120 protein-coding genes, 1 tRNA gene and 2 pseudogenes (2 of these 123 only partly in view) are annotated in these 112,183 nt (G+C 48.1%); 96 read left to right on the top strand and 27 right to left on the bottom strand.

The genetic code is table 11. The features are described 5' to 3' along the window. The 8 genes and pseudogenes from ABEW34_RS01675 to ABEW34_RS01710 all read left to right on the top strand — a co-directional run. Positions 1-724, top strand: partial view of an NAD(P)-dependent alcohol dehydrogenase gene (locus ABEW34_RS01675; RefSeq protein WP_430154291.1) — the 3' portion only. Its footprint begins 365 nt before the window's first position; 724 of the gene's 1,089 nt are visible here — the last part of the coding sequence; its start codon lies beyond the left edge, outside the window; the stop codon is at positions 722-724. Positions 725-769: 45 nt separating this feature from the next. Next, positions 770-1,558 (top strand): Nif3-like dinuclear metal center hexameric protein, encoded by a 789-nt coding sequence (locus ABEW34_RS01680; protein WP_430154293.1) that lies wholly within the window; start codon positions 770-772, stop codon positions 1,556-1,558. A gap of 295 nt (positions 1,559-1,853) precedes the next feature. Next, positions 1,854-4,142 carry a helix-turn-helix domain-containing protein gene (locus ABEW34_RS01685; protein ID WP_430154295.1) on the top strand — a complete coding sequence of 763 codons (2,289 nt, stop codon included), beginning with the start codon at positions 1,854-1,856 and terminating at the stop codon, positions 4,140-4,142. A gap of 240 nt (positions 4,143-4,382) precedes the next feature. Then, positions 4,383-5,927, top strand: a complete 1,545-nt coding sequence (locus ABEW34_RS01690; protein ID WP_430154597.1) for an extracellular solute-binding protein — start codon at positions 4,383-4,385, stop codon at positions 5,925-5,927. Between the two features lie 20 nt (positions 5,928-5,947). Then, positions 5,948-6,537, top strand: a pseudogene (locus ABEW34_RS01695) (ABC transporter permease subunit); the annotation flags it as partial. A gap of 12 nt (positions 6,538-6,549) precedes the next feature. Then, a pseudogene (locus tag ABEW34_RS01700) lies at positions 6,550-7,428 on the top strand (carbohydrate ABC transporter permease). Positions 7,429-7,817: 389 nt separating this feature from the next. Continuing rightward, positions 7,818-8,609 (top strand): hypothetical protein, encoded by a 792-nt coding sequence (locus ABEW34_RS01705; protein ID WP_430154296.1) that lies wholly within the window; start codon positions 7,818-7,820, stop codon positions 8,607-8,609. A 45-nt stretch (positions 8,610-8,654) separates the two neighbouring features. After that, complete coding sequence (locus tag ABEW34_RS01710) at positions 8,655-9,263, top strand: hypothetical protein (RefSeq protein ID WP_430154298.1); 609 nt, start codon at positions 8,655-8,657, stop codon at positions 9,261-9,263. 174 nt (positions 9,264-9,437) lie between these two features. On the opposite strand, the gene ABEW34_RS01715 is transcribed toward ABEW34_RS01710, so the two are convergent. Beyond that, positions 9,438-9,746 carry a DUF6809 family protein gene (locus ABEW34_RS01715; RefSeq protein ID WP_430154300.1) on the bottom strand — a complete coding sequence of 103 codons (309 nt, stop codon included), beginning with the start codon at positions 9,744-9,746 and terminating at the stop codon, positions 9,438-9,440. Between the two features lie 126 nt (positions 9,747-9,872). On the opposite strand from ABEW34_RS01715, the gene ABEW34_RS01720 reads away from it, so the two are divergent. Beyond that, complete coding sequence (locus ABEW34_RS01720; RefSeq protein WP_430154302.1) at positions 9,873-10,094, top strand: helix-turn-helix domain-containing protein; 222 nt, start codon at positions 9,873-9,875, stop codon at positions 10,092-10,094. A 197-nt stretch (positions 10,095-10,291) separates the two neighbouring features. After that, positions 10,292-11,377 (top strand): PD-(D/E)XK nuclease family protein, encoded by a 1,086-nt coding sequence (locus ABEW34_RS01725; protein ID WP_430154304.1) that lies wholly within the window; start codon positions 10,292-10,294, stop codon positions 11,375-11,377. 19 nt (positions 11,378-11,396) lie between these two features. Here the strand turns inward: ABEW34_RS01725 and ABEW34_RS01730 are convergent, their stop codons facing one another. Together ABEW34_RS01730 and ABEW34_RS01735 are read right to left on the bottom strand one after the other, a co-directional pair. Further along, complete coding sequence (locus tag ABEW34_RS01730) at positions 11,397-11,648, bottom strand: hypothetical protein (RefSeq protein WP_430154306.1); 252 nt, start codon at positions 11,646-11,648, stop codon at positions 11,397-11,399. A 131-nt stretch (positions 11,649-11,779) separates the two neighbouring features. Further along, positions 11,780-12,895, bottom strand: coding sequence for an acyltransferase family protein (locus tag ABEW34_RS01735; RefSeq protein WP_430154308.1), 1,116 nt, complete (start codon positions 12,893-12,895; stop codon positions 11,780-11,782). Positions 12,896-13,141: 246 nt separating this feature from the next. Between ABEW34_RS01735 and ABEW34_RS01740 the strand changes: the two genes are divergently transcribed. The 7 genes from ABEW34_RS01740 to ABEW34_RS01770 all read left to right on the top strand — a co-directional run bounded on the left by ABEW34_RS01740 (position 13,142) and on the right by ABEW34_RS01770 (position 19,273). Further along, complete coding sequence (locus ABEW34_RS01740; protein ID WP_430154309.1) at positions 13,142-13,882, top strand: Fic family protein; 741 nt, start codon at positions 13,142-13,144, stop codon at positions 13,880-13,882. A gap of 83 nt (positions 13,883-13,965) precedes the next feature. After that, complete coding sequence (locus tag ABEW34_RS01745) at positions 13,966-14,109, top strand: RAxF-45 family protein (protein ID WP_430154311.1); 144 nt, start codon at positions 13,966-13,968, stop codon at positions 14,107-14,109. Positions 14,110-14,411: 302 nt separating this feature from the next. Beyond that, positions 14,412-16,331: a ribosomal protection-like ABC-F family protein gene (abc-f, locus tag ABEW34_RS01750; RefSeq protein WP_430154313.1), complete on the top strand. Its 1,920-nt coding sequence runs from the start codon at positions 14,412-14,414 to the stop codon at positions 16,329-16,331. A 97-nt stretch (positions 16,332-16,428) separates the two neighbouring features. Then, positions 16,429-16,842, top strand: coding sequence for a LysM peptidoglycan-binding domain-containing protein (locus ABEW34_RS01755; protein ID WP_430154315.1), 414 nt, complete (start codon positions 16,429-16,431; stop codon positions 16,840-16,842). Between the two features lie 193 nt (positions 16,843-17,035). Continuing rightward, entirely contained in the window at positions 17,036-17,668 is a 633-nt protein-coding gene (locus tag ABEW34_RS01760; protein WP_430154316.1) for a Bax inhibitor-1/YccA family protein, read from the top strand. A 237-nt stretch (positions 17,669-17,905) separates the two neighbouring features. Next, positions 17,906-18,568, top strand: coding sequence for a ribonuclease H (rnhA, locus tag ABEW34_RS01765; protein WP_430154318.1), 663 nt, complete (start codon positions 17,906-17,908; stop codon positions 18,566-18,568). Between the two features lie 27 nt (positions 18,569-18,595). Further along, entirely contained in the window at positions 18,596-19,273 is a 678-nt protein-coding gene (locus ABEW34_RS01770; protein ID WP_430154319.1) for a uracil-DNA glycosylase, read from the top strand. Between the two features lie 122 nt (positions 19,274-19,395). Here the strand turns inward: ABEW34_RS01770 and ABEW34_RS01775 are convergent, their stop codons facing one another. Together ABEW34_RS01775 and ABEW34_RS01780 are read right to left on the bottom strand one after the other, a co-directional pair. Beyond that, positions 19,396-20,385 (bottom strand): S-layer homology domain-containing protein, encoded by a 990-nt coding sequence (locus ABEW34_RS01775; RefSeq protein ID WP_430154321.1) that lies wholly within the window; start codon positions 20,383-20,385, stop codon positions 19,396-19,398. A gap of 187 nt (positions 20,386-20,572) precedes the next feature. After that, on the bottom strand, positions 20,573-20,749 hold the full coding sequence (locus tag ABEW34_RS01780; RefSeq protein ID WP_081418938.1) for a YjfB family protein: 177 nt from the start codon (positions 20,747-20,749) through the stop codon (positions 20,573-20,575). Positions 20,750-21,662: 913 nt separating this feature from the next. Here ABEW34_RS01780 and ABEW34_RS01785 point away from each other — a divergent pair. From ABEW34_RS01785 to ABEW34_RS01795, 3 genes are all read left to right on the top strand, one after another. Next, positions 21,663-21,908, top strand: coding sequence for a YolD-like family protein (locus tag ABEW34_RS01785; protein WP_430154323.1), 246 nt, complete (start codon positions 21,663-21,665; stop codon positions 21,906-21,908). A 222-nt stretch (positions 21,909-22,130) separates the two neighbouring features. Beyond that, positions 22,131-22,790, top strand: a complete 660-nt coding sequence (locus ABEW34_RS01790; protein WP_430154599.1) for an expansin EXLX1 family cellulose-binding protein — start codon at positions 22,131-22,133, stop codon at positions 22,788-22,790. A gap of 144 nt (positions 22,791-22,934) precedes the next feature. Further along, positions 22,935-23,007, top strand: a tRNA-Val gene (locus tag ABEW34_RS01795). Positions 23,008-23,130: 123 nt separating this feature from the next. Here the strand turns inward: ABEW34_RS01795 and ABEW34_RS01800 are convergent. The 3 genes from ABEW34_RS01800 to ABEW34_RS01810 form a co-directional block, all read right to left on the bottom strand. Next, positions 23,131-24,270, bottom strand: coding sequence for a tyrosine-type recombinase/integrase (locus tag ABEW34_RS01800; RefSeq protein ID WP_430154325.1), 1,140 nt, complete (start codon positions 24,268-24,270; stop codon positions 23,131-23,133). A gap of 145 nt (positions 24,271-24,415) precedes the next feature. After that, the gene (locus ABEW34_RS01805) at positions 24,416-24,568 is read right to left on the bottom strand and encodes a helix-turn-helix domain-containing protein (protein ID WP_430154601.1); all 153 of its coding nucleotides are present in this window, start codon (positions 24,566-24,568) and stop codon (positions 24,416-24,418) included. Between the two features lie 403 nt (positions 24,569-24,971). Further along, entirely contained in the window at positions 24,972-26,018 is a 1,047-nt protein-coding gene (locus ABEW34_RS01810; RefSeq protein ID WP_430154327.1) for a helix-turn-helix domain-containing protein, read from the bottom strand. Positions 26,019-26,288: 270 nt separating this feature from the next. Between ABEW34_RS01810 and ABEW34_RS01815 the strand changes: the two genes are divergently transcribed. The 21 genes from ABEW34_RS01815 (at position 26,289) to ABEW34_RS01915 (ending at position 39,210) form a co-directional block, all read left to right on the top strand. Beyond that, positions 26,289-27,131: a BRO-N domain-containing protein gene (locus tag ABEW34_RS01815; RefSeq protein ID WP_430154329.1), complete on the top strand. Its 843-nt coding sequence runs from the start codon at positions 26,289-26,291 to the stop codon at positions 27,129-27,131. A 67-nt stretch (positions 27,132-27,198) separates the two neighbouring features. Next, positions 27,199-27,417: a hypothetical protein gene (locus tag ABEW34_RS01820; RefSeq protein ID WP_430154331.1), complete on the top strand. Its 219-nt coding sequence runs from the start codon at positions 27,199-27,201 to the stop codon at positions 27,415-27,417. Positions 27,418-27,524: 107 nt separating this feature from the next. Further along, entirely contained in the window at positions 27,525-27,923 is a 399-nt protein-coding gene (locus tag ABEW34_RS01825) for a hypothetical protein (protein ID WP_430154332.1), read from the top strand. A 2-nt stretch (positions 27,924-27,925) separates the two neighbouring features. Further along, positions 27,926-28,159 carry a helix-turn-helix domain-containing protein gene (locus tag ABEW34_RS01830; protein WP_430154334.1) on the top strand — a complete coding sequence of 78 codons (234 nt, stop codon included), beginning with the start codon at positions 27,926-27,928 and terminating at the stop codon, positions 28,157-28,159. Between the two features lie 88 nt (positions 28,160-28,247). Continuing rightward, the gene (locus tag ABEW34_RS01835) at positions 28,248-28,577 is read left to right on the top strand and encodes a hypothetical protein (protein WP_430154336.1); all 330 of its coding nucleotides are present in this window, start codon (positions 28,248-28,250) and stop codon (positions 28,575-28,577) included. A gap of 484 nt (positions 28,578-29,061) precedes the next feature. Further along, positions 29,062-29,253 (top strand): helix-turn-helix domain-containing protein, encoded by a 192-nt coding sequence (locus ABEW34_RS01840; protein ID WP_430154338.1) that lies wholly within the window; start codon positions 29,062-29,064, stop codon positions 29,251-29,253. Then, positions 29,250-29,537 (top strand): hypothetical protein, encoded by a 288-nt coding sequence (locus ABEW34_RS01845; protein WP_430154340.1) that lies wholly within the window; start codon positions 29,250-29,252, stop codon positions 29,535-29,537. Before ABEW34_RS01840 ends, ABEW34_RS01845 begins: the two co-directional genes overlap by 4 nt. A 10-nt stretch (positions 29,538-29,547) precedes the next feature. Continuing rightward, positions 29,548-29,952, top strand: coding sequence for a hypothetical protein (locus ABEW34_RS01850; protein WP_430154342.1), 405 nt, complete (start codon positions 29,548-29,550; stop codon positions 29,950-29,952). Between the two features lie 379 nt (positions 29,953-30,331). After that, positions 30,332-30,616: a hypothetical protein gene (locus ABEW34_RS01855; protein ID WP_430154344.1), complete on the top strand. Its 285-nt coding sequence runs from the start codon at positions 30,332-30,334 to the stop codon at positions 30,614-30,616. Positions 30,617-30,636: 20 nt separating this feature from the next. After that, positions 30,637-30,942, top strand: coding sequence for a hypothetical protein (locus tag ABEW34_RS01860; RefSeq protein WP_430154345.1), 306 nt, complete (start codon positions 30,637-30,639; stop codon positions 30,940-30,942). Between the two features lie 60 nt (positions 30,943-31,002). Further along, entirely contained in the window at positions 31,003-31,815 is an 813-nt protein-coding gene (locus tag ABEW34_RS01865) for a hypothetical protein (RefSeq protein WP_430154347.1), read from the top strand. A 136-nt stretch (positions 31,816-31,951) separates the two neighbouring features. Continuing rightward, the gene (locus ABEW34_RS01870; protein ID WP_430154349.1) at positions 31,952-32,209 is read left to right on the top strand and encodes a hypothetical protein; all 258 of its coding nucleotides are present in this window, start codon (positions 31,952-31,954) and stop codon (positions 32,207-32,209) included. Positions 32,210-32,242: 33 nt separating this feature from the next. Then, positions 32,243-32,560, top strand: coding sequence for a hypothetical protein (locus tag ABEW34_RS01875; protein ID WP_430154351.1), 318 nt, complete (start codon positions 32,243-32,245; stop codon positions 32,558-32,560). After that, complete coding sequence (locus tag ABEW34_RS01880) at positions 32,532-32,825, top strand: hypothetical protein (RefSeq protein ID WP_430154353.1); 294 nt, start codon at positions 32,532-32,534, stop codon at positions 32,823-32,825. The genes ABEW34_RS01875 and ABEW34_RS01880 overlap by 29 nt, the downstream gene beginning before the upstream one ends. A gap of 24 nt (positions 32,826-32,849) precedes the next feature. Then, positions 32,850-33,584, top strand: coding sequence for a hypothetical protein (locus ABEW34_RS01885; protein WP_430154355.1), 735 nt, complete (start codon positions 32,850-32,852; stop codon positions 33,582-33,584). A gap of 80 nt (positions 33,585-33,664) precedes the next feature. Continuing rightward, positions 33,665-33,910 carry a hypothetical protein gene (locus ABEW34_RS01890; protein ID WP_430154357.1) on the top strand — a complete coding sequence of 82 codons (246 nt, stop codon included), beginning with the start codon at positions 33,665-33,667 and terminating at the stop codon, positions 33,908-33,910. A 164-nt stretch (positions 33,911-34,074) separates the two neighbouring features. Further along, complete coding sequence (locus tag ABEW34_RS01895; RefSeq protein ID WP_430154359.1) at positions 34,075-34,455, top strand: head decoration protein; 381 nt, start codon at positions 34,075-34,077, stop codon at positions 34,453-34,455. A gap of 297 nt (positions 34,456-34,752) precedes the next feature. Then, positions 34,753-35,265, top strand: a complete 513-nt coding sequence (locus ABEW34_RS01900; protein WP_430154360.1) for a hypothetical protein — start codon at positions 34,753-34,755, stop codon at positions 35,263-35,265. Continuing rightward, complete coding sequence (locus tag ABEW34_RS01905; RefSeq protein ID WP_430154362.1) at positions 35,265-37,988, top strand: phage tail tape measure protein; 2,724 nt, start codon at positions 35,265-35,267, stop codon at positions 37,986-37,988. Before ABEW34_RS01900 ends, ABEW34_RS01905 begins: the two co-directional genes overlap by 1 nt. A 26-nt stretch (positions 37,989-38,014) precedes the next feature. Beyond that, entirely contained in the window at positions 38,015-38,236 is a 222-nt protein-coding gene (locus tag ABEW34_RS01910; RefSeq protein WP_430154364.1) for a hypothetical protein, read from the top strand. Between the two features lie 752 nt (positions 38,237-38,988). Beyond that, positions 38,989-39,210, top strand: coding sequence for a hypothetical protein (locus tag ABEW34_RS01915; protein ID WP_430154366.1), 222 nt, complete (start codon positions 38,989-38,991; stop codon positions 39,208-39,210). Positions 39,211-39,418: 208 nt separating this feature from the next. Here the strand turns inward: ABEW34_RS01915 and ABEW34_RS01920 are convergent, their stop codons facing one another. Next, positions 39,419-39,580 carry a hypothetical protein gene (locus ABEW34_RS01920; protein ID WP_430154368.1) on the bottom strand — a complete coding sequence of 54 codons (162 nt, stop codon included), beginning with the start codon at positions 39,578-39,580 and terminating at the stop codon, positions 39,419-39,421. A gap of 256 nt (positions 39,581-39,836) precedes the next feature. Here ABEW34_RS01920 and ABEW34_RS01925 point away from each other — a divergent pair, with 256 nt between their 5' ends. Both ABEW34_RS01925 and ABEW34_RS01930 read left to right on the top strand, forming a co-directional pair. Next, the gene (locus ABEW34_RS01925) at positions 39,837-40,073 is read left to right on the top strand and encodes a hypothetical protein (protein ID WP_430154370.1); all 237 of its coding nucleotides are present in this window, start codon (positions 39,837-39,839) and stop codon (positions 40,071-40,073) included. 970 nt (positions 40,074-41,043) lie between these two features. Next, positions 41,044-41,481 (top strand): hypothetical protein, encoded by a 438-nt coding sequence (locus tag ABEW34_RS01930; RefSeq protein ID WP_430154372.1) that lies wholly within the window; start codon positions 41,044-41,046, stop codon positions 41,479-41,481. A gap of 38 nt (positions 41,482-41,519) precedes the next feature. Here the strand turns inward: ABEW34_RS01930 and ABEW34_RS01935 are convergent, their stop codons facing one another. Together ABEW34_RS01935 and ABEW34_RS01940 are read right to left on the bottom strand one after the other, a co-directional pair. Then, positions 41,520-42,026: a hypothetical protein gene (locus tag ABEW34_RS01935; RefSeq protein ID WP_430154374.1), complete on the bottom strand. Its 507-nt coding sequence runs from the start codon at positions 42,024-42,026 to the stop codon at positions 41,520-41,522. A 126-nt stretch (positions 42,027-42,152) separates the two neighbouring features. Next, positions 42,153-42,638, bottom strand: coding sequence for a hypothetical protein (locus tag ABEW34_RS01940; protein ID WP_430154376.1), 486 nt, complete (start codon positions 42,636-42,638; stop codon positions 42,153-42,155). A gap of 496 nt (positions 42,639-43,134) precedes the next feature. On the opposite strand from ABEW34_RS01940, the gene ABEW34_RS01945 reads away from it, so the two are divergent. The 4 genes from ABEW34_RS01945 (at position 43,135) to ABEW34_RS01960 (ending at position 45,267) form a co-directional block, all read left to right on the top strand. Next, positions 43,135-43,329, top strand: coding sequence for a hypothetical protein (locus tag ABEW34_RS01945; RefSeq protein ID WP_430154378.1), 195 nt, complete (start codon positions 43,135-43,137; stop codon positions 43,327-43,329). Between the two features lie 78 nt (positions 43,330-43,407). Then, positions 43,408-44,139 carry a hypothetical protein gene (locus ABEW34_RS01950; protein WP_430154380.1) on the top strand — a complete coding sequence of 244 codons (732 nt, stop codon included), beginning with the start codon at positions 43,408-43,410 and terminating at the stop codon, positions 44,137-44,139. Positions 44,140-44,466: 327 nt separating this feature from the next. Next, positions 44,467-44,679: a hypothetical protein gene (locus tag ABEW34_RS01955; RefSeq protein WP_430154382.1), complete on the top strand. Its 213-nt coding sequence runs from the start codon at positions 44,467-44,469 to the stop codon at positions 44,677-44,679. Between the two features lie 351 nt (positions 44,680-45,030). Continuing rightward, entirely contained in the window at positions 45,031-45,267 is a 237-nt protein-coding gene (locus tag ABEW34_RS01960) for a DUF3892 domain-containing protein (RefSeq protein ID WP_430154603.1), read from the top strand. Between the two features lie 103 nt (positions 45,268-45,370). Here ABEW34_RS01960 and ABEW34_RS01965 read toward each other — a convergent pair whose 3' ends face one another. After that, complete coding sequence (locus ABEW34_RS01965) at positions 45,371-46,096, bottom strand: MBL fold metallo-hydrolase (RefSeq protein ID WP_430154384.1); 726 nt, start codon at positions 46,094-46,096, stop codon at positions 45,371-45,373. Between the two features lie 138 nt (positions 46,097-46,234). Here ABEW34_RS01965 and ABEW34_RS01970 point away from each other — a divergent pair, with 138 nt between their 5' ends. From ABEW34_RS01970 to ABEW34_RS01980, 3 genes are all read left to right on the top strand, one after another. Beyond that, a complete protein-coding gene (locus ABEW34_RS01970) occupies positions 46,235-46,438 on the top strand; it encodes a hypothetical protein (RefSeq protein ID WP_081418934.1) in 204 nt (67 codons plus the stop codon). 227 nt (positions 46,439-46,665) lie between these two features. Continuing rightward, the gene (locus tag ABEW34_RS01975) at positions 46,666-47,229 is read left to right on the top strand and encodes a stalk domain-containing protein (RefSeq protein ID WP_430154386.1); all 564 of its coding nucleotides are present in this window, start codon (positions 46,666-46,668) and stop codon (positions 47,227-47,229) included. Positions 47,230-47,445: 216 nt separating this feature from the next. Next, entirely contained in the window at positions 47,446-47,760 is a 315-nt protein-coding gene (locus ABEW34_RS01980) for a DUF1292 domain-containing protein (protein ID WP_056038772.1), read from the top strand. A 226-nt stretch (positions 47,761-47,986) separates the two neighbouring features. On the opposite strand, the gene ABEW34_RS01985 is transcribed toward ABEW34_RS01980, so the two are convergent. Beyond that, entirely contained in the window at positions 47,987-49,456 is a 1,470-nt protein-coding gene (locus ABEW34_RS01985; RefSeq protein WP_430154388.1) for an aminotransferase class I/II-fold pyridoxal phosphate-dependent enzyme, read from the bottom strand. Between the two features lie 220 nt (positions 49,457-49,676). On the opposite strand from ABEW34_RS01985, the gene ABEW34_RS01990 reads away from it, so the two are divergent. Both ABEW34_RS01990 and ABEW34_RS01995 read left to right on the top strand, forming a co-directional pair. Beyond that, a complete protein-coding gene (locus ABEW34_RS01990; protein WP_430154390.1) occupies positions 49,677-50,963 on the top strand; it encodes an MFS transporter in 1,287 nt (428 codons plus the stop codon). Between the two features lie 21 nt (positions 50,964-50,984). Further along, complete coding sequence (locus ABEW34_RS01995; RefSeq protein WP_430154392.1) at positions 50,985-52,160, top strand: MFS transporter; 1,176 nt, start codon at positions 50,985-50,987, stop codon at positions 52,158-52,160. Here ABEW34_RS01995 and ABEW34_RS02000 read toward each other — a convergent pair. Together ABEW34_RS02000 and ABEW34_RS02005 are read right to left on the bottom strand one after the other, a co-directional pair. Continuing rightward, entirely contained in the window at positions 52,157-52,414 is a 258-nt protein-coding gene (locus ABEW34_RS02000) for a hypothetical protein (protein WP_430154394.1), read from the bottom strand. The two genes, ABEW34_RS01995 and ABEW34_RS02000, sit on opposite strands and share 4 nt — an antisense overlap. Continuing rightward, positions 52,415-52,912, bottom strand: a complete 498-nt coding sequence (locus tag ABEW34_RS02005) for a DinB family protein (RefSeq protein ID WP_430154395.1) — start codon at positions 52,910-52,912, stop codon at positions 52,415-52,417. 196 nt (positions 52,913-53,108) lie between these two features. On the opposite strand from ABEW34_RS02005, the gene ABEW34_RS02010 reads away from it, so the two are divergent. Further along, positions 53,109-53,384, top strand: a complete 276-nt coding sequence (locus tag ABEW34_RS02010; RefSeq protein WP_430154397.1) for a hypothetical protein — start codon at positions 53,109-53,111, stop codon at positions 53,382-53,384. Between the two features lie 134 nt (positions 53,385-53,518). Here the strand turns inward: ABEW34_RS02010 and ABEW34_RS02015 are convergent, their stop codons facing one another. From ABEW34_RS02015 to ABEW34_RS02025, 3 genes are read right to left on the bottom strand one after another with little or no spacing between them, the layout of a single operon-like run. Next, entirely contained in the window at positions 53,519-54,181 is a 663-nt protein-coding gene (locus ABEW34_RS02015; RefSeq protein WP_430154398.1) for a DUF1054 domain-containing protein, read from the bottom strand. Positions 54,182-54,185: 4 nt separating this feature from the next. Further along, on the bottom strand, positions 54,186-54,881 hold the full coding sequence (locus ABEW34_RS02020; RefSeq protein ID WP_430154400.1) for a response regulator transcription factor: 696 nt from the start codon (positions 54,879-54,881) through the stop codon (positions 54,186-54,188). A 15-nt stretch (positions 54,882-54,896) separates the two neighbouring features. Next, positions 54,897-56,066: a sensor histidine kinase gene (locus ABEW34_RS02025; protein WP_430154402.1), complete on the bottom strand. Its 1,170-nt coding sequence runs from the start codon at positions 56,064-56,066 to the stop codon at positions 54,897-54,899. Between the two features lie 228 nt (positions 56,067-56,294). Here ABEW34_RS02025 and ABEW34_RS02030 point away from each other — a divergent pair, with 228 nt between their 5' ends. The 7 genes from ABEW34_RS02030 to gndA all read left to right on the top strand — a co-directional run bounded on the left by ABEW34_RS02030 (position 56,295) and on the right by gndA (position 64,572). After that, positions 56,295-57,239, top strand: coding sequence for an ATP-binding cassette domain-containing protein (locus ABEW34_RS02030; RefSeq protein WP_430154404.1), 945 nt, complete (start codon positions 56,295-56,297; stop codon positions 57,237-57,239). 12 nt (positions 57,240-57,251) lie between these two features. Continuing rightward, on the top strand, positions 57,252-58,412 hold the full coding sequence (locus tag ABEW34_RS02035; protein ID WP_430154406.1) for an ABC transporter permease: 1,161 nt from the start codon (positions 57,252-57,254) through the stop codon (positions 58,410-58,412). After that, positions 58,405-59,556, top strand: coding sequence for an ABC transporter permease (locus tag ABEW34_RS02040; RefSeq protein WP_430154408.1), 1,152 nt, complete (start codon positions 58,405-58,407; stop codon positions 59,554-59,556). Before ABEW34_RS02035 ends, ABEW34_RS02040 begins: the two co-directional genes overlap by 8 nt. Before the next feature lie 226 nt (positions 59,557-59,782). Further along, positions 59,783-60,340, top strand: coding sequence for an RNA polymerase sigma factor (locus ABEW34_RS02045; RefSeq protein WP_430154410.1), 558 nt, complete (start codon positions 59,783-59,785; stop codon positions 60,338-60,340). Then, on the top strand, positions 60,294-61,955 hold the full coding sequence (locus ABEW34_RS02050; protein ID WP_430154412.1) for a DUF4179 domain-containing protein: 1,662 nt from the start codon (positions 60,294-60,296) through the stop codon (positions 61,953-61,955). Before ABEW34_RS02045 ends, ABEW34_RS02050 begins: the two co-directional genes overlap by 47 nt. A 217-nt stretch (positions 61,956-62,172) precedes the next feature. Continuing rightward, on the top strand, positions 62,173-62,769 hold the full coding sequence (locus ABEW34_RS02055; RefSeq protein WP_430154414.1) for a hypothetical protein: 597 nt from the start codon (positions 62,173-62,175) through the stop codon (positions 62,767-62,769). A gap of 390 nt (positions 62,770-63,159) precedes the next feature. Next, positions 63,160-64,572, top strand: a complete 1,413-nt coding sequence (gene gndA, locus ABEW34_RS02060; RefSeq protein WP_430154416.1) for an NADP-dependent phosphogluconate dehydrogenase — start codon at positions 63,160-63,162, stop codon at positions 64,570-64,572. 29 nt (positions 64,573-64,601) lie between these two features. On the opposite strand, the gene ABEW34_RS02065 is transcribed toward gndA, so the two are convergent. Then, positions 64,602-64,925 carry a hypothetical protein gene (locus ABEW34_RS02065; RefSeq protein ID WP_430154418.1) on the bottom strand — a complete coding sequence of 108 codons (324 nt, stop codon included), beginning with the start codon at positions 64,923-64,925 and terminating at the stop codon, positions 64,602-64,604. Positions 64,926-65,063: 138 nt separating this feature from the next. On the opposite strand from ABEW34_RS02065, the gene ABEW34_RS02070 reads away from it, so the two are divergent. The 6 genes from ABEW34_RS02070 to ptsP all read left to right on the top strand — a co-directional run bounded on the left by ABEW34_RS02070 (position 65,064) and on the right by ptsP (position 71,992). Continuing rightward, positions 65,064-65,591 (top strand): shikimate kinase, encoded by a 528-nt coding sequence (locus ABEW34_RS02070; protein ID WP_430154420.1) that lies wholly within the window; start codon positions 65,064-65,066, stop codon positions 65,589-65,591. Next, the gene (gene aroA, locus ABEW34_RS02075; protein WP_430154422.1) at positions 65,592-66,887 is read left to right on the top strand and encodes a 3-phosphoshikimate 1-carboxyvinyltransferase; all 1,296 of its coding nucleotides are present in this window, start codon (positions 65,592-65,594) and stop codon (positions 66,885-66,887) included. 49 nt (positions 66,888-66,936) lie between these two features. Then, positions 66,937-67,356 carry a CoA-binding protein gene (locus tag ABEW34_RS02080; protein WP_430154423.1) on the top strand — a complete coding sequence of 140 codons (420 nt, stop codon included), beginning with the start codon at positions 66,937-66,939 and terminating at the stop codon, positions 67,354-67,356. A 228-nt stretch (positions 67,357-67,584) separates the two neighbouring features. Beyond that, positions 67,585-68,196: a hypothetical protein gene (locus tag ABEW34_RS02085; protein ID WP_430154425.1), complete on the top strand. Its 612-nt coding sequence runs from the start codon at positions 67,585-67,587 to the stop codon at positions 68,194-68,196. A gap of 161 nt (positions 68,197-68,357) precedes the next feature. Then, the gene (locus ABEW34_RS02090) at positions 68,358-70,244 is read left to right on the top strand and encodes a glucose PTS transporter subunit IIA (protein WP_430154427.1); all 1,887 of its coding nucleotides are present in this window, start codon (positions 68,358-68,360) and stop codon (positions 70,242-70,244) included. Beyond that, the gene (gene ptsP / locus ABEW34_RS02095; protein WP_430154429.1) at positions 70,241-71,992 is read left to right on the top strand and encodes a phosphoenolpyruvate--protein phosphotransferase; all 1,752 of its coding nucleotides are present in this window, start codon (positions 70,241-70,243) and stop codon (positions 71,990-71,992) included. The genes ABEW34_RS02090 and ptsP overlap by 4 nt, the downstream gene beginning before the upstream one ends. A 92-nt stretch (positions 71,993-72,084) precedes the next feature. On the opposite strand, the gene ABEW34_RS02100 is transcribed toward ptsP, so the two are convergent. Continuing rightward, complete coding sequence (locus ABEW34_RS02100; protein ID WP_056038700.1) at positions 72,085-72,621, bottom strand: type 1 glutamine amidotransferase domain-containing protein; 537 nt, start codon at positions 72,619-72,621, stop codon at positions 72,085-72,087. 52 nt (positions 72,622-72,673) lie between these two features. On the opposite strand from ABEW34_RS02100, the gene ABEW34_RS02105 reads away from it, so the two are divergent. The 15 genes from ABEW34_RS02105 (at position 72,674) to ABEW34_RS02175 (ending at position 86,772) form a co-directional block, all read left to right on the top strand. Then, entirely contained in the window at positions 72,674-73,099 is a 426-nt protein-coding gene (locus ABEW34_RS02105; protein ID WP_430154431.1) for a VanZ family protein, read from the top strand. A 188-nt stretch (positions 73,100-73,287) separates the two neighbouring features. Further along, positions 73,288-73,701 (top strand): hypothetical protein, encoded by a 414-nt coding sequence (locus ABEW34_RS02110; protein ID WP_430154433.1) that lies wholly within the window; start codon positions 73,288-73,290, stop codon positions 73,699-73,701. Positions 73,702-73,850: 149 nt separating this feature from the next. After that, complete coding sequence (ccpA, locus tag ABEW34_RS02115; RefSeq protein ID WP_046230557.1) at positions 73,851-74,855, top strand: catabolite control protein A; 1,005 nt, start codon at positions 73,851-73,853, stop codon at positions 74,853-74,855. 5 nt (positions 74,856-74,860) lie between these two features. After that, positions 74,861-75,559, top strand: a complete 699-nt coding sequence (locus ABEW34_RS02120; protein ID WP_430154435.1) for a 5'-methylthioadenosine/adenosylhomocysteine nucleosidase — start codon at positions 74,861-74,863, stop codon at positions 75,557-75,559. A gap of 311 nt (positions 75,560-75,870) precedes the next feature. Continuing rightward, positions 75,871-76,044, top strand: coding sequence for a lysine biosynthesis protein LysW (locus ABEW34_RS02125; protein ID WP_430154437.1), 174 nt, complete (start codon positions 75,871-75,873; stop codon positions 76,042-76,044). A gap of 12 nt (positions 76,045-76,056) precedes the next feature. After that, entirely contained in the window at positions 76,057-76,947 is an 891-nt protein-coding gene (locus tag ABEW34_RS02130) for a RimK family alpha-L-glutamate ligase (protein WP_430154439.1), read from the top strand. Positions 76,948-77,049: 102 nt separating this feature from the next. Further along, entirely contained in the window at positions 77,050-77,733 is a 684-nt protein-coding gene (locus ABEW34_RS02135) for a degT/DnrJ/EryC1/StrS aminotransferase (RefSeq protein WP_430154441.1), read from the top strand. Further along, the gene (locus tag ABEW34_RS02140; RefSeq protein WP_430154443.1) at positions 77,723-79,045 is read left to right on the top strand and encodes a DegT/DnrJ/EryC1/StrS family aminotransferase; all 1,323 of its coding nucleotides are present in this window, start codon (positions 77,723-77,725) and stop codon (positions 79,043-79,045) included. Before ABEW34_RS02135 ends, ABEW34_RS02140 begins: the two co-directional genes overlap by 11 nt. Next, positions 79,042-80,103 (top strand): N-acetyl-gamma-glutamyl-phosphate reductase, encoded by a 1,062-nt coding sequence (argC, locus tag ABEW34_RS02145; RefSeq protein WP_430154445.1) that lies wholly within the window; start codon positions 79,042-79,044, stop codon positions 80,101-80,103. The genes ABEW34_RS02140 and argC overlap by 4 nt, the downstream gene beginning before the upstream one ends. Beyond that, entirely contained in the window at positions 80,103-81,998 is a 1,896-nt protein-coding gene (locus ABEW34_RS02150) for a M20/M25/M40 family metallo-hydrolase (protein WP_430154447.1), read from the top strand. Before argC ends, ABEW34_RS02150 begins: the two co-directional genes overlap by 1 nt. After that, a complete protein-coding gene (locus tag ABEW34_RS02155; protein ID WP_430154449.1) occupies positions 81,961-82,767 on the top strand; it encodes a 1-deoxy-D-xylulose-5-phosphate synthase N-terminal domain-containing protein in 807 nt (268 codons plus the stop codon). The genes ABEW34_RS02150 and ABEW34_RS02155 overlap by 38 nt, the downstream gene beginning before the upstream one ends. Further along, positions 82,764-83,699, top strand: a complete 936-nt coding sequence (locus tag ABEW34_RS02160) for a transketolase (protein ID WP_430154451.1) — start codon at positions 82,764-82,766, stop codon at positions 83,697-83,699. The genes ABEW34_RS02155 and ABEW34_RS02160 overlap by 4 nt, the downstream gene beginning before the upstream one ends. Continuing rightward, positions 83,689-84,909, top strand: a complete 1,221-nt coding sequence (locus tag ABEW34_RS02165; RefSeq protein ID WP_430154453.1) for an MFS transporter — start codon at positions 83,689-83,691, stop codon at positions 84,907-84,909. Before ABEW34_RS02160 ends, ABEW34_RS02165 begins: the two co-directional genes overlap by 11 nt. 27 nt (positions 84,910-84,936) lie before the next feature. Then, positions 84,937-86,172: an ATP-grasp domain-containing protein gene (locus tag ABEW34_RS02170; RefSeq protein ID WP_430154455.1), complete on the top strand. Its 1,236-nt coding sequence runs from the start codon at positions 84,937-84,939 to the stop codon at positions 86,170-86,172. A 48-nt stretch (positions 86,173-86,220) separates the two neighbouring features. After that, complete coding sequence (locus ABEW34_RS02175; RefSeq protein ID WP_430154456.1) at positions 86,221-86,772, top strand: NAD(P)H-dependent oxidoreductase; 552 nt, start codon at positions 86,221-86,223, stop codon at positions 86,770-86,772. Between the two features lie 28 nt (positions 86,773-86,800). Here the strand turns inward: ABEW34_RS02175 and ABEW34_RS02180 are convergent, their stop codons facing one another. Next, entirely contained in the window at positions 86,801-88,018 is a 1,218-nt protein-coding gene (locus tag ABEW34_RS02180) for an acetoin utilization protein AcuC (RefSeq protein WP_430154458.1), read from the bottom strand. Between the two features lie 43 nt (positions 88,019-88,061). Then, positions 88,062-88,697, bottom strand: a complete 636-nt coding sequence (locus ABEW34_RS02185) for a GNAT family N-acetyltransferase (protein ID WP_430154460.1) — start codon at positions 88,695-88,697, stop codon at positions 88,062-88,064. A 178-nt stretch (positions 88,698-88,875) separates the two neighbouring features. Between ABEW34_RS02185 and acsA the strand changes: the two genes are divergently transcribed. Beyond that, positions 88,876-90,600 carry an acetate--CoA ligase gene (gene acsA, locus ABEW34_RS02190; protein WP_430154462.1) on the top strand — a complete coding sequence of 575 codons (1,725 nt, stop codon included), beginning with the start codon at positions 88,876-88,878 and terminating at the stop codon, positions 90,598-90,600. Between the two features lie 98 nt (positions 90,601-90,698). Here the strand turns inward: acsA and ABEW34_RS02195 are convergent, their stop codons facing one another. Then, positions 90,699-93,812 carry a transglycosylase domain-containing protein gene (locus ABEW34_RS02195; protein ID WP_430154464.1) on the bottom strand — a complete coding sequence of 1,038 codons (3,114 nt, stop codon included), beginning with the start codon at positions 93,810-93,812 and terminating at the stop codon, positions 90,699-90,701. A 281-nt stretch (positions 93,813-94,093) separates the two neighbouring features. Between ABEW34_RS02195 and ABEW34_RS02200 the strand changes: the two genes are divergently transcribed. After that, positions 94,094-94,621, top strand: a complete 528-nt coding sequence (locus ABEW34_RS02200) for a protease (protein ID WP_430154465.1) — start codon at positions 94,094-94,096, stop codon at positions 94,619-94,621. Between the two features lie 131 nt (positions 94,622-94,752). Further along, positions 94,753-96,321, top strand: a complete 1,569-nt coding sequence (locus ABEW34_RS02205; protein WP_430154467.1) for a flotillin family protein — start codon at positions 94,753-94,755, stop codon at positions 96,319-96,321. A gap of 151 nt (positions 96,322-96,472) precedes the next feature. Here ABEW34_RS02205 and rpsD read toward each other — a convergent pair whose 3' ends face one another. Further along, on the bottom strand, positions 96,473-97,072 hold the full coding sequence (gene rpsD, locus ABEW34_RS02210) for a 30S ribosomal protein S4 (protein WP_046230576.1): 600 nt from the start codon (positions 97,070-97,072) through the stop codon (positions 96,473-96,475). A 378-nt stretch (positions 97,073-97,450) separates the two neighbouring features. Between rpsD and ABEW34_RS02215 the strand changes: the two genes are divergently transcribed. The 5 genes from ABEW34_RS02215 (at position 97,451) to ABEW34_RS02235 (ending at position 102,262) form a co-directional block, all read left to right on the top strand. After that, a complete protein-coding gene (locus ABEW34_RS02215; protein ID WP_430154469.1) occupies positions 97,451-99,400 on the top strand; it encodes a diguanylate cyclase domain-containing protein in 1,950 nt (649 codons plus the stop codon). Positions 99,401-99,587: 187 nt separating this feature from the next. Beyond that, positions 99,588-100,292: a hypothetical protein gene (locus tag ABEW34_RS02220; protein WP_430154471.1), complete on the top strand. Its 705-nt coding sequence runs from the start codon at positions 99,588-99,590 to the stop codon at positions 100,290-100,292. An 85-nt stretch (positions 100,293-100,377) separates the two neighbouring features. Then, positions 100,378-101,493 (top strand): aminopeptidase, encoded by a 1,116-nt coding sequence (locus tag ABEW34_RS02225; RefSeq protein ID WP_430154473.1) that lies wholly within the window; start codon positions 100,378-100,380, stop codon positions 101,491-101,493. A gap of 103 nt (positions 101,494-101,596) precedes the next feature. Then, a complete protein-coding gene (locus tag ABEW34_RS02230; protein WP_046230579.1) occupies positions 101,597-101,839 on the top strand; it encodes an HPr family phosphocarrier protein in 243 nt (80 codons plus the stop codon). Positions 101,840-101,974: 135 nt separating this feature from the next. Next, on the top strand, positions 101,975-102,262 hold the full coding sequence (locus ABEW34_RS02235; protein WP_056038636.1) for a YlaN family protein: 288 nt from the start codon (positions 101,975-101,977) through the stop codon (positions 102,260-102,262). 115 nt (positions 102,263-102,377) lie between these two features. Here the strand turns inward: ABEW34_RS02235 and cax are convergent, their stop codons facing one another. Then, positions 102,378-103,436 carry a calcium/proton exchanger gene (gene cax / locus ABEW34_RS02240; RefSeq protein ID WP_430154475.1) on the bottom strand — a complete coding sequence of 353 codons (1,059 nt, stop codon included), beginning with the start codon at positions 103,434-103,436 and terminating at the stop codon, positions 102,378-102,380. Positions 103,437-103,587: 151 nt separating this feature from the next. Between cax and ABEW34_RS02245 the strand changes: the two genes are divergently transcribed. Next, positions 103,588-103,974: an Asp23/Gls24 family envelope stress response protein gene (locus ABEW34_RS02245; RefSeq protein ID WP_056038629.1), complete on the top strand. Its 387-nt coding sequence runs from the start codon at positions 103,588-103,590 to the stop codon at positions 103,972-103,974. Between the two features lie 104 nt (positions 103,975-104,078). Here ABEW34_RS02245 and ftsW read toward each other — a convergent pair whose 3' ends face one another. After that, positions 104,079-105,248, bottom strand: coding sequence for a putative lipid II flippase FtsW (gene ftsW, locus ABEW34_RS02250; protein ID WP_430154477.1), 1,170 nt, complete (start codon positions 105,246-105,248; stop codon positions 104,079-104,081). A gap of 1 nt (position 105,249) precedes the next feature. After that, positions 105,250-105,594 (bottom strand): YugN family protein, encoded by a 345-nt coding sequence (locus tag ABEW34_RS02255; RefSeq protein ID WP_430154479.1) that lies wholly within the window; start codon positions 105,592-105,594, stop codon positions 105,250-105,252. 229 nt (positions 105,595-105,823) lie between these two features. Between ABEW34_RS02255 and ABEW34_RS02260 the strand changes: the two genes are divergently transcribed. From ABEW34_RS02260 to ABEW34_RS02285, 6 genes are all read left to right on the top strand, one after another. Beyond that, a complete protein-coding gene (locus ABEW34_RS02260) occupies positions 105,824-107,008 on the top strand; it encodes a M20 metallopeptidase family protein (protein ID WP_430154481.1) in 1,185 nt (394 codons plus the stop codon). 244 nt (positions 107,009-107,252) lie between these two features. Then, complete coding sequence (locus ABEW34_RS02265; protein ID WP_430154483.1) at positions 107,253-108,950, top strand: DNA repair helicase XPB; 1,698 nt, start codon at positions 107,253-107,255, stop codon at positions 108,948-108,950. Between the two features lie 37 nt (positions 108,951-108,987). Continuing rightward, a complete protein-coding gene (locus ABEW34_RS02270; RefSeq protein WP_430154484.1) occupies positions 108,988-110,844 on the top strand; it encodes a helicase-associated domain-containing protein in 1,857 nt (618 codons plus the stop codon). 71 nt (positions 110,845-110,915) lie between these two features. Next, a complete protein-coding gene (locus ABEW34_RS02275; protein WP_081418931.1) occupies positions 110,916-111,410 on the top strand; it encodes a YlbF family regulator in 495 nt (164 codons plus the stop codon). A gap of 45 nt (positions 111,411-111,455) precedes the next feature. Further along, positions 111,456-111,719, top strand: coding sequence for a YlbG family protein (locus ABEW34_RS02280; protein WP_046230587.1), 264 nt, complete (start codon positions 111,456-111,458; stop codon positions 111,717-111,719). A gap of 314 nt (positions 111,720-112,033) precedes the next feature. Then, positions 112,034-112,183 carry the 5' end (the start) of a hypothetical protein gene (locus ABEW34_RS02285; RefSeq protein ID WP_046230588.1) on the top strand. The gene runs 288 nt beyond the window's last position, so only the first 150 of its 438 coding nucleotides appear in the window; the start codon lies at positions 112,034-112,036; the stop codon falls past the right edge of the window.

Raw genomic sequence — 112,183 nt, forward strand, 5'->3', positions numbered from 1 at the left:
TTGCCTTGATGTGAGCTTTTTGGCGACGCCTCCTGTTGATGGCGCCTTCGTGCAATATTTGGCGGTTCGGGAGGATATGGTGTTTCCGATTCCCGACCATTTGTCTTATGAGGAGGCTGCGCTTATCGAGCCGTTTTCGGTGGGCATTCACGCGGCGAGGAGAAGCAAGCTCCACCCCGGAGATACCGTAGCGATTATGGGCATGGGCCCGGTAGGGCTCATGGCGGTTGCCGCAGCAAAAGCTTTCGGAGCTGCACAAATCGTTGTAAGCGACATGGAAGAGATCCGATTGCAAGCTGCTTTGAAGATGGGAGCTACCCATGCCATTCATGTCAAAAATGAGGACCCGGTTAACGTCGTGAAGAGTCTGACCGGGGGCAAAGGGGTGGACGTAGCTTGGGAAACAGCGGGCAATTCCCATGCGCTTCGCTCGGCTTTATATTCCTTGCGCCGGGGAGGGAAGCTCGCGATCGTCGGACTGCCTCCGCAGGATGAGACACCGCTGAGCATTACTTTTATCGCGGACAATGAAATTGATTTGTATGGTATTTTCCGCTATGCTAATACCTATCCTAGCGGCCTATCCTTTTTGGCATCTGAATCCATAGATGCGAGCTTTCTCATTACCGATCGCTATCCGCTCGCCAAGACGCAGGAGGCACTAGAGCGTGCTATTCATAACAAGAGCGGCAGCTTGAAGGTAGTCGTTTATCCGAATGAGTAAGCTACTGATGCTGCTGTCGGATGTACAGCTTGAAAGGAGGCCGCGATGAACATTACCATTGGACAAGTAATAAAGGATTTGAAAGCAGGCATAGAGGTTCCTGCTCCAACCGTTGATCAATTGAGCTTTGGGCACGAGCATACCATAGTGAAAGGAATCGTTACAGCCTTTTCGGCCACCCATTCTATTATTGAGCAGGCATCTGCTTTGGGCGCCAATTTAATTGTATCGCATGAAGGCGTATTTTATAGCCACCATGAGGCAGGAGATTGGCTTAGCAATGATGCTGTTGTTGAGGCCAAAGCGGATGCTATTGAAAAAGCAGGTATTGGCATTTTTCGCTTTCATGATTATATGCATGGCTACCAGCCGGACATTGTCTTGATCGGTTTGCTGCGCAAGCTCGGTTGGATGGCAGCCGAAACGCAGCCAGCTGAGGCAATCGTAGATATACCAGCGATGCAACTCACCGAAGTGGCTGAATATTTGAAAAGCAAGCTGAACATTCCCTATGTGCGGGCAGCAGGAGAACCCACGATGCTGTGCAAACGCATAGGTATTCTGGTAGGATATAGAGGCGGCGGAAGCTCAGCGATTCCATTGCTCCAGCAGCAAAATGTGGATTTGATTATAGCTGGAGAAGGACCAGAGTGGGAAACGCCAGAATATATAAGGGATGCGCTGCACCAAGGGCGCAGCAAAGCGTTGATCATGCTTGGCCATGCCGAGAGCGAGGAGCCGGGGATGGAATATTTAGCTGAAATGCTAGCTGAGAAGTATCCGAAGCTTCCGGTTTATTTTTTGGCAGATGCCCCTGTATTTCAAGTATTCTAAACCCATCAATAGGTAGCGCTTTCAAATACTGCTTTGCCGCCAGAGGAAGGCGACAGCCGTTTACGCTTGAAATATAGGAAAGGATATATTTTCGCATCCTTTCTCTATATTTCTACGCGAAACGTAAGCTTTGCCGCCAGAGGAAGGTGACAGCCGTTTACGCTTGAAATATAGGAAAGGATATATTTTCACATCCTTACTCTATATTTCTACGCGAAACGTTAGCTTTGCCGCCAGAAGACGGCGACAGCCGTTTACGCTTGCGATAAAAGAACTCAACCTGCGGAGGCAAAGTATGAAACAGCAGAAGTTTGTTTTTAGCAAAAGCATTGCGTTTAGATGGATCATTTCTTATGCCATTATTATGCTCATCCCTTTAATTGTTAGCGCTGTCGTTTACACCCAAACAAAAAAAGTAGTAGAGTATGAAATCCAGCGTGCTAGCGGTGCGATGCTCAAACAGGTTAAGTATATGGTCGACAGTGAAATCAACCAAGCAGAAAAGCTGGCGATGCTGCTGTCTATTCATAATGACGTCAATTCCTTCCTGAATATGAATCCGGACTCAGAGCAGCAGGGGTCCTTTCAAATTTTTAAAACACAGCAGGAGCTGAGCAAATATAAATCCGCCAACAATTTTATCAAAGGGATTTATTTGTATTCCGGCAGGCTGGGTACGATGCTTACAGATGAAACCTACACGGATTCGGCTCTATTTTACGAGATGAACCGTCAGTCGTTTAACGTCAGCCAGCAGGAATGGCAGCAAATTTTGGATACGCCGATGATCCAGTCGGGGAAGCTGAGGCCTTTTATCCAATTTAAACGGGTCGGAAATACGGTTTTGTTAATTAAGCCATTGTCGAATATAAAGGAAAAGGACACTACGCGAGGCGTTTTATTCATCGCTTTAAATAGCAATACCGTCCAAAAAATGCTGGCCAACGTCGATTGGGTCAATAATGGCGATGTTTACATCGTCGATCAAGCGAACCAAATTATGTTTCAAAATAATAAAATTGAAAGCCCGCCGATTTTTTCTTTTGTAGAGACAGACAATAAAGAAGCGGATTCCTCCTTTTTGACCATTGCCGGAACGGAAAATATGGTGTCCTTTATAGGCTCGGATACGTCTGACTGGAAATATGTAAGCGTTTTCCCTTCGAATACTTTTTGGGAAAAAGCGAGGGAAATTCGCAATTTGAATTTGCTTGGCTTGCTGGTCTGTTTTTTAATTGGCGGGGTAGTCATTTATTATGTTGCCCGCCGAAATTACAACCCTGTTCGCGAGCTGGTCAATGTTTTTTCCTACCCCAAGCAGGAGCGGAGCATGTGGCGGGCAGACGAGTTTTCATTTATTAGGGAAAATGCGCTGGCGACGATTCGCGAGCGGGATGATATGAGCAGCCGCGAATACAAGCAGCTTCGGGTGCTCCAGGCCTACTATTTAACGAGGCTGCTCAAAGGGCAGGCAGAGGAAGGCTTGTCCGCCCAAGAGGCGGCGGGACGTTATCAGTTGAATTGGAGCACGGAGCATTTTGCCGTGCTGCTGTTCGATATTCAGCCAGATGAAGCAAGCGCCACGTCGATGAATTTATCCCATTTTATCGTAACGAATATTATGCTTGATGTGGCTCAGGAATTTCATAGCCTAAGCTTTACCGATATGGATGGCATGCTTGCTGCCGTTATTAACATTCAACCCGAGCGAATTTCTGTCTGGAAAGAGGATATGGAGCAGGCTTTGGTGAAAACGCTGGAATTTACCGATCAGCGCTACCGCTTGCAAATTGTGATGGCGGGGAGCGAGCATGAGGTCGGAGTAGCTGGCATCCATCACGCCTATCTGCAGGCGCTGGAGGCCCAAGAGTACCGATTATTTTCAGAAGAAAATGTGTCGATTTGGTATGGAGATATCGAGCCGCTGGAAGCGGAATATTATTTGTCGATCAACGATGAGCTTGCTTTCATCAACATGATTAAGACGGGGGATCTGGAAAAAGCAACAGAGAAGGTAGATGAAATTTTGAACCAAGTGTTCAGCAGCCAATCCTCTATTGAAATGCTCAAATGTGCGATGATCGATTTGGCAAGCTCCATGATGAAATCCGTTCCGCTTGAAGCGCAGCATGCTCAAATATGGGAAGAATCACGGCCGATGAAACGTCTGCTCGCCTGTACAACGAGGGGGGAGTTCCGGCAGGAGCTGCTGCAAATTTTACAAATGGTGTGCCACAAAATCAATGAAAAGCTATCCTTGCTATCCAATACGGGAATTGGAGAACAGGTGGCGGAGTACGTGGAGAAAAACTTTGACGATATCAATCTCAGCGTATCGATGATTGGGGCCGAATTCGGCATTACCCCGCAATACGTATCACGATTATTTAAAGAGCAGATGGAGCTCGGCTTGCATGACTTCATTAGTCAAACGCGTACTTCAAAGGCGAAATTGCTGCTTCAGCAAGGAGCAAGCATAGAAGAGACCTCGTCTAAGGCAGGCTTCTCCAGCAGCAGCGCCTTCATTCGCGTATTCAAGAAATATGAAGGAATTACACCAGGCAAATATAAAAATCTACAATAACAAAATGAATAGGCAATTTGTAATAAGGCTGCGTACATTCCAGAAAATACGTGCCTTTTTCTTGTTATGGCACTGGATTGAGCATATTGAGCATTGTTTCGGCAGACTGCTGCTGCTTATAGTTAAGAGGTAAGTCGAGCAGAGCAGAGCTAAAACATACAAACGGAGGTCTTTATTTTGGCAAAATGGTTTAATAAAAAAACGGTATGCAAGCCTGTCATTTTTCTACTCAGTCTCTCCATGCTAATGGCCGGTTGCAGCCTTTCAAGCTCTAGCAGCAATAATGAAAGCACTATTAATTCGAAGTCGAATTCGAATAATCAATCAGGAGGAGCCTTTTCTTATCCGATGCAAGGAAATGCAGAGCTCTCTTTTATGAATGAGCAGCTGGGCAGTACACCAGAAGCGATGCCGATTGATGAAGAGTACGAGAAACGGACGGGGGTTAAAATCAAGCATTTGGGCGGAACGCCGATGACGGATCAAAAGTTCAGCCTGCTGCTCGCCTCGGGAGAGCTTCCTGATATTTTTCTAAATACTTGGCTTCAATATCCCGGCGGGCCAGATCGAGCTGTGGAGCAGGGGTATATATTAAAGCTGAATGATTTAATTGACCAGTATGCGCCGAATTTAAAGAAAGTGCTTCAGGAAAATCCCGACATCGACAAAATGATCAAGACAGATGACGGCACGTATTATGCTTTCCCGTTCATTCGTTCAGATGCTGGCCGTGTATATGGCGGACCTATTATCCGTAAAGATTGGCTCGACGAGCTGAACTTGGACATTCCCGAGACGATTGAGGAATGGCATACCGTATTGACGGCGTTCAAAGAGAAGAAAAAGGCCAGCTCGCCTGTCACGTTCCGGTCGATGTTTCTGGGCGAACGCACGGGCGGTTTTGCCGGCGCGTTTGGTGTAATGGGCAACTTCTATATGAATGATGGAAAAGTGACGTACGGCTATTTGGAGCCGCAATATAAAGAATATTTAAGAACGATGAGCCAGTGGTACAAGGAAGGGCTCATTGACAAGGACTTTGCTTCCATCGATGCGGCAACCGTTGATAAAAAAATGTCCTCCGGCAGCAGCGGTGCAACAATCGGTTGGCAGTTCTACATTGAAAAATACAATGCTGCCGCTCAGGAGACCGATCCGAAGGCGAACTTCGTGGCTGTCCCTTATCCAGCAGCGGCAAAAGGCGAGCTTCCAGAGTTTGGCCAGCTGGACAATGCTTATGCAGGCACGAGCTCGGCGGCTATTTCCGCTACGACGGCAAATGTAGAAGCGGCCATCCGCTGGCTGGATTACGCCTATTCCGCTGAAGGAAGCATGCTGAACACCTATGGCCTGGAAGGGGTCACGTATAAGCTGGAAAACGGCAAGCCTGTCTATACGGATTTGGTTGTGAACAATCCGAATGGACTTGGCAGCGACCAAGTGATGCTGCAATATTCACATGGCACCAACTTCCCGATGATTCAGCAGGATAATAATCTGCCAGCGAAATATGAGCAGACGACGGAAGCGCTCGGCATTTGGGAAAAAACAAATCATGAGAGCCATCTGCTGCCACCAGTGACGCCAACGGCCGAGGAAGCGGATGAAATGAGCAGCATTATGAATGATATTAACGCTTTAGTTAAAGAAGCAGAGCTGAAAATTATTTTAGGAAATGAGACTGCCGACAGCTACGATAAATATGTTCAGCAAATGAAGGATTTAGGCATTGAAAGAGCGCTGGAAATTCAGCAAGCTGCCTATGAGCGTTATCTGCAACGTTAAAGCGATGCCATAAACGATCAATCGCTTTGCTATTAAATGAGCTCAAAAGCTCGATTTTTCGGCGCATTACCCAGACGATTACGTACATGCCCCATTTTATTACACTCGTTGTGGTAGCAGGCATTATCCGTTATTTTACGCTTTCAGATGGACTCATTAATGATGTGATTGCTTTTTTTGGCGGAGAACGTTTTTCGTTTCTGCAGCAGCCTGGAGCTTTCCGTCCTATTTATATCACCAGTGAAATTTGGCAGCCATTTCTGGCATAGACCAGCAGCAATATGAAGCGGCTAAAATAGACGGAGCGTCCAAGCTGCAGCAAATAAGGCATATTACTTTGCTCGGGATGCTTCCAACGATCATGATTATGCTTATATTAGCCCTCGGAAATATTATGAATGTTGCTTTCGAGAAAATCATTCTCCTTTATAGCGCAAGCATTTACGAGACAGCTGATGTCATTTCGACCTACGTTTACCGAAAAGGGATACTCGAATTCAACTACGGGTACAGCGCTGCCGTAGGCTTGTTTAATTTGGTCATTAACTTTGGAATATTGCTCCTGGCCAATTATTTCAGCAAACGGGTCAGTAAAAACAGTCTTTGGTAAGGAGTTGATCATATGACTAAAATCTCATGGGGCGAGCGTGTTTTTGACGGAATAAATGTGCTCGTTATGCTTATTTTAATTGTCATTACCTTGTATCCGATGCTTTATATTATATTTTCTTCGCTCAGTGAAGGAAATCGACTCCTTTCACACACGGGTCTCTTATTGTGGCCGCAAGGCTTTTCACTGGAAGGCTAAAAAGCGGTATTAAGCAATCCAACGATTATGAATGGCTTCCGAAATACACTGTTTGTCCTGATCGTAGGCTTGGCGATTAATATGACGCTAACTTCGTTGGGAGCCTATTTCCTCTCGCGCGAAGGCGTCCTGCTGCAAAAGCTGATCATGTTTTTTATCGTATTTACGATGTTTTTCCAAGGAGGCCTTGTGCCGTTCTTCCTCATTGTAAAATCGTACGGCTTGCTAGATTCGCTGTGGGCGCTGATTTTGCCTACGGCGATGAGCACCTTCAACTTGATCATTATGCGTACCTACTTTATGGCGATTCCTAAAGAGATCGAGGAGTCGGCGTTTCTAGACGGCGCAGGGCATTTTACGATTTTGTTCAAAATATTCCTTCCATTGTCGATGCCGGTTGTTGCGGTGCTAATCTTGTATTATGGCGTCGGCCACTGGAACAGCTGGTTTAATGCGATGATCTTCCTGCGGGATCAGGATCTATTCCCGATTCAGCTCGTCGTCCGCAACATTATATTGGAAAATGACAGTGCAAATATGATTGGAACGACGACGCTCGTCCAAAGCCGGGATGTGGCTGAAACACTGAAATACGCTACGATTATTGTGACGACGGCACCTATTTTATTATTGTATCCGTTCCCGCAAAAATATTTTGTCAAAGGGGTTATGGTTGGCGCGTTGAAGGGGTAAGTAAGCTTTCAATATGGTCTGGAAAATAAAGAGCGTTAAAACAGGGTTGCCTATACGGATACAGGTAGCTCTGTTTTTCTATTATTAAGGAATTTGCATTATTGGTAGACATAATTTATTGAGAAGAAAGGGGGAGCCACGAAATCAGTTAACATTTTGGTGAAAAAGGTGTGCAAATCGTTTACCACATTAATAAAATTTGGTATCCTTATCCATGTGATGAATCCTTTGTAAAAGATGGTTAATATCTCGCCTAACCTTTCCGAAGGGTTATTACGCAGGGATAAAGAAATAAGGAACGTTTTGATATTTGTGAAATTACTTATACATGAGCTAGAAAGCAGTTTTAGATAATTTTACTGCATCAGACAAATTAAAAGGAGCTATTTATGGAAAATAAAATTAATGATTTACTGTCCGACAATAAACTAAGCTCAAAGAAGGAGCTTGTATCTATCCTTATAGATAGAGCTGAGAAAAAACAGAGCAATCAAGCATTCTACAATATATTTCAACATTTTCTTATTGAATCAAAGGTAACCTTAGCAGGCACCTTTATGATGGTAGGACCTAAGAGAGGATTATCTTGTTTTATTTCGGAATTTCTATCTGTTTGTGTTACGGACAATAATTATGAGAAGCAGATTCAGTTATTAAAGGGGCTGTTAAATGATTTAAATGACCTTCATGAATCAAAAAAACCATTGCTTAAGATGACAGTTGCTCAGAGCCTGCTTCAATTGACTAATCAATTCGGATTAAGGCGTTTTTTAGCTTATAATAGCAAGGGAAAACCGCTCCATTTTTACTTTGTTCCATATGGAAATAAAAATATGAATGCAAGTTACTCCCCTTATTTTAACGCAATAGTTATTTATAAAAATGCTCTCGACAGTAAATCTAGTCCAGAGTATATCTTTATGCATGAATTAGGACATGTTTTTCAGATGTATATGACGAAGGATTCTACTAAGGTACCAGTTTCATTTAAGGAAGCAACAAAAGGAATGTTTGAGCAATGTTCAGATGAAGTAATGGTAGAGGTTTTTGTAGATTGTTTTTCTGTAGCCATCATGGAAGGAACAACTTTTGAAGATAAAAATCCTTTCTGCTCTATTTTTTTGAAAGAGCATCAAATTATACTAAAAGATTATTTCTCAAAGATCTTGATTGAGAAATAATCTTGATATGAGGGAATGTAAGTAATAATTAAGGGGGTATGTGTCATGCGCAATTTTTTAGGTTTAATATTGTTGCTGCTGATTTTATCAGGTTGCTCATCAAGTTCAAACAATTCAATTCCAGCGCCTAGTATTGCGATGGAACCGAGCATAGATGCAACCTTTACACCATCGACAATACCGAACGAAATCATTTCAGAAACCGAAGATCCTGTTTTAATAGAAGCGGTGGTTCCCACTGAGAAACCTGATGCAACAGAGAGTCGGTGGCATCACTATATAAATGCCCGATATGGCTACAGCATCTCTTATCCAAGTGAGTGGGAAACTGGAGAAGAAGCTCATAATGGTGACGGCAAGATTCTCTATATTGGTAATCCCGATGTGGATATTAGAGTGTATGGTGGTTTTTATATTGAAGGAGTTACTGATACCCTTCCTGAGGATCTAGATATTCAGTGGATTACACTAGATAATGGTTTGGATGCCCAGTTGCTTGTTGGTTATGAGGATGATAAATATGTCATGCATTTGATTCATTATGATGAAGATTACACAATGGAGTATCATTTTTATTCAAAAGTGTCTAAGAGTTTTTTTGAAAAGAATGAAAAGGTATTGTTAAAAGCAGCCAAGAGTTTAGAATTGCTTTAATACATTGGGGTCAAACCTAGGGATGGATGTATCCAAAAGTTTAGAAGAATATAATATTGGTTATAAATATTTAAAGCATCGATTAGATATCGTGAAAACGGCATCTATTTCGATGCTTTTTTGTTTAATCACAACAACTGAATCTTAAATTTCATGAAACAATTAATTGTTTGGCTAATCCTCAGGACATGTCCCTAGTTTTCTAGCAAGCTCATCTTTCCCTGTTAGCACCTCAGTCATAATGCCTGCTCCAAGCCGAAATCCGTATGTAAAGGTTGAGGTAAGCTCCATTGTATGTGTTTGAGCATACAAGTCCAGTAGCTCTTCCAGCTTTGCAAATTCTTCCTCGGAATGTTGTTTCCTCCACGTTTCTAATGCTTCAGATATTTTTTGATTCATTTGTAAATATGTAGCATCCCTCAATATTCTTTTTTCAATGGGACGCAGATCACCATGATAAAGTTCTTCTAAAAGGCTTCTCATATTATTCCTCCTTAGAACAAGATAAAACTTCCAATTGATACGCATATGAGTACCGAATTTGAAATTATTATATGGTACGTTAATGCGTATAGTCAAGAAGAGTTTATAGGATGATGGTGATTAAGAATGGCTAAGAGAGTAGTTGTGAAAATAGAGAAGTTAACCAAGGGTCGTAAAATCTCCCTTCGTGAATTGTCGCGTTTATCCGATGTTCGCCATGCTGCATTAAGCGAGCTGGCTAATGGGAAGCGTGAGAGCATTAGCTTTGCCCATATTGAGCGAATTGCGGAAGCACTGAACATCAGAGACATTCGCGAGATTATTGATATAATTGACACAGAGGAATAATGCCGTAGTATTAGGGATATTCCAATTTATTAAATCGCTTCCGCTGGAGCGGTTTTTTATTTTGAAAAAAGGAATGGTATAAATGATGATGGCGTTGGGTGAAAAAAAATGTATACATTATCTAAATTTTATAGTCTAAGCATCGATTATCTCCTTGGACAAACAGACATTGCGCAGCTAAATGAGGGGAAACAGCCATGAGCACATTATTCAAACGGCTATATCAACTGCTAAGCAATAAGGATCGCAATCAGCAGGAGGATTATTTTACAGAGATTTTGGCGGAAGTGTTTGAAAAAGAAGGGCTGCTGCAAGATTTCCTATATCAACTAACAACGATTAACGTGGCTTCAGCGAATATATATGAAATCACCACTCAGAAAACATATGGGAAGCATATCGACCATGTAACCGATAGTAGGCCCGACATGATGATACGTTTTGCAGAGGGCAAGCAATCTCATATTATTTTTATGGAAAATAAGCTGGGTACAGGCGAGGGTGATCAGCAGTTGAAGCGTTATGCAGATCATTTGCGCGATTATGAAGCTGATGGCTGCCGCACGCATCTCATTTACATAACGAAAGCTTACGACCCCAAGCGAGAGATCGATATTTTACAAAATGGTAATCAGGCGACCTTTCATCAAATCCGGTGGTTTCAAGTTTATAACTGGCTGAAAACGCAGCGACGCGCGTTTATTGATATGATTTTAGAGTATATGGAGGAGATCGGGTTGAATGACAGCAGGCGTTTCCTGCCGCAGGATATGTATGCAATTCAAAACATGGAGCGACTCGTACGAATGATGGACGCATGTCTGGATGGGCCAGTGGAGCATACCATAACTAAGCTTTTTAATCGCTCAACCTCATGGACAAACCGTTTTGCACAATTGAAAGATTCATATCGCTATATGAAACAAAATGACCAAGGAAATTTCAGTGCGATTAACTATGGATTTCATCAGTCGGATGAGGAGTACCCGATTATTTCCATTATGTTTCAAGTGAATCCTAAATGTCCTAATCGAACAGCCTTTATACAAGCGATGAAAGCTTTTTTAGCGAAAAATGAAGGCTGGTCATCGCAAGATATCGATGATCATACCGCATGGTCAATGATTCATTATGATAAAAGCCTGCTGCAATTTTTATCCACAGATGATCATATCGAAAGTATTCAAGCATTTTTCATTGAACGGTTGAATGAGCTGTACAAGCTAAAGCGGCAAACTCCGGAATTGGAGTGGAAATCCAAAGGTAACGGAGCTGCTGAATAACGGAAATTACTTTGCGAACTTATACCGATTTCATAAAAATCGCCGCGCCATGGGACAAATTCGGCTGGAACCGAAGCTCAACTTTTAACGGGGTCGACGTTATTAAGTGGATTTCTGCCAGCCGCTGCTGCTCAGCTTGGCGTAGCACGTCGGTGTGATTTTTGCCCAAAATGAACTCGCATTGCTGGTCTTTCTTCGTAACGATGGCCCCGTCAAAAATCGTACTATACTTCGCTATCCATTCCTCAAGCCCAGATACATTTATGACCAACCAAAATTTTTGTGTTTGCTTGAGAAGCGGCAAGGTTTAGGTCACGCAACAAAGCCCTGATGGCCAAAAGACAATGTTTGCTTGCGATCAGGGCCTTCTACATACATGGCTGCAAACTGCGCTTTGTATTTTTAAACTGCACGCTTTCCCGCTTGCAGCGCCGGCTTCGCCGCAGAATCCTGCTTTGGCGTCTTCAACAAATTGCCGACCAAATATTTTCCGAATGAGAAACGATTGAGCAGGTTGGCGATCACAAGGCTGACGGCAATGCTCCCGACATAACAAACAACAAACGAAACGGCGAAATTTGTTTTCGGCAAAAACTGGAGCAGCAGCTTCATGACGATCATGTGCAATAAGTAGAGGCTGAACGAATATTTACTGATGAGCATAATGAATCTCGGCACGGAGCGGGTTTTACCTGATAGATAGAGGATCAGCCCAATCATTGCGATCGTATAGAGCATCATATCGGGGCGTTTCGAGGATATAATGGTGAAAATGCCCTGCTGCTGAAAGCCCATTACGGCAATGAAGCAGACGGGGATGATCGCAAACAGCCAGACGCCTTGTCTGCTAATATATTGCTTCACCTGTTCAAAATGCCTTCCAGCATAATACGCCAAGGTAAAATAAAAAATCCAGCCAACGGCGAGCAGCCAGTAGCCTCTTTCCCAAATGTATGTAGTGACAGCGGATGAGCTTGGGGCTGATGTCGCGCTGAAATATGCCAAATAACCGAAGTTCAGCACAAACGAAGTGACTATAACCGTTTGCGGTTTAAGCTTGCTGGCATAACGATTAAAGAGAAAGTGGAGAATATGAATTTGGAATAGCAATAAGATGAACCAAAGAACGAAATCGCCTAGAAAAATATTTTTGACCGCTTCGATGGAATAGGCGGCAAACGTAAAGGCGCCATTTTGAGCCGTATCAAAAATAGCAAAAATGAAGCTCATAAACAGAAACGGAATAAGCAAAAAGAGCGCTCTTTTTTGAAAAAAGCCTTGTGGCGGTTTGCCGTGATACGTTTTGGCATTCAGAAATTCAGATATAAATACAAATGTCCCGGTGCCAAATAAAATGGCCATTTGAAAAATTTTGAGCAAATAGAAGGCGATGCCTTCCTGCCCGCTGAAATACAGCGCCAAATTATTGCCCAAAGCGTGGTTTAAAATGACAAATAAGCAGGCAATTGCTCGCAGCCAATAAATTTCACTAACCAATTCCTTTTTAATCGGACTCACCCACTCCTCTTTATTTGATACAAATTGTATCATGTGAAAAAGGAAGTTTCAATGCGAATATCGGCGTGGCATTGCTTATTTTTTGCTATATATGAATACTAACTATGATCCACACTAGTCCTTGTTAATTGAAACCCCTATCCAAATCAGATATAGTATGGATATATTTAGCCGCTTGGAAAACAGGGTGTTTTTCAACTCAAATGAATTCGTTATTATAGTTAAGCTAGTTAAAGGAGTGAGGGAATGAATTTCCAGCGAATCAATGATTTAAAGCAGGAACTCGATAGCCTAAGGCCCTTACCTTCCGCGGCCGTCCGGAATTTAGAGGAGGTTTACCGAGTAGAGTGGACCTACAATTCAAATGCAATTGAGGGAAATACGTTGACGCTCTTGGAAACGAAGCTGGTGCTGGAGGAAGGTCTAACCATTGGTGGTAAAAAGCTCCGAGAGCATTTTGAAGTTATTAATCATTCAGAAGCGATTAGTTATGTACAGGATATCGTGCATAATAATATGGTTATATCGGAATCAGTGATTAAATCTATTCATCATTTAGTATTGAAAAATATTGACGACGAAAATGCGGGACGTTACCGCTCCATTAATGTTCGAATATCTGGATCGCAGCACATACCACCGACTTATGTATTTGTGCCTGAAAAAATGGAAAGTTTGCTGCACTGGTATCACGAGCAGCATAACCGTCTGCATCCTGTTGAATTAGCAGCCGGGCTCCATTTTCAATTCGTTTATATCCATCCGTTTGCAGATGGCAATGGGCATACGGCTCGTTTATTAATGAATTTGGTTTTAATGCAGCATGGATTTCCTCCTGCCATTGTAAAAGCAGCCGCAGATGCAAGGTTGAAATATTATGAGACGTTGGAAGAAGCCAGCAGCAATGACCAGTTGGAGCCTTTCATCGCCTTAATTGCAGATTCCGTGGAGGATAGTTTAAGAACATACATTTCTTCGGTGAAATAAACTTTTTCATTTATTTTTGAAATTGCCACAGCACCACAAACTATGGTAAATTAAAAACACTAACGTAAAGGGAGGTGAGGTAGGTGAATCACGAATGGGTCAATAACCGTATTAGCCAGCTGCCGATTGCTATGGCTGGCATTGTTCATGCATTTTCCGCGAACGGGATCAGTCTGTCCATTTTTAACGATACGGATATACCATTCGCGAGAAGACGCCTACCTTAACCACAACGGATTGCTTTGCCATTCGAAGGGTCGCGGGCTTATTGCTGCGGCTCTTTTTGAATTATAGGAAAGTATGTGATGTTTCTATCCTTTCTCTATAATTTTCGGAATGAAACGCGCTGCGTCGCCAGAGGATGGCTTTCGGCCGTTTCACCTTGAATTCTAAGCATTTATAAGTTTCATCCTTATATTCGCTTAGAATTCTAAGGCAAAGCTCTTCGCTCGTCCTAGAAGGACGACGAAGTCGTTTTTGCTTGTGTTTTCAAGCTAGGGTCTTCCTCATCAAATAGGAGGCTCTTCAAATGATTATTGTAAATGTACAACAAATAAAGAAATACCACGCGGCAAATCTGGTGCTGGATGGCGTAACGCTTCAGCTTCAGGAGGGAGAGAAAGTAGGGCTCATAGGCCGCAATGGCAGTGGCAAATCAACGCTTCTCCGGCTTATTGCCGGACATGAGCAGGTTGACGATGGGATGCTGACTGTAAAGAGGGATTTGCAAATCGGCTACTTGCCACAAATTCCTGAGGCGTTCGAGTCGCTTACTGTATACGAGGTAATGGCCTACGGATTTCGGGAGCTGATGGCCTGCAGGCAGGATATGTCGGAGTTGGAGCGTGAGATGGCGGGGGAAGAAGCGGCAAATGATGCTGTGAAAATGGAGAGGCTATTGAAGATATACGCCCTTGCGCAGGAAAAATTCGAGCAGGGCGGCGGCTACGACATGGATACGGCGATTGATCAGGTTGCTAGCGGCCTGCACATTGATCGCAGCTGCGATCAGCGGAGCTTCGCCAGCTTGTCGGGCGGCGAGAAAACCCGTATCGTTCTGGCTTCACAGCTCGTCGTCCGTCCGGCCTTGCTGCTGCTGGATGAGCCAACGAACCACCTGGATCTCAAAGGGATTGAATGGTTGGAGCAGTTCATTCAGCAATATGAAGGCGCTTGTGTCATCGTATCGCATGACCGTTATTTTCTCGATGCCGTTGGCACGAAGATGATTGAGCTGGAGGATGGCGAAGCCCACACCTATCACTGCAACTATAGCGGTTATTTGAAAGAGAAGGAGGAGCGGCTACTCCAGCAATTCGCCCAATTCCAAGAGCAGCAGAAAGCCATTCGAAAAATGAAAGAAACGATTCGCCAGCTGGAAGAATGGGGACGCATTGGCGGCAATGAGAAGTTTTTCAAGCGTGCGGCGTCGATCCGCAAGGCACTAGAGCGGATGGAAACGGTGAAGCGCCCGGTTTTGGAGCGGAATACAGCGGAGTTCGGGCTGTCGCCACTTGACCGTTCAGGACGCAATGTCATTTCGTTTGAAGGTTTGACGAAGCAATTCGGTGAACGAGTCATTTTACGGGATGCAGAGGGCGGCTTGCTATATGGCGAGAAAGTCGTGCTGCTTGGCGATAACGGCTCTGGGAAAACGACGCTGTTTAAGCTGCTGCTAGGCATGATAGAAGCGGACAGCGGGCAAGTGGCGCAGGGAACTCGATTGGAAATCGGATATTTGGCACAGCAGGAGCCGTTAAAGGGCAATAAGCAAACGGTGCTGGAGCATTTCCGGCTGGAGGGCGGCTTGGAGGAAGGCGAAGCACGGAATGTGCTGGCTAAATATTTATTTTATGGGGCGGACGTATTTAAGTCGCTCACAGCGCTTTCTGGTGGAGAATGGTCACGGCTGCGGCTCGCGCTGCTCGTAAGACGCAAGCCCAATTTGCTGCTGCTCGATGAGCCGACCAACCACCTGGATGTTGCATCACGCGAAGCATTGGAGGAGGCGTTGGAGGATTTCCCCGGCACGGTGCTTGCGATCTCGCATGACCGCTATTTCATCAATCGTTTGGCTAAGCGGGTATGGGAGCTGGAGCAAGGAAAGGTCGCCACTTATCTGGGCAACTATGATGATTTTAAGGCGAAGCGGGAGGAACGGCTTGCTCAAGCAAACTTAACCGCAAAAGAAGCAGCAGGAACAGCTAAAGGTGCAGTCATGGAAAACTTAAGCTCAAATGAAAGTCCGGCACCTGCTGAAAGCAAACTGGAGCTTATGGAGCAGGAGATAGCTAAGCTTGAAGCCGAAATTGCAATAGCTGATGCCGAGCTGGAACGATTGGATCGCATGGACGACATGGAAAATCTTGAGAAGCAATGGAGGGAACGCGAAGCGCTGCAAGCGAGGCTGGATCAGCATTTGGAGCAGTGGCTGGAGCTGTCGAGCTAGCTCATATTTGGAAATTTTTCAAAAAAGTTGTCACCAATGGGGCCCAAAACAATACTCTATATAGACGAATGACTATATAAAAAACGGAGGTTTTGTTATGGATCGTACAGATCGTGCATTTGTTCCTGGTGGTGGCTTTGGTGGTGGGTTCGGTCGTCCTTTCTTTCGTCCGTTCCCTCATCCTTTTTTTCCTAACCGTTTCCTGTTCCCGTTTTTCTTCTTTTCACCATTTTTGTTCCCTTTCTTCAGAGAAGGCAACTCGGACGACATGATTTACGCTCAGCACCAGGCCCAGCATGGGGAGACGCTAGCGGCAGTTTGCCATAAATACAACGTTCCTCATGCGATTATGGAGGAAGCCAATCCTCATATTAACCCGGCTCAATTAAAAGCAGGAGAAATGGTATACATTCCGCGAATTTCTAATATGATGTGTCAAAAGACATATTCGGAGATGGCGGCTGGCGGCCAGCAAACTCAGCCCATGATGTATCACGGGCAGCATTCCTAATCTTTACTTGAAAATAGAAATAAGCCGCCGATCACTGTGATCTCGCGGCTTATTTCTATGATCTATAAATATTCAGGCGATAAACATTATAATTTTTTGGAAAGCTATGCTTACATAAGGTGTTATTATTCAAGGAATTGGTGTAAAATAGCTAATAGAATAAACCGAATTTAATAGTAAGGGGGCTTGTTTTATGGATACGATTCGTTCGTCGCAGCTGTTACTGCCGAAAGTTTTTCGGGTCTTATTTCTTTCTCTGCTCGTATCGCTGGTCGGCTTCTTAATCGGTCAGGTCGTTCCTCCTGTACTGGCTATGCCGCTGTACATAGTGGAAATTGGACTCCTGATTGCACTGCTCTTTTTACGAAAAAAGAAATCGATCGGCTATACGCTGATGTACAGCTTTATGTTCGTATCCGGCCTGACGATGTATTTCGTCATTGTCAGCTATATTAGCATGCTGGGCGCTTCGCTGGTATTGCAAGGCCTTGGCGTTGCGATTCTTGCATTTGGCGGTACGGCGCTTTACGCGATTAAGTCAAAGCAGGATTTTTCATTCCTCGGCGGCTTCTTGTTTGCTTCAACGATTGTACTTGTACTGATGACGCTCGTTGGCTTATTCCTGCCGTTCTCGGGAACGACAGAGCTGATGGTATCCGGCTTCGGTATTTTGATCTTCATCGGTTGGACGCTGTTTGACTTCTCGCGCCTTACCCGCCAAGGCTTTAGCGATGACGACATTCCGATGATCGTCGTGAGCATTTATCTTGACTTCGTTAATCTGTTCCTGTTCATTCTGCGATTCCTTGGTGCTAGCCGAGACTAAGGACCTGTTTTTTAAGGAAGAGCGATCAGCGCTGCTGGTCGCTCTTTTTGAAAATACAGGATAGGATAGGATGGTTTCATCCCGTCTTTATATTTCTCGGACTGAAACGCACCGCGCCGCCAAAGAACGGCGACAGCCGTTTCACTTTATTTGATTCTGTCGCCTTGGTGGACAGGAGAAGCATTTTTCGATTTAATAGAAGGATGGACGTTAGGTAAAGGTGGTAAGAACAAGCTAATGGCGAAATCAAAATATTATGTCGTTTGGGTAGGCAAGCAAGCAGGCGTATTCGCAACATGGAAGGAATGTCAGGAGCAGGTGAATGGCGTTCAGGATGCGAAATATAAGTCCTTTGAATCCAAGGCGCTGGCAGATGCCGCTTTCAAGGAGGGCTGGCGCAGCCATTGGGGCAAGTGGAAAAGCACAGCAGGCGGCGCAAGCAGCAGCTCGGGCGGTTTTAAGAAATCGGCTTCCAAGCCGCAAGAGTCTGGAGAAATCGATTACGACAGCATCTCTGTAGATGTTGGTACGCGGGGCAATCCCGGTCCAGTGGAATACAAGGGTGTCGATACGCAGACAGGTGAAATTTTATTTTATGTAGGGCCGATTCCGAATGGAACGAACAATCTCGGTGAATTCATCGCCGTTGTGCATGCACTCGCCTATTTAAAGCAGAAGGGCAGCGAGAGAACGGTATACAGCGACTCCAGAACAGCGCTCAGCTGGCTGCGTAATAAGAAGGTCGCATCGACCCTCGTGAGAGACGCCTCTACAGCAAAAATTTGGGCGCTGACAGACGAAGCGGAGAAATGGCTCAAGACGAACACCTATCCGAATAAAGTGCTCAAATGGAACACTGAGGAATGGGGAGAAATTAAAGCGGATTTTGGAAGAAAATAACGTTATACATAGAGAGGGGACTACGCGGTGTTTCAGCAGTTGAACAATGATTGGGCAGCTAAGCTGCAATCTGAATTTGAACAGCCCTACTTCAAGAAATTGGAAGTTTTCTTGACGGAGCAATACAGCACCAAAACCGTTTATCCGAAGCAGGAGGATGTGTTTAATGCGCTTAATTACACCTCTTATGAAGGAACGCGGGTCGTTATTTTAGGCCAGGACCCTTATCATGGAGAAGGCCAGGCGCATGGCCTAAGCTTCTCCGTGCAGCCGGGAGTTGCGGTGCCAAGGTCGCTGGGCAACATATACAAGGAGCTTCATGCAGACTTGGGCTGCCCGATTCCAGCTCATGGCTCGCTGCGAGCTTGGGCAGAGCAGGGGGTGCTGCTGCTAAATACAGTGCTGACCGTGGAAGCGGCCGCAGCCAACTCGCATAAGAAGAAGGGCTGGGAAACCTTCACAGACCGGATCATTACTGTGCTTAATGAACGCGAGCGTCCGGTCGTATTCATTTTATGGGGAAATCCCGCCCAGAAGAAGCTGGAGCTTATTGACACGGACAAGCATAAAATTATTACATCTGTCCATCCTAGCCCATTGTCCGCCCGTGGCGGATTTTTCGGCAGCAAACCGTTCTCGCAAGCAAATGGTTATTTGAACGAGCTGGGAGAGCGCGAAATCGATTGGAGCATACCGGCATTATAATTTTTCAAGCTGTATAGCGACATCAATGCATAAACCAAAAGCCGCTGAACTTGCGTAATGGCTTACGCGTAGTTCAGCGGCTTTTTATAATGGCTTTAGCTGGAGCTCTTCAGCTTCAATTTTTAGGAAGCGACAGACGTGTTGCTGAGCGCAGGAGCAGCAGTGGAACTGCCTTGAAAGGCAACAGTGGCTGCTGGAAGGACTGGCTTGAATTTGGCATCCACATAAGTCGTAACCTGTACTTCTGTAATAACCTGAGGATACATTTGATCGGGTTTAGGCTCCGTGCGCTCTAACTTAATAGTGGCTTGGTCGCCATCAAACGTGATTCCGGAAATTTGAATGCCATAGCCTGGGTGAGGCACCGTTGCTGTTACCGTCACTTTATTGACTTCAGCATTGACTGGCGTAACGGTCAATCTTGCATCTGTGAAGGGGTTATCCGTTGGCTCAGTTCCCGTAACAGGTGCTTCGTTTTCCTTCACTTCTTTCATAAAAGCAATTCCATCATGCAGCCATGCTGCAGCGTCACTGCGTTTAATGGAAGCCGTTGGGTAAAAATTTTGTTTTGCGTCAAGCGTTGCGATTTTGCTGAGGATCAGCTTTTGGATATTGCTCATGAAATCCGGATTTACATCGGCCTCATCATTAAGCATCACATACATTTCAATCATGGCATAAGTCACTTTATTGTCAATCGCTTTGAACAAATGCTGCGCGAATTGCTCGCGAGTCATTACGTCATTTGCTTTCACATCTTTAGCTACACCAAGATCGTAGAAATGGGCGATGATGAAAGCTTGGGAGTACCATTTGTCATCTTTAATATTCGTATAGTAGTCGGCTGCCAGCGGCTGTTTAATGAAACGAATATGATCGAAGTTAAGCTCAAGTCCTTTGACGATCATGGAGATGCCCTCGGCATAAGTCAGTTTGCCCTGCGGGCGGAAATTGCCTTCTTTGTCCCCGGAAATAATGCCTTGCTGCTGGAGCGCTTCGATTTTTTTGGCATTCGGGTCATTCTTCACATCGTTGAAGGCCCAGGCGCTTTGTCCGATCGTGAGCATCATCATGGTTAAAATAAGTGTTAACAGTAGTGGTTTCTTCTTCATTTCCAGTCACCTCATTATAATTTTTGCTGCCTTATATGATTCCAGACGTTGCTATTTCTTTTATTGTTGCAGAACGAAGCAAAATCAATTCATTTGTTCGCTTATAGACTAATTAACAATCACTCTATTTTCTGTCCAACATGAAAAACGGGAAGGATTGACCTTCCCGCTCCATACTTGCCTATCCCTATACTTTAATATCTAGTAGGCTGCCGACATTTGGATTTACACTGAGCTCCATCATTTTGATAAGCCCTTGTGCCTGCACTTGCATCTGGTCTTGGCCAATATCCAGCATGCGAACCGATACAGCCGTGCCGAGTGATGCTTGACTAAGTGACGTTGATAATGCTGCTATATCCATTATTCACCACCTCCACCTTTATTATCGGCAAGCATGGCGGAGGGATGAATACAATTAGGCAAAAAAAATAACCCGCATCGCTGCGGGTCACAACAATATATGTCGAAAAGAGAGTAAAGTCAGTATGCGCCTTGTACCTTAAAAAGAAATGAAACGAAGCTGATTTTTAGCTTAATCCTGTTTTTCATGATTGAAATCGCCATTAAGCGCGTCTTTAAGAAAAAAAAGAACCCGCCGGAAGGCGAGTTGTCAAGGATAAACTATATAAATAGTGGGGGGTCATGTGATTAGTATAGGCAGCCAACCTTAAAATAAAATGAATGACAACTGATAACAACATTAAATTTATATTTATATTTAAAGGCCATCTGATGATCCCATTGTGTCCGGGAAGCCTTGGCGTTGGAAAATTAAAAAAGAAGCGGCGGCACCCGTCCGTCGAGGCAAATACCCATTTTGCCTGAAAACCCAACCCTTATTGGCTTTTGACCATATGATGCTGTGTACCTTAAAAAAAGGAGATGAGCAACGAAATGGGATATGAAGTAGGAAATGTAGGAGTAGGTCCAGGATACGGTGGCTGCGGAAATAAAGTCGGTGGTGCCTTCACAAGCCCAGGCGCTATTCTTGTACTGTTCATTCTATTGGTTATCATCATTTGCTCCTGTTTATATTAATAAAAACGACTTAGCTCAATCCTGACCTAATCAGTATTTCCTTAACCATGCGTTCTAAGTTAAAAATAGAGAAGAAGCGACCCCTTGCCATGTTATGGCAGGGGGATGTTTTTTTGCCTAATTTCATAATCTCCATGACAAATGCTTTGAAGAAAGGGTATGATTTAAAGATGGGTTGAAAAAGGCATGAGTTAAACGAAGGTCATGTACTAAAACATAGAATGGAGACGGAAGTAATGGCAAAGAAACCAAAGCGCCCGACAAGGGATGAGTTTGAATTAGAGGAGCTCGGGGAGCGCCTGGTTGAAGCATATCAGGAAGGGCTTGAGCTGCTTTTTGAGGTGTGGAACTGGGAAGAGCCCGTGTCAGGACTCATTGTAAAAATGGATTCCCGTACGAGGCTGGTACATGTCTCGAAAGGTGAAGAGATTACCAAAATACCGTTCATGGATATTATGAAGGTGAACAACAACGCAGGCTAGCCGCAGCTGCGGTCGCTTTTTGTTTTTGACGAATAAAGTCTAGTATTGTTGGGAAATGTCATTAAAATGCTAGAAAAGAAGTATCGAAAGTGCTAGCAAATATTCCTCCTCACCACTTAGAATGGACTCTACTGGTAGATTTAGGGTTTCAAAAATGTGGAGGAGGTTTCAGTTATGAAAAAAAAGCATGGTGTAGTCAAATTTGGAATCGTTTGTCTTGCGATGTTCGTTTTGTACCCGGCGGTGCAGGCGCTTGCAGCTTGGAACGATGTGCGTACAAGCTATGCGACTTATACAGGCTCGGGATATTCGGGTGGTGCAGTACTGCTTGATCCGATTAATCCTAATATGGAAATAACGGCGTTAAATCCGACTGATATGAATTACAATGGAGTCAAAGCGGCGCTTGCGGGCGCTTATTTGGAGGTTACGGGGCCTAAGGGCAAAACGGTCGTCTATGTCACCGATTTGTACCCGGAAGGTGCCCCGGGAGCGCTGGACTTGTCGCCAAACGCGTTTGCTAAAATTGGAGAAATGTCGGCAGGCAAAATTAATATTTCATGGAAAGTCGTGAAAGCGCCGATAACCGGCAATTTTTCGTACCGGGTGAAGGAAGGCAGCAGCCAGTGGTGGGCGGCCATTCAAGTGCGCAATCATTTTTATCCGGTCATCAAAATGGAATATAAGAAGGCTGGCGCGTGGATCAATCTGGAGAAAATGGACTATAACCATTTCTTGGGCACCAACATGGGTACAAGCCCGCTGCAGGTTCGGATAACCGATATTCGCGGGAACGCGGTTTTGGACACGATTCCAGCACTTCCAGCAAACGGTACATCAGGCGCTTATATAGTTCCGGGAAATGTTCAATTCCCGAGCTGAAATGGAACATAGGCTGGAAACAAAAAGCTTCATTCTCCGGTTTGCAGGAGGACGAAGCTTTTTTTGAAAGTCAAAAAATAATAGAAGCAAAATGGTTGACTTTTCCGCTCGAACTTGGTATATTAATAAACGTCGCTAATATACGATCTGTTAGCTCAGCTGGGAGAGCACTATCTTGACAGGGTAGGGGTCAGTGGTTCGAGCCCACTACAGATCATACAAAGAAAAAGCCTGAGAAGCCGCATTATACGTGGTTTCTCGGGCTTTTTTGCTTTTTTGGGCATACTTAAAGATCGCCCCAAAATTGGCATCTGGTGCCGGATTGGTGCCCTTTACTTGATTAAAGTGAACTGGTGCCATTTTTGGTGTCGGAACTGAAAAACATATCCCCGAATGCATCCGCTGTTTCCCTTTGCATATGTGGTGTCACATGGGCATATCTATCCAACATCTTAACGCTGGACCATCCCAGGCGTTCGGCTATCCTTTTGTTGTTTTCCCTCAGTCTCAGCAGCATAACAACGTGAGTGTGCCGCATATCATGAAACCGAATTTTTGTAACGTCGGCCTTTTCAATGAGGCGATAAAAGGAACGATTCAGATTCCGAGGTGAGAGAGGGGTTCCGAGCTGAGTTGAAATGACGAGATCGTGATCTTCGTAAATATCCCGGTGCTCCATTTTCTCTTTAACCATTCGCCGCCTCAGCTTGTCCAGCACAGAAGTTGTTGTTTTATCAATTCCGATTGATCGTACACCAGAAGCGGTTTTTGCTCCAACATCGAACGTTTTGCCATTGTGATTCAGGATTTGTCTAACGGAAACCGTTCTATTCTGCAAATCAACATCCTGCCAGCGCAGGCCGAGGATTTCACCCTGGCGCATACCTGTTGTTAAGGCAAGCAGGAAGGCTGTGTAATACCTATCCTCTGTAGCTATCCGCAGGAACAAGTGGGACTCCTCCTCTGTCCAATAAAGCATTTCTTTGTTTTCAGCCTTAGGCCGGTCAACAGCGAGAGCGGGGTTTCGAGTGATCATATTCCAAGCTGCAGCTTTGTTTAGGGACTCCTTCACTATGGTATGGATTTTCTGAATGTTCTCGCCCGATAGCTGCTTAGTTTCAAATAAAGAATTGTATAAGTTCTGAATGTGCCGCGGCGTTATGTCATTAAGAGCTAGATCGCCAAGCGTGGGCAGTATGTGCTTGTTAATCATCGTGGTATATGTCGCTAGTGTGCTGGGTTTAACCTTGAGTTTTTTGTCTTGTATGCAGTCCTTCATAAAGTCCCTGTAAGGCGTCCTGCCAGCATTCAAGTTCAGACCTTGTTCCAGCTCATTCAAGAGTGTTCGCTGCGCTGCTTCGGCTTCCTTCTTAGTTTTAAAGCCCCTTCGCTTAATTCGTTCTCTATCTTTTCCAGTGCCGTGTTCAATTGTAAAGTACCATGGATTCGTTTTGACATTCTTGTCCTTAGTGACAGCCATATAATTGTCCTCCTGTGATTTTGGCTTGCAACAGCAGTTAAAAAGCATCACTTAAGCTAGGTATTGTTTGTTTATACCTGATAAAGAGAAGTGCTTTTAAACTGCTGCTGTTATTTGCATTTCTGAGCTTAAAAGGCGAAGGGAGTCACTGCCGATTTATCCATTCGATTATTGCTTTCTTTTTTATACGCTTATTTCTTGTCCCAATCAAGAAGTGATCAATCTCTCCGTCGCGCAATAGCTGGTATGCATTGTTTTGACCTATATTTAGAAATTTCATCAATTGCCCAACAGTCATATGTTCGGGGAAGTCGTCTAATTCTGAACTTAGCTTTATATCTATCCGTGGTGCAGGCTTTATTTTGGGTGCTGGTATAACCTCCACTTTAGGTTCAGGTGGTTTCGGGGCCGGGGGCTTTGGTTTAGCTTTTTTCTTTTTTATAATTACACGAGGCTTCGGTTTTGGGTGATGTCTGATTCTAATGTCAAGATCGCCCTTTACCTTTACTAAGCCTCGAATTGCTTGAATTATATACTCTTCTATGGCTTTGGTGCCAGTTTCCTCGTTGTATTTGAGTTCCAGCGTGGTCCCTCCTTGGCGGAAATAGTGGTTGTTGATGTTGAACCACAGGCGATCTTTGGAAGCAACTTAAAACAACTAGGTTGTTTCTGAAAAAGGCAAAGGTACTGTATTGCTTTGGCTATAGAAAATTAGGGAAAAGTTGTTCCAGCATTATTAGAATACGTTTCTTATCTTCTAGGCTGAGAGGTTTTTTTTTATATGAAACACTCCCATGTAATAACCATGTATCTATTTCGATAAATAAGTTTCTGTTATGTTCAGGCCAGTCAAATGTCATTGCTATATGTCGCTCACTCATTGGGAGCATATGATCTATTAATTTTTTAATAAATTCCGAATTGGAATTTTCATAATCATTTACGAATTTTCTTATACCTTCAGGTGATATCTTAATGACATCTCTTAGATCAGAAGCTTCTTCAAATATAAAGTCATCTATTGCTTCTACAATAGCGGGATAAAATCTCGAACTATCAATGGATATCGCTGGAATAATTTGATCCAATTGATAATCAAACCAAGAGGTTCTTTCTTCGTAATTTGATGATGTTTTCGGTATTTCGATGTAACCTGACTTTTCCATCATTTTAAAGTAACCTCTATCGCGTATATCTTGGGAAAATTCTTTTGTGAAATTGTAACCATAATCAGTGTCGACATCATCCGGTGCGTTTTTAGAATGTTCTTTGATTACTGATTTTTCAAGTCGACTTTTAATTCTGTCAATACTATACATAGTCCGATCAAGTTGTTCTTGCATCTCATCTACAAGTAACAGTCGTTGGTCATAATTATATTCAGGATCTCCAATTAATTCATTTAATTCATTTATCCGTTTTAATACTTCTTCAAATTGATTTAAAAAGCCATCAGAAAACAATGAATTTGCCCGTGCTTTAGTGGCAAAGTGTGTTCCGATGTCTGTAAGTTGTGTTATTTCCTTTTTTGAAATATAGCCAGCATGCTCCATTAATTCAGTATGTGAAACCCCTAAAAATGGGGCAAGCTTTTTTAAAATCTCTGGTGATGGAATCCCACGTCTTCCGTTTTCAATATTAGAAAGATATGCCTTGGTGTATCCAATTTCTATTCCAAGTGCCTCTAATGTTAGTTTTTTTCCCTTCCGTAACTTCCTCAGATATTCTCCAAACTCTTTTGGTTCCATGGTGGTCCTCCTTTTTCAATCATTAAGATTCTACAGTAGAGTATCCATATTGGCAACAAAATAAAACAACTATAAGCAATTTTCAAAAACAATGTTGTCAATTTGGATACAAATATGATAAAGTATCCACATGGAATACTTTATCCGCATAGTTAACTAACTGTACCAAGTCAAACTCGTAATATCTTATCCCCGCACCACGCGCAATAAACAAACCTCAGGTCACCCCGGCCGCCAATGAAAAAGAAAATGAAAATGGAGGCGAAGCATTTGAAACTTGTAGCAAAGAAGCCATTCGGTGAGCTGTTCGTCGATGTATGGCAGAACGAAGATGGCGAAATATTCATGACAGCAAAGCAATTAGGGGAAGCAGTTGGTTATGCTGATCCGCAAAAGGGCATGGACAATCTGATTGACCGTAATTCTCAGCTTAAAGAAGCAGGTTTTTCAGTTACCCTCAAGATGAGGAGCACTGACGGGAAGTTATACGAGACAAGGGTTTTTAACGAGGACGGCATTTATGAAACAACGATGTTGGCGAAGACGGATCGAGCTACTGAATTCCGCAGTTGGGTAAGGAGCGTGTTGAAAGATATTCGCAAAACAGGCGGTCATGTTAATAACGAGGATCTTTTCCTTGCAACATACCTGCCGTTTGTAGATGAGCAGACGCAAATATTGTTCAAAACCACGCTGGCAACAGTCCGGCAGCAAAACGAGGTTATCAAGGCACAAAGGGAAACCATTGCGGAGCAGCTAGGGGAGATCGACCATAAAGATTGCGTCATTATTGGTTTGGTCGATGAAATTGACCTTGCTACAAAGCGCCAGGTATTGAACCGGGTCGTTCGCAAAGGCGGCACTGAGCCAGCAAGAGTCAGGGATCGCTGGAATGAGTTGTACAAGCAGTTTGAAATGAAATATCACGTTAACCTGCAGCGGAAGCTTGATAGCTACAATGAGGCGCATAAACCGAAGCTGAAAAATAAGCTGGATTATATCGACAAAGTTCTCAGCAAGATTCCTGAACTCTATGAGATTGCTTGCAAGATATACGAGAACGACGTCAAGGAGCTTGTTACTGAGCTATACGGGTTGAACAAAATTTCGTAGCCGTGAGGAAATAAGCTAGACATCAAATTGATGTGAACATAGTCCAAGGAAAGAGGTGAAATGCCCAATGCCTAAGCAAAGCGCAAGGCTGGCGGAGATTGATGCGGAGGTCGAGCAGCTTACTAGAGACGTTGCTGACTTTCAGAAGTTTCGGGCCATGGAGTGTGCGCGGAAGCTGCACCGCCGGGCTGAGCTGCTGGAGGAACGGGAAGACATCATTCATTCAATTCAGAGTGGAGAAAATGAAAAAATCGCTACTGCGCATTCCTTGGCCGGGATGCAGTAGCGACTCGCAATCAATCTGTCTAGCTTTTATTGTCCATTATCTTATAACCTTTCGAAACATAAAGCAATAGTGGCCTTCTGGAATAAACGAAAAGGGAGTGCTTCTGAATGGTAAAAGAAATTGAAATTAATCCGTCAATCACATATCAAATTCACCGTCTCGTTCCAGCTTCCGCACGCAGCCGCACAGATCAAATGGTATCACTCGCATACGAAATGGGCGTTGAGTTGGTTTTGCGTCAAATGGCGTACCAGGCATACGAAAAGTACCGAGACGCAGGCGGCGGCCCTCAGCAGAACGTGATTGACGAGCATCAGGAGGCAATCGAAACTGCAATATTTGCGCTCCTTCGTATTAAGAGCATTTCCCGGTCGGCAACCGTTAAAGGTCACTTGGATAAAATTCAGGACAACTCTGCCGAGGCGGTGTTCCTGTTTGGGCAAGACGCCTATGCCGCTGGCTTCATGGCAGGCTATAAATTTTCGCAAGAATCGCCGGAGGTGTGAGCATGAAAAAACAATTGACGCTCAAGCAGCTACGCGAAAACATGGGCTTGACCATGGAAGAGGTGGCAGTAAAGACGGACATTCCCGTTCGCTGCTTGAAATATTGGGAGAACGTTCACAGCGGACGAGCTGAGGCATTCAGCATATTTAAACTGCTGCACTTTTACGGAGTATCCCACGACCATGTGTACACCGGGCCAGCTCTCCAAGAGGTGTCATGCGCTGCTACGGCGTAGCCCGCAATGGTCGGCTGTACATTCGCACACGGGGCGGTAATTTTATCGCGCTTCGCCTTCTGGCAGCGCAATGAAGGGAGTAATCGAAATGGATAACGTAGCATTGACAGCGGCTAAACACCGCCATGTGCTGATGCAGCGCCACTTTCCGCAGGGACTTACGCCGGACACGGTTCGGCTGATGGATGAGGTTCAGGAGTTGCTGGTTAAAGCGTACATTTCCGGCAAGGAGGCTGCTGCGCAAGTGTCGCCGCAGAGCTGGAGCAATCAGAGTTGTTTCGGGTACACGCTTATGGCCGCCGAGAAGGTGGGGCTGAGCGATCACGATACAGGCCGGATGGTTAGCGCACTTCATCGGATTTTTGACAGCAGTTCTTTAGAGGAAGCCGCCGAGCGGTATATTAAGTCCCCTTACTAACGAAAGGCAATTTAATTCAAACAACTGTTGGAGTTTTTAAGGAAGGAGGTCAATTCAATGTCTTACTCAAGCGAAGAACGAGAGACGGTTTGCGTCTATGACAAGATTGATGATCGTTGGGACGTATACAGTTGCGTCCAGAAGCATATGACGAAGCTCAATAAGATTTAGGCTCCGTATTGGGAAGAAGAGAAAGATGGTCGCGTGGTGGCTGCCAAGTGGAAATTGAGCGACAAGCAATTACGGTTCGCGAACGAAAGAACGTACACGGAAGACCAACGTGCTGAAATGGCAGAGCGAGCGCGGGAACGATTCAAGACCTAATTCGTCCTTATTCTCTAATTTTTCAAACAGTAGCTTTTGATTATACACATATCGTAGTTTGTTGGGTTAATTGTACCCCTTAGTGGTATAGGTGCAAATTCTTCCAAGTAAATAGGCGGAAATTCGCCAAGCATTGTAAACAGGAGGAGGTGAAGAGGCGATGGAGAGAATGAACGTCAAAGAGGCGGCGCCGTATATCGGGGCCTCGGAATACAAGCTGCGGGAAATGGTTCGCGAGAAGTTAATACCAGCTTATCGAATTGGCAATCGTATATTGTTCCGCAAAGCTACGTTGGATAAGTGGATTGAACAGCAAGAACGTGAAAATAGTGGGCAGGCGGTGGAAGTATGACAGGGATAGCCGACCCGAAGCGCTTGGCGGCAACAAGGCTATTGGAGCTGGCGCGGGATTTATTCCAGCAAAACGCAGCGCTCGAAGCTGCAGGAATTATGATCAATGGTTTGACTAGCGCGTGGGATAGGGTTGTTATGGCCGTGTTCGAAGTGCTGGGTATTGATTCAATCGAGGCGGGCAGCTTGTGCATGGTCATTTGTGAATGCGCTGACGGCTCACTTGAGATAAACACATGTATAGATGTTTTAACGGAACAAGCCGGATTGACTGCAAAAGAGTAGGTGAGGTGGTATGTCTCGCAAGAAAAAGAAGGATTATAGTTTCAGGCCATTTGAAAAAGCAACGTCTTCAATTGATAACCATCACATTCGCATTACTAGGAACATGATGGAGTCAGTGGCATGGAAGGAGCTTTCGGTTCATGCTGTTGTACTGTATCTGGCCATGAAGACGAAATACACCGGCAGCAACGAGAATGACATAAGTTTCACCTATGCGGAAGGTGAAAAGCTGATGAACAAGGCGACATTCACAAAGTCTATGGATCAGCTTATCGAAAACGGATTTATTCAGATTATACGTCAGGGCTGGAGTATACGTGAGCCAAACATTTACGGTTTTCATACCATGTGGCAGCTGTTTGGCACGAAGCAATTCGAGGTCAAGCCGCGAGTAAAACGTCAGCCTAAACAATAATTTGGCTAGGGCGAATTTAACCTAACACAACGGGCGAATTTAACCCACGTAGAGGCTGTTTTGGTTCATTTTTCACTCCTGTCGTGGGGCGAATTTAACCCACGAGAGCATTTCAAGTTTTTCCTTATATATCAAGGCTGTGAGGCTTATTTTCGACTCTTTTTGAAAATAGGCTCACAACGGCCGAATTTAACCCACCTTTATATATAGCCATCCCTGCGCAGCGTTTTGGGGGGCGTCATCCTTTTATTTATTATCCCCTCACAGCCATAGTTTGGGACTGAATAAGTAGAGCCTATAAAGAGGGATTTGAATTGTGAAAGAGAGATTCAGAGGGGCATAAAAAAAGTCGCCTCCTAAATCAGAAAGGAGAATGAACATGGCGAAGGAAGAACCGAACACGTTTCTGGTGACATTCAAAGGTGATCAATTGACACTTGTCACAGATCGGCCACGCAAGAAGACGCTAGAAGCGCTGCTGCGGCTCATGCTGCGAGAGTGGAAGAACGTCAACCCCGACCACATGGACGCCTTCATCGACCGCATTAACGCGCATCACAAGTGGGTGAAGGACAAGAAGAAGCCGGAGGAACCGGGGCCAGAAGTCGAGGAAATGGATTTTCACTTTTGGGAATCCATGATGCAGCGAGTGCGCGAGCCTTGAAGCCGTGGGGGAATACCCGAATGGGAGTCAAGCGCAAATTACATGAGCATTTCAACCGCTACCGCCTCTGCCTGCACTTGATGGACGGCAGCGAGGAAGCCGCGCAGGAGGCATACAGGGCTTTTGTGGAGTCCGTGGATAAAGCGGTGGGAAGACTACCCGAAATGGAACGGCGAGCCATACAAGGGCGCTACATGGGCGAGGATTTGGATTACATCAGTGACAAGGATGTATTCGATCAAATGGGAATCAGCAGCGCAACGTTTATGAAGATCAGGAACAGGGCTTTTAAGAAGCTCGCAGCGCTTTGGGGCTATTCCGATTAATTTAGCTGCCTTGCTCATGTGGTTATCACGCAAGCGAACAAAGTAACTACGGGGTGAACCATGTTCTGTGTTATTCAAAAAGTGACGAATAAGAAACCCGTTCCTTACGGGGCGCATAAAGAATTAATTGCCGAATCCCGCCGCTCCAATCTATGGGGTACGAACCGAACAAAGTATTCGTACCGCTACGGGCAAGAGCGCTTTGAGCGCCCGAATCTCGACGCCTACAAAATATCCATTCACCACAGTTACCGCGAGGCGGGCAAGGTGCGAAAGCAGCAATGGGTTATTTGCACGATGAGTTACTACAGCTTGTTGACGACTTGGCCCGGGGATTGCATTACCCGAACCGCGCTGGAATCCAAGCTCGCTGAAATGAAGATAAGCGCAGCAGAACTATGGGACATGATTGATGAAAAACTCAATCCAATTATTGACCAGGTGCGGAAAGAGTTCGAGCAGACAGAAGAATATCGCGTCTCTCAGGAGCATGAACGGATTTTGAAGGAGTACCGCGAAAGCAAGCGGGCATTCGAAGAATTGTATGGTCCAGATACCTATGACTTCTGTTATGACGTTTTCGGCAAGTTGCAGAAACCTAAATCCTTGGAGCGAATAAAAGAGGCGCAGCGCGAAAGGGAAGAAGATGAGCGTAGGTATCAGAAAAGAAGAAGCAGTAACTACGATTACAGCGACTTCTTCAAAAACGGTAGTTACTCTGCCGCTGCTTCCAGTAACTACAACGATGAAGAGAAAGCGAAGCTCAAAAAGCTATTCCGTCATTTGAGCAAAAACTTTCACCCGGACATTACAAAGGACGATGGCGAAATGATGAAGCTCATCAACAAGCTAAAGGATGGCTGGGGAATCTAGGGCAATGAGCAATGCACATTTGATAGGTTTATCCTATAAAGGAGGTGGAGGAACGCTGAATTTTGTTATAAGGGAGCCGCCATTCCGTGCTGCATCATCGCATTCCAAAATCTAAATGGATAAGGAGCAAGCAGCAATGGTGAATCAAAATCGAACCATCGGGACGAATGCAGCTGGACAGAACATTCCCGACCGGGTTGCGGCAGCAGCTGCGCTCATGGGTCAAGTAAGATCGGCAGTTCCGGAGGTTATCGGTATGTCAGAGCAGCATCGCATTTCTGAGCTTGAAGCAATGCGCTCTGTAGTTGGGAATGAGGTAATTGACTTCGCGATCCAGAACGGGCAGACGGCTCCTGTAGTAGCGCTGAGTTTTTTACAGAGAAAAATACAGTAGGCCGTTAATTTATTGGCAGGAGGAATTCGGTAGATGGATGTGCAGGAAACTAAAGAGAGAGTATCCCTCGCTTTTAGTGCAAGTTACCAGGCGGCGCGTGACACTCTTAGAACTTGGCACAGGGAAGGACGTTCCCGGCCGGCGCTTCAAGTCGAGAGATTAAAAGGTATTCAAAGTGTGCTGAAATATGAAATGAAGCGGACGAAAGATGCCGGGCTTCTCGATAAGCTTAACGGTGAATTTTTGGAAATTGGACAGTGGGTAAAAGAAGCTCGCGAGCTTGCCAAATTATACGAAATTAAGGGTAGGGTGGTTGATAAAAATGAACAAAGAAAACCAAAGAATCGCTGAATTGAATGATTTGCGCACGCCGCAAAATGCACATCTAATCGACGCTGCAATCAAGCTGGGCAGCACGCCGGAGCAAGCAGCAACCGCAATATTTAAAGAGGGGGCATATGAAGGTTCCCTGATTAATCGCACTAAGGAAGTCGTAGCTGAAATCAACGCCATCAAGGCGCGTCTGGGTGACAAAAGAGTTTATGAGAGTTCGGGCGATTTGGCAGAGGACGAGCAAATTTTGTATGCCCATCAACTCACCGCAAAAGGCCGCTAAACAAAAATAGGAGAGTGAATTATTTTGAAAAAACAGATCGAAGCATTAGAACAAGGGAAAGCCAATTTTGCAGCAAAGGTTTCGGACCTTCGAGCCTCTATCGAGCAAAAAAGGGAAGAAAAGGCGAAGTCTGATTCACTTTATCGGAAGATGCTGCTGGAAGACTCATCGGGTACAAAGCCGCATTCGACAACGGAGCTGAGCAAGGTCAAGCAGCGTTCGGAAGCGCTGGAGTTGGAAATTCAGGTTGATTCCGACCGCCTGAAAGTGCTGGAGTCGGGTGAGCATGAAACGCTGCTGAAATTCCTTCCAGACATTGAGAAGGCGTATAGCCAAGAAGTTGCCAAGGAAAACGCAGCAATTCAAAAAATTGAGGAAGAAGCGCGAGCGTTACGCGCTCAGCTCACGATCAAAATTAAAGAAGCAAACGCGCATTACAAAAGGGCTTATGAACTGCTTATGGACCTAAACAACGTTTATCACAAGATGGACATACCGAAAAAAGACTTGCGGAATCCCGGTGTACCAAGTGGACCTACATTGAAGCAGGTTTCAGGCTCCATGTACATGAACGGTGATCGGTGCGTTATTCCAACCGAAACTGAACTAAACAATGCTTATATATTAGGGCAGCTTCCAGAGTGGGTTCAGCACTATGAAAAAACTGGTCAGCTTGTAACGGACGAAGAAGCAAGAAAGCGCGGAGTTAAGACGGAAGATAGACGATCTTGGACGCTTAGCAATCTTATCGGCAGATAAAGGAATGATTCGCCATTATTCAAGGGCTGCATTTCATTCAAGGATACAGCCCCATTACTACCCTGAAAGGAAGATGAAGCGTGAGTATGTTAAAAGAAGCGCCAATACACAGCTATAAAGTGATTACTGATAGACCGAAAGCGGAGGTTGTCGAGAGCTTCAAGCTGGACCATCCCGGCTGCACGGTAATGAGCGCCGCGCATAACTACGGCGTGCTGATAATCGAGTACACCAAGCGGCATGAGGTTGAAGCTGCGGAACGGGAGAATGAGGAATGCCGTCAGCGGTTGAAAGCACAGCCGATGGCGGTCACCAAGATGGGTTAATCAGCAGCGCGGAAGTACGGAGTACGCTCAACTTTGAGCAAGCCCCGACAGGGCGCTGAGAGTTCAGCATACCCACTCACACGGCTAGCACTGGGGAGTTCATCCCTGTCAAATTGACAGATGTGAACCGTATGCAGCAGCGCGGTTTAATTGGGGGTAATTCTATGCCAAGTTACGAGAGTCAAGAGTATGACAATTTAATAGCAGGCGGTGTAAAGGAACGGGTGGAGACTGAGGTCATTATTCAATCGGGCTCAGGTATCGTGACCCGTGGTACGGCACTTGGGAGATTGACAGGGGTTGATTCATTCGGCCTGCCTGTTACTGCGCCAGTTGATTCAACCAGTGTAGATGGTTCTGGCGAGGTGTATGCGATCCTTTCAAGCGACATGATTGACGCCACTACGAGGAGTGTTCGTGCCGTAGCCTACATGAGCGGGGAGTTCAACCGTGCTGCAATCAAGTTCGGTGGTGTCGATACGATTGCGACACATGAAACAAAGATGCGAAGGCTTGGAATTATTATCAAGCGGGTTGTTGATTAGCCCCAAATGATTTAGGTTCTTCCAGCGTCCAAAATAAAAGGTGGGTGCGGATGAGCCCAGTTTGGCGCTAGATTTTAATTTGAAAAATCACTTTCCCTTTCACTTTTTGAGATTCTAGGAGCCGATTCTAGGCCGTTGTGTTGAAAAACCGCTTCATTAAAGCGTCCAGCGGCTAGGGTGTCAGGAAGCGGCTTTCTGGGCTCTCAAAAGCGAAAGTAAGGAAAGTAAGCGAACGAAAGTAGGAAAGCAATTTGATGAGGGCGGCTGCATGCCGTCCCTTTTCCAGAAAGGAGCACTATGAAAACAACATTAACGGACCGAATCAAGAAACTGACGGCCTATTCAACGAAGCAAAACAGCAAAATATCAAGCTCTATGAGGTTCAAAGGGACAGAGAAGCAGGGAAAGGTGCTGCAAGGGAAAATGGCGGACGTTCTGGCGGTGCAATTGCTACACTTGCATACGCTGCGAGAGCTCAAACGCTTATTTTCGAATACATCGGCGGGGCTTTCGGATTCGGATCAGGAGGAAATCGGGCTGGACGGCGGGCATGCTGCTTTGAAGAAACTCATTCAGGAGCGGCTTGTCATATTTGCGGAGTACGAACAGATGCTTGAGCAATTGAAGCTTGAGGTTAGCGGTGATTCCATCGTAGCGGCGCTGTATGCGAAGCCTTTGGAAAAGCTAGTTCCGGCAGAAGCGATTAAGGAAATGGGCTACATGGTCGCGGCTGCTGCGGGATACAAGCCGTTCAAGCTGGAGCTAATCATTCACATGCTCGATGAGCCGGGCGAAAGCGAGGCGATTTAATGGCAGGAAAGATTTACGACATAGCATTTGAATTGTCCGCGAAGCTGGAGGGTTCCTACAATGCAGTAATGAGCAAGGTGCTGGACAATCTAGGGGATATTGACAAGCAAATGCATGCGATTGGCGCGATGCGGATATCTGGCGACATGCTCCGACCTTTGAACGAAGGACTTCATGATTTGGAGCGGAATTTCCGGGAGATTCGCGGCAATCCGATGCCCAATAACTTAATGGGCAATATGAATGCGGAGCTGAAAGAGGCTTCCAAGGAGTCCAAGAGCCTGCTGGATAATTTGTTGCAGATCAGCCGTATACGCATGCCAGGCAATATGTTCGGCAATGACATGAGGAACTATCTGCGGGACGTTGAGCGGCTTGAACGAAGCATGCGGGACTTGCAGAACGCAGGCGGGCCTTCTGGAGGCGGTGCAGGAGGCGGCGGAGGTGGTCTCGGTGGGCTTGGCGGTGGCGGCATGCTTATGGGCGGCGCGGCTGTCGCTGGTGGTGCGGCGCTCGCTGCGGGTGCTGCTGGCGTTGCTGCTGGCGTGGGTATATTCAACACAGCAGACGCTTATCAAACCGCCATGGCTCAAATACAGGTCGGCACGGGCGCAGCGCAAGCGAAAATGGCTGGCTTGGGTGATACCATGGTCAACATTTACAACAAGGGCATGGGCGAAAATTTCATGGACATTGCCAATTCAATAGCTGCTGTCGAGCGGGTAACAAAATTGAGCGGTTCCGAGCTGGAATCGACCACGAAAAACGCCATAGCGTACCGGGACGCGTTCGGGGATGATATTGCGGAAAGCATCCGGACAGCCGACACGATGATGAAAAATTTCGGAATTACGAGCGATGAGGCGTATAGCTTGCTGGCCCAAGGTGCGCAAGGACCACTCTCAAAAACAATGGACTTGCTCGACACGGCTAACGAATACAGCGCCTATTTTGCGCAGCTGGGCTTTTCAGCTAATCAGATGTTCGATACATTCGCGGCAGGCTTGGAAGCTGGGGCTTTCTCGCTTGATAAAGTGGGTGATGGCATTAAAGAATTTGGCATCCGTACCAAGGACGGCAGTAAAGCTTCGCTGGATGCTTACAAGTCCCTTGGATTAAACGGCGCAGAAATGACAGCTCAGTTCGCAGCAGGCGGCAAGACGGCGCAGGAGGCGTTTTTAAAGACAAGTCAGGCTATTGCAGCAATAAAGGACCCGGTTGTCGCGAATGCCGTTTCTGTCCAGCTATTCGGGACGCAAGCGGAAGACTTGGAAGCCCGTGTAGTAACGGCTATGACATCAGCAAGAAGCCAGTTCGACATGACGAAAGATACAATGGGAGAAGTCGCCAAAATCAAGTACGGAACGATCGGAAAGGCCTTCGAGGGAATAGGGCGCCAGCTTCAAACAGGGCTGCTCCTGCCTCTTTCTAAACTGGCGCTCCCGTTGCTGGATCAGTTCAGCGGATGGCTGCAGGACGTCTTGCCAGCGGCGCAGGAGTCTTTCAAGAGCATGGGCAAGGTGATTGCGGACGTGTCGGGGTTAGTGGGCTCTCTTTTCAAAGACGGCTTCAATTTTGATTTCCAAATGGACGCTATGAACATCATGGACAAGCTGGGCATCAACAAGGACGCGCAATTCCAAATAATCGACGCTGTAGGCTCGACATTTGAATCAATTATGAGCCTTAAAGACGGGCTGCTGCAGGCTTGGGATACGATAGGCCCCCATGTTATGACGGCGGTCGGCTCGATAGGCAAGATCGTGAAGCAACTAATGCCGATTGTCTTTTCAATAAGCAGGACCTTCCAGCAAGTGAGTATGAAGGTCATAGCGGCCTTGATGCCCGTTGTCACCTACATCATGTCCAGGCTCTGGCCGATCCTGTCGCAAATATTTGACTATCTGGCAACGGAGGTCATGCCTGCGATATCGGCGGCTATTGCCCTTATATTGCCTAAAATACAATCGGTTGCCGACAAAATAGGCGACGTGTTCGGCGTTATCATCATGATAATTAAGCCGGTGATTGACAACATAGTCATGCTGTTCAACATCGCATTCCCAATTATTAAGGCGGTCGTCACGAATGCCATTGATGCTATCGGCGTAGTGATAGGCAGCGTCATGGACATCTTGGGCGGGGTTATTGATTTTGTCACGGGAGTCTTCACAGGTAATTGGGAAAAAGCTTGGCAAGGTGTCAAGGATATTTTCACAGGACTATTTGAGGGCCTTGGAGCCATTCTGGTATTCCCGATTAACGTAGCGATTGACGGCATCAATGCGGCGATCCGAGGCATTAACGGCATGAGTTTCACCGTTCCTGATTGGGTGCCAGGCATAGGCGGAGAAACAATCGGGAACATGGGCATCCCTGAAATTCCGAAGCTCAACGGCTACGCCGAAGGCGGCTACATCACACAGCCGGAAATTGCGTGGGTCGGTGAGGGCAAGTCCAATGAGTGGATCATCCCTGAAAACAACAGCCAGCGAAGCCGTGATTTATGGCAGTCGGCTGGTACGTCAATGGGGTTGCTTCCGGAAGGCGGCGGTGGCGGTGAGGGCTTGAATTATTCACCGACCTTCAATATCACGATTAACGGCGGTGGTGGGGAAGACATCGAGCAGAAGATTCAGCGAGCAGTCGCTAAGGCGACAGCTACCTTTGAACGGCAGTATGATTCGATGATGGCCCAGCGGCGTCGGGTTAGTCTGAGGTAGTCAAAAATAGGAACGCTGTACAACGAATGAGCTTCAACGTTGTGCGGCGTTCTTTTTTGTTAGCTGGAAGCACCAACGAGGGCAACGAACGGGAAGGCTGCGGGCTCGCGCTGCAAGCTGCTTCCCAGCTCAATGAAGCAGGCGAAGGCAACGGCGGGAGCAATGCAAATGATTCGGATATGGCAAAATCCCAAAACCGAAAATTGAACAATGACTCGGCAATTCTGCCGACTGCTGCACCCTCATGAAATTCCTAATGGTCGGGGATCCAAAATGATAGTAAATATCTTACATCCGTCAGATTGACGGGTATGGGAATTGACCAGGCTTGCCCATTTACGAGTCATGAATTTCAAGGTTTGTTGTTCACTGGATGTTCAGAGCGCGGAGCTGGGAAAGCCGGAGCGTGTGCCTGCTGCGGTGTGCAGCCGTTCAGTTGGTGTTCACTTTCTCCGACATCGGGGAATTTGCGGGAGCTGCCCCGACTATTCGGGTGAGTGATTTACTCAACGGAATTTTCCGTTCAGCCATACTCAATTTGAGTACGGTTCAAAATTAGCGACATCGCTAAATTCACGTTCGGGTAGCCGTTCAGAAAAATCAAATTTGAATTGTCAGGCTCTTCGTACTCTAAACTCTATTTCAGGACTTTTTCGCGCAAAAGAGTTGGGCGCGGTCTGCTGCCTAAGCCTTCCAGAGATTTGCCCCCCCTGCCCCTATCTGGCGGAGCTGGCCTGCAAATTGCGAGGAACCTTTGCCCGGGCATGTAAAGCGACTCAGCAATTGTGCAGAGTCCTGTCAACGATTCATCAATTTGAGGAAACGATTCCCCGTTTGGGAATGCGCAGACGTCTGCGGGTATGCTGGCGGAAACACCGTATCAGTTCCACATGTGGGACTCATGGCGTACTTGGCGACGTCTCCAAGCATAGAGGCAATACGGAGATGCGATGTCGCATCTAGCAGCAGGTGACGTTTCCGTAATTATGGATTCGTCGGAATGACGCTCGCCAAAACGGGGGAACGTCAAATTGACGACTTGCATAATTCGGAGCCCGTTCCGAAAAATTGCGGAGTGAGTTACAGGCGGAACGGGACGACATCGTCCCAATTGGCGGAGGTGGACCCGGTTCAAAAGGTGCGACGTCGCACTAAATGGTACGAGATCGTACCAAATTGCTTGGAGGTCAAAAGCGGCGATGTCGTCGTATTCGCTTACTAAATTCTCAGTAAGCGATGTCGCCACTCGCAGAGGGAATCAAAACGCATATTTGCGTTGTGACCAGCTATTCCAATTGAACCCAATTCATTTAGGGAATTCAGTTCGCTTCCAGCCGGAAGGGGGAAGGATTCTATCCTTATAACGGATAGAAATTAATAGCCGTACCCACAAGTGGGCACGAAGATTCCGACATGGGCACGATTCGGTGCTATCCATCAAGCGGATAGCATGGGTCGGGGCCAACCTTGGACTGAGTACAGGCAGCGGCTTGATGCTCAATTTCCTGCTCATTCTGCTGCTCATAATCCCGATGAAATGACCGATCTGCCGCGCTGGCAATGGAAGGCCTGCTGCTCGCATTGCTGCTCACGGATCAACTTTGAGCCGCCAGATTTGGGGAGTGAGATTCAAGCGGGGTTTTACTCGTTTTTGAGTAAATGGCCGTCGGTCTATTATGCGGGACCAGGCGCGAGTGTTCTAACATGGCGATTCACAAGGTTAGGGGGATGGTCGGGCGAGCTCTACCGACATCAAAATGATTTGGGTTCGTGTAGCCTTCTGATTTAGGTAGTAAAGAGGAATTTGTTTCCTCTTGTCGAAATGTGACATGGTGGAGGTGTGGAAAAATGTTAGCGAGATTCGAATTTTATAATGCTGACGGCTTTCGAGATAGGACCCATGATGTGAACAGGGATATGGGGGCGGAAAAAATTACTGCTTTGTTCAATGCGGATATAATCAAATACCCTAAAATTCAAGGCAGTAGCAGCGTATCGTGTTATGTTACTCTGAAATCAAAAGAGGTTGATATAATGTCAGATGCTGTTTTAGTGGTTGGAGTGCAAGAAGTAAAAGTAAAATAAGATATTCTAAAGGTCGTCCACCTGGACGGCTTTTTATTTTGCTGGAATGATTAACAAATGATTTGGACATTCCGAATCGGAATGACTGGATTGCTTTATGCTGCGGCAACCGATTGCCGTTTCAGAGAGCTGGGCGCAATTATGCGCTGAGTAATGTGAATTGCTTGAATTTGTGAAGTCCTTCAAGGACAGGACAAATATTAGCACAATGCTGTAGGCTGCGGGACCTTCATTAAATTGAGGACGGTTAGACCAACGAAGTTTTGCGCTGGTTCGGGTCGCTTTTAAAATGGTAATTTACCAAATTAAAAAACCGCCCATAGTGGACGGATTGTAGTTGGGCGTTGCCCCTGGCCTTAACGCTTTCTATTGTATATTGTGCTATTTACACCAGCTCTCCAGAAGCAACCAGGGACAACAGAATTACGATTATGCACATAGGCACCAACCCCTTTGTAATAATAAGCGGGAGAACAATTGCGAGAGCGGTCGACTGAATACCTGCAAGCAGATTATTCAGAATCGGATTCTCTCTTAATTGAATCGTAAACTTGGAGAGCAGAGGATTTAAACCTCTACCTTTAACAATCAAAATAATATTTAGCTTATTACGAATGCGAGTTGATTGTCAAATAAGAACAGCAAGGCTCCATGACTCATCCCTTTGAAATTTGGGTCCTTCTGGGCTTCAAAACAAAGGTGGGTGCTGACGAGCCCAGTTTGTCGCTAGATTTATTTTGGAAAACTTACTTCCGCTTCCGCTTTTGGAGCCCGTACAGGCTTGTGTTACGGTTTCGGTCTAATGTAGGTATAAATTATCGTCCGATAATCGCAACGGCTTGAAACGGAAGCGCGGGGCTGTGCGGGTGCGGAATTCATTAAACATCGGTAATGGATTGGATTTGGTTAAAGAGGAGTTTATTTCCCGATGTCGAAATGTTTTACTGGAAGGTAAAGGGGGATAAATGAAATGAGTAGAACTACATTTTTTGAACAGTTAAACGAAGAAATAGAAGGCTCTGGTCTGAATAAAAAAATATTGAACGGCGGTTATCAAGAAGAATTCTACACTTTGTGTCGCAGCGCATATCTTGTAATTTTTAATGCAAAGATAGGCAAGAATGAGGGGCAGCTACAGTGCTTTATTGATGAGTCAACAATCGAGAATTTTTCCATTGACGTCTCTTCTTATTCAGCGTTATCAGGGGAATCCCCAGAAGATATTATGAGTGTAGTGAGGATTTTTTATATCCAGACTGCAACAGATGACGAAAGAAAAAGTCGCAGGTATGTTGATAGCGAGTTTGACGGGAAAACATTTGGGTACCGGGGAACGTACTACAATTCACTAGACGAATTTCCTAATTGGGACGATTTTGAAAAATCTGTTCTGAAAAAAATTCATTAATAATAAAGGTCGTCCATTCGGACGGCTTTTCATTTTGTTTAAAAACGATTGTTGAGCTCGCTAAAGTAGTTATCTCCGTGTATTTCTTTTAACCGCATGGTTACGTTCGAACGCGATGGAGGCAATGTGGAAGCACGTTCAGGGCTCCAGCCTTTCCGCATTCGATAAATGAACGTAGAGTATGGAATTCCGTTTTGCTCAGCTACTTGCGCCAGTTCAATAGGATATTTCCTTGCAGCTTTTCCCAAGCGCCTTGCGTGCTCGACTAACTCACTCTTTGTTCTAACTGGTTGTGTGGCCGCTTTGATTTGGCTCCAGCCTAAATATATGCGTTCCTTCATTAAGCAGTACGGGATGCCGTGTTCGTCTGCTATTTGTCTGATAGCTGATCTATTCGTATAAATACGTACTTCTTTAGTCATTGCTTGCTTTTTAGTCCATCCTAATGAGCGAATGCGTTGATTGAGATTTTCGCGATTAATGCTGTTCTTCGCAGCCTCTTCATATTCTTCTGGTGTTATGTAGTAGTCATATGGATTGAACATCTGTCTAACTCCATTCGTAAGTGCTTTTATCTTCCTAAGTAAAAAGAAAAAGCCGCAGGGATGCTTTCCCATACGGTTTGATCAGAATATAGGACTTTCTCTCATTTCGCGATAAGAAGATTTTACTTAAGGCTGTGGTTGGTGTTGACTTCGTTTTTCGATTTCATCAATGACAACTAGATGAGCGTGTGTCATCGAGTTTTTCCAATCTAAAAAGAAAAAGTGAAGGGCCACACAACCTGCAAGAATAGCTACAGCTTCATAAATTGAGGGGGAAAGATTAGTGAACTGCGGGAGCATATCTGTATTATCTGACATTAAAATTGCCAGCACCCCAAAAAAGGTCGTAATAACTAATTTTGAGTATACATCAACTACCTTTTCGACAATGCTGGTTGTACTTAACGATCTCAATGCCAAACTTATAATTTTGAATTCTGCTTCCGGCAGTCTTTCGTAAGCTAGTTGCCTTCTAAATACTGCATTATGAGCACGCACAGGAGACGAGTCAGTAGGCTTTGAAAGAGGGCGATTTATTAGCTGGTAACGATGAATAGTAAATATTAGCTCTAATATACCGTACACTATTAATATTGATACACTCAAAAACATTCTTCAAACTCCTCCTTTTCTATACTATTTATCGGTAAAAATTATAGAAAGTTGATAGACGGTGAATGTGAAATTAGGAAGAAATAACCTTCACCACTTGATGACGAATTGATGACAAAACGCTTCATCAAGCATCAAAAAAAGCCCGAAACCATCAAGTAACGGGCGGTAGAACACTATATATAGCAAGCAGTTTCAGGCAACGTCAGCCACGCTTAGGAATGAAAAAACACATCTCCCATGAATAGAGCGTCCCGAAAGGGGCGCTCGATTTTTTGCATAAATCCTTATGTATCAAGGGGTTTCGTGTATCCTCGTTTTTCGAGAACTACGAATCGACTACCAAATTATATTTCTTTACTTTAAACCACAATATAATTCAGCTCTTAATGTCATCGGAAATAGCGGCTGCGCTCAATAATTTCCTTCTATGGATTCGAATTGGGTATATACTCCCAGCATCAGTTGTCCGATATATAATATGGGGGGATTATAGATGATAGATTTTTCTAATGTGCCGAATGGCGCTGATATCATATTCGAAAAACTGCTTACTGTGCTGATTGTTATGTTCTGTTGCGGTATTGTTGGGGGGATTATATCGTGGTTTTTGCCGCGATTCTTGATGCGTCCAGTGATTGGTATATCGGTCATGGCAGGTTTGTTTAGTTACTTTAAATATTTCGATTAATTTCCATTTGGTTGTATGGGTTGTAGAAGTAAGGGGAGATAAAATGCGTAACTAATTATTGTATGTGGAGGAGTTAAAATGGAGTCTAATAATTTAATATTACTAGCTGATATGTTAGGGATTAGTCCTGATTCACCAGCTTACGATTTATTGGAAGGATCAGCAGATGCCGTTCCGTATATAGGGAAATTGTATAATGCCTATAAGATGCATAGACTCCAAGCAAGAGTCAAGAAAATTGAAAGCAGATTATTAACGATCGCATCCCTTATGATTGAAAAGAATGATGAGTTATTAAATGAATTCATACGTAAAAAAGCATTTCCATTCACTCTAAATGAATTGTTTGAGGAGCAAGAAGAAGAAAAAGTTGACCTAATTATGAATGGCCTTGAGTATACATACAAAAATAATATCAGAGATGAAAGCAGAATGATGGGTTATTTTGATGTGCTTCGAGAATTGAGGATTGATGGACTAAAACGGCTGATTAAATATAGTGAAAGATCGAGAATACAAGAGAGTAACTATCTCCCAGATGATCCAGAAGAATTGAAGCTTTACTATGAGAATGAAGGCTACACCTCTTACATAGATAATCAGTTAGAAAAACTAGGCTTGATTGATACAGGTATAAGAAGCCTTGACGATGTTGTTAATCAAGTGTTTGAACATTTGAATAAACTCATGTCTTCCAGATATAATAGTCACTTTTCAGCAAGAAGACATGAAACAAAGCTGACTTCATTCGGAAATAACTTCATTAGCTTTTTTGAACTTACAATCATGATAGAGATTCCAGCTGATTAAATGATATTCTATTAAGCTGTATTTGAGTGAGTTTAACAAGGTGAAAACTGGTGCCGAATCTGGTGCCATAAGTTAAAAATCGGCACCAGATTTAAACAACATTCGGTAACAAAGCAACTAGAATTTACTCAATAATATCAAGGGATACAGCGTTTTAACAACATTTAAAAATGAGGGCTGGGAGTCTTGACAGGGTAGGGGTCAGTGGTTCGAGCCCACTACAGATCATACAAAGAAAAATCCTGAAATCCATATAAATATGGATTTCAGGATTTTTTTGTTTTTTGTGATATGCATGTAAATGTCAGCAGAGGTTGATTACCTAGCATGCCCAAGTCTTCGCTGAATGGCAATCAGAAGGGAATCGAAGTTAGCCTCGTCATTAGATTTCAAGCCGGGACCGATCAAGGAGAAGCGAAAAATCCATACTGCCCTAATGGTAAGCCGGATAACACGAATTGTGTAGTCGATGGAGAAATGGACGTATCAGAGCAATTAGTAATTCGGTTAATATATAAGTATGTAAGAGCGCTTGTATGAGCAAGCACTCCTCAAGCTTAGCAATGATGTTTCTTTGTCCAATGCTTCTTACCGATAACAAGTAATTTTTGACCGGGTTTAATAAATATAACTTTTACCTTTTTCTTTTTGTCATTTTTGTATCCCATTCAAATCATCTCCTTCCCAACTAGTAATCTATTATATTCACGGATTAATGGAATCGATTGTGCCTTTGACATATTGGATAAAATCAGGTCATTTTGTCCCCTTATGGTCCATTCCGTATAAAAGTCTCAAAAGCTGTGCATCCTATTGATTGAATGCCGAGTGGCGGGCGATAATTGCCGCTCTCAATCCGAAGGAGGCGACCTTGAAATGAGCACGAATGAAATGACTGGCGGGGAAAGAGAACATATTGTAGCGGTGCAGAAAAATGGCGACGGTGACCTGACTAGCTTTAAAACATCATCGGGCCGTGTATTGGATTACCAGACGGCGCTGCAAGAGGTGCAGGCAGGGCAGATCGCTGGCGTGAATGCTTTCAAAGGCAGAGATGGCGAAACGTATATCCGTGGAGACGCGGACGGCGATCCTACGAACAATTTGGACCAGCTTCCGCTGTTTTAAACGGCAAGCCTGAGCTAAGTATATGCAGCAGCAAGAAGAGCCTGACGCGAAAAAACGTCAGGCTCTTTTTGTTATGGTTACTGCTCATTCCTGCGACTCGTACCTACACCGTATAAATCTCACGCTGCTGTACGAAGCGCATTTTCCCTGTATGGCCTATGTAATTTTCCATCGTATCCCCGTAATGCATGAGCCACACCTTCTCTTGAAGCGGATCTGGCAGTGTCAACAGTTCGTCGAGACATGCATGAACAACACCTGGCGAAATCAACTGGCAGTCGTGAAAAATCGTATCCACGCCGTTCTCCACAAGCTGCTCCAGCAATGCTTGGCTGAATTTCATATCTGCCGAATAGAAGAAGTGCTGATTGAAAATAAACGAATAGCTGTTTTTCCCCACAATATGCTCGGTTTGAAGCAGCTTCACCTTTAAGCCCGGATGCAGCTCATGCTCTATGCCCTCCTCCAGCCGCCTTACTTCAAAGAAATCATCAATGGATTGAAGCGGTCCTTGCGTCAGCCCGCCGCGTAGTGTCTGCTCCCACAGCGGCTCCACTAGCGAGGAGGCGATGTACAGCACGGGCTTTTTCCCGTAGAGGAACATCATCTGAAAAGCGTACTCCTCCAGCCCGCCCACATGGTCGCCATGAATATGACTGATTAGCACCGCATCCAGCTCATCGAACGATAAATTCGTCTCATGCAGCGCCTTAGGCAGCGTAATGCCGCAATCGACCAGCAGCTTGAAGCCAGGAACCTCAATTAACGCATTGTTATTATCATATTTCTTGGCAAAAGCACTCCCTGTTCCGATCATTTGTATATTCATTGGAACACCTCCGTCATAGAAATCATCTCGCTATCTCCAATGTATCAAATGAATGGCAAACTGACAAATAGAGATACCCTTTGCCGAGTACCTACATATAATGCATGAGCAAGATCCGGCAGGGAGGACAGAGCATCAATGAGCAAAGGAAAAGGTAAAAACGTTAAAAAGAAACAACCTTCAGGTGAACGGAAACAGTACCACTATAAATTGGTGCTATCCCCAGTCTGCGAAGTGTGCCCAACACCCTGTGCAAGGGGACTCGCGTATTTGGACCGAATGTCCGAGCCGGGCGCAGTTGGAAAAGGGGTTCCTTGCGTGCTCACCCGTACGTATCATTAACCGGAATATTTCCCAGGCAACCGCACATTTCTACAATTTTTTTCGCACGGGCATGCTGCTAAAACCCCTGTAAATGACCGTCTGAAAAAAGGGAGAGCACCCGCCTATGCTGGAGACAAAATATAGCGCTGGTACAGGGCTGAAAAAGTTTCTGTAACAGCGCAACTCTATTCATTTTGAAGAGTATAACCATATATCCAGACAAAGCGGATGGAGGGTACTCATCTATGAAATTCAGAAAAGTAGCGGTTTTGCTGCTGGCGCTTTTTTTATGCAGCAGTACCTTAATGATTGCGAATGCTGCATCGCAGACTGTTAAGGTTCTCCTGAATGGCAGCGAGCTTGAAGAGGGCGGCATTATGGTAGATGGCAAGACTTACCTGCCAATTCGGGAAATAGCCAATAGCCTTCAAACCATTGTCAATTGGGATGGGCAGAATAAGAAGGCAACCTTAACGAGACCGAATGTACATATTGTACTCATGCAGGATAGCAAGCTGTTTGGCAATGTAACGAAGGGCAACTCGTATACGTTCAGCGTATTGTCGCAGGTCGACAATTTAAAGACGGATATTGCCGCGGTTAAAGTATCAATATTTGATCCGTATGGCAGCGAGAAGGTCATTCAGACGCAGACCGATAAAATTACGAAGGATAACTTCTGGTATCGGACAGAAGACTTGAAGTACAATTTCGAGTATTCGGGGAAATATGCGGTGAGATTTTTCCTGAAAATGAACTCGTCAGACGATTGGACACTCGTATCAGAGAAGCTGATTTCTTCGCAATAACGGCAATGGCCCGCGTTTCTTCCAAGTGGAGGAAACACGGGCTTTTTCGAAATATAAGAAATGATTAGCTTCAAGCTTATCATTTCTTATATTTCACCCTCGAAACGGTGCTTTGCCTCCGGATGACGGCGACAGCCGTTTACACTTGTTTGACCGCTGCAATGACTCATGGTACGATACTCAGGTATGGATAATTGACTGAAATGGGGTAAAACAATGACTGAGCATAATCATGGCGCAGATTGCGGTTGCGGAGAAGACCATGAACATGAAGAAAGTGTATTTATTGTAACGGACGATGAGGGCCAAGAACGCGAAATGGTCATGGTTTATACGTTTGAATCCGAAAACAACGCTTACGCGGTATTGCTGGATCGCAATGATCCTGAAGCAGACGGCGTTATTTTCCGCATCGAGGAAGAGAACGACGAGGCTTTCCTCGTTGGTATCGAAGACGATGAAGAATGGGATCGCGTAACGAAGATTTATGAAGAAATCGCCGTTACTGAAAACGCAGCAAAAGAAGAGTAGGTTTTCCTCTCTTTACGCTGCCTTAGCATTCCATTATGCACCTTAGCTGTGCATGCAAAAGACACCTGCGTCATCAAGGGCGAATGCTCCTGGGACAGCAGGTGTCTTTTGTTCAAATATAGGAAAGGATATCCTAACGCTATCCTTTCTCTATATATCCCGGAATGAAACGCGCCGCACCGCCAAAGGACAGCGGGAGCCATTTCACCTTGAAATATAACGATGTCTAGGAAATAGCCGTTTCCTCGAAAATGACTTTAACGAATTCTACGTTGCGGTCCTCCGGACCTTTAACGGGGAGGCCAACTTCAACATGCTCGACGATGTAGTCGATATTTTTCTGGGAAATAACCTCGCCTGGAAGTAAAATAGGGATGCCAGGTGGGTAAACATAAATAAACTCGGCGATAATCCGGCCAGCTGACTCTTTGAACGGAACGACCTCGGTCTGTCCGTAAAAAGCATCGCGCGGCGAGAGCGACAGTTGGGGAATATCCGGAATTTTGACAACGAGCTCGCGAGCCTCGGCGCCTTCATGGAAGCTATCTGACAACGCACGCAGCGCCTCCAGCAATTTTTCTATCGAATCGGATGTATCACCGGGCGTAACAAGGCAAAGAATGTTATACATATCGCTCATTTCAATTTCAAGGTTGAAATGGTCACGGAGCCAGTTTTCCGTCTCATAGCCGGTAATGCCGAGATGACGAACATGAATAGCGACCTTGGTTGGGTCGAGATCAAAGGTAGCTTCTCCGCCTAATATTTCCCGTCCAAAGCAGTACAAGCCGGCAATTTCATTGATGGACTTGCGGGCATATTCGGCCAGCTCAATCGCTTGTTCAGCCAGCTTGTGGCCGTTTAGAGCCAAGTTGCGTCGCGACGTATCGAGCGAAGAGAGCAAAATATACGACGTCGACGTTGTCGTCAGCATGCTGATAATCGTCTGAATGCGGTGGGGATTAACTCGCCCGCCGCGCACGTTCAGCACGGAGCTTTGCGTCATGGAGCCGCCCAGCTTGTGAACGCTCGTCGCTGCCATATCTGCGCCGGCCTGCATAGCGGACATCGGGAGCTTTTCATTGAAATGAATGAGCACGCCATGCGCTTCATCTACCAGCACAGGGATATCGAATGTATGCACCAGATCAACGATTTCCTTCAGGTCGGCACATACGCCGTAATACGTCGGGTTGATAACAAGCACGGCTTTAGAGTCGGGATGCTTGTCCAGCGCGCGTTTGACAGCGCGTGTCGTAATGCCGTGATCAATGCCGAGATTCTCGTCACGCACGGGTGAGATAAAGATCGGACGGGCACCTGCAAAAATAATCGCCGCCATAATGGACTTATGCACATTGCGCGGGACGATGATTTTATCGCCGGGAAGGCAGACGCTCATAATCATCGTAATAATGGCACCGCTCGTGCCTTGCACGGAAAAATAAGTATAATCTGCGCCGAAAGCATCGGCTGCAAGCTTCTGGGCTTCCTCAATAACGCCGGTAGGCTGATGCAGGTCATCCAGCGGAGCTATATTTATTAAATCGATCGATAACGCGTTATCGCCGATAAATGCACGAAATTCGGCATCGCTGCCTAACCCTTTCTTATGTCCTGGAATATGAAATTGGGTTGGATTCTGTTCCGCATGGCGGCGTAATGCGCTGAAGAGCGGGGTTTTGTTATGATCCATCGCTTTCATCCCTGCCTCTCTTGTTAAAATACAAACAAGGTTGAGTATAGCAAAAACAAGTCGGAATGCAAGAAGCTTTTTTAGAAATATAGGAAAGGATATGATTTTTCCATCCTTTCTCTATATTTCTACGCGAAACGTTAGCTTTGCCGCCAGAGGACGGCGTCAGCCGTTTACGCTTGATCGCTTGCTTGCAGCAGAAATGGAGGCTCGATATTTAATGAAAGAACGAAGGAGCATAAAGCCATCAAGCGTCGTTATTTGGCGCTCTCCTTTTATTATTCAGCTGCTGATTATTATGTTTATTATTGAATTTGTAAAGGGCGCGCTGCTTATTTCCATTTTGCCAGTGTACATGGGAACGGTGCTCGGCTTATCTGCCTATGCGATTGGCTGGGCGCTGGCGCTGCAATATATTGGCGATAATTTGCTCCGCAGCCCGATTGGCTGGCTCATTGACCGTTTGGGCTACCGCTCCGTAATGCTTGCGGGTATTGTGCTGACGTTCACCTCTGTTTTGCTTGTCGCTTTCGTGCATCATACAAGCTGGATTGTGGTCGCTTGCCTGCTGCTTGGCATGGGGTCGTCCCCTTTGTGGCCTTGCGTCATTACAGGAGCAACAGAGGAGGCTGGAGAGGAAGCGAGCGGCCGGGCGATGAGTGTCGTCTATGTCGCTTGGCTGGTCGGCGTGGGTGCTGGGCCGATTGCAATTAATTTTCTGCTGTCCAGTTCGTATACGGCAGCGTTCCGCCTTATTATTGGCGGCATGATCGTCGTTGTGCTGACGACGATGTTTCTCCCCGGTCGCGGTCGCATGAAGCAGCGTTCAGGCGCAGCGGAAGAGGCTGCGGCACAGACGGATCCGCGTACAGCGAAGACAAGTGATGCTGCAAGAGAGCCGTTCAAAGTTCGGGCCAGCCGTTATTTTGCCAAGGTAGGCAAGTCGCTTCATGCCAGCAAGCTGCTGTATCCGGCAATGTTTGTGCAGAACTTCTCGCTTGGGCTGCTGACGCCGATCTTAACGCTGTTTGCGCGTTCGGTGCTACATCTGACGCCTGCCCAGTACAGCTGGTTTCTTATCGCGGGCGGCGCCATAACGGTGCTGGGGCTAATTCCGGTCGGGAAGCTTGTTGACCGGCTCGGGACAAAATGGTTTTTGCATATCGGCTTTCTCCTCGCCGCGATCTCGCTGCCGCTGCTAGGCATGACTCGTTCACTGCCGCTTGTGCTTGTTATTGTGGCGATTGTAGGCCTTGGCTATGCCTGCATTATCCCGGCATGGAATGCTTTAATTGCCCAAGCGATTCCGAAGGAGGAGCGCGGTGCAGTATGGGGCTTTTTCCTGACAATCGAAGGCTCAGGCATGGTGCTGGGTACGATTTTGTCCGGCAAGCTGTGGGATACATTCGGGCATCAGGCACCATTTTTAGTAAGCGGTGCAATGCTGCTCGTCCTATTTGTTCTCCATTTGTTCATTACCAGAAAACAGCCAGTTATGATAACATAACGTGTGGAGGGGATGAGCTTAATGGACAGACGCTTGTTAATTGTAATGGCTACCTTAATGACAACATTTATTGGCTTCGGGATTATTATCCCGGTCATGCCCGAAATTATTAAAGCAGCAGATCCGCTTGGCGCGGAGGCGCATACGGGTTTAATGCTCGCGGTGTATTCGGCCGTATCGTTTGTGCTATCGCCGGTATGGGGAAGCTTGTCTGACCGAATTGGCAGACGGCCTATCATTCTCATTGGCGTACTTGGCTTCGCTTTAAGCTTTGTCTTATTCGGCTTGTCGTCGGGCAGTTTGACGCTGATGTATTTATCCCGTGTGCTGGGAGGCTTGTTTTCCGGTGCGGTAACCTCGGTTATTGTTGCTTACGTGGCGGATATTACAACGCCTGAGGAACGCACCAAGGGCATGGGACTGGTTGGCATGTCTATCGGCCTCGGTTTTACGATTGGACCTGGCTTTGGCGGGCTGTTAAGCCTTGTGTCGCTGGAAACGCCGTTTTATGCAGCTTCTGCGCTTGCGCTGATTACATTCGTGCTCGCATGGGCCAAGCTCAAGGAGTCGCTTGCACCGGAGCAGCGCCGCAGTGGGGCAAGCCGCCGCGAGTCGCGCTGGAAAGCTTTTACCGGGCCGCTAAAATATTTATACATATTGGCTTTTTTCGTCACGTTTACGCTGGCAGGACTGGAAGCGACCTTGCAGTTTTTCGGCATGAGGCGCTTTGATGTAACGCCGCTGCAGGTGGGTATTTTATTTTTCGTCTGCGGCTTTGTCGGGGCGTTAATTCAAGGCGGTGTCGTGCGCAGAAGAATCAAAGCGGGCGAAGAGGGCAAATACATTGCGATTGGCCTAGTCATATCCAGCATCGGCTTTTTCATGCTGCTCGCTGCGCATTCGCTTTGGTGGGCCACGCTCTCCTTGGCCGTGTTTGGCATTGGCAATGCGCTCATTCGCCCTTGTGTAACGTCATTAATTACCCAGAAGACGACGGTTGGACAGGGCGTTGCTTCTGGCCTCAGCTCGTCGATGGACAGCTTGGGACGTATTGCGGGGCCGCTGGCAGGAACGTTCCTGTTCACGCTTGATCTAAGGCTTCCTTATATATCAGGGGGCATTCTATGTCTGGCAGCGCTGCTGCTGCTCATGCAATTCCGGCAAATGGATAAAAAGAAGACAGCAGCAGAGGCCTAAATATGTATGCTGTATGATGAGAAAAAATCATCACTGCTTTTGGGGCTGCCTTCGGGCAGCTCTATTTTTTTCTTGTGGGTATCGACTTTGCTAAACGCAAACGAGAAGCGACGGCGAGGAAGATCTGCATCTGAACGGCTGACGGGAGAATAAGGGGCGCGCATATCTGAGCAAACAAGCATTTGTCCCGATAAAATAGTCGCAGAATACCGGCGTTCATGCCGATGCCCCGCGACTGTTCGGTGCGTCTTCATTCATTTGCCTGCTTCGTCGGCTGAGGCACCGTAGAGGCCTGGCACCGGAATATCGAGAAGCCGGTAATAAACCCCAAGCTGAGCCCGGTGGTGAACCATATGGCTGAGTCCAAAGGTGCGAAGCGCGAGCGCCCGCGGTTGGCGCAGAATAATATGGTCGCCGCTGCGCAAGGTCCATTCCTCGCCAAGCGATTTTTCATCGCATTCGGCTAACAGCTTTTCTAGCTTGACGACGTTTGTATCGAATTCCTCCAGTACGTCTTCACGTCTTTCCAGAGCTTCCCGCCGAAACGGAATGGTCGATAGATCGAATTCTGGAGAATGGAAAATAGCCAGTTGCCAGTTCAGCAGGTTGACCAGGTGCGTAGCAAGTCCACCCAAAGTCATCGATTTCTCGTGTGGTTTCCACATCATATGCTCCTCGGGCAAGCGCTCCAGTATTCGGCGTGTTTGGGCCAGCTCATACATGGCGTCCCCGATGATCAATTTCTTCACCATAAATTAACTCTCCTCCCTTATATAGCGATAATACTATACTAACGATGTAGTGGAAAGGCTTGTTTCGGATATTTTGGATAGCAGCAATCTATACGTAGAGTCTAGTTCTTTATGCAGGAAGAAAGGGGAACGATGTTTAATTTATAAGAAAAAAATGGTAATATGAGGAGATGAATGCAAGAGGAGGGAGAAGGCGGTGAAAAAAACATTGTTTCGCGCATTGCTGACAGGAGTCGCCTTTGTCATTGTTTTTTATGGTGTGCAAATAATTGGAGGCATATATATGACACAGCATTATGTCCCCGACATAGTGGAACAATATGCATCTGTTGACTATTTGCAGAAAAATGTAACCGTTGGCTGGGTGGACAACACTCCTATTTGGGCATGGCTCCAGGTATGGCCCGTCATGTTAGCTGGGGTAGCTTCCTATTATTTGGTAAGGCTGTTGAAACGCAAGTTATCCAAGTGACCAAGCTGATTCCTTACCTGTCGGTTTCTATTCAAGCGGCCATCGCTACGAAATTTGCTAATCGGCAAAAAGCCGCTGCGCCTTGCAAGAGACAAGGGCAGCGGCTTTTTGCATGTGCGATACGTTTATACGTCTTATTCCTGCACGAGCGAGCGGCGATACAGCGGCAGCAGCGATTCATAGGTTGAGGAAGCAAGCTTTACAAGCGCTTCGCCATCGCGCAAAATCGGGTCGTCAGCCGCAATATGCTGGCCGATGAGCAGCTCTGACTTCTTCACGTCGCGGAAGCGGACGAGGGCATGCTTCCATTGCTCGCCTGTCATGTCGCTTACGGGCACGGATTCCTTTTTTGTATGATCCAGCGAAATGACATAGGAGGAAGGAACCTGTGCGATGACCTCATCCAGCTCGTTTAAGTAAGCGGAGGCGATGCGGGATTTATTCGGCGTCTCGTAAATGAGGGCGAACCATATAAACAGATGATCGTCAAAAAGACCCAGTTGAAAATGTGGATGCGCCTTATAGCCGCGCTTATTATTGCAAATCGCCAGCCATGTATCCTTAGGCGGATTTACCGAGCGGCGGGCATGCTTTGCTACATGCAAAAACATTTCGTCGCCTGCTTGCATGGAAAGCTCGGTGCGCAAGCGCTCGCCAATGGCGTGGAACTTAGGCTGGATTTTTTCCTGGATTCCCGCCATCCGCTCCGCTAGTCCCTGAAGCTGAAACACCTCGAAGTCCTCTTGTGTAAATCCTTTAAATTCGGTCTTGCTATTCGCTATCGTATTTATGCTCATACGTTCATCTCTCCTTGCTTGGACTGAATGATAATTTCAAATAAAAAATCGCCATTTGCGTACGGTCCCGCAGCCCCAGCTTGTGAAGCATGTCGGAAATGTAGTTTTTAATCGTGCCTTCACTCAAAAAAAGCGATGCGGCAATTTCCTTGTTCGATTGCCCTTCGGCAACGAGGCGAATAATTTGCTGCTCGGCCTGCGTTAAGCTGTAACGTGCCGCAAGCTCACTGCCGGTCTGCTCTTCCGGAGAAAGCTTGATCAAGGCAGCTTCTTCTGTGTCTGGCATCGTAATCATGCCCGCCAGCTTGCGGGCGATATCGGGATGAATAAGCAGCGAGCCTTCAAAAACGGTTTTAATGCCGTTAATAATGCGGCTTGGCGGTACGTTCTTCAGCAAATAGCCGCCAGCGCCGTAGCGGATCGCCTGCACAATATAGTCGTCATCATCGAAGGTGGTCAGGATGAGGACTGCAGGTGGCTGTTCCAATGCCCGAATGAGCCGCGTGCCTTCGACCCCATCACAGCCGGGCATGCGAATATCCATCAGTACAACATCGACCTTCGTTCTTTGCACAAAATCAGCTGCGGCCTTGCCGTCGGCACATACTCCCGCCACATGGAGCCCCGGGTCGAGCTGCAAAATAACCTGCATGCTTTCCCGAATAAACGGATCGTCATCTACAATTAATACGGTAATCATAGCAGCGGCCTCCTCCTATCCTTTCACAAATACTTGTTTCTCGTCAGCCCTGCTAGCTCCGCCTAGCAGCGGGAGCTCGGTCGTCACGCTGAAGCTATTCTCCGCCTGCCAGAACAGCTTTCCGCCGATTAATGATATACGCTCCCGCATGCCGCGCATGCCAAGCCCTGCTGTAATGGCCCCTTCGGGCACAGCCCCATTGTTGGCGATCGTTAAAGCTACGGTGTGCGATTGAAATAGAAGCGTAACCATTACCATTGTGGCGCCTCCGTGTCGAACCGCATTTGTAATGGCTTCCTGCGCGTTTTTGAACAAAATAAATTCCATGCTCGGGTAGAGAGGGAGTGGATTTCCCTGCACCTCAAAGGCGACAGTGATGCCAAGCGCTTCGCCGGAATCTTTAACGAGGCGGTCCAGCGCATATTGCCTGGAGTCCCCTTCGCTGGGCACCGCGAGCCTGCGCACGGTTTGGCGCATCCGCTCCATGCTGTCCTGCAGTTGGTCGCGAATTTGCCCAACTGTCGCCTGTGCGCGCGCAGGGTCCGACTGAAATAGATGCAGCGCGGCCTCGGACATCATTTTCACCCGGATTAAGCGATGTCCGAGATCATCATGTATATCTCGCGCAATGCGATTGCGTTCTTCAGTCTGCGCGTATTGCTCGATTTGCGAGGCATAGCGCTGCATGCGGCGCCTTGCGGCTTCGAGCTCCTCATGGCTTTGTGCAAGCGCTGCATACAGCGCCTCTACTTGGCTTCGCTTGCCCTCTACCTGCTGGGTAGCCTGCAGCACCGCTCCAATCGTCAGCCACAACAGCAGCATGGCAGCCATCATGCTCGGCGCTAGACGGTACATGGCGATCCAGAGGCATGCCCCTCCAGCTATGATCCATATCGCGGCCATGCCAGCTGATGGCTTCGTGCTTAAGGCCGCAATTAAAGTAGAGAAGAGGAGCAGGAACAAGACGCCGCCGTAATGATAGGCGAACCATCCGAAGCCAAGCAGCTCCATAAACAAAATGAGCACCGCGTATTTTGGAAACAGCGTATCTAGTTTAATGACGGACAATGCTATCAAGACGCCAATCGTATAAAAGGCATAGCTTGCAGCTGAAATCGAGAATACGCTGATGACTGCGGGTACAGCAATCAATAAGCCCCGAAACCAGTGAAACGGTACATTCATGTCGGATTAGCTCCCGCAGCGCAATAGGCTTTTATCGTCCTAAGGCGTTTTTTCATTTTGATTCCTATCGTTTCATTATAGCATAATCGCCCAAAAACCGGCTGTATACAGCCGGCGCTAATGATATGACTTTCGTCACCTTCATTTTGTGACTTTGTAGAGCTGTATGCTCGCGAGGCAGCGTTTTATAATGGACACAAGATGATGAATTGGGAGGATGAGGGCTATATGAGCCTAGTAACCTTTAAAGATGTCGTTAAAAAATATGACAGCACCATTACCGTCAACCATTTGACTTTTGATATTGGCGAAGGCGAGATATTCGGACTGCTCGGGCCCAATGGAGCAGGGAAAAGCACTTCAATCCATATGCTTTCGGGGCTGCTGCCTCTGAGCGGCGGCGAAATTACGGTAGGCGGACATTCCATTCGCAAGCAGCCGCTGGAGGTCAAGCGCCTCATCGGCCTAGTGCCGCAGGAGCTGGCGATTTACGACATGCTGACCGCTTGGGAAAATGTATCCTTTTTCGCAAAGCTGTATGGACTCAGAGGCAAGCTGCTGAAGCAGCGGGTGGAGGAGTCGCTGCAATTTGTCGGGCTGCTGGAGCGGGCAAAAGACAAGCCGTCAACGTTTTCGGGCGGCATGAAACGCAGGCTTAACATTGCTTGCGCGATTACCCATCGCCCAAAGCTGATTATTATGGATGAACCGACGGTGGGCATCGATCCGCAGTCGCGCAATCATATTTTGGAGTCGGTGCGCGAGCTTAACCGTCTGGGTTCGGCCATTATTTACACGAGCCATTATATGGAGGAAGTGGATGCTATTTGCTCGCGAATCGGCATTGTCGATAAAGGAAAGCTTATCGCCTGCGGCAGCAAGGAGCAGCTGAGGCAGCAGGTCGGGCAGGAGGAGCGGATTATTTTCGAAGTCGATCAGGCCCATCCGGCTGCGGCGAAGGAGATGGGCGAGCATCCGGCAGTCAAGCACATAGACGAGCAGGAGGGGCAGCGGAGGCTTGAGGTCACTGTGAAGGATTCACCTTCCGTCCTTCAGGATTTGCTGTTTATTTTGCAAAAGCACAGCATTACGCTGCGCCAGCTGACTCGCGTCGAGCCGAATTTGGAGTCGTTGTTCCTCCAGTTGACCGGCCGCTCGCTGCGCGATGAATAGGGGGCGCTGAATATGCGGACATGGTGGATTACGTTAACCTATGAATGGATAAAAATGAGCCGAATGCACGCGCTGCTTGTTGTGCTCGCTGGTCTTCCGCTGCTGCTCATCTATTTGCTCGGCAGCGCTTTTGACAGCGAAATCAAGCCGGCGAAGGTGGCGGTATACAATGCCGATCAAGGGGTGCTGCGAGAGGGTGTAGATGCTTTTTGGCAAGGGGCTGACATCCTTCCATACGCCCGTCCCATAACGCTCTCCTCTGAGGCTCAGGTGCGCAAAGCGGTGCAGGATGGAACGGCCGATTACGGCGTTATCATTCCTGCGGATTATTCCGACAAGCTTGCCGCGGGGGAAAGCGTCAGCTGGCATACCCTCGAAGGCCATGACGGGAGTAAAAACATTGCGGCCCATTCTATCGTTCGTTCTTACCTCTCTCAGGTGAACATGCAGGCGGCGGCCTTCAAGGTGCTTGGGCCTGAAAGCTTATCCGGACGGGAGAGCCGACAGGCAGATGCTGCCGCACTCGTTGAAGTGCAGACGCTGGGCGGCGGATCGGATCAATCCTTCGGCTCTGTATCGGCTATCCAATATTATTCTGTCGCTTATTTGATCATGTTTTTGCAGTATGGCGGCATGATGGGCGCCATTTCGCTGCTGCGGCAAAAAAGAGAGGGAACCTTGCAGCGCTTATATGGCATCCCTGCCTCGTTCAGTGCAGTTGTAGCCGGCATCATTAGCGGTGCGGCGCTGCTCGGCGTGATGCAGACGATTGTTATGATTGTTTTTACGAAGTATGTTTACGGCGTCGATTGGGGAGGGGCATACTGGGGAATCGCCCTTATCTCATTGCTGACCATTATCGCGGGCTCGGGTCTGGCGCTGACGATAGCTTCTTTTGCTAAAACCGTCAAAACGATGCAGACGCTGTTTAACACGCTGATTTTCAGCATGACTTTTTTAAGCGGGGGCATGGTTGCGATGATTCAGAACAAGCTGGGTCTCATCAGCAAGCTGAATATTAATTTTTGGGCCAATGCTGCGCTGCGTGGGCTAATGGATGGATCGAGCCGCGCTCTCGTTTGGCAAAATATCGGTGTTTTGGCAGCTATTGCTGCTGTGCTTGCCATTGCAGCGATTATTCGCTTGCCTAAGGTGGTGAAGCAGCATGCGTAGCTTGCCAATTGCGATGCAGCTCATTCGCAGAACGATGGGCACGCGTCGGGGCTTTTTTCTAAATGTGCTGCTTCCGGCAATTGCCTTGTCGGTTATTGCTGGTTTGTTCAGCAGCCTGCAAGCGGATAAAGAGATAATTGCTGTCAGCAATGCAGATCGAGGAGCTTTTGGCGCTTATATGCTGGACATTGTCAATCAGGACTCGCTTTATGAGGTGAGCATACAGACGGATTTGACGGGGAAGCAGATCAGGGAAGCTGTTGCAGCTGGTGACGCAGATGCGGCGATTTTTATTCCTGCCGATTTCACGGAGCGTTTGCTTGCAGGCGAGCAGCCGCAGCCGGTGCTATATCGCTGGACGGAGCAGCTGTGGAACGCCTCACTGCTTTCCTCGCTTGAGGCTCAGGCGCGAAGCATGGCGGCTTCCGTTGAGTTGCTGCAAGCGGCCTCTAGCGGGGCTGCTCCCGATTCCGGGAAGCTTAGCGAGCTGCTGGAGCAGCAGGAGAGGCCTGCGGTCAGCTTAGAGCATACTCCGATGAAGCTAGGGGTCGTTGCTGCCAATCCGATGATGATTGGAGTGATCTTGCTTTTTCTCATGCTGCTGGTCAGCCAGTCTGTCGGCTTCATTATGGAGGACCGGGAAATGCGGACGATGCAGCGCATGTATACGGCGCCGCTTCGCGCTCTTGATATTGCTCTGGGCAATTATTTAGGCAGCATACTGGTCGGCACCATTCAGCTTGTGCTGGTGCTCTCGCTCACTTATTTTGTGTTTGGTTATTCGCCGGGCGTTTCCTTCGGGGCGATGCTGTTGGTATTGGAATGCTTTATGCTGGCGGCGATTGGCGTTATGACAGCAGTTGGGGGACTCGTGCGAAATGCCCAACAGCTGAGTCAAATCAATTTGCTCATTGTCACTCCTACCTCGATGATCAGCGGCTGTTTTTTTCCGCTATCGATGATGCCGGAATTTTTGCAGAAGCTGGCCAATTTCATGCCGCAAAAATGGGCGCTGCAGGCGGTCGACCGCCTGAGCACAGGTGCTGGGCTCCTAGATGTCGCGCAGCCGATCTTGATTTTAATGCTGTTCGCTGTCGTCCTGCTTATTTTCGGAGCAGCTGTGCTTCGTCCAAGTCATCAATAATGAAGATTCAGCTTCCATATTGAATCGTTTATAATCGTGCATGTACTTGCTCATTAGCGTAGCCGCTGGTGGGGAGTGCTTGCACTATTTTTGCGTCGACTTGTTGCTGAGAATGCCTGAAAATCGAGCTGAATAAAAATAAGGAGCGAAAAATGAACCTTTTGACTCCGTTAATTGTTAATAGGGTGTACACGGCGAGAACGAGAACGGGAGGAGGGAAAGCAGGATGACGGAAAGAGAGCTGTTTGAGCAATATAACAAGGACGTCTATAAAACATGCTACTACATGCTCCGAAATGCAGCGGACGCAGAAGATATATGCCAGGAAGTATTCGTGACAGCGTTCCGCAAGGAGTGGCGGCAGGTAGAGCAGCTAAAGGCTTGGCTGATGCGTTTGACAGTCAATAGCTGCCTGAATGCCATTCGTCGCTCCAAAAGCGGGAGGCTGAAAGAAAGCTTAAGCGAGTGGCTGTCGCGCAGACAGCCGGAATCGGTAGAGCAGGTAGTCGAGAAGCGGGAAGCTCATCAAGAGTACAGCAGGCTCGTGGAGCAGCTGCCGCTGAAAATTCGCACAGTAGTAGCGCTGCGCTTTATACAAGAGCAGACGCTGCCAGAAATAGCAGACATTTTAGGTATTCCAGTAGGCACGGTGAAATCGCGGCTGCACAAAGGACTAAAGCTGATGAAGCAGTCGCTGGAAAGCAGTTCGAGCCACATTAAACAAGGAGGATTAAATTATGAAACCATCAGAGAACGAAATGATTCAGCGCTTGAAAAAAGCTGAACCGCCAGCCTATCCTGATTTTGAGGCGATGTGGGGGAGGATCGAGCAAGCAGGCTTGCAGCAAGGAAGAGCTGATGCAGCACCATCCGGGCACGAAGCTGTGCGCGTTTTGCGGAAGCCCCGCAGCCTGAAGCGTGGTCTATTTATAGCGGCGGCAGTTGCTTTAGTTGCAGCCACTCCTGTTTTTGCCTACCAATTGGATTGGAATCAGCTGCTGAATGGCAGAAGCGGTATTCAATCGGCCTTAGCTCAAGGTATGGGGCAAAATATTGAAAAATCGGCTGTACAGGATGGTGCAACCTTTACGATTCATACAGCGGTTGTAGATGACAATCGTTCTGTGCTGCTATACAGCCTCGTTCCACCAGCTGGAGAGGACGGTTATTTATCCTTCTCAAATATGCATTTGACAGACTCAAACGGTAAAACGATTGAAGGCAGCTACTTGATGAGAGGCTGGGACGAGGCCAGCCAATCGTACCGCGGATACTTCGAGACGGAATGGACGCCAGAGCAGCTAGTGGATCAGGTGGGTTTTTCAGCGTCGGGTGCAAGCTTTATCTCAAATACGTCTATTTCGATTGATTTGGATCTAACTAACGACGGCGTACAAGTTTTTAATTTGGATAAGGATGGTATGGGCAAGCTGGAAGTCCAGCTTTTCAAGCAAAATGGAGATGAGGTTTTGCTTTCCTCCGCGCTCAGCTTTACAGATAAAACCGTATCAAGCTATGCTTACCCGGAGCTGACAGTCAAGAGCGGGGACCAGGCTGTTCAGACAAGCCGCAGCGGTACATTTGGGAAGCCGGGACCTAATGGTGAATATACGATGCTGCAATATTTTAAACTGAGCGAATTAAAGAGTGACAATATAACGTATAGCCTAAGCTACGCGCGTGAAGAGAATCGTATTGATGGGGAATGGAGCCTCCCGCTTCAGCTCGATAAACAGGCAATGCTCGCCGGTACCATTAAACGTGATGTTCATGTGCCGATTAATTTGACACAAGGCAGTTTTAATATCGATCAGGTTGTCATTACACCAACACAAATTAGGCTTGTTACTAGCCATGAGCAAAAACATATGCAGTATTCCTTCCAAAATTACAAGCTTGATGTAGGAGGAACCATACTGGAAGGTTATTTGTGGAGGAGCGACGACCCGTATAGCAATTCAATCCGGTTTGAGCGTCCTCAGGGGCTTACGGTTACAGAGCAGACGCCGATTGCGCTCATTCAAACCTATGAGGTCACAGATCATACGGACAAGGATGCAGTCATTCACTTGAGCAGCATAACGGAAGAGAAGCAGTATATGACAACGGAAGTGGGCGGCTACGAGGTTAAGTGGACCTATTACCGCAAAGGCGCGGATGTGTTCGTCCAAAACGAAAGCGACGACAAGACGTTCGGCGGGGTCAACCAGACGTACCGACTGGAAGGAAAGACAAGCTTTCCAAGCGAGATATTGACCGCTAATTTCTCTGGCGATGGCATCAACAGCTCGACTGAGGTTTTCCGGAACTACGCTGGAGACAATCTCGATTTGCACATGTATTACTATACGACGGATGCGCCAGACAAGGAGCTCCGCACGTCTATATTGCCGCAGTAAGCGCGTAGAAGCTGCTGCGAATGATGACAGCCGCCCCGATTTAGGGGTGGCTTGTTTTATTTTTTTGCCCAAAATCCACGTTTGCTTTAAAAATAGTCAATAAACCAAGTTGCCATAACATAAGATGGAGTATAAGATAGAAACAAGAACGAATTGTCAGAACATTTAGTCAAATTTGCGAAAGGTGTTACGACACTGTTTTGAAGGAGGGATTGCCGTGAATAAGAGCCACGAAGTCGAGTATTGCAATTTGGAGCTGCGATTTGAACGGCGGCAAATCCAAAATCTCATCCGCGATCTCATTCAGGAAGGGTACTCCTTGTATTGGAGCGAAACGGAGGTCCAGTTTCTCATCTCGATTCGAACAGGCCGCAAGCTGGTGAAGCTTAAGTTTCAGCGGATGAAGGATAGCTATAAGATGGTGGGAGACTATTTAATCCGGGACGAGAGGTTGTCGGAGCTGCTGGAAAAGCTCATTAATGATTCGAGAGGTCATGCGGTGGTCAAGCGAATGAAGGATCGTCAAATCGTCATTGAGAGCATTATGTTCGGTGAGATTATACGACTTGTGGAGGTGTCCGGTATGGAACATCGGATTATTTATCAGAAGAAGCCGCTTGTGACCATGGAAGAAATGATCAAGGCTTTTCAATCCAAACGAGCAGAGGAGCGCGCTCAGGTGCTGCGCTATGAGCTTGATTACGAGCTGTCCGTTCTGTTTGAAGCGCTGGAAGCTGAAGATGAGGCTGCTGTCCTGACAGCAAAAGCGAAGCTTGGCGAGCTGCGGCTGGAAATGCTGCAACTCGAATTGTAAACGCCGTCTATTTGGGAACAAAGGTTGTACAAAATAGATAAAGCGGGAGTAGCCATTGCGGTTATTCCTGTTTTTTTTAATATAAGCATTTAAAAGTTTCACACTTATAATCGGCTTATATTACACCCTCGAAACGGTAGCTTTGCCGACAGGGGTGATGACAGCCGTTTACGCTTGGCTTTTTTCTAAATATATATTCAGGACGGCGACAACGTTTGCTGTGGAAGGTCGCATTCTGGCGCAATATAAGGTAAACTTTCTAAAGCGGTCAATAAAACTGATGGTGTTTTGATTATATTTTTAAACCCTACTAGTTTTCTTCTCTGCACAAAAGGAGTAAAATAGAGCTATTGTTGACCCAAATACAATAACAAAGGATGGAAGAACCAGATGTCTAAACAGCAAATCGGTGTAATTGGCTTGGCAGTCATGGGCAAAAACCTGGCCCTTAATATTGAAAGCAGAGGCTTTACGGTGTCGGTATTTAACCGCTCCCGCGAGAAAACGGATGACCTGATCCAGGAAGCAGCAGGCAAAAACCTCGTTGCAACTTATTCAGTGGAAGAGTTCGTACAATCGCTTGAAGTGCCGCGCAAAATTCTGATCATGGTACAAGCAGGCGCGGGCACTGACGCTACAATTGACTCCCTGTTGCCGCATCTGGACAAAGGCGACATCATTATCGACGGCGGCAACGCTTATTTCCCTGATACACAGCGCCGCTCCAAAGCGCTTGAAGATAAAGGCATCCGCTTCATCGGCACGGGCGTATCCGGCGGCGAAGAGGGCGCACTGAAAGGCCCTTCCATCATGCCAGGCGGACAAGAGTCGGCTTACAAGCTGGTTGAGCCAATCCTTACAGCTATTTCGGCAAAAGTCGGCGACGACGCTTGCTGCACATACATCGGACCAGACGGCGCAGGCCACTACGTAAAAATGGTGCACAACGGTATCGAGTACGGGGACATGCAGCTGATCTGCGAAGCTTACGACCTGCTCAAAAACGTGCTTGACGTTAGCGTTGAAGAGCTTCACAGCATTTTCAGCGAGTGGAACAAAGGCGAGCTGGACAGCTACCTGATTGAAATTACGACCGACATCTTCTCGAAATACGATGAAGAAACAGGCAAGCCGATGGTAGATGTGATTTTGGACTCCGCTGGTCAAAAAGGTACTGGCAAATGGACAAGCCAAAGCTCGCTTGATTTGGGCGTTCCACTTTCCATCATTACAGAATCCGTATTTACCCGCTTCCTTTCTGCTATGAAGGAAGAGCGCGTAGCAGCTAGCAAAGTGCTGAGCGGTCCTGCAAAACAACCATTCCAAGGCGACAGAGCGGCATTTATCGAATCCGTACGCAAAGCTTTGTTTGCAAGTAAAATTTGCTCGTACGCACAAGGTTTTGCTCAAATGCGCGCAGCTTCCGATGAATATAACTGGAACCTGCAATATGGCGAAATCGCAAAAATCTTCCGCGGCGGCTGCATTATCCGTGCTCGCTTCCTGCAAAACATTACGGATGCTTACAACCGCGATGCGGATCTGCGCAATCTGCTGCTTGATCCTTACTTCAAGGAAATTGTTGAATCGTACCAAGGCGCATGGCGTGAAGTGGTATCCGTGGCTGTAGCAAACGGTACGCCAGTTCCTGCATTTGCAAGCGCGCTTGCTTACTTCGACAGCTACCGTACAGAGCGTCTTCCAGCGAATCTGCTGCAAGCACAACGCGATTACTTCGGCGCTCATACGTTCAAGCGTCTGGACAAAGAAGGCACATTCCACTACAACTGGATTCAATCTTAATCGAGCCTTGGCAGAGGAGCGAGCGGCATTTATTCGTGCGGCTCGCTCCTTTTTGCTGCGGTTAAACCGTAAGACGCTTCTTTGAGCCAGCTCCGCAAACGATCGGCTTCCTGTTCGGAAGCGCGTCCACGGTGAATGAGGCTCATGGCCGCTTCTGCAAAGCAATGAAAATTAAGCAACAATCGTGGCTTCGATAAACCTGTTAAAGCAGGATCATCGTCAGCCACCTTTTTTTTAATATATTCGAGCATCCAGATGACATCTTCGCGGGAAAGCGGATGATTGGGGTTTAAAATACGGCTAATACGCAATTCCGCTTTCTGTGCGGCTGTGTATTCACGATCATTGGTCATGACGGCAGCCCTCCTATCGTTCTAATTATTATCAACGATACGGCAAAATGAACTTTTTTATACCCGATTCGCTGTAAAAAATGATATGATGGTTGAAGAAATTAATAGGATACACTAATTTGATGGGGGCACTAGAGAATGAGTAAGGAAGCAGGCCGCCACAGCAAAATTGTGCTGGTAGGCTTTATGGGAACAGGGAAATCGACCGTCAGCCGCCTGCTGGCCGAGCAGCTCGGCTATGCAAGATTCGATACCGATGAGGAAATCGAACGCTCGCAGGGCAAGCGGGTCGCAGAGCTGTTTGCGGAAATCGGGGAAGCGGGCTTTCGCGATTTGGAGAGCGGCATCATACAAGAGCTGCTAAGCCGCAAGGAGCCGGCCATTATTGCAACCGGTGGAGGCGCTGTTTTGCGTGAAGTCAACCGGGAGGCGATGCTGGGCGGGAGTCTCGTTGTCGCACTCAAGGCAAGCGCCGAACAGATTATTGCGAGGGTGCAGTCCGATTCGTCAAGGCCGCTGCTGCAAGGCGACGTTGCCGCGAATGTGAACCGGATTATGGAGCAGCGCAAGCACGCTTACGATTTTGCGCATCTTGTGCTGGACACGACATCGCTTAATGTGCATGCCGTATGCGCAACTATTATACAAACAAGGGAGACAAAATAAATGACAGATGTTTTGGTTACGCCAACACCTAAGCTTAACGGGGAAATTCAAGCGCTTTCCTCTAAAAATTATACGACGCGCTACTTGCTGGTAGCTGCGCTTGCTGAAGGCACGAGCACAATTTATTACCCAGCTCATAGTGAGGATAGCGATGCGATGCGCCGCTGTATTCGCGATTTGGGCGCTACTGTAGAAGAAGATGAAGAGAAAATCGTCATTACCGGCTTTGGCCGTAATCCGAAGGATGTCAAGGAACTGGACGTAGGCAATGCAGGAGCTGTTCTGCGTTTCCTGATGGCCATCGCATCGCTTTGCCCGGATGTGACGTTTGTAAATCGTTATCCGGATTCGCTAGGCAAACGACCGCACAGCGATTTAATTGATGCGCTTGGGCAAATTGGCGTGCAAGTGTCCCATAATGAAGGCAAGCTGCCGATTACGATTAAAGGCGGACAAGCGAAGGGTGGCAAAATTCAAGTGTCCGGCGCTGTCAGTTCACAATTTTTGAGCGCCCTGCTGTTTCTGACTCCGCTGCTTGCAGAAGACAGTGAAATTGAAGTGCTGAATGATTTGAAATCCAAGGTTGTTGTTGGACAAACGCTGGAGGTGCTGGAGCAAGCGGGCATCGTGATTCATGCTAGCGAGGATTTGATGAGCTACCGCATACCAGGCGGCCAAAGCTACGAAGCGAAAACCTATATCGTACAGGGAGATTATCCCGGCTCGGCGGCGATTCTTGCGGCTGCGGCAGTAACGCAATCGAATGTTATCGTGCACCGTCTCGCTGAGAAAAGCAAGCAGGGCGAGCGTGCGATCGTGGATGTGCTGCGCATGATGGAAGTGCCGCTAACTCATGACAATGATATTGTTCATGTCAAGGGCAACGGCAAGCTGAAAGCCATTGAGTTCGATGGCGACCAAGCGACGGATGCGGTGCTGGCAATGGTTGCAGCAGCAGTGTTTGCAGAAGGCACCTCGCGTTTCTATGATGTTGAAAATTTGCGATATAAGGAATGCGACCGTATTACCGACTATTTGAACGAGCTTCGCAAAGCGGGAGCTAATGTAGAAGAGCGTCAAAGCGAAATTATCGTTCACGGACGTCCAGAAGGCGTTGAAGGCGGAGTCGAGATTAATGCGCATTATGACCACCGCGTCATTATGGCACTCTCGATTGTCGGACTGCGCTCGAAGCAGCCGATCCGTATTCGCGACGCTCACCATGTAGCGAAGTCCTATCCAATTTATTTTGACCACTTGAAGGCGCTTGGTGCGAACGTAGAGTGGGTAGAATAAGCATGCGGCAGGCGAAATAAATAGGTGGAATAAGGGAGGAGCGGTTCATATGGCATTTGAAAATCCATCACGCGAGGAAATTAAGCAGCTGCTTAAGCAAAGCGATATTGTAGCGGTGGTCGGCTTGTCTGACAAGCCTGACCGCGTCTCCTATATGGTATCGCAGGCGATGCAGGCTAAAGGCTATCGCATCATTCCGGTTAATCCGGCGGTGAAGTCAGCAGAAATTTTGGGAGAAACCCGCTACGAAACGTTAAGTGATATTCCATTTAAAGTGGACATCGTCAATGTGTTCAGACGCAGCGAGCAGACCCCGCAAGTAGCGGAGGAAGCCGTTGCCATTGGTGCGAAAATTTTGTGGCTCCAGCTTGGCATCGCAAATGATGAAGCGGCAAGCATCGCTGAAGCAGGTGGATTGCAAGTGATTATGGACCGCTGCATTAAGGTCGAAGATTCGATTTTGCTATAAATATAAGCATTTATAAGTTTTTTACTTAAAATGGGCTTATATTTCATGGCGAAACGGTAGCTTTGCCACCAAAGGACGGCGACAGCTGTTTACGCTTGCGCAAGGAATATCCAAAACCTGACTGTAATAAAAAACCGATCGACTGAGGCACAATATGAAAGGCTTCACGGAGCGATGCAACATTTCGTTCTTGAAGACTTTCTTTTTTAATGTCGAGGAGGACAACACGTGAATCAAATGTCGCAACAGCCAGGATATTTCCAAGGGCAGCAAGGTCAAATGGGTCAACAAGGTCATTTTTCGAACAACTTTCAGCCATCGGGCTTCGTACAGTCGCATTATCAAGGCCAACTGAGCCAGCCAACCTTTAACCAAAACCCGAGCAGCATTGTGCAATCTCCAATCGACGGTTATCAGGCGACGAATCAGCACAGCTACAGCTCTGCTGCATATTTGCCAAGCCAGCAACAACATGCAGGAACGATGCAGCATCAATATCAGCCGAATAGCGGCTACCAATCGAACATGTCGCATCACCAAGTTCCAAGCTACACGTCGCATCTAAGCTCGGCTAATTATGGATCGAATCCGGTTATCTCGCATTTAGGCTATCAAGCGAGCCCACAGCAGCATTATGCTCAGTCCCACACGGGGTACGCGGGCCAAAACTTCTCGAGCGGCGGATACGCAGGCATGTCCAATAATCAAAACCAAACGCATGGCGGCATGCCCGTACAGTCGGCAACAGGACAAAATCCGGTGTACCACGCAACAAACGCTTATGCACAGTCCGGTCCGGTCATTTCGCAATTGGGATGGCAGTCTGGCCAAAACCGCTAAGCTATATTTGATGGGGGTAAGCTAAGCCTGCTGCTGTAACATTATATAGGAAGAATCATCAACAGGAGCGGGCCGAAAGGCCCGCTCTTCACTTTGACAAAACGTGCGGAAAGCCTTACCATCGAGAAAAAGACATTTTAATCAGCAAAGGGGGTACGAAAGTGAATATATTAGGAAGCCTGCAGCAGCTCGGAAGAGCATTTATGCTGCCAATGATTGTGCTTCCAGCAGCAGCCATATTTTCGAGCCTCAGTCAATTGCCGTGGGATTATATTGGACTGCCGCAGCTTACGCTTTATTTGCAGGCCGCAAGTCACGCCATTTTTATTTACCTTCCTTATTTGTTTGCGGTAGGCATTGCGCTTGGAATGACGGGAAATGCGCTTGCAGCTGCATTATCGGCACTTGGCGGGATGTTCATTTATGTGGGCATTACCCAGACGGCTGTGCCGGAAATTGAGCCGACGGTGTTTATCGGAACGTTGATGGGCATCATCTCAGGCTTTAGTTATGAACGATTTAAGAACTTGCGTTTGCCTGAATACATACAATTTTTCGGAGGGCCGCGGTTTGTACCGCTATTTGTCAGCTTTATATCGGTCTTATTTTCCATATTTATGATTGGACTTACGCCATATATTGAACGCATGCTTGAAGAGATTGGCAACATTGTAGCTTCAGGAGGCGGGTTCGGTGTTTTTCTTTATGGCTTTGTCCATCGGATTTTGGTCGTATTTGGCCTGCATCATCTCGTCAGCCATGTGTTCTGGTTCCAGATTGGCAGCTATACGATGGCGGATGGGACAACCGTATATGGTGATTTGCCGCGGTTTTTCGCTGGCGATCCAACAGCCGGCGTGTTCATGGCGGGAATGTATCCGACGATGATGTTTGCACTGCCCGCTATTGCGCTTGCCATTATTCATGAGGCGAGAGAGGATCTTAAGCCTAAAATCCGCAAAACGTTTATGTACGCGGCTCTGGCCTCCTTTTTGACTGGTGTGACCGAGCCTGTAGAATTTGCCTTTCTGTTCGTTGCTCCTTATTTGTTCGTCGTGCATGCGCTGCTGTCGGGCGTCATTATGTGGGTGACGTATGAGCTCGGCATTCGCCATGGCTTTTCATTCTCGGGCGGAGCGATTGATTTTATCGTCAACGAGCATTTGGCTACGCGAGGCTGGCTGCTGATTCCAATTGGTATCGTCGTTGGGCTCATTTATTATTTTTTGTTCCGCTGGGCAATCGACCGTTTTCAAATACCAACCCCAGGGCGCGAGGAAGGCTCGCATCTTGATGAGTGGGCTGGCGATATTCCGCAGCGTGCGCCGCTTATTTTACAGGCGATTGGAGGCAAGGACAATATTGTGAAAATGGAGTCCTGCATTACACGGCTGCGATTAAAGGTGGCTAATGAGAAGCAGCTTGATATCGCAGCGCTGCGCAATTTGGGGGCAGCCGGTGTCATTCGCCTCGGCGGTGGCAATGTGCAGGTTGTCTTCGGCACGTATTCTGAGCTGATTCGTGGGGAAATTTTGAACACCATTCAGCGGGATCAGGAGCAGGTGCTGTTCAGCTCGCCGATGCAGGGGAAAATGATTGCGCTCAGCGATGTGCCCGATCCGATTTTTTCCGGCAAGCTTGTTGGCGATGGTGTTGCATTCATACCGGATAAAGGAGAGCTTGTTTCGCCTGTCAAAGGTGAGGTTATCCATATTTATCCGACGATGCATGCGATTGGCATTCGAACGCCGGAAGGGCTTGAGGTGCTGCTTCATATCGGCATTGATACGTCCCTGCTTGGCGGCAAAGGCTATTTCAAAGCTGCTGTTAAAGAAGGGGATAAGGTGCTTCCCGGCGACCTGCTCATCCGCTTTAATTTGCAGCAGGTTCGCAAGGAGAGCAAATCGCTGGCGACCCCGATGGTGATTACCAATTCGGATCTCGTGCGTTCATGGCGATTTGCGCCATATAAAACGGTTAAAAAAGGACAATCTTCCGTGATGTCGGTCGTGCTTAAAGAGATACAAGTTGGAGGGGAAAGGCCATGATACAAGGTATTGGAGCGTCAGCAGGCATAGCGATCGGAAAATCATTCGTATTGCCCAGCTGGGAGTGGGAGCTGCCGGAGCAGCGCATCGATGTTGCTGATTTTGCCCGTGAGTTCGAGCGAGTATATGAAGGCATCCGAACGTCAAAATTCGAAATCGAGCAAATGAAGGACGAGCTGCGGGAAGTGGTTGGCCCTTCGGAAACCCATATTTTTGACGCGCATCTTGCGATTTTGGACGACCCGGTGTTTATGAATGAAATTCAAGGCATTATTAGCCGGCAATACAAGGCAGCAGAGGTAGCGGTCAAGGAAGCGATTGATCATTTTGTGACGATGTTTGATTTGCTGGATGATGAATATATGAAGGAGCGCGCGCTGGATATAAAGGATGTCGGCAATCGGCTGCTCAAGCATTTGCTAGGCGTGCCGGAAATTAAGCTTCCATCAAACACGAAGCCGTTTATTCTCGTCGCCAAGGAGCTTTCTCCTTCGCAGCTTGCCCATATTAATCCGCAAAATGTACTTGGCATCGTAACGCTGGCAGGAAGCACGACTTCCCATTCCGCTATAATGGCAAGGGCGCTAGGCGTTCCGCTCGTCGTTGGAGTGGAAGCGAAGCTGGAGGAACCGATTCAGACGGGCCAGATGATCGTGCTCGATGGCGGGGACGGTGTCATGTATGTGCAGCCGGATCAGGAAGTTATCGCGCTGTATTCGGCGAAGCAGCGGCAGCAGCAGGAGGCGAAAACCCGTCTGCGCGATATCGTCGATCATAAGTCGATGACGCCGGATGGCAAGCGGCTGGAGCTTGCCGCTAATATCAGCTCCTTCAAGGAGCTGGAAATTGCTTTGTCCAGCGGGGCGCATGGCGTCGGCTTGTTCCGCACCGAGTTTTTATATATGGACCGCAATCGCTTCCCGCTGGAGGAGGAGCAGTTCGAAGTATACCGCAGCGTAGCAGAGAAACTGGAAGGCAAGCCGCTGATCATTAGAACGCTTGATATTGGCGGTGACAAGCAGCTCGATTATTTTAATATCGCCGAGGAAGACAATCCGTTTCTAGGCTATCGGGCTATCCGCATATCACTGGATCGCAAAGATTTGTTTAAAGTACAGCTTAGGGCCATTTTGCGGGCAAGCCATTTTGGACAGGTCAAGCTGATGTACCCGCTTATTTCTTCGGTTGAGGAGGTTCGTGCAGCCAATGCGGTATTAGCGGAGGCGAAGCAAGAGCTGGAGCAGGAAGGCCAGTCGTATAACCGGAATTTGCAGGTAGGTGTCATGATCGAGGTTCCGGCTGCGGTAATCATTGCCGATCTGCTTGCAGGTGAGGTTGATTTTTTCAGTATTGGGACGAATGATTTAGTGCAGTTTACCCTTGCTGTAGACCGGATGAATGAGGAGATATCGCACTTGTACGAGCCCTTCCATCCCGCAGTGCTGCGGATGCTTAAGCTGACAATTGAAGCGGCGCGCCGCAGCGGCATTAAGGTGGGCGTTTGTGGAGAGCTGGCAGGGGATGCCAAGGCGCTGCCGATATGGCTAAGCCTCGATGTAGATGAGCTTAGTATTTCTTCGCATTCGCTGCTCCAGGTGAAAGAGCGGCTGCTTCGCACAAGGCAGGAAGACAGCCGCTTGCTGCTGCCTAAGCTGCTGGAATGCCGCACGAGTGCGGATATTCATGAGCTGCTAGGGCAGTTTATGGATGAAAATGATGCCAGAAGGCAAAGCGCTTCTATTTCTTAAAATATAAGAATTTATAAGTATTACATTTATAAATAGACTTATATTTCACCCTTGAAACGGTTGCTTTGCCGCCAAAGGACGGCTTCAGCCGTTTACGCTTGGCCTTTGTATTGCTCTAAAGCGTCAACGAAAGCTTTGGCGTATGGCGGAAGATCCGGCGGACGTCTCGCAGAGATGAGGTTTCCGTCTACGACAACCGCCTCGTCAAACCATTCGGCACCGGCGTTTTCCATATCGTCTCGAATGCCTGGCGTGGAAGTGACCTTGCGTCCTTGCAATATTTTAGCGGAAATGAGCACCCAGCCAGCGTGGCAAATTTGGCCAATCGGCTTGCCAGCTGCATCAAGCTCCTGCACAAGCTCAAGCACTTTAGGGTAGCGGCGGAGCTTGTCCGGCGCCCAGCCTCCGGGAACGAGCAGACCAATAATGTCGCTGCTGTTCACTTCATCAAAGCTGAGGTCGGCAACGGCGGGCACGCCATATTTCCCAATATGCTTCTTGCCCTTCTCAGGCCCTGCATATAGTACGGTAGCTCCCGCTTCACGGGCGCGATATACTGGATACCACAGCTCCAAATCTTCGAATTCATCATCAAGCAGGCAAATAACGGTTTTATTGTGTAATGACAAGGATTTCCCCTCCAATTCATATTGTCTTACCTATTGTATCGAAGGAGAACTTATGAAGCAAACCCTAGCAAAGCGTTCGGTGCGGGTGCTTCGCTGTATTCCAGCCGTATTCGGCATGGCAGCGATTTTTGCCGCATCCGCGACGACGGGCGAAGAGATGAATACGCTGCTGCCCTTTTTCCAAAAGCTGTTTCCGCAAATGGCGAGCTTTGATTGGGGACATTTTGTCGCTTATTTTATGCTCGCTGCCACCATCGATTTCGCAATCGGTGCAAGAGCCGATCGTCTGGGCATCAAAGTGCTGATTGTGCTGTTGTGCGGCCTCTATGGCATTACAGACGAATTTCATCAATCCTTCGTAGGGGGCAGAATGCCGGATGCGGCCGATGTCCGCAATGACATGATTGGAGCGGCACTGTGGGTTATTCTGGTGGCACTGCCGCCAGTGCGCCGATTATGGCGGCGCATCGCCTGGTAGTCCAAGCTTTCTCGAAATGGCGGTTAACCCCGGTTCAGCATTTTTTGTTCATCTTCAATAGTAAAAATTACATAAGGCTGCAAGCAGGAGTTTTTGCGAAAAAGGTCGAATATTTTACGCATCTCAAATTATGAGCATAAACGGAGATGAAGGGCGGTACAGCCGTCCGCGTGAAGGAGTGGACCAACTTGGAAAAGCGGTGTCATTGTGGTGACATCATGAAGATGAAGCTGCGTACCGTCATTTATTCTGGGAAAGTGGAAATAGACAATGTGCCTATCTATTCCTGCGTGGCATGCAGTCGAAGCGAAGTGTTTCCGGAAGTGAAGCCCGATTTGACTGGTCTGATTGCTCAGCTTGGTGCAGAGCCATCGAAGCAGACCTTTTTTTTCGATGAGTGCAATGAATGGGCGAGCATGCTCGTCATTGCCAGAAACACGAAGAAGCAATCCGATCCTGCTGCGGTGGAACGGCTTATTCAGGAGCGCATCGATGCGCTGCTGGACCTGCTGCTGCTTGCTCAAGCGCTTGAGGACCAAGTATGGATAGCAGATATTACGAAGCGGCTGGGCCAAATCAGCCGGCCGACAAGGCATACATAACGAAGTAAAGCGATGAGTTTGCGAGCAGTTGCTGTGCGGAAATGAAAGCGCCCTGGCACTGACATTGCGAAAAGTAATATTTTGTCGTATGATTATTCTATTGTGCAATGGGCGAAAGTGAAAAATCTGAGATAATGGAGAGAAGGACCTTGACGGTAACCATTTATGATGTAGCAAGAGAAGCAGGAGTATCTATGGCTACGGTTTCCCGGGTTGTTAATAACAATCCGAATGTGAAACCCGCAACCCGCAAGAAGGTTTACGAGGCCATTGAGCGTTTGGGATACCGTCCTAATGCGGTAGCTAGGGGCCTTGCCAGCAAGAAAACAACGACTGTTGGTGTCGTAATTCCCGATATCTCCAACGCTATTTTTGCGGAAGTGGCACGGGGCATTGAAGACATTGCGAATATGTACCACTATAATATTATTTTGTGTAATGCGGATAAGAAGAAGGATAAAGAAATCCGCGTTATTAACACGCTGCTGGAGAAGCAGGTTGACGGATTGCTTTTTATGGGCGGAGCGGTAACGGAAGAGCATATGCAGGCGTTCAAAACAACGAATGTCCCGATCGTATTATGCGCAACGACTGATGAGAACGGCGAAATTCCTTCCGTTGATATCAATCATGAGGAAGCGGCTTTTGATGCGGTCAACAAATTGCTGGAGCAAGGCCACCGACGCATTGCGATGATCAGTGGCACGTTGCAGGATCCTGCGAATGGCTATGCCCGTTTCCAAGGGTATAAGCGCGCGCTGGAGTCAGCGGGCATTGCTTATGATGACACGCTTGTTCGTATCGGCAACTACCGTTATGAATCTGGTATCGATGCCATGAAATATTTCATTGAGCTGGACGAGCGTCCGACTGCGGTATTCTCAGCAACAGATGAGATGGCGATTGGTGCCATTCATATGATTCAAGACTCTGGCCTGAGCGTGCCAGGCGATATTTCGGTTATTAGCGTTGATAACAGCCGTATGGCTTCGATGGTTCGTCCGCAATTGACAGCCGTTGCCCAGCCTATGTATGATATCGGAGCTGTATCGATGCGTCTGCTCACCAAGCTGATGAATAAAGAAAATGTGGATCACTCCAAAGTCATTTTGCCGCATGAGATGATTGTGCGCCAGTCTGTTGGAGGGGTATAGGAAGCATGACTTTTAACAAAATAGGCATCATTGGGGCGATGGTGGAAGAGATAGAACTTCTCGGCCAGCACGTCCAAGTAACGAAAGAAACCGTTAAGGCTGGCATCACTTATTACGAAGGCCAGTTTCATGGCAAGACCGTTATTTATTGCAAATCCGGTGTTGGCAAAGTGAATGCTGCTGTATGTACGCAAATTTTAATCGATTTGGGTGCGGACTGTGTGTTGTTTACTGGCGTAGCTGGGGCAGTTGATCCAAGCCTGAATATTGGTGATATTGTCGTATCCACGAGCTGTGTTCAGCATGATATGGATTGTACGCCGCTAGGCTTCGCACGCGGTGAAATTCCCTTCCATGCGCGTTCGGAATTTGTGGCGGATGAGCGGCTAGTCCAACTGGCCGCTGATTCGAGCAATCGTTTGTTTGAAGGACGCAGCTTGAAAGGCATCGTGTTATCCGGCGACCAATTTATTGCGAGCCGCGAGACGGTTGCGCTGCTGCGTGAGACGATGAATGGTGCTTGTGCGGAAATGGAAGGCGCTTCAGTAGCCCATGTATGCGATATGAATGAGGTGCCCTTCGTGGTCATCCGCTCTATGTCGGACAAGGCTGACGGATCTGCGCATGTCAATTTCCCAGAGTTTACGGTGAAAGCAGCTAACAACTCCTACGCCATTATTGATGACATGCTTCGACATATCTAGTTCATAAGAAGGTACAAAACCGCCATCCTGGCACACGGGATGGCGGTTTTTGTCGTTGGAAATTGGTATTCAAAATAGGGAATAGATAGAAATAATTATATTCCGATAGGAATTATCTATTTTAATTGACAGCGATAGGAAAAGCATTGTACGATTCTTCTTGCCACCAGCATTTTACTATTTTTGGTTAAATGAGGAGGAGAGAAGAAAAAAGAGAGCGTTAAGCAGCGTGTAAACGATTTAAAAGACTGAATATTCTGAAAACAATGCTGTTGGCGCAAATTAAACTTTAGGATAGGTGGAGATAAGTAATGGCAGACGTTAGCTGTGTCGTATGCAAATCGGAAATTAATGTTGGGTTTGACGCAATAAGCGGTGAAATCGTAGAGTGCTCGTCATGCGGACAAGAGCATGAGGTGCATGCCGTAAATAATAGCATTTCAGTTGCATTAGCTCCCGAGATTGAAGAAACTTGGGGCGAGTAAAGGAGCCAGGGGATGAAGCAGACAAACTCGGATATTTTGCTTTGTGTGACGAAACTGCGTGAAGAAGAGAAGCGAATCTATGAGCTGCTCCAGCAGGCTGGACATCAAGTCCAAGTAAATCTGGATTCGATGGAGCTGCCGCTTGAGCAGGGCTGGGCGGATCAGTATGGCATCGCACTCATTCGCTGCCTATCCCAGAAAAAAGCGTTAAGCCGCTCAACGATGCTGGAGTTATCCGGCATTGAAACGATTAATTCCGTTAAAGCGATTAACATTTGCACGAACAAAATTCATCAAGCGATCGTGTTCCAAAAGCATAACATTCCGCAGCCCCGCTTCAAGATCGCTTTTACAGCAGACAAAATCCTCGAATCGTTCGAGGATTTTGGCAACATATTTGTGATCAAGCCACCCAGCTCCTCCTGGGGAAGAGGCATTGCCCGCATTGTCGGCAAGGAATGCCTGGATGGCTGGATTGCGGCACGGGAATCGCTTGATCCGACCCAGCAGTCCTTTCCAGTACTCGTACAGGAATACGTGGACAAGGGGGATTATGATATTCGCGTTGTCATAGTTGGCCGCAAGCCGATCGTAGCGTTTCGCCGGGTGTCGGTCGATAACTGGAAGACGAATACGCATTTGGGGGCTGAGGTCGAGCCTATTGCTGTCGATAAGGAAATAGAATCGATTTGCAGCAAGCTGACCGAGGTGCTCGGTGAAGGCATCTACGGTCTGGATTTATTTTATGACTATCAAAATAAACGATATCTCGTATGCGAGGTTAATCAAAACCCGGAGTTTTCGAAGTCTTGGAAAATTCATGGCGTTGACGTAGCCGCTCATATTGCGCTTTATTTGCAGGGGAAATTGGCCTCCAGAACGAGGCAGGAGGTTAACGCCTAACGCCATTTAGACGATGGAGCTCCAGTTAAAACGGCGAACCATGAGACATGAGCCATGAAATATGAACCACGAAAGCAAGCTACGGATAAAGGAGAATCGGCGATGGCCCATACGATAATTACTACAGCTCCAGAGAAGGTGACACCAGTAATCAAAAAGGAGCACTATTTTTCTCTTTCCTTTGTTTTATCCCGTGTGCTGAATTCGGGCGTCATCATGAGTATTGAAAAAAATGAGAGTGAGCTAAAGGGGTTAGAGAAAAGCATCGGCAAGCTGACACAAAGCAAATATGTTTCCTTATTCAATAGCTATACGGGCGCGGTGCATGCCGCGCTTTGGGGGCAGGATATCGTTCATGGCTCGCTGACGCGGCTGGAGGGGGCGAGCGATCAGGATCAACGATTTGCAAGCTGGCTCGGAGTTGGGCTGGTGACGGATTCTGATGTGCAGCAAGGCTTTGAGAAGGTGACAGTGACGTGGGATAACTTGCCTCGCATGGAGCAAGAATTGCAGCCTAAGCTGCACAAAGCACCCGTGCTGGTGCTGGATTTCACGGAGCTTGGCTTCGGCCCCTGCGCCTCAATCTTGGTAAATGACGAGAGCGTATGGACCAAGGCGGAGCGGCTGAAAATATTCGGCGCCTTCGATTTGAAGACGATGTGGACGCAGGAGGAGGCGGAGCCGGACATTCAGCCAGGCGCACAGTTTAACTATAGGCTCAGCCCGCTCGTGGCGGCATGCGTCAAATTATCGCTTCTAAGGAGGAATAGCGGCTATGAAAACTGATTTTATTCGCAAGCCGCTGAGCTTGCCATCGGAAGCCTGGATTAACGAGCAGCTTGCTTATTATGGGGGACCAGCCGTCATTCCCGAGGATAGTCGGAAGACGACCTTTCCTTCCATTACGAAAGAAGATATCGTTCAAATGCTAGTGTCCATTCAGCAAAGCCCGGAAGAAGTGATTCATGAGTTTACGGAAAAATACCGCAGCTACGTGGGGGCGAATTATGCGATAGCTACAGCAAGCGGGACGTCAAGCCTGCATCTGGCACTCGTTGGTGTTGGCGTACAGCCCGGAGATGAGGTCATCGTTCCGGCGTTTACGTTTATTGCGACTGCCCAGGCTGTTGTGGCGGCAAAAGCGATCCCTGTATTTGTGGATATTGATCCACTGACCTATAACTTGAATCCTGCGCTCGTGGAGCAGGCGATCACGGCGAGGACGAAGGTCATTATGCCTGTCCATGTCCATGGATTGCCAGCTGATTTGGCGCAGCTCAGGGCACTCGCTGACAAGCATAAGCTGCGGCTGGTGGAGGATGCTTCCCATGCGCATTCGGCCTCTATTGGCGGCCAGCTGTGTGGATCTATCGGGGATGGAGCGGGTCAGAGCCTAATGGCGGACAAAAACTTCCCTGTAGGAGGAGAGGGAGGCATCGCCTTCTTCAAGGAGCGGGAGGATTATGAAAGGGCTTTGAGCTTTTTGCAGGAGACGGGCATTGATTACCGCATGTCTTGGATCGCTGCGGCGTTTGGCATTAGCCAGCTGGAGCGTTTGCCGTTTTATGATGCGATTCGGGCGAGAAATGCGAGCTATTTAACGAAAATTTTAGCGCAAACGAAGCTGTTTAAAGGGCCTCATGTGCCTGAGGGGCATAAGCATAGCTATAATATGTACCGAATTAAGCTGAACCCGGAAGCAGCGGGACTGGGAGATTTGCTGGATTATCAGGTGAAAGAGGCCATTCAAGAGCTGGCAGCGAGCGAAGGCGTGTTTGCACGGGAGTGGCAAAACGTGCCGATTCCGGGCCATCTGCCGTTTCAAAACCGCAAAGGGTTCGGCAATGGGTATCCCTTTACGCTGTCCGAGCGCAAAGACTTTGGTTACCATATCAACCGGTTCCCCGAGACGCTGAGCATGCTGCGCTCAACGCTGACCATTTGCCGAGAGCTGCGCTCGCCCATTGAATATGAGCGCATAGCCGCTTATGCGCTGGCGTTTCAGAAAATTGATGCGAACCCGGCGATTATTCGTGAACTCGTGCTTCAGAATACGGCGGCCAAAAAATCATATGAGAGGGATGCGAGACTCGGATGAGTGTAACTGGGAGCAGCGTGAAGCGCGTCGCTATTTTGGGTGGCAATGGCTTTACAGGCGGGGAGCTTTATCGGCTGCTAAAGCGGCATCCTTATTTTAAAGTTGATTTTGTATCCTCGGAATCGAAGGCGGGGCTGCCGCTGGATAAATTTTTTGTATCGTCGGCGCGCCAGAAGCGGTCGGAGGGCGGGAAATTTCAGAAGCTGGCTGCGCTTGACGGACATTACGATTTCATTTTTTCCTGCCTGCCGACCGGGGTATTGCCTCGTCATATCGACCATATTGCCGAGCATGCCGAGTATGTCATTAATGTCAGCGGCGATTATCGCCTAAACGATCAGGAGCTGCTCCGGCAGCATTATCCAGAAAGCCTCAGCCATCCAGCGCAAGGGGGCAGCCATTATTTTATTCCGGAGTTTAGCGACATTAATTTGGAGGCGAAGGTGGTCAATTTGCCCGGCTGCATGGCAGTTGCAACGATTTATACGCTGTTTCCGCTGCTGGCAGCTAATCTGATTGAGCCGCGCGTCATCTCGGACGCCAAGACGGGCTCCAGCGGCGGCGGCAAGGCGAGCACGGAGCATCACGCGGAGCGCGCTCATAATTTCCGTCCTTATAAAGTGCATGGGCATCGCCACAGGCCTGAAATCGAATTTGCGCTGGAGGAGCATCTGAAACGCTCCGTGGAGCTGCAATTTTCCGTACACAGCCTGGATTTGCCGCGAGGCATTCTCGTTACCTCCTACTCCTTGCTGAAAGAGCATGCGAGCGAAATCGATGTGAAAAAAGCATTTTATGGCGCTTACGCGGCAAAGCCGTTTGTCCATTATTTTAATTCCCAAAATGGCTCCTATTCGTATCCGATGATCAAGACGACAGCCGGGACGAATTACGCTGAAGTCGGCGCTTATGTAGAGGGGCGCAATTGCGTCTCGATCGCCTCGATCGACAACTTGATTAAAGGAGCAGCGGGACAGGCGATTCAGGCGGCGAACCTGTACAGCGGCATTGCGGAGGAGGCGGGCTTACAATTTGAGCTAGAGGGGGCGTGGCCTTAATGTCAAGCCAGAGCTTGTACGTCATTAAGCTCGGGAGCAGCACTATTATGCACCATACCGAAGTGTTTGCCGAGCTCAATGATCTGGTGCAAAAAGGGAAAAAGGTGCTGCTCGTAGCGGGTGGAGCAGAAGGCATCCGGCAAAAATACGAGCAGCTGAACCGGAGCATTCCGGTTCTCGCTTTAGCGAATGGAGACGAGGCGCGGTACTGCTCTCCATCTGAGATGCCGCTCATTCGGGCGGCGTATCAGGAGTTTATTTTAGCGAAGGTCTTTGAGCAATTAAAAAGCTACAAGCTCAAAGTATTCACCCAAATTGGCGGTGACAATGAGGTTGTATTTGGACAAAAATCGAAGCCGGTCAAAGCGCTCAAGGATGGCAAAACGGTTATCGTTCGCGATTCCCTGTTTGGCTCTTTTACAGGCTGCAACGTCGATTTTCTACAGGGCGCCTTGCAGGTATTTGATGTCGTATGCTTGACACCGCCTATTTATGACCGTGAGCTTGGCGAATATATTAACATCGATGCGGACATGCTGGCCGCTCATCTTGCAACCGAGCTTGCAGCCGAGCATTTGCGATTTGTGACAGGTACGGCGGGGCTTTTGGAAAATGTGGATGAACCTGCTTCTACGATATCCGACGTCTACTTGGGCGATGACATTCATTCCATCAAAGGACGGATGAAGCAAAAGGTACGGGCGGCGAATCATGCCATCAGCAAAGGCATTTGTGATGTAAGCATTACGGGCCCCCATTCGCTGAATCGGCCGGGCACAGGCAAAACGTGGTTTTGGAATATGCAGCGGGATACCAGTGGGACAGATTTGCTTAGAAAAGCGATTCGCATTCCGTCGGTTTCCGGCGACGAGTCAGAGCTTGCGGACTATTTGCTGAATGCGGTTCAACTGCCGGGGGTAAACGGCTTTGTCGATGAGGCGGGCAATGTGGTATTCCGCAAAGGCAACGGGCCTAATCAGCTGCTGCTGCTCGGTCATCTGGATACCGTGCCCTATAATTGGCCTGTTGCCTGCGATGAGGAGCGAATTGCTGGCCGGGGAACGGTGGATGCCAAGGGAAGCCTGCTGAGCTTCATTCAAATGCTGTATGACGCCAAGGTGCCTGAGGATGGCTCGCTGCTCGTCATTGGAGCGGTGGAGGAGGAAGTATCTTCATCCAAGGGGGCCTTCTATGTAAGGGATCATTACCGGGCGGATGCGGTCATTATCGGAGAGCCGAGCGGGGAGGATAGCTTGACCTTAGGCTACTACGGACTATATAAGCTGAGTATCGCCATAAGCAAGCCGCAGGAGCATTCCGCCGGCAAGGACAGCATTAGCGTGCTGGATCAGCTTTATACGATTGTGGCGGATATCCGGGAGCAGGTAGGGGGCGTTGACCCGAACCATTTGTCATCTCTTATTGACATAAAACATAGTAATCATAATGGAATACTTAGTGCTGTGGGTATTTTAAATTTTCGGATTTCCCCGGATGCGGGCAAGGAGTATGCGAAGCAGATCCAGCTTGATTATGGCGATGGGGTTTCTGTAACGGTGCTGCGGGCTACGCCTGGCTTTGCAAATCCGCGAAACAGCCCAATAGTGAAAGCCTTTGTACGCAGCTTTGCGAGCAAGGGAAAAGCGATTCATTATATTAAAAAGCGCGGAACAAGCGATATGAATACGCTGGCTACGACTTGGGAGGGCGTCCCGATGGTCGCTTACGGCCCAGGTGATGCGAGCCTCGACCATACAAATGAGGAGTATTTGCAGCTCAGCGAGGTACATGGCGCGCGAGCGATTTTGCGGGGAGCGATTGAGGAATGGTATCGCCTGCGATCAGAGGAGGGTTCCTATGGGTACGTTGGTACAGTCGGCAAGTCATTCAGCTGATTTTGAAGTGCTGCTGGCAAAGGCGCAGGCTGCGCGCAGCTCGATTATCGATATGGCGGCTCGCGATACGGGCTGCCATATCGGGGGCAGCTTGTCGGTCATCGATTTGCTCATTGGCGCCTATGCAAAATATCATCAAGATGCGGATACGGCCATCGTGCTGAGCAAAGGTCATTCCGCAGCGGCATTATATGCAGCGCTGTATCAGTACGGCATTTTGTCCGATGATCCAGCTGCTTCCTACGGCGGGGCAGATTCGCTATTCACCGGGCATCCCAACCCGAAGCTGCCGGGCATCCCATTTGCGACGGGCAGTCTCGGTCATGGGGTAGCCTATGCAGCTGGCTGGGCGCTCGGACAAAAGCTGAGGCGTACGACTGGGCTCGGCATTGCCATTGGCGGCGATGGCGAGCTTCAGGAAGGGCTGTGCTGGGAAACGGCACAGCTCGTGCAGGCGAAGGGCATTACGAATTTTATTTATGTCGTCGATTGCAATAGGGGGCAGAACGATGGCCTGCTAGCCGACATATCGCCGCTGCCGAATTTGCGGGAGCGCTTTGAAGCGTTTGGCTTTCATGTGAAGGAGATCGACGGCCATGATCTCGGGCAAATTATTGCAGCGCTGGAGCCAGGCGGGGAGAAGCCGCTGGCGATTTTGGCCCACACGGTGAAGGGCAAGGGCGTAGCTGCCATTGAAGGCAATCCGCATGCCCATTATGCCAAAATTTCCGAGAAAATAGCGCTGAAATGGAAGAGGGGCTTGCAATGAGCAGCTTGGCAGCAAGAGAGGCCTATAAAGATGAATTAACGAAGCTGGCAGCGGATAATGGAAGCATTATTTGCTTGGAGGCGGACTTGGGTGGGAAAGAGCATCCTTTTCAGCAAAGCTTTCCGGATCGTTTCTTCAATCTAGGCATAGCAGAGCTCGCCAGCGTAGATATTGCTGCGGGGCTGTCGAAGGCGGGCTTCGTGCCGTTTTTCTCGACCTTTGCATCATTTGCTGCTCTGCGGGCAGCAGAGGGCGTGAAGCTGGCGCTAGGATATATGGGTGAAAATATTAAAATCGTCGCCGCTTATGGCGGTGTATCGGGCGGCTGGTTCGGGACAACGCATCATTGTCTGGAGGACATTGCAGTTATCCAGACGTTCCAGAATATCCGTATCGCCTGTCCTCATGGGGAAGCGGAGACGCGGCGGGTCGTACAGGAGGCCGCCGTGTCGAAGGAGCCCTATTACATCCGCCTGTCGCGCAATGACAAGTTTGATAGTCTTGCCCGTGATGAGTCAGGCAGCTGCCGCGAGCTGCTGTTCGAAGGCGCTGTCCGCAGCGAGGCAAAGCTGTGCCTGGTTTCGATAGGGGAGCAGGCTACTGAAATATGCAGCCGGATTTATCAGGAAAATGAGCGGGTTAACCATGCGCATCTTTGCTATGTCGACCGCGACAGCTTGAAGCGCTACAAAGCGGAGCTGCAGGCGGCAGCGGGAACCTTCCTCGTCGTAGAGGAGCACCGGGCTGCTGGCGGTACAGCGTCCAGTCTCGCCCTGTTATTGCCGGAGAGCCGGGTCTACTCGCATGATTGCGGCGAGGAATGGCCGATATATGGCGGCAGCCATGCTGATGTGCTGCATTATTTAGGCTTTGGCTATGAAGCGCTGACAAGACAGATCACAGAGCTCGGAGGAGATGCCGATGATTTTTAGTGTGCTGCGGCCAGCGAAATTCCGTTATTTTTTTCTCTCGGACATTATTTCTGGCTTCGGTGTAGGGATGAGCACCATTGGCGCCAACTGGTTTCTAATGGACGAGACGGGCTCCATCAGTGCGATTGGGTTTATGCTGGCGCTAAATGTAATCGCCGGCTTTCTAATTTCGCCGTTTGTCGGCAGCTTGACTGACAAGTTTAATCGCAAAGCGATTATTCAGTGGACGTACTTCATCCGGGCGGCAGCTGTGCTGGCTATTATGGGCTTGTTTTTATGGACCGGATTCCGCATGGAATATTTGTATTTATTTACGATCGTAAATGGCATGGGCTGGACCATCTATATGTCGGCTTCCCGCAGCCTGGTGCAGGAGCTGCTGCCTGAGAAGGATTTAATCAAGGGCAATTCCCTAATTGAAATCAGCCTTCAGGTCGGCATGTTTATGGCTGGTGCAGCATCAGGCGTGCTGTATAAATATTCGGGTTTTGAGGTGATCCTGCTCATTAATGCGATTGTGTTTATCGTCAGCAGCCTGCTGCTGTACCGGGTCAGCTACGAAGCGATTGCGGTTGAAAATAAAAAAGAATCGTTTGTTTCCAGCTTTAAAAATGGACTCAGCTATTTGGCTGAGCGCCCGTTTATTTTTTTTCTCGGCGTCATCGCCATTATTCCGTTAGTGTCCACGATGATTTATAATGTCGTGCTGCCGGGTTATGTGAGCGATGCCGTAAAGGGCGACTCCGTCGTGTTTGGCCTGTCGGATATGTTTTATGGCATTGGCGGGCTGCTCTCGGGCTTCATTGCCGCTCCGCTGGCCGCGAAATTATCGAAAAATACGGCGATTGCTTTATTTTTCGCCGTAGCCTTCGGTGTATTAGTCGCTGTCGCATTCAACACATTTGCGTTTGTCCTTTATTTGGGAAGTGTGCTCATCGGCCTCAGCAATTCTTCGCTGCGAATCGTCATGACGACGACGCTGATGGAGACGGTATCAAAGTCCTATATGGGCCGAGCGATGTCGGTGTGGATGGCCATTTCGCTGCTGCTTCAGACGGTATCCGCTTCGGTACTGGGCTTGCTCATCGACCGTTATTCGGCAGCTGTCGGCTTTCTCTGCATGGGCGGGCTGATGCTCGTCGGGTTGATTTTGCACCGGATGCTAGTAGCGAGCAGCGGCGTGAAGGCGAAAAAAACGCTGGAAGTGTAAATTCATGAACTAAAGGAGAGTGGTTATATGACCGAACCTAAAATCGTCGCTTTTGTTGAGCCGAGCTTCTACGGGGTGAGCTTCGCAAGAGCGGCCTTTCAGCAGGGCTGCACCGTAATTTCGATAGTATCTTCTGTGGATAATCCGCGAAAGTATGGCTATGAGGGCATTTACCATGATTTAATTGTTGCGGATATAAGAGATGAGGCGTCCGTTTACGAGGCGATTCGCAGCTCAGTGTATTTCGGCAAGCTGGATGCTTTAATTCCGGCGACTGACTATGCCTCGCATTTGACGGCAAAGGTGGCAGAGCGGCTGGGGCTTAGAAGCGTGCCGTATGAAGCGGCGTTAAAATCAAGAAATAAAGATTTGGCCCGCGAAGCCTATGAGGTGTTTGGGGTGCCGAGCGCAAAATACAGGAAGGTGAGAACCTATGAGGAAGCTGCGGCTGCGGCTCGTGAAATTGGCTATCCCATTGTACTTAAGCCGACCAATTGCGCAAGCAGCCAAAACGTTTATTTTATTTCCGGGCAGGATGAGCTGAAGGAAGCGATGGCGATCATCTCGGATTTTAAAGTAACGTATATGGATTTCAAAGTGAGAGAGGAATATTTGGTTGAAGAATATTTGGAGGGCCAGGAGTTCAGCGTGGAGATTTTTCTTGAAAATAGCGAGCCTGCGTTTGCGGTCGTTACCGAAAAAATAACGTCTCCGCTGCCTTATTTCGTCGAGGTGGCGCATACGCTGCCTACCTCCGTGCATACGGATAAGCAAGCGGAAATTATCGAAACGGCGGTAAGTGCGCTGCGGGCAATAGGCATTACGGATGGCCCTAGCCATGTCGAGGTGAAGCTTTCGGAGCAAGGTCCGCGCATCATTGAGGTGAACGGCCGGCCTGGTGGGGACAATATTTCCTCCGATTTGCTCGTTCAAGCGCTCGGCGTTGATTTTTTTGAAGCTACCGTGCATTATTACTTAGCAGAGCCTGTCAATGTTCATGCCAGCCGCAGCCGGGCAGCAGCGATCGCTTATTTGCTGGCCGAGAAGGACGGCACCGTTGCCTCTGTAGAAGGGCTTGAGCATTTGCAGCCGGGAGACGCTATCGTTCGTTCGCATATATCGGTTCAGCAAGGGGACCAGATTTCCGTAGCCAAAAGCTCGGATGACAGGCTCGGTTATGTCATTACTGTGGCCGATACGCCGCAGGAGGCGAAGCAGGCCGCACTTGATTTAATAAGCAAGGTAGAGCTGGTCTATCAGTAGCCTAAGCAAGCTTGCCATTTTAAACACCTACAGGGGGACTGCAAGCAGATGACGAACATTCTGATTGTGAACGGACATGATTATTATGACAGAGCGCAAGGGAAGCTGACCCAGACGCTCGTTGCCGCGGCGGTTTCACAGCTATCGGCGCAGCATACGGTTCAAACAACGACGGTTGCAGAGGGCTATGAGGTGGAGCAGGAAATCCAAAAATTCCAATGGGCCGACGTCATTATTTTTCAGACGCCTATTTATTGGTTCAGCATTACCGGTCTGCTCAAAAAATATATCGACGACATTTATCTGCCAAACATCTTTTTCGGCAAAGCGGTGGGGTTTGGCCGTGGGGGCTTGCTCACCGATAAAAAATATATGCTGTCGCTAACCTGGGGAGCGTCCGCTGCCGCATTCTCCGATCCAGCGGGCTTCCTGGAAGGAAAAAGCGAGGACGAGGTGCTGTTCAGCGTTCATAAAACCCAAGAGTATTGCGGGCTGAAGCCGCTGCCTACATTCTCGCTTTATTCTTCGATGCGTGAGCCTGATGTGGAGGATGGCTTAGCGAAGCTTGAGGCTCATTTGAAAAAGACATTCGAGCTTTGATAGATAAGGGAAAGCTCTGAAGGCCAGCTTATAAATCCTGTATTGCAATTTCGCAAATAGCTCGGTTTTTGGCTTCAATTTCACTACGGCGGGGAATGGGCGGAATTTGCGCCAAATCATCCAGCCACCATTCGGGCAGCCCGCTAGGGCTGCTTTCTTGCCATTTATCGAGCCACTGCTGCGGCAGCCGCAAATTGTACTCAGGCGTGAACTCCGCCTCCTTGGGCCTCACCCCCGTTTTGCCGGCAAGCGCCAAGGCGATTGGGTGATCGATCATCGTCAGCCATACGAGTGCCCAGGCACGCGGAACGACGCGCCACAGGTCATAGCCGCCGCCTCCCAGCGCGACCCATTTGCCGCCCGCAAACGTATGGGCCAGCTCATGGATAATGGCAGGCATTTCGCTATAAATGCGCATGCTGCAATGAATATGCGACAGCGGATCATAGGCGTGGGCATCGCAGCCATGCTGGCTAATAATAATGTCGGGCCTGAAAGCGGCCGCGACCTTCGTAATGGAGGAGCGGAAGCATTCCAGCCATGAATCGTCCTCCGTATATGGCTCCATTGGCAGATTAAAGCATGTGCCAATGCCCGCATCGGTTCCTTTTTCATACACATAGCCGGTGCCGGGAAAAAGAAATTTGCCCGTCTCATGGATAGAGTAGGTGCACACATCGGGATCATTGTAAAAAATCCACTGCACCCCGTCGCCATGATGGACATCGGTATCGATATAAAGCACCCTCGCGTTATACGTTTCCCGCAAATGCTTAATCGCTACCGCTGCGTCATTGTAGACGCAGAAGCCGGAACCGCGCTCTGGAAAAGCGTGATGCAGCCCGCCTGCCATATGATAAGCATGCAGCGTCTTGCCGCTCATCACCTGCTCCGCCGCTTCGACGGAACCAGCAACGATAGCCGCCGCTGCGTCATGCATGCCCGGGAAAAAAGGCGTATCCTCCGTATTTAGCCCAAATTGCCCGGAGCTGTCTTGTTCTTCCGCTGCGGGCGTCTGCGTACTGAGCTGCTTAACCGCTTCTATGTAGTCCTGGCGATGCGCTAGCGCGAGCATTTGGCTGCTTGCTTGGCGGTCCGTCTCATGCCAATGTTCCTCGGGGAGCGCACCCAGCGCTTGAAGCAGGTCAACCGTAAGCGTCAGCCTGATCGGATTAAAAGGATGCTCCTCGCCAAATTTATAAAGCGAGCAGCCTGGCTGATGCACAAAAATAGCATTTGACGGCATAAACGAATCACGTCCTCCTCTGGCCTATAACGCCGATCTATCCTTAATACATAAACCGCTGCCGAAACCGAACGCGGTCAAACTGTTCAATCGATGCCAGCGGCACCTCGCTGCCGATCCGCACCATCAGGCAGTTGGCGGGATGGGAGCATATTTCCGGATCATCCGTTGCGTACCAAATCATATCGACAGACTTCATTAGCTTTTCCATCATCGTGCGATAGTCCCAGACGCTGAGTCCCGTGCTTTTCAAATCCCAGTGCCAATAATATTCCGTTGTAAAAATAATCAGGTTTTCCATCTGCTGCTCCGCGAAGGCGAGCTGGATCATTTTTTTGCCGAGCCCATAGGAGCGGTAGTCATTGGCTACTTCGACAGCGCCAAGCTCGACCAAATCGATCATATTTCCTTCGGACCACCGCTCCAGCTCATCGGGGTAATGGAAGGTGACATAACCGGCGATGCAATCGGCTTCCCTGGCCAAAATAATGCGGCCTTCTTCCAAAGCGGCGATTTCCACAAGCGCCTCATGCTGCTCGGCAGGCCTGCGAAACGCATCAAGGTCTGGATGCATAGTAAGCTGAGATAGCTGCTCGGCGGGAACAGGCCCTTCAAGCACAAGCTCCCGGCCGTCTGCGAGTATGATTTTGTCTTGCTGGTAATGTTTGCGATGCTGCAAGGCATACTCCCCTCTCTGTGGTGCTGCCTGAATAGTAAAGCTTGTTCTACTAATGGTTATAGCAAACATTCAGCCAAATGAAAAGCATGGTCGAAAATAAAGCAGATATGTTATAATCGTCCATGTAAGCGTATTCCACTCGGTAAAGGTGTAATAGATTTGATGGGAGAGTGATAGAATGTCTGATCTACATCAAGAGCGAATTCCAGCAATAGCCAATAATACTAACCTGGTTGATTATGATGAAGCTGTAAAAACCTTCCGATGGGAAACGATCGAGCAGCAGTTCAGCTGGCACCAGACCGGAAAGGTGAATATGGCTTATGAAGCGATAGATCGCCATGTATCTGTTGGCAAAGGAGATAAGGTTGCGCTTTATTACAGCGACAGCTCGCGCGACGAGGCCTATACGTTTGGGCAGCTGCAGGCGCAATCGAATCAATTTGCGAATGTGCTGCGGGGGCTCGGCATAACGAAGGGCGAGCGTGTATTCGTGTTTATGCCGCGAACGCCTGAGCTGTATATCAGCGTGCTCGGAGCGCTCAAGCTCGGCGCCGTCATCGGCCCTTTATTTGAAGCGTTCATGGAAACGGCCGTCAAGGACCGCCTGCAAGACAGTGAAGCGTCTGCGATAATCACAACGCCAGCGCTGCTCAGCCGAATTAAGCGCGATGAAATTCCATCGCTGCGGCATATTATCGTTTACGGCGATGAGGTGCAGACCGATGACGTAATCGTCGATTACGCCGCCGAGATGCAGCAGGCATCGACCGATAGCGAGATCGAATGGCTCGGACGCGAGGATGGCCTTATTTTGCATTATACGTCCGGTTCGACCGGCAAGCCCAAGGGCGTCTATCATGTACAAAATGCAATGATACAGCATAAGTATACAGGACAAATTGTCCTCGATCTGAAAGAGGATGATATTTACTGGTGCACCGCCGACCCAGGCTGGGTAACGGGAACGTCGTATGGCATTTTTGCCCCATGGCTTAATGCGGCTACGATTGTCGTAAGAGGGGGCAGGTTCAGCCCGGCGGATTGGTATGGCACCATTCAAAAATATGGCGTCACCGTCTGGTACAGTGCGCCGACTGCGTTCCGCATGCTGATGGGAGCAGGCGATGACGTTGTATTGAACTACGATTTGTCGAGCTTGCGCCATGTGCTGAGTGTGGGCGAGCCGCTTAATCCAGAAGTCGTTCGCTGGGGGCTGAAGGTTTACCAGCAGCGCATTCACGATACGTGGTGGATGACGGAGACGGGTGGACAATTAATTTGCAATTATCCGTCGATGACTATAAAGCCGGGCTCCATGGGCAAGCCGCTGCCGGGCGTGGAAGCGGCAATTATTGATAATCAAGGCAATGTGCTGCCGCCATTCCGAATGGGCAACTTGGCGATTCGCACGCCATGGCCCTCGATGATGCGCAAAATTTATAACAACCCCGCCAAATACGCGGAATATTTTCATCTGGAGGGCTGGTATGTATCGGGCGATTCCGCTTATATCGATGAGGATGGCTACTTCTGGTTCCAGGGCCGTATTGATGATGTGATTAATACAGCAGGCGAGCGAGTAGGGCCGTTTGAGGTCGAGAGCAAGCTCGTTGAGCATCCAGCGGTTGCCGAAGCAGGCGTCATTGGCAAGCCTGATCCGATGCGCGGCGAGATCATTAAAGCTTTTATTGCCCTGCGTGAAGGCTACACGGCATCCGATGAGCTGAAGGCGGAAATTTCCCAGTTTGTGAAAGTGGGCCTGTCTGCACATGCGGCTCCCCGGGAAATTGAATTCAAGGATAAGCTGCCGAAGACGCGCAGCGGCAAAATTATGCGTCGTGTGCTGAAGGCATGGGAGCTGAATTTGCCAACAGGCGATTTATCTACGATTGAGGATTAGCATGTGTGATAAGGTTAAAAAAAGCTCCGGTTCCATGCAACGTTAGTTGCGGAACCGGAGCTTTTGCTTTAGAACGAGTCATCTGTGAAAAATAACGTTTAACCGCCAATGCTTGCTTTCGAGGAAGGAGCAGACTGCCCGACCGCGTTCTCCGCTGTCACGTAGAACGTTCCTGACGAAAGCGGAGAGGCGTAGACGAAGCTCGTCTCCGCGGTGGAGCCTACTTCCACATATTTGCCATCGTTGCCTGCGGCGAAATACACATGATACACCGTGACCTGCTCGTCAGCTGCGCTTGCCTGCCAAGACAAGGTAATCCCTGTTTCATTGCCTTGTGCGGAAAGGCCTGCAGGAGCAGCTGGAGCAGCCAAGCCGATTTCCGGCGTTGGCCGAACATCAGGCCCTTGTCCTGGATCACCGCTTTCCTCAGGTGGCTGTTCCGTATTAAGCGGATCAGGGATAACAGGCGCGACAGGCGCCTTGCCAAAGCGGACAATTTGGCTTGGTGCTGATTCCTTGCCGGCAACATCCACGGCTGTTACATAGAAGCTGTAGCCGTTGCTGGCACTGACGGTGAAGCTCGCGCTGTAGGTATCTCCCAGCAGGATGGAATTTCCTACCTTGTTAAAGGAGCCTTCGTTAACCGCTTGATATAACCGGAAGCCAACGACATCATTCTGGCCTGGAGCGGAGAAGGAAAGGCTAACTACGCCCTGGCCAATCGATATGAGTGATACATTGCCCGGTGCACTTGGCGCACTTCCGTCATCCTTGCGCGGATCGACCTTGGAAGGCGCGTTTTTGCCTGCATCTGTAGGCAAGTAATAGCTTAGCGCTCTACGGCTGTTTGCCGGAACGCGGGAAAGCACTTTGCTGATTTCATCCATCAGCTCATCAAGCGGCTTCTTGCGTTTAATAACCGTCTGCTGCGAAATGAAATCGGAAGGTGTTGCATCTTGAGCGACATAATTGACGCCGTTGTAGCGTATGAATGACATATTCACAAGGGCATCATCCGCTTGCTTGGGAATATATTTTTTGTTGAACCAGTCGGTTACGAGCATGCCTGCGGATCTGGTTAATGCCGTCGGCAGCTTGCCGCTGGCACTGGATACAGTTGCTTTAACAACGCCATCCGGCTGATTGAAGGCCTTGGTCGCAAACATCTCCGGCTTCTCATCGGCCAGCTGATTCATCATCTTCGCCCAGATTTCGCGGGCGCGCTTGCGGCTGTCGCCTTCGAGCGTGTAGATCGGCTTCTCATAGCCGGCCCATACGCCAAGCGTGACATCTGGGGTGAAGCCCATGAACCAGACGTCGCCGTAGTTTTGTGTAGAGCCTGTTTTGCCCGCATACGGGATTTTACCGTAGTTTTTGAGCCGCGAAGTAAGTGAGTTCGCTGTGCCGCTTGGGCTGGATATAACGGTGCGAAGCATATCCGTCATCAAGAAAGCAGTCTGCTCGGAAAAGACGCGAGTCGGCTCGTGCTGATGCTCATAGACGATTTTTCCATTAGCATCGGTAATCTTCGCGATCATATAAGAATCATTGTACAGGCCTTGATTCGGAATCGAGCCATAAGCGCTCGTCAATTCTTCAACGGATACCCCGATGCTGAGTCCGCCGAGAACGCCAGTCTGTGCTGCATCATCTTCTGGCTGCAGCGTTGTAATGCCGAGCTTTCTAGTAAACTTCCAGGCTTCCTTAATCGTAACCTCATCAAGGAAAATTTTAAGCGCTGGCAAGTTAAGCGAGCGGTTGAGCGCTTCGCGAGCGGTAACAAGGCCGCTGTAACGGTTATTTGCATTTTTTGGAATATGATAGCTGGAACCACTGTTTTTCAAAATAATCGGTGCATCATCCAAAATGCTTGCTGGCTGGATCAGCCCTTTATCAATGGCTGGCAAATAGGCGGCGATAGGTTTCATCGTTGAGCCCGGCTGCCGGGTCATCTGAGTGGCAAAGTTCATCTGCTCCTCGTAAAAATCACGGCCCTCCAGCATGCTAAGTATAGCTCCGGTTTTGTGGTCGACGAGAACGGCGGCAATTTGCTCAATGCCTTTCTCCTTGCTGTCCGGAGTGAAGTTGCCCGGATCATTCCCAATATCGCGCATCATTTTGTAAATGTCTTTGTCGATTGTCGTATGCACCTGATAGCCGCCGCGGAGCAGATGCTCGCGCGCTTCTTCTATAAGATCGGCGTTTTCCTTCTTGCGAAGATCGGCTACGGTTAGCGTCGGGTCCTGCTGCATGAGCATAACTTCCGCCGCCTGGCGCTCTGCCTCCAGCATGAGGTAAGGATACGTCGTATAGGCTTTCGCTACTGGCTTCGCGAGCGAGCCGCGAATATCGAATTTTTTCGCCTCATCATATTCCTGCTGGGTAATGCGTCCGGTTTGGAGCATCCGCATCAGTACGGTCGCTTGACGCTCAATGGCGAGGTCAAAGCCGCCTTCATTGAACTGACCTTTGCCGTTAAACGCGGTATAAGCGGAAGGACGCTGCGGCAGTCCGGCCAAATAAGCCGATTGCGCAATGTTCAACTTGCTCAAATCGGTAATGCCGAAAACTCCTTTGGCGGCCGCCTTGATTCCATATAAATTGTAGCCGCTTGAGCCATTTCCGAATGGTACTTTATTCAAATATGCCGCAAGAATTTCTTCCTTAGTCAAGTAACGCTCCATCCGCAGAGCGAGAAAAATTTCCTTTACTTTACGGCTGTCGGTTACGTCCAGACTAAGAAATACGCGTCGTGCCAATTGCTGGGTAAGCGTACTGCCGCCCGTTTGCGTATCTTCATTAAGCAGCTTTTGCTTGACTGCCCGTCCCAAACCGTTCAAATCGACGCCATAATGGGTTTCAAAATTATTGTCTTCAATAGCAAGCACGGCGTTAATGACTTGCGGGGGAAGCTCATCGTAATCCACTAAAATACGATCCTCTTCCGTACGAAGCTGTCCAATAAGGGTATCATCATTAAAGAAGACAAAGCCGGTAACTGAGTTTTCGTTTATTTTCTCTTCAATTAAGGTTCGCGGTCGAACTTCTTCTCCTTTAACCAAAGAGGCCACATAGCCCGTTACGGCTCCTCCCGTTAGCAAACCGACGAATATGACGAGGTAACAGAGCCACTTTACTGTTAGCCATGTAACGAGTCCAAATGTGCGCCAGCCGCTTCTGCGGGATGATGATGGTTGTTGATCTTCCTGCATATGAATTAACTCCTCCTCCAATACACCCAACTATTATAGCATAAAACACCATTTCGAAAAGAGGAAAGATGATTGACTTCACTCATTTGCTATGTTATGGATACGTGAAATATGACATACCCATTAAACGAGGGAATAATTAGTAAGAAAAAAAGAAATATAGCAAAGCATATGGGACAAATTGTGCAGACTTATTTATTTTTTTGAAACAATTCCCAAGGAATTATCGTAATAAATAAAAACAGTTATAACAGCATTTGGTTGCAGAAAGGGGGGGCAAAGTGGAGGCATTGTTCTGGGGCTGTCTGTTTGGCGGCGTGCTTTATGCAATTGTAAGCGTTATATTTGGCGATTTTCTAAGCTCTGCTTTTGATGGAGCGCTCGATTTCCTCGCTAGCGAGGGGTATGGCTGGCTTCAGCCAACCTCGCTCGTAGGCGGTATTACCGCCTTTGGCGGCACAGGGCTGCTGCTGCAGCGATATTCATCGTTGACAGCTGGAATAGTTCTTGTCATTGCTGGATTAGTCGCGATTGTCGCTGGCGGAGGCGTATATTTCCTATATGTGAAGCCGATGAGCGAAAGCGAGAATTCCACAGCCGTCTCGATTCATGATTTTACCGGGCGGCTTGGGGAAGTATTGACACCGATTCCGGCGAATGGATGCGGCGAGGTGCTGATGCCGGCAGGAGCGGGATTTACCAATCAAATTGCCGCTAGCTTTGATGGCGACCCGATTCCAAGCGGCGTCCGCATTGTCGTAATTGAAGTGAAGGAGCATACGCTGTATGTGTCTCAGCTTGAAATATAGGAAAGGATATGATTTCTTTCTCTATATTTCTCGGACTGAAACGTGTCGCGCCGCCAAAGGACGGCGACAGCGTTTCACCTTGATCCACTGTTATAACTGGCTATTTGACAAATAGAGAGGAGCTAGATGTTATGCCTGAATTTTTGCTTATTCCCATCATTGTTGTTGCTGTATTCGTCGTACTAGGACTCGCGTTCTGGGCTCGCTACAAAACCGTTAGCCCAGATGAGGCGATGATCGTAACCGGTTCATTTCTTGGAACCCGCAATGTTTTGACAGATGATAGCGGCCGCCGCATTAAGATCGTCAGAGGCGGAGGCGCCTTTATACTGCCAATCTTCCAGAAGGCTGAATTTCTTTCTTTGCTTTCCCATAAGCTTGATGTGTCTACTCCAGAGGTGTATACGGAGCAAGGTGTTCCGGTTATGGCGGATGGCGTCGCGATCATTAAAATCGGCGGTATCGTAGAGGATGTCGCAACAGCTGCCGAGCAGTTTATGGGCAAGCCGACAGAAGAGCTGAAGAGCGAGGCACAGGAAGTGCTGGAAGGGCATTTGCGGGCGATTCTAGGTTCAATGACGGTAGAGGAAGTGTATCGCAACCGCGATCGGTTTGCCCAAGAGGTACAAAGCGTGGCGGCCAAAGATCTTAAAAAGATGGGGCTGCAAATTGTCTCCTTTACGATTAAAGATTTGCGCGACAAGCATGGTTATCTGGATGCGCTAGGCAAGCCTAGAATCGCGGCCGTGAAGCGGGATGCAGACATTGCACAAGCCGAGGCTGTGCGGGATGCTAGAATCAAGAAGGCGAGTGCCGAAGAGGAAGGACAGAAGGCCGAGCTGCTGCGGGATACGAATATCGCGGAGGCAGAAAAAATGAAAGAGCTCAAAGTCGCGTCCTTCAAAAAAGACCAGGATACCGCGAAAGCAGAAGCGGATCAGGCCTACGCCATTCAAGAAGCTCGGGCGAAGCAGAGCGTGGTCGAAGAGCAAATGAAAGTTGAGCTGGTGCGTAAAGAACGGGAGATTGACCTTGAAGCAAAAGAAATTTTGCGTAGAGAGAAGCAATACGACGCTGAGGTGAAGAAAAAAGCGGATGCCGATCGTTATGCAGTCGAGCAGGCGGCAGAAGGGGAGAAATCCAAACGGCTGCGTGAGGCGGATGCGCTGCAGTATAGCATCGAAGCGGAAGCGAAGGCGATGGCTGAGCAGAAGCGTCTGGATGGCTTGGCCGTAGCGGATGCTGAGCGGGCCAAAGGTACAGCGGAAGCCGAAGTGATCAGGCTGCGCGGTCTAGCGGAAGCCGAGGCAAAGGAAAAGCTGGCAGAGGCGTTCGAGAAGTTCGGAGAGGCAGCGATCCTCGACATTATTGTGAAAATGCTGCCTGAGCTGGCAGGCAAGGTCGCTGAGCCAATCAAAGGCATCGATAAGCTTACGGTTGTCGATACGGGCAATGGCGAAGGGGCGATGCGTCTAAGCAATTACGTCACTTCCTTGATGGCTACAGCGCCAGAAATGCTGAAAAGTGTAGCGGGCATTGATGTGAATGCTTTAATGAAGGGATTAACGACAAAAAGTACATCAGCTCCTGCCGCAGTGCCCACTGTCGCGGTTCCGGCGAATGCTTCCTCGACGAGCGATGCGTTGCTGCAATTGCTGTCCTCGAAGGAATCGGGCCAAGACGAGAACAATCCATCCTAAATAAGCAATCAAAAAAATCCCCGGCCATCATAAGATGACCAGGGATTTCCTTTAAAATATAGGAAAGAATACTCTAACACTATCCGTTCTCTATATTTCTCAAAATGAAGCGCGCCGCGCCCTAAAGGACGGCGACAGCCGTTTCACCTTATTAACGGCTGTAGAACTCGACGATTTGTTTAACGTCGATTTCTTGCGTCAACTCAGCACGCTCTGGGAAACGAACATACTTGCCTTCAAGCGCTTGGTCGTTAAACTCAAGGTAGTTAGGCAGGTGATGACGGCCTTCCATAGCTTCTTTGATCGTTTTCAGACCACGGCTGCGCTCGCGCAGGCCGATTACGTCGTTAAGCGATACGGTGTAAGAAGCGATGTCGACTTTTTTGCCGTTAACTGTTACATGACCGTGAGATACCAATTGGCGCGCACCAGCACGCGAGTTGGACAGGCCAAGACGGTAAACGAGGTTATCCAGACGGCTTTCCAAAAGCACGAGGAAGTTGTCGCCGGAAATACCTTTCATTTTAGCTGCTTTGTCGAACAAGTTGCGGAATTGCTTCTCGTTCAAACCATACATATGGCGCAGCTTTTGTTTTTCTTGCAATTGAACGCCATAGCCGCTCAATTTCTTGCGTTGGTTCGGGCCGTGTTGGCCTGGTGGAAATGGACGTTTGAGATCTTTGCCAGTTCCGCTCAGGGAAATACCAAGGCGGCGGCTTAATTTAAATTTAGGTCCTGTATAACGTGACATGCGTCGTGTTAACTCCTTCAACAAATGGGATTTTTGAAGATGGGGTTGTGTTTCGCGGAACAAGCTCAAATGCTCAAGTCAAAACTTAGAGCCTAACAAGCACCTCAGCCGCAGGCCTGTCAGTGAACTTATTCTCGAGGGTGACACAAAACCGTACGCCCATGTATTCAACAATTAATATTATATGAAATTCAGGCAGAAAGTCAAGAAAAATACCCTCTAACCCTAATCGGAAATGGTATAGAGTCTTTAGGCCTATAAACCAACTGTTAATTAGTGCAATATTCTTAAAAATAAAGTATGATGATGGTATCTTCTTCATACATAGATGACTGCTCATCTCCTTGTTTAGACCGACAGAAGGGTTGGGTGTTGCAGATGAACAATCGAAACCGAGATGGGAATAATAACGATCACTTTGCTCAGGCTGCAGCTCCTGTAGAGCAATTGCATCCTGAAATATGGTTTATGCACGAAGATATTAACGATGCGGACAGGCCATATATGATGCCGCTGCTTCAGGACAGCTTCGAGCTATGGCTCAGGGAAGCAAGAGAAGAAGCGGAAGCGGTCCAGGGCGCCACATTATTATTTGACTGGGAGCTACGTTTAATTGATAGCGCGGGTGCTGTTAAAGGGCAGGCAGAGTTGTGGCGCGATGAGCTGCGGATGCTTGCTGCACAAGTAGCTGAGTCTGGCTGCGCAGCTTCAGTGTCGTTTGGAGAGCCGCCTACTCATGCTGCTGCTGTTCCTGTCCGCAAACGCTCGAATGGCGAGCCATTCAGCATATTTATACATATTGCCTCAAGCAGTACCGCCGAAGCCGAACAGCAGGCAAGGCTTAGTGCCCTTCATTTCCGCAGCTGCTTCTATCGCGCTTTCGAACATATCTATGTCCGGGATTTGCTGCTCCAGCAAAAACGAACGGAGAAGGATGCCAATAGGCGCGATGCCCTTTTTCTGGCAGCTAAGCGTTTGTATGATCAATTCGACGTTACAGCCGTGCTGTCCGAAATGCTGAGCAGCTTGGGCCAGCTTTACCCGAGCTCCGAGGTCAATCTGTATTTGTCCCAAGACCATTTGAATGGCGACGCGAGAGTCAAGCCGCTTATTTTTAAAAATGCAGCGCATGACATTGTTGCGAAAGCTTTCATGGAAGGCAAGCCGATGACACAGAAGGAGCGGGATGGTACGATACGCCTAGCAGTTCCAATGAGCGGCAAGCAGGCGGCTTACGGGGTGCTCTGCATTTCGATTGACGCTGAGCGCTGGGATATTGCGAATATGCCGGCCTTCGTGCTGCTGGCAGATACAGCGGGATCTGCATTTGAGAATGCCAAGCTGTACGAGCAGTCCAATCTGCTCATCAACGAGCTTCGCGTCATTAATGAGCTGGCGAAACGGCTGAATCAATCGCTGAAGCTTAAGGATATATTCAAGTTTGCGACGAATGAGCTGCTTAATATTTTTGAAGCGGATTATTGTTCGATTCTCCAATTGGATAAAGATCGCAATCAGTTTAATGTCATGTCCAGCAACATTCCTACGCTTGCACGCGAGCAATTCGTGCCGGATTACGGATTTAGCGGCATTATTAACCGCACGAAAGAACCGCTTATTTTGTCAGATTATTGGCAAACCCGTGTCGTAACATCTAAAATGATGGATTACACTGGTTCCCGCTCGCTTATCGCTGCCCCTATTATGGTTGAGGATGAAGTAGTGGGCGTGATCATGGTTACGCATAAAAACCCTCATTATTTCTCCTACGACAATTATAAGCTGCTCCAAATTATGTCCACACATATTGCCTTGGCAGTGACGAATGCTTCGCTGCATGCAGAGGTTCGCCGCATGGTTATTACGGACAATTTAACGGGGCTGCATGCCCGCCACTACTTGAACGAGCAAATCCAGAGACGTCAGCGCAAAGATCCGTTAGGCTCACTCGTGCTCGTCGACGTCGACCATTTCAAACGTATTAATGACACGTTCGGACATCAGGTTGGGGATCGTATTTTAATCCAAGTGAGCGAAATTATACGGACTACGATTAGGCAGGGAGACATCGCTGCACGATGGGGTGGCGAAGAGCTGGCCGTATATTTGCCGGGCATTCGTTCTGAACAAGCCTTTCGAATCGCTGAACGTATACGTCTGCTTGTGGAAGCGGAGACAGACCCTAAAGTGACGGTATCATGCGGCGTGTCGGAATGGACGTTTGAAAATGATAAAATCAGCGTGGAATCGCTATTTTATCGAGCAGATATGGCCTTATATGATGCGAAAAATAATGGAAGAAACTGCATTCGTCTCGGCGTGGGGTGAAAACAGGCAATAGACATAAACTTGCGGTTGTAAAAACAGGAGAAGCGCCTAGTGTATTTTGCTCAGGCGTTTTTTCTTTTTTTTGCATTCCTGCCACATTAGATAATCAAAGCCCGGAAAGGAATAAGGAGCCTGCTGCTTCGGGGAAGCTAGGGAAAGGAAAAGCAACCTTTTGGAGGGAAGAAAAATGAAAACAATTAAGCTGGCTGTTCTACTAGCTTTATTCACTAACATGGCATGTCTGAGCGGCTGTATGGATATGGCAGACAAACGAACGCCGGAGCAATGGCTTTCTTTATCAGCAGCAGGGCTTGCAGCAACGGATAAATACAGCTTCAGCGGCACCACTTCCATTATTGGAGCAGATGGCTGGAGCTATACTCCGCGGCGCTTTTCGGGTGAAGTAGTGGATCATAAGCAGGTCAAATCGTATGCAGCAACTGCTGCGGATCAGAGTGAATCCTTCGCGCCAGCGGAGCTGCTTAAGGAGATTCAGCAAGCGACAAATAAGGTAAGTATTCAAACGGCGGCAACAGCAGAAGGGCATCTCGTGCTTCATGCGGCCGTAGACAAGGAGGCAGCGAAGAAAAGGTGGGAGAAGCGCTTGACGGCAGAAATGGCGGCGCTCGCGAGCCAGGCTCCCGCTAAGGAAGGAGCGCTCCGGCAGGAATGGCTGCGCACGTATGAGAAGTCTCATCAGGAGCTGAAGCAAATGCTGTCTACCTTAGAGGTGGATGGACAATACGTGCTGACGATCGACCGCAGCAAGCTGGTGCCGCTCCAGTTGCAGGAGCAAACGACATTTGCCTATCAAAAGCAGGGAAAGCGGATTACGGAGAAGCGGACGACGAACATCTCGCTCAGCGCTTTTGACGGCACCCCTTCCCCATGAAGGATGCACGCACCCGTTAAACATGTTACGATGGAGTTGGTAGTAATCAACGATAGAGAAGCAATGATTTGGAGGAGAGTTTAACATGCGTGACCCAAGAATTCAGCAGCTAGCTGCCAATTTGGCAGGCTATTCCATCGGCGTTCAGCCAGGAGAAAATGTACTTATTGAAGTGATCGGCTCGGAGCGCGAGCTGACGAAAGCTTTAATTGAAGAGGTAGCGAAGCTTGGCGGCAGACCTTTTGTGGAAATTACAGACCCTGCGGTGACGCGCACGCTGCTGCGAAACGGAAGCAAAGAGCAAATCGAAGAGTGGACGAAATATGATTTGCAGCGCATGAAGCAAATGGATGCTTACATCGGCATTCGCGCAGGTGGCAATGTCAATGAAATGAGCGACGTTCCGGAAGATAAAATGCGGCTGTATGAGCAAATTTATCGCGATGCTGTACATATGAATCAGCGGGTAAAGCGTACGCGCTGGGTTGTAATGCGTTATCCGAACGAATCCATGGCGCAGCTGGCGAAGATGAGCACGGAATCGTTTGAAGATTTTTATTTTAATGTATGTAATTTGGATTATGCCAAAATGGACAAAGCGATGGACCCGCTTCAGGCTTTGATGAACAAAACCGATCGTGTAAGAATTGTATCGCCAGGCACCGATCTTACTTTTTCCATTAAAAATATCGGTTCCAAAAAATGCTCCGGCCACCGCAATATTCCGGATGGGGAAGTATTTTCGGCACCTGTGCGCGACTCGGTACAAGGCACCATTTCCTACAATGCACCCAGCGTATATTCAGGCGTAACCTTTTCGGACATTTGCTTTACGTTTGAAAATGGCAAAATCGTCAAAGCGACCAGCAGCGATACGGCGCGCTTGAATGAGATTTTGGATATGGATGAGGGCGCTCGCTATATTGGCGAATTTGCAATTGGCTTTAATCCGCATATTTTGCACCCGATGAATGACACTTTATTTGATGAGAAAATTGCCGGAAGCCTGCACTTTACACCAGGCCGTGCTTATGATGAAACAGACAATGGAAATCGATCGTCCGTTCACTGGGACCTAGTGCTCATTCAGCGTCCAGAATATGGCGGAGGGGAAATTTATTTCGATGATGTGCTGATCCGCAAGGATGGACACTTCGTTATTCCGGAGCTAGAGGCATTAAATTCCGAAAATTTGAAATAAATGAAAAAGAAGCGTTTTACAATTTGCCTCTTGCCCGATCTTTAATTTCAGGTTATCATGATTTCGAAGGTAAGCTTTACTAATTTAATTGGAGGGGTTCCCCATGTCTAACAACGCAGCTATTGTAGAAATATCCCAAGCAGCAGGTCAATTCCGCTCATCAATCGTTCTGCAAGCAGATAACAAATATATTGATGTTAAAAGTATTTTGGGATTGTTTACTACGCTGGTAGGCGGTCACTCCTACGAGCTTCACGTCCATGGACCAGATGCTGAAGAAGCAAAAGCCGCAATGGCAGCTGTTTTCGCTAAGCATAACCTGAATATTGCAGTTGTTTCTGAATAAACAGGTTACACCAGTACATGCGCCTCTTTGCTAGCCGAAGGGGCGCTTTTCTGTTTTGTCCTTGTGTATTGGCTCTTTTTCGTCTAATATAAAAGGTATAGACGACGGCGGGTACACGCATTAGGGGGGAAAACGATGTCTTCACCGGAAGTCACGGTTCAATTGCATGAGAAAGCTCTTCGTCTCCTTATGGAGGATGCGGCTAAAATAGAGAAATTGATTGAGGTTCAGATGGAGAACTTGACGACCCGTCAATGTCCGCTGTACGAGGAAGTATTGGACACGCAGATGTATGGATTCTCGCGGGAAATTGATTTTGCAGTACGCGCAGGATTGATCGCTGAGCATAGCGGCAAGGAGCTGCTAAGTCGGTTGGAGCGCAATCTGGCTCAGCTTTACGAAGCGTTGAATAGAAAGGAGTAGGCGTACCATGCGGCCTGCTCCTTTTTTTTGTCTGTCTTACTTTGTGTCTATCTGTTTAGCTATATGGTTAAGCCTTGTGCGCAGTCCAGATCCTTTTTCAACAAACTCCCGTCCTTTATACCAAATAAAAAGCAATGCCCAAAATACAATAAACCATAAGCAGCAGCGAACCTTCGTACCAGTTGGTTTGTCCATCGCCCGATACGGATTTTGCGATAAAGACGGATACTGCGATAGCGGTAAGCTCAATCGGTGTAAAAATAATGTCCATCGTTTTGCCCATTAATGCGCTGGCAATAATGAGCACGGGAGCGACGAACAGGGCGATTTGCAGGCTGCTGCCGATCGCAATTTCGACGGCTGCCCCGATTTTGTTGCGCAGTGCCAGCATAACAGCAGCGCTGTGCTCTGCAGCATTGCCGACAATGGCAATGATGAAGGCCCCTACAAACAGCTCAGACAGCCCAAAACGCGTTGTAAACGTATCCAGCGTGTGTACAAGCCATTCGCTAATAAAAGCGACCATAACGGTAGCTACAACGAGCATAAGGACGGAGCGGCCCTTAGACCATGCAGGCGCCTCGCCATGATCAGCGCTCATTTCGCTGTCTGCCAGCATTTGTTTGTGTGTCACCATGGAAAAGAGCAGCCACAGTACGTAAGCCAAAATCAAAATGACCGCAACAGATAGACTGAGAAAATGATCTTTCTCCATCGTGAAATGCTCGGCTCCAACGAAGATGGCTGGCACGAACAAGCCGATGACGGCAAGCAGCATTAGAGTCGAGTTATGCTGGGCCAGCTGCTGATTGAAATGCTGCTGCTTGAATTTAAGGCCGCCGGCGAGCAGGCTGAGCCCTAGCACGAGCAGCAAATTGCCGATAATGGAGCCGGTAATGCTAGCTTTTACCATGTCGAACAGTCCTTCCTTGACGAGGAAAAAAGCGATGATCAGCTCCGCGGCATTGCCGAATGTCGCATTGAGAAAGCCGCCGAGCCGCTGACCGGCATAGTGAGCGACGCTTTCCGTCGCTTTCCCGAGGAAGCCCGCTGCAAATACAATTGCTATAGCGGAGACAGCAAATTGCAGCGTCATATCCAGATGGGCGAAATGAGCGATTGCACTGAAGGCGAACATGACGATTAATCCAGTGAAAAACAGCTTCTGTCTCAAATGGCCACCCCCTTTGTGAAAATCTGCAAACCTGTTATATAATATATCCAATTCTATTCGACAGATAACCGTTATTTTAATCGACAAAAGTTGCTTCCGGTTAATCCATCCAGTACAATATACATATATAGCAAATGGAGGAGTGAAGAAGATGACCGAGGACCTTAAAACAGGCATTATTCGTATTTCTGATGACGTAGTAGCAACAATCGCGGGACTCGCCGCACTTGAGACTCCAGGTATAGCAGCCATGTCTGGCGGGATTTCCGAAGGGCTTGCAAAACGCCTAAGCGGGAAAAACGTGCAGAAGGGTGTTTCCGTGGAAGTCGGACAGCTCGAAGCCGCAATTGATTTGCGTATTATCGTACATTATGGCATTCCTATTCAGGAAGTATGCCGCCAACTGCAGCTCAATGTAAGGGAATCGGTATCGAATATGACCGGTCTTCAAGTCGTTGAAGTGAATGTTAAAGTAGAAGGCGTTGTGTTTAAGGAAGAAGAAGTGTTTGAGGAAACAGCTACCCCGCGTATAAAATAATCGGTGATGGCTTGTACCGCACGGGCGGATAAAGCCGTTCATTCTGATATAACGACACAACAATAAACAAGCTTCCACGCCTCATAGCAGGTGGGAAGCTTGTTTTAGTTTTGACGTTTGTTTTTCGGCTTTGCATGGCGATTCGCTTCTCGGGAAATGCTGAGCAATACGCCAATACACATAAGGCAGGCCATAAGCGATGAACCGCCGTAGCTGATGAAAGGGAGTGTTACCCCAGTCAGCGGTATAGCGCCTGTTACGCCGCCAATGTTAATGAATGTCTGTATGCTGAACAGCCCAACAATGCCGACGCCAATAATGGTGCCGTATTGATCCGAGCAGCGCAGAGCGACGATCAGGCAACGCCATAAAAAAGCCAGAAAAAATAAAATAAAAACCGAGGCGCCAATAAAGCCAAATTCCTCCGCGATAATGGCAAAAATAAAATCATTATACGCATAGGTCAAATAATGCAGTTTTTGTACACTTTCACCGAAGCCTGCTCCAGTCAAGCCGCCATGTCCTAAAGCCTGTAAAGAGGAAACAAGCTGAAGCCCCGTATCCTGCTTGTCTGCCACAGGATCCAAGAAAGCAGTAAAGCGGGCAATACGGTACGACCATTTTGTCGGGCTGATCGCTATAGAAATGCTAACTACAACAGTAAGCACGAGTCCCATTAGAACGCCGGTTACGAATACCTGCTTCAAGTTTGCGCCGCCGGCCATAATCATAACGGTTGCACAGCCTGCTAGCACCATACAGGAGCCTAAATCCGGCTGCAGCATAATCAGGAAACAGATAAAGCCTGTAACAAAAATGACGGGAACGAGACCTTTTTTGAAGTCGCGGAATTTTTCGCCTTTTTTGGAAATGAGTGCTCCCAAGTACAAAATCAGTGCGAGCTTTGCCGGCTCAGTTGGCTGTATAGTTAGTGGCCCTATTTGTAGCCAGCTGTGTGCGCCGTTAATGTTATCACTCACAAAAGGAACGATGGCAAGTAAAATAACGACAGGAATAAAGAAAAGCAAAAAAGACTTTTTATAAAATTCATACCGAATATTCATTAGTATGAGCATGAAGAATACGCCTGCTGCAGCAAAAACAGCCTGTTTTTTAACAAAATAAAGCGGATCATTCAAATACTTTGGTGAATACAAGGCAATGCTTGAGCTCGCGCTGAATACCATCACGAGCCCAAAACCAACGAGCAGAAGCGTGAAAATTAGAAGCAGAAAATCTGGCCTGCCACGGCTGCCGTTTTGCGTTTTGCTCATACTAGTCAAGCAATTGCTTTAGTTGCTGCAATCGCTGCGTAGCTGTGTTCAAAATAGGCTGTGGCACCGGGGATTCATACTCCATGCCATGCGGGAACGTTGCTCTGCCAATGTATACGGCTTCAATTGCAAGTACAGCATGTGGAGATTCAAGCTTTCCTTCAATGGCACGCGTATTGATGCGCAAAAAGTACTCAGCGTTCGTAGCCTTATCTTCCAGTTTCAAATCATATGTAGCGCGGTAGTATTCCCACTGCCAACGAACGAAGCCGAGCTTTTCTGCTGATTCATCCAGATGGAACAGCTCGCTCTGAACACCGTTCAAACCGGTATTCTCAATAATCATGATGTTTCCTCCTCATTATTCAAAAACCAATTGTTGAACATTCATTTCTCATGATAGTATGTTTCCCCAGCCAGTGCAAGCCTTACCCACGACGACAAAGCAATCAGAAATAAACATTCCTGCAATTAAGCTTCCTTATGTGAGCTTCGTTCTGTTAAAATAGAGTAAGTTAACTCGCTTAAGACGACAGGTCTGTTATTTGTGTAAAAGGTGAAGGAGGTTTGCTGTTATGTTGACCAGTGTCTATGCGTTAGAAAAGCTGCAACATCTTTATCCAGAGATGGTGCAGTGGCGGAGATACCTCCATCAGCATCCTGAACTATCCTTCCAAGAGGAGAAAACCTCAAGATGGATCGCAGGGAAGCTGGCGGAATTCGGCTGCGAGTTTGAGGAAGGTGTAGGCGGATATGGAATCGTTGTGACGATAAAAGGCGATCAGCCTGGTCCAGTCGTGGCTCTGCGCGCCGATATTGATGCGTTGCCGATTCAAGATGAGAAGCAGTGTGATTATGCATCAACCGTACCCGGAATTATGCATGCCTGCGGACACGATGGTCATACGTCGTCGATGCTGGCCATAGCGAAGTTCTATCAGGAGCATCGCAGCGATATTAAAGGCGAGCGGAGACTGTTGTTCCAGCCTGCTGAGGAAGTGACGCCGGGCGGTGCCATTCATATGATTAAGGACGGAGCGCTTGAAGGCGTGGATGTTATCTATGGCATTCATCTGTGGGCTCCGCTCCCTTTTGGGCAAGTATCGACAAGAGCAGGCGCTTTCATGGCTGCAGCCGATGAATTTACAATTGAAATTGTCGGGCTGGGCGGACATGGCGGTATGCCGCATAAAGGAATTGATACGATTGTGGTTGGGGCGTCGCTCGTCCAGTCGATTCAATCGATTGTTAGCCGGAGCATCAATCCGCTGCATCCGTCGGTCATTTCCATAGGATCTTTTCAAGCGGGATCGACGAATAATGTCATTGCCGAACGCTGTTTGATGAAAGGTACGGTTCGATCCTTCGATGAGGAAAGCCGTTATTCTATTCATGAGCGCTTGAAGCAAGTTATTGAGCATACATGCCAAATGTATGGAGCCAAATACGATTTTCAGCTTCGCGTCGGCTATCCTGCCGTCATTAATAATGAGCATGAAGCGGAGCGTTTTTTTCGCATAGCGGAGCCGATGCTTGGAGAAGGCAATGCGGTGCGGGGTGATGAAATGATGGTAGCAGAAGACTTTTCCTACTATTTGGACGAGGTTCCTGGCTGCTTTATGATGGTAGGCGCGGGCAATGGAGAGATATCAACCAGCTATTCCCATCATCATCCTAAGTTCGATTTCGAAGAAGGCGCCATGCTTAAATCCGCAGAGCTGCTCATACGGCTTGCTGAGGATTATGTGTCGGAGCATTAAATGGTATTAAACTGCGTGCTGGATGAGCATGGCGGTAGCAGCACGATAAATGGAGAGTATGCCAGGATTATGGTGGCATGCTCTCTTTTTATATGACCAGCTAACGATAACAACGACTTTTATGCTTGCATAAAATAGGGCCTGTTTCCGCATACTGCTCCTATAGGTGGCCATTATGGCCGGTGGGTTGGCTTTGCCGTTTTGCTAATGGCATGCTGCACGCTGAAAAAAAGGAGGGGATAACATGCTGGGACCAAGCAGCAAGCTGCTTATTGTTCAAAGCGATATGACGCTGCTGCTCAATATGAAGCAGGCCGGGGCAGAGGAAGCCGCTGGCATGCTGCTTGCTTTCGCAGAGCTCGTCAAGCGCCCAGGCGGTTGGCATACGTACCGGATGACGGCCATGACGTTATGGCAAGCCTGCGCTTCAGGAATGGCGGCGGAGGACGTCATAGCGCTGCTGATGAAGTATGCATCATCGAGCATCCCGGGCTATGCGGAAATGAGCATACGCAAATGGATGGGACGGTATGGAAAGCTGCATTTAGAGCTAGCGGGAGACAAGCTCATGCTCAGCGGCAGCGCGGAGCTGCTCACGGAGCTGGCTCGCCATCCGAAAATTGGGCCGAAATTAGCTAGCCCGGACTTGGCAGCATGCCTGAACGGCCTAGGTGTAGAAGTTCGCAGGGAGGAGCGGGGGCTGCTTAAGCAGGAGCTGGCCCGGCTCAGCTACCCCGTCATTGATCAGGCGGGTTATCACGCCGGCGAGGCGCTGACGGTGCAGCTGCGCGAGGTAACCCGCCAAGGCAAGCCGTTCGAGCTGCGAGCCTATCAGCAGCAGGCGGTAGATGTTTTCTGCGCTGAAGGCTCCGTGCATGGTGGCAGCGGGGTCGTCGTGCTGCCATGCGGCGCAGGCAAGACGGTTGTGGGACTGGCTGCTCTTGCAAAGCTAAGCAGCGCAACACTGATTTTGACCTCAAGCACAACCTCGGTCCAGCAGTGGAAGCGCGAGCTGCTGGACAAAACAACGCTGCAGGAAGATCATATCGGAGAATATGCTGGCGGGAAGAAGCAAGTGCGGCCGGTTACGATTGCCACCTATCAAATTTTGACGAGCCGCAAGGTGAAGTCGGCGGCCTATCAGCATATGAATTTATTTTCCGAGCGCGACTGGGGGCTCATTATTTATGATGAGGTGCATTTGCTGCCTGCGCCTGTATTTCGAATGACGGCAGACATTCAAGCGACGAGGAGGCTTGGCCTAACGGCAACGCTCGTACGCGAGGATGGCTGTGCGGAGGACGTCTTTTCGCTTATTGGTCCGAAGCAGTATGAATGGCTGTGGAAGGCAGTTGAAGCAGAGGGACATATTGCGGCTGTTCATTGCACCGAAATTCGCATACCGCTGGATGAGGCTGTCCGTAAGCGTTATGCAGCTGCCGCTCCCCGTTCCCAATTGCGGCTTGCGGCAGAAAATCCGTCGAAGGCAGATGTAATTACGGAACTGCTGAAGCGTCATGAAGGCGTGCCGACGCTCATTATCGGACAATATTTAGATCAGCTGCATGCGGTTGCCGAAGCGCTCGCGATTCCCGTTATAACCGGAGAGCTGGAGCAGAATAAGCGCCAGCTGCTGTATGATCGTTTTCGCTCGGGTGAGGTTCCGGTGCTGGCGGTTTCAAAGGTTGCCAATTTCGCTGTGGATTTGCCGGATGCGGCAGTAGCTATTCAAATATCGGGCAGCTATGGCTCCAGGCAGGAGGAGGCTCAGCGCATTGGGCGCATTCTCAGACCAAAGCAAGGAAGAAACGAAGCGTGGTTTTATACCGTTGTCAGCGATGGCACCAAGGAGCTGGATTTTGCCTTGCGGCGCCAGCTGTTCATGGTGGAGCAGGGATATCGCTATGCGCTGGAATCACGAGGAGCATCTCTGCATGAATAAGGGCAGCAGGTAGGTAAATGATGTAGGGGGATAAAAAATGTACGTCCACGAGCTCGCCGACAAGCTGACGGATTATCGGCAGCAAACGTTTATGGAAGCACCGATGTGGTGGTATGCGGCTAAAGAGAATAAGCAGTGGAGCGATGCTGTTAAAGATCGGCGCTCCATGCTTGAGGCAATCCAATCGCTATCTTCTACGACGCTTGCGGCGCTGAAAGCGATCATAAAGCTTGCCGGCGCTGATCCAGCTCCTGAGGAGAGGCTTTTTCGACTCGGCCCGAAGCAGGCGCGCATGTCAGGAGCGGAGTTTCGCTGGGCTCTCGCGGAGCTGCAGCGCGGCGGGCTCGTATTTTCGGTAAGCCGCAATTGGGGCGAGCGCGTATATTTTATGCCTCGCGACAGCTTTGCGCTGTGGCAGCAGCTGCTGTTTCCCTACCATTTGGAGCCGAAGGCAATGGACGCTTTGGCGGAGGAAGAGGTGCAGTTTCAAGCCTCCGGGAGGCTGCTGGGACTTCAATTGCTTGATGCCTGGACGGAGCTCGCACGAAGCGGGCTTACGCTGACGAATAAGGGAATATTGCCAAAAAAAATAATAGCCCGCCTTGGGATCTCCGTTACGCTAACGGAGGAAAATATCGCTTGCTTAAATGTATCGGATGATCGGATACGCCAATACGGGCGCATACCTGCCTTTATTTTGGAAACGGCTATAAGATTAGGCGTGCTTGAGGAGGAAGAGGGGCGGCTCTTATGGGTAAAGGATAAGCTGGAGCAGTGGCTGATTTTAAACAGCTTTGCCCGAGAAGCTTATCTGCACAGCCTCATTGTGGAGCATTATTTGTATAGAAAGCCGCTTTTGGCGCATGGCGCATCGACATTGTCTGTGCTAACCATGGGGCCTTGGTATGAGGCTGAAGCGTGGCTGCAGCATGTGCAGGGTGAGGCTGTTGCAACTGCGGCTGGACAATTGGCTTTGAGCGATAAGCAGCAGTTGCTGGGCTGGTTAGATACGCTGCAAGCTTTCGGCTGGCTTGAGCGGATCGAATGGCCGGGGGAACGCAGCTGGTTTCGCTGGATGATGGATCCCCAGCACGGAACAGACCGTTCATCAGCACCACTTTCAAGTGAAAGAGAAGCTGTCATTGTGCAGCCAAATGGGGAAATTATCGTCCTTCCGGAATGCGACGGGCGTATACGCTGGGAGCTCGAGCTGATGGCAGAGCGGGTGAACGAGGAGCAGCAGGGGCTGTACCGGCTTAGCCGCAAGTCGATCGAACGGGCAATAGCTTTTGGCCGAACGGAAGCAGCGATGCTCGCTTTTCTGGAATGGGCATCCGGGAGCCAGGACGCAGCAGCAGAAGCAGCTCTACTGCTGCGGGACTGGGGAAGCAGGTTGGGCCAGCTGGGCAAGCCAGTGCCGGGTGTTGGGAACATTGGCAAAGGCAGAGACTACCCTTCCTTTCAGGGTAGCTCCCAGCAGCAGCCTGCGGCTGGTTTCCGGCTGTATCCCGACTCTGGAATGGCTGCACCCAAAGCAGGGCCTGAGGACTGGCTGGGCCATTATGAGCTTATTCAGCATGATGAAGAGAACAAGCAGGGAAGCTATGCGGGGCTAAAGCAAATTCCCGCAAGCTGGCTGAGCCAGCGCCGCGCCTACCATCATTCCACAAGCCGGGAGATGATGGAGCGTGCGCTGCAGTGGCAAACACCTGTCGAGCTGCATTTGGAGGAAGGATTGGCTGTTTTTGTACCTTGGGAGCTGCATGCTGAATCCAATAGTTGGTCCGTTACGGGGAGCTTCTCAGGCGCACAATACGGAGCCAGCGTCAGGTTGTCGCCTGAAAGCTGGCAGGCTATGCGGTTGCTTGTTCCAGGAATTAATTTTCATACATAAAATGGTATGTACTATTTAAGCTAGTATGCTATGATAGATAAGAAAGTAAGCGAATGAGATGAGGTGGAAAAATGCCTGCTACTAAGGAGCTCTCGGCTGTTCTACCCATACACCCTGAAGGTGCAAGCGGTGTTTCTTCGCTCGATATGGCGTCGCTGCTGCTTTGTGCTTACGAGCTGGGTGATTGGATTAATCAGTCGGCTGAAGTTGCCGAATATTTATATTGGAAAGACGCAGTCAGCGAGGATGCTGATGTTAAGGCGCTGACCAGGAAGTTCGAAAAGGCGAAAGAGCTGTTTGAGGAATGCCAGCGTTTTGGGCGTTTTCATCCGGATTTTCATGCAGCCAAAGATAAAATTAAGCTGGTTGAAGCTGAGCTCGCCCAAATCGAGGCGGTCGTTCGATTCAAATCAGCGGAGCAGGCTGTTGATACGATGTTGTTTGAGGTATCACGGACCATTGCTGAATCAGTATCGGACACGATTAAAGTGCCGAGCAATGAAGCAAGCGGCGGCGGCTGCGGAAGCGGCGGATCATGCGGCTGTGGAAGCGGCGGTTGCGGCTAGGCGGCTCTGCTCGGTGTGAATTTTACACAGGTGGAGGGAATCGTATTGTTACCTGAACGGACGGGTTATATTATATGGGTCAGTGACCTAAAGGCGGCCAGATCGCTTGAAAAACACGGCACCGTTCATTACATGTCGCGCAAAATGCACTATGTCGTCATCTACGTAAATGCCGAACGTGCCGAAGAAGTGCTGCGCAATATTGGACGTTTGCCTTTCGTTCGCAGAATTGAACGTTCCTTCCGGAATGAACTGCGAACGGAATATACGAAAGACAGTGAAGACAAAACAAGATTTTACAGCATGTAGCTGCTGGCAGCGAACAGGCTGTGCGCAATAGCCCGGGTGGAGTACAACCACCCCGGCTATTTTTTTATGCCTAGCAATATACTGAAAGAAGCTTCCTTTAAGATAGAAGCTAAAATCGATTTCGGAAAAGGAACGCGTAATGCTGAGTGAGCAAGCCTGTAGCGGGATCATAAGCAGAACCGCGGTCGTAGCGGCATCTCATCAACTGTTATTTTTGAGATTCAGCATTTTTTCTGTTGTAAAATCGGTCAATCATGGTAAAATACTTGATATAATAGTCATAAAGGCCTGGTTCTTTAGGAGGAGGGTTCGTGATGAAGGACAAGTTGACGAAACGATGGAGCACCTATGAAACGTTCTATGTCGATCTGGGCGATATGAAAGTTTCTGATATTGTCATTACGAATCATGCCCGTAGCCGCTGGATTGATCGAGTTGAACATGAGAAAACTGGCTATGAGGAC

Source organism: Paenibacillus algorifonticola (assembly GCF_050481745.1).
In the GTDB taxonomy this organism is placed as follows: Bacteria; Bacillota; Bacilli; order Paenibacillales; family Paenibacillaceae; genus Pristimantibacillus; species Pristimantibacillus algorifonticola_A.

Excerpts from the sequence above, each read along its gene's own strand:
- ABEW34_RS01845 (WP_430154340.1), top strand. The coding sequence starts at position 29,250 with ATGACAGGGATAGCCGACCCGAAGCGCTTGGCGGCAACAAGGCTATTG.
- ABEW34_RS01690 (WP_430154597.1), top strand. The coding sequence starts at position 4,383 with ATGCTAATGGCCGGTTGCAGCCTTTCAAGCTCTAGCAGCAATAATGAA.
- ABEW34_RS02050 (WP_430154412.1), top strand. The coding sequence starts at position 60,294 with ATGAAACCATCAGAGAACGAAATGATTCAGCGCTTGAAAAAAGCTGAA.
- ABEW34_RS02130 (WP_430154439.1), top strand. The coding sequence starts at position 76,057 with ATGAAGCAGACAAACTCGGATATTTTGCTTTGTGTGACGAAACTGCGT.
- ABEW34_RS01970 (WP_081418934.1), top strand. The coding sequence starts at position 46,235 with ATGAGCAAAGGAAAAGGTAAAAACGTTAAAAAGAAACAACCTTCAGGT.
- ABEW34_RS01965 (WP_430154384.1), bottom strand. The coding sequence starts at position 46,096 with ATGAATATACAAATGATCGGAACAGGGAGTGCTTTTGCCAAGAAATAT.
- ABEW34_RS02150 (WP_430154447.1), top strand. The coding sequence starts at position 80,103 with ATGTCAAGCCAGAGCTTGTACGTCATTAAGCTCGGGAGCAGCACTATT.
- ABEW34_RS01935 (WP_430154374.1), bottom strand. The coding sequence starts at position 42,026 with ATGTTCAATCCATATGACTACTACATAACACCAGAAGAATATGAAGAG.
- ftsW (WP_430154477.1), bottom strand. The coding sequence starts at position 105,248 with ATGAGCAAAACGCAAAACGGCAGCCGTGGCAGGCCAGATTTTCTGCTT.
- ABEW34_RS01790 (WP_430154599.1), top strand. The coding sequence starts at position 22,131 with ATGTTCGTTTTGTACCCGGCGGTGCAGGCGCTTGCAGCTTGGAACGAT.
- ABEW34_RS01705 (WP_430154296.1), top strand. The coding sequence starts at position 7,818 with ATGGAAAATAAAATTAATGATTTACTGTCCGACAATAAACTAAGCTCA.
- ABEW34_RS01985 (WP_430154388.1), bottom strand. The coding sequence starts at position 49,456 with ATGGATCATAACAAAACCCCGCTCTTCAGCGCATTACGCCGCCATGCG.
- ABEW34_RS02235 (WP_056038636.1), top strand. The coding sequence starts at position 101,975 with ATGTCTTCACCGGAAGTCACGGTTCAATTGCATGAGAAAGCTCTTCGT.
- ABEW34_RS02225 (WP_430154473.1), top strand. The coding sequence starts at position 100,378 with ATGCGTGACCCAAGAATTCAGCAGCTAGCTGCCAATTTGGCAGGCTAT.
- gndA (WP_430154416.1), top strand. The coding sequence starts at position 63,160 with ATGTCTAAACAGCAAATCGGTGTAATTGGCTTGGCAGTCATGGGCAAA.
- ABEW34_RS01905 (WP_430154362.1), top strand. The coding sequence starts at position 35,265 with ATGGCAGGAAAGATTTACGACATAGCATTTGAATTGTCCGCGAAGCTG.
- ABEW34_RS02180 (WP_430154458.1), bottom strand. The coding sequence starts at position 88,018 with ATGCCGTCAAATGCTATTTTTGTGCATCAGCCAGGCTGCTCGCTTTAT.
- ABEW34_RS01840 (WP_430154338.1), top strand. The coding sequence starts at position 29,062 with ATGGAGAGAATGAACGTCAAAGAGGCGGCGCCGTATATCGGGGCCTCG.
- ABEW34_RS01710 (WP_430154298.1), top strand. The coding sequence starts at position 8,655 with ATGCGCAATTTTTTAGGTTTAATATTGTTGCTGCTGATTTTATCAGGT.
- ABEW34_RS01680 (WP_430154293.1), top strand. The coding sequence starts at position 770 with ATGAACATTACCATTGGACAAGTAATAAAGGATTTGAAAGCAGGCATA.
- ABEW34_RS01780 (WP_081418938.1), bottom strand. The coding sequence starts at position 20,749 with ATGGATATAGCAGCATTATCAACGTCACTTAGTCAAGCATCACTCGGC.
- ABEW34_RS01775 (WP_430154321.1), bottom strand. The coding sequence starts at position 20,385 with ATGAAGAAGAAACCACTACTGTTAACACTTATTTTAACCATGATGATG.
- ABEW34_RS02230 (WP_046230579.1), top strand. The coding sequence starts at position 101,597 with ATGTCTAACAACGCAGCTATTGTAGAAATATCCCAAGCAGCAGGTCAA.
- ABEW34_RS02165 (WP_430154453.1), top strand. The coding sequence starts at position 83,689 with ATGATTTTTAGTGTGCTGCGGCCAGCGAAATTCCGTTATTTTTTTCTC.
- ABEW34_RS02205 (WP_430154467.1), top strand. The coding sequence starts at position 94,753 with ATGCCTGAATTTTTGCTTATTCCCATCATTGTTGTTGCTGTATTCGTC.
- ABEW34_RS02260 (WP_430154481.1), top strand. The coding sequence starts at position 105,824 with ATGTTGACCAGTGTCTATGCGTTAGAAAAGCTGCAACATCTTTATCCA.
- ABEW34_RS02080 (WP_430154423.1), top strand. The coding sequence starts at position 66,937 with ATGGCATTTGAAAATCCATCACGCGAGGAAATTAAGCAGCTGCTTAAG.
- ABEW34_RS02245 (WP_056038629.1), top strand. The coding sequence starts at position 103,588 with ATGACCGAGGACCTTAAAACAGGCATTATTCGTATTTCTGATGACGTA.
- ABEW34_RS01900 (WP_430154360.1), top strand. The coding sequence starts at position 34,753 with ATGAAAACAACATTAACGGACCGAATCAAGAAACTGACGGCCTATTCA.
- ABEW34_RS01995 (WP_430154392.1), top strand. The coding sequence starts at position 50,985 with ATGGACAGACGCTTGTTAATTGTAATGGCTACCTTAATGACAACATTT.
- ABEW34_RS01830 (WP_430154334.1), top strand. The coding sequence starts at position 27,926 with ATGAAAAAACAATTGACGCTCAAGCAGCTACGCGAAAACATGGGCTTG.
- ABEW34_RS02035 (WP_430154406.1), top strand. The coding sequence starts at position 57,252 with ATGCGGACATGGTGGATTACGTTAACCTATGAATGGATAAAAATGAGC.
- ABEW34_RS01810 (WP_430154327.1), bottom strand. The coding sequence starts at position 26,018 with ATGGAACCAAAAGAGTTTGGAGAATATCTGAGGAAGTTACGGAAGGGA.
- ABEW34_RS01910 (WP_430154364.1), top strand. The coding sequence starts at position 38,015 with ATGAGCTTCAACGTTGTGCGGCGTTCTTTTTTGTTAGCTGGAAGCACC.
- ABEW34_RS02015 (WP_430154398.1), bottom strand. The coding sequence starts at position 54,181 with ATGAGCATAAATACGATAGCGAATAGCAAGACCGAATTTAAAGGATTT.
- ABEW34_RS01820 (WP_430154331.1), top strand. The coding sequence starts at position 27,199 with ATGCCTAAGCAAAGCGCAAGGCTGGCGGAGATTGATGCGGAGGTCGAG.
- ABEW34_RS01980 (WP_056038772.1), top strand. The coding sequence starts at position 47,446 with ATGACTGAGCATAATCATGGCGCAGATTGCGGTTGCGGAGAAGACCAT.
- abc-f (WP_430154313.1), top strand. The coding sequence starts at position 14,412 with ATGATTATTGTAAATGTACAACAAATAAAGAAATACCACGCGGCAAAT.
- aroA (WP_430154422.1), top strand. The coding sequence starts at position 65,592 with ATGACAGATGTTTTGGTTACGCCAACACCTAAGCTTAACGGGGAAATT.
- ABEW34_RS02155 (WP_430154449.1), top strand. The coding sequence starts at position 81,961 with ATGGGTACGTTGGTACAGTCGGCAAGTCATTCAGCTGATTTTGAAGTG.
- ABEW34_RS02255 (WP_430154479.1), bottom strand. The coding sequence starts at position 105,594 with ATGATTATTGAGAATACCGGTTTGAACGGTGTTCAGAGCGAGCTGTTC.
- ABEW34_RS02000 (WP_430154394.1), bottom strand. The coding sequence starts at position 52,414 with ATGAAGACGCACCGAACAGTCGCGGGGCATCGGCATGAACGCCGGTAT.
- ABEW34_RS02065 (WP_430154418.1), bottom strand. The coding sequence starts at position 64,925 with ATGACCAATGATCGTGAATACACAGCCGCACAGAAAGCGGAATTGCGT.
- ABEW34_RS02105 (WP_430154431.1), top strand. The coding sequence starts at position 72,674 with ATGAAGCAAACCCTAGCAAAGCGTTCGGTGCGGGTGCTTCGCTGTATT.
- ABEW34_RS01975 (WP_430154386.1), top strand. The coding sequence starts at position 46,666 with ATGAAATTCAGAAAAGTAGCGGTTTTGCTGCTGGCGCTTTTTTTATGC.
- ABEW34_RS01785 (WP_430154323.1), top strand. The coding sequence starts at position 21,663 with ATGGCAAAGAAACCAAAGCGCCCGACAAGGGATGAGTTTGAATTAGAG.
- ABEW34_RS01950 (WP_430154380.1), top strand. The coding sequence starts at position 43,408 with ATGGAGTCTAATAATTTAATATTACTAGCTGATATGTTAGGGATTAGT.
- ABEW34_RS02040 (WP_430154408.1), top strand. The coding sequence starts at position 58,405 with ATGCGTAGCTTGCCAATTGCGATGCAGCTCATTCGCAGAACGATGGGC.
- ABEW34_RS01835 (WP_430154336.1), top strand. The coding sequence starts at position 28,248 with ATGGATAACGTAGCATTGACAGCGGCTAAACACCGCCATGTGCTGATG.
- ABEW34_RS02030 (WP_430154404.1), top strand. The coding sequence starts at position 56,295 with ATGAGCCTAGTAACCTTTAAAGATGTCGTTAAAAAATATGACAGCACC.
- ABEW34_RS02215 (WP_430154469.1), top strand. The coding sequence starts at position 97,451 with ATGAACAATCGAAACCGAGATGGGAATAATAACGATCACTTTGCTCAG.
- ABEW34_RS02025 (WP_430154402.1), bottom strand. The coding sequence starts at position 56,066 with ATGAATGTACCGTTTCACTGGTTTCGGGGCTTATTGATTGCTGTACCC.
- ABEW34_RS01855 (WP_430154344.1), top strand. The coding sequence starts at position 30,332 with ATGGCGAAGGAAGAACCGAACACGTTTCTGGTGACATTCAAAGGTGAT.
- ABEW34_RS02220 (WP_430154471.1), top strand. The coding sequence starts at position 99,588 with ATGAAAACAATTAAGCTGGCTGTTCTACTAGCTTTATTCACTAACATG.
- ABEW34_RS02265 (WP_430154483.1), top strand. The coding sequence starts at position 107,253 with ATGCTGGGACCAAGCAGCAAGCTGCTTATTGTTCAAAGCGATATGACG.
- argC (WP_430154445.1), top strand. The coding sequence starts at position 79,042 with ATGAGTGTAACTGGGAGCAGCGTGAAGCGCGTCGCTATTTTGGGTGGC.
- ABEW34_RS01805 (WP_430154601.1), bottom strand. The coding sequence starts at position 24,568 with ATGACTGTTGGGCAATTGATGAAATTTCTAAATATAGGTCAAAACAAT.
- acsA (WP_430154462.1), top strand. The coding sequence starts at position 88,876 with ATGTCTGATCTACATCAAGAGCGAATTCCAGCAATAGCCAATAATACT.
- ABEW34_RS02045 (WP_430154410.1), top strand. The coding sequence starts at position 59,783 with ATGACGGAAAGAGAGCTGTTTGAGCAATATAACAAGGACGTCTATAAA.
- ABEW34_RS01720 (WP_430154302.1), top strand. The coding sequence starts at position 9,873 with ATGGCTAAGAGAGTAGTTGTGAAAATAGAGAAGTTAACCAAGGGTCGT.
- ABEW34_RS01825 (WP_430154332.1), top strand. The coding sequence starts at position 27,525 with ATGGTAAAAGAAATTGAAATTAATCCGTCAATCACATATCAAATTCAC.
- ptsP (WP_430154429.1), top strand. The coding sequence starts at position 70,241 with ATGATACAAGGTATTGGAGCGTCAGCAGGCATAGCGATCGGAAAATCA.
- ABEW34_RS01940 (WP_430154376.1), bottom strand. The coding sequence starts at position 42,638 with ATGTTTTTGAGTGTATCAATATTAATAGTGTACGGTATATTAGAGCTA.
- ABEW34_RS02070 (WP_430154420.1), top strand. The coding sequence starts at position 65,064 with ATGAGTAAGGAAGCAGGCCGCCACAGCAAAATTGTGCTGGTAGGCTTT.
- ABEW34_RS02120 (WP_430154435.1), top strand. The coding sequence starts at position 74,861 with ATGACTTTTAACAAAATAGGCATCATTGGGGCGATGGTGGAAGAGATA.
- ABEW34_RS01990 (WP_430154390.1), top strand. The coding sequence starts at position 49,677 with ATGAAAGAACGAAGGAGCATAAAGCCATCAAGCGTCGTTATTTGGCGC.
- ABEW34_RS01715 (WP_430154300.1), bottom strand. The coding sequence starts at position 9,746 with ATGAGAAGCCTTTTAGAAGAACTTTATCATGGTGATCTGCGTCCCATT.
- ABEW34_RS01960 (WP_430154603.1), top strand. The coding sequence starts at position 45,031 with ATGACTGGCGGGGAAAGAGAACATATTGTAGCGGTGCAGAAAAATGGC.
- ABEW34_RS02125 (WP_430154437.1), top strand. The coding sequence starts at position 75,871 with ATGGCAGACGTTAGCTGTGTCGTATGCAAATCGGAAATTAATGTTGGG.
- ABEW34_RS01760 (WP_430154316.1), top strand. The coding sequence starts at position 17,036 with ATGGATACGATTCGTTCGTCGCAGCTGTTACTGCCGAAAGTTTTTCGG.
- ABEW34_RS02275 (WP_081418931.1), top strand. The coding sequence starts at position 110,916 with ATGCCTGCTACTAAGGAGCTCTCGGCTGTTCTACCCATACACCCTGAA.
- ABEW34_RS01925 (WP_430154370.1), top strand. The coding sequence starts at position 39,837 with ATGTTAGCGAGATTCGAATTTTATAATGCTGACGGCTTTCGAGATAGG.
- ABEW34_RS02020 (WP_430154400.1), bottom strand. The coding sequence starts at position 54,881 with ATGATTACCGTATTAATTGTAGATGACGATCCGTTTATTCGGGAAAGC.
- ABEW34_RS01685 (WP_430154295.1), top strand. The coding sequence starts at position 1,854 with ATGAAACAGCAGAAGTTTGTTTTTAGCAAAAGCATTGCGTTTAGATGG.
- ABEW34_RS01875 (WP_430154351.1), top strand. The coding sequence starts at position 32,243 with ATGGATGTGCAGGAAACTAAAGAGAGAGTATCCCTCGCTTTTAGTGCA.
- ABEW34_RS01880 (WP_430154353.1), top strand. The coding sequence starts at position 32,532 with ATGAACAAAGAAAACCAAAGAATCGCTGAATTGAATGATTTGCGCACG.
- ABEW34_RS01870 (WP_430154349.1), top strand. The coding sequence starts at position 31,952 with ATGGTGAATCAAAATCGAACCATCGGGACGAATGCAGCTGGACAGAAC.
- ABEW34_RS01725 (WP_430154304.1), top strand. The coding sequence starts at position 10,292 with ATGAGCACATTATTCAAACGGCTATATCAACTGCTAAGCAATAAGGAT.
- ABEW34_RS01740 (WP_430154309.1), top strand. The coding sequence starts at position 13,142 with ATGAATTTCCAGCGAATCAATGATTTAAAGCAGGAACTCGATAGCCTA.
- ABEW34_RS01860 (WP_430154345.1), top strand. The coding sequence starts at position 30,637 with ATGGGAGTCAAGCGCAAATTACATGAGCATTTCAACCGCTACCGCCTC.
- ABEW34_RS01865 (WP_430154347.1), top strand. The coding sequence starts at position 31,003 with ATGTTCTGTGTTATTCAAAAAGTGACGAATAAGAAACCCGTTCCTTAC.
- ABEW34_RS02135 (WP_430154441.1), top strand. The coding sequence starts at position 77,050 with ATGGCCCATACGATAATTACTACAGCTCCAGAGAAGGTGACACCAGTA.
- rpsD (WP_046230576.1), bottom strand. The coding sequence starts at position 97,072 with ATGTCACGTTATACAGGACCTAAATTTAAATTAAGCCGCCGCCTTGGT.
- ABEW34_RS01915 (WP_430154366.1), top strand. The coding sequence starts at position 38,989 with ATGACGCTCGCCAAAACGGGGGAACGTCAAATTGACGACTTGCATAAT.
- ABEW34_RS02270 (WP_430154484.1), top strand. The coding sequence starts at position 108,988 with ATGTACGTCCACGAGCTCGCCGACAAGCTGACGGATTATCGGCAGCAA.
- ABEW34_RS01945 (WP_430154378.1), top strand. The coding sequence starts at position 43,135 with ATGATAGATTTTTCTAATGTGCCGAATGGCGCTGATATCATATTCGAA.
- rnhA (WP_430154318.1), top strand. The coding sequence starts at position 17,906 with ATGGCGAAATCAAAATATTATGTCGTTTGGGTAGGCAAGCAAGCAGGC.
- ABEW34_RS01930 (WP_430154372.1), top strand. The coding sequence starts at position 41,044 with ATGAGTAGAACTACATTTTTTGAACAGTTAAACGAAGAAATAGAAGGC.
- ABEW34_RS01800 (WP_430154325.1), bottom strand. The coding sequence starts at position 24,270 with ATGGCTGTCACTAAGGACAAGAATGTCAAAACGAATCCATGGTACTTT.
- ABEW34_RS02175 (WP_430154456.1), top strand. The coding sequence starts at position 86,221 with ATGACGAACATTCTGATTGTGAACGGACATGATTATTATGACAGAGCG.
- ABEW34_RS01850 (WP_430154342.1), top strand. The coding sequence starts at position 29,548 with ATGTCTCGCAAGAAAAAGAAGGATTATAGTTTCAGGCCATTTGAAAAA.
- ABEW34_RS01895 (WP_430154359.1), top strand. The coding sequence starts at position 34,075 with ATGCCAAGTTACGAGAGTCAAGAGTATGACAATTTAATAGCAGGCGGT.
- ABEW34_RS02005 (WP_430154395.1), bottom strand. The coding sequence starts at position 52,912 with ATGGTGAAGAAATTGATCATCGGGGACGCCATGTATGAGCTGGCCCAA.
- ABEW34_RS02195 (WP_430154464.1), bottom strand. The coding sequence starts at position 93,812 with ATGCAGGAAGATCAACAACCATCATCATCCCGCAGAAGCGGCTGGCGC.
- ABEW34_RS02140 (WP_430154443.1), top strand. The coding sequence starts at position 77,723 with ATGAAAACTGATTTTATTCGCAAGCCGCTGAGCTTGCCATCGGAAGCC.
- ABEW34_RS01755 (WP_430154315.1), top strand. The coding sequence starts at position 16,429 with ATGGATCGTACAGATCGTGCATTTGTTCCTGGTGGTGGCTTTGGTGGT.
- ABEW34_RS02160 (WP_430154451.1), top strand. The coding sequence starts at position 82,764 with ATGAGCAGCTTGGCAGCAAGAGAGGCCTATAAAGATGAATTAACGAAG.
- ABEW34_RS02170 (WP_430154455.1), top strand. The coding sequence starts at position 84,937 with ATGACCGAACCTAAAATCGTCGCTTTTGTTGAGCCGAGCTTCTACGGG.
- ABEW34_RS01955 (WP_430154382.1), top strand. The coding sequence starts at position 44,467 with ATGCCCAAGTCTTCGCTGAATGGCAATCAGAAGGGAATCGAAGTTAGC.